Annotated in this window: 123 protein-coding genes, 5 tRNA genes, 1 other RNA gene, 3 riboswitches and 1 other annotated feature (2 of these 133 only partly in view); of the genes, 90 read left to right on the top strand and 39 right to left on the bottom strand. The window is 37.5% G+C overall.

Features of this window, described 5'->3' with window-relative positions; all coding sequences use genetic code 11:
- From AC1FXZ_RS13975 to AC1FXZ_RS13965, 3 genes are all read left to right on the top strand, one after another.
- Positions 1-155 carry the 3' portion of a Fur family transcriptional regulator gene (locus tag AC1FXZ_RS13975; RefSeq protein ID WP_480054638.1) on the top strand. The gene continues 259 nt to the left of window position 1, outside the view, so the window shows 155 of its 414 coding nt (coding positions 260-414); its start codon lies off the left edge, out of view; its stop codon occupies positions 153-155.
- Positions 156-313: 158 nt separating this feature from the next.
- Positions 314-484, top strand: a complete 171-nt coding sequence (locus AC1FXZ_RS13970; protein WP_480054636.1) for a hypothetical protein — start codon at positions 314-316, stop codon at positions 482-484.
- Between the two features lie 75 nt (positions 485-559).
- Positions 560-778, top strand: coding sequence for a DUF1540 domain-containing protein (locus tag AC1FXZ_RS13965; protein WP_480054634.1), 219 nt, complete (start codon positions 560-562; stop codon positions 776-778).
- A gap of 66 nt (positions 779-844) precedes the next feature.
- Here the strand turns inward: AC1FXZ_RS13965 and AC1FXZ_RS13960 are convergent, their stop codons facing one another.
- Positions 845-1423 carry a hypothetical protein gene (locus AC1FXZ_RS13960; RefSeq protein WP_480054632.1) on the bottom strand — a complete coding sequence of 193 codons (579 nt, stop codon included), beginning with the start codon at positions 1421-1423 and terminating at the stop codon, positions 845-847.
- A 160-nt stretch (positions 1424-1583) separates the two neighbouring features.
- On the opposite strand from AC1FXZ_RS13960, the gene AC1FXZ_RS13955 reads away from it, so the two are divergent.
- Positions 1584-2045 carry a DUF4190 domain-containing protein gene (locus tag AC1FXZ_RS13955; protein WP_480054630.1) on the top strand — a complete coding sequence of 154 codons (462 nt, stop codon included), beginning with the start codon at positions 1584-1586 and terminating at the stop codon, positions 2043-2045.
- A 55-nt stretch (positions 2046-2100) separates the two neighbouring features.
- On the opposite strand, the gene ispG is transcribed toward AC1FXZ_RS13955, so the two are convergent.
- Positions 2101-3204: a flavodoxin-dependent (E)-4-hydroxy-3-methylbut-2-enyl-diphosphate synthase gene (gene ispG, locus AC1FXZ_RS13950; RefSeq protein ID WP_480054628.1), complete on the bottom strand. Its 1104-nt coding sequence runs from the start codon at positions 3202-3204 to the stop codon at positions 2101-2103.
- Positions 3205-3349: 145 nt separating this feature from the next.
- A complete protein-coding gene (locus tag AC1FXZ_RS13945; RefSeq protein WP_480054626.1) occupies positions 3350-3712 on the bottom strand; it encodes a hypothetical protein in 363 nt (120 codons plus the stop codon).
- Between the two features lie 115 nt (positions 3713-3827).
- Between AC1FXZ_RS13945 and AC1FXZ_RS13940 the strand changes: the two genes are divergently transcribed.
- The 3 genes from AC1FXZ_RS13940 (at position 3828) to AC1FXZ_RS13930 (ending at position 6797) form a co-directional block, all read left to right on the top strand.
- Complete coding sequence (locus AC1FXZ_RS13940) at positions 3828-5066, top strand: MFS transporter (RefSeq protein WP_480054624.1); 1239 nt, start codon at positions 3828-3830, stop codon at positions 5064-5066.
- 120 nt (positions 5067-5186) lie between these two features.
- Positions 5187-6062, top strand: a complete 876-nt coding sequence (locus tag AC1FXZ_RS13935; RefSeq protein WP_480054622.1) for a DUF1002 domain-containing protein — start codon at positions 5187-5189, stop codon at positions 6060-6062.
- A gap of 96 nt (positions 6063-6158) precedes the next feature.
- Entirely contained in the window at positions 6159-6797 is a 639-nt protein-coding gene (locus tag AC1FXZ_RS13930) for an NfeD family protein (RefSeq protein WP_480054620.1), read from the top strand.
- A gap of 185 nt (positions 6798-6982) precedes the next feature.
- Here AC1FXZ_RS13930 and AC1FXZ_RS13925 read toward each other — a convergent pair whose 3' ends face one another.
- Positions 6983-7750, bottom strand: coding sequence for a DUF1189 domain-containing protein (locus tag AC1FXZ_RS13925; protein WP_480054618.1), 768 nt, complete (start codon positions 7748-7750; stop codon positions 6983-6985).
- A 215-nt stretch (positions 7751-7965) separates the two neighbouring features.
- Between AC1FXZ_RS13925 and AC1FXZ_RS13920 the strand changes: the two genes are divergently transcribed.
- The 6 genes from AC1FXZ_RS13920 (at position 7966) to AC1FXZ_RS13895 (ending at position 10252) form a co-directional block, all read left to right on the top strand.
- A complete protein-coding gene (locus AC1FXZ_RS13920) occupies positions 7966-9591 on the top strand; it encodes a Na/Pi cotransporter family protein (RefSeq protein WP_480054616.1) in 1626 nt (541 codons plus the stop codon).
- A 220-nt stretch (positions 9592-9811) separates the two neighbouring features.
- Positions 9812-9886, top strand: a tRNA-Asn gene (locus AC1FXZ_RS13915).
- Between the two features lie 7 nt (positions 9887-9893).
- Positions 9894-9967, top strand: a tRNA-Met gene (locus AC1FXZ_RS13910).
- Between the two features lie 31 nt (positions 9968-9998).
- Positions 9999-10074: transfer RNA gene (locus tag AC1FXZ_RS13905), tRNA-His, on the top strand.
- Between the two features lie 4 nt (positions 10075-10078).
- Positions 10079-10155 (top strand) — tRNA-Ile (locus AC1FXZ_RS13900).
- A gap of 7 nt (positions 10156-10162) precedes the next feature.
- A tRNA-Ser gene (locus AC1FXZ_RS13895) sits at positions 10163-10252 on the top strand.
- Positions 10253-10318: 66 nt separating this feature from the next.
- On the opposite strand, the gene AC1FXZ_RS13890 is transcribed toward AC1FXZ_RS13895, so the two are convergent.
- The gene (locus AC1FXZ_RS13890; RefSeq protein ID WP_480054614.1) at positions 10319-11131 is read right to left on the bottom strand and encodes an undecaprenyl-diphosphate phosphatase; all 813 of its coding nucleotides are present in this window, start codon (positions 11129-11131) and stop codon (positions 10319-10321) included.
- A 246-nt stretch (positions 11132-11377) separates the two neighbouring features.
- On the opposite strand from AC1FXZ_RS13890, the gene AC1FXZ_RS13885 reads away from it, so the two are divergent.
- From AC1FXZ_RS13885 to AC1FXZ_RS13870, 4 genes are all read left to right on the top strand, one after another.
- Positions 11378-11986, top strand: a complete 609-nt coding sequence (locus AC1FXZ_RS13885; protein WP_480054612.1) for a superoxide dismutase — start codon at positions 11378-11380, stop codon at positions 11984-11986.
- A 201-nt stretch (positions 11987-12187) separates the two neighbouring features.
- Positions 12188-13477, top strand: coding sequence for an MFS transporter (locus AC1FXZ_RS13880; RefSeq protein ID WP_480054726.1), 1290 nt, complete (start codon positions 12188-12190; stop codon positions 13475-13477).
- Between the two features lie 149 nt (positions 13478-13626).
- Positions 13627-13806, top strand: a non-coding RNA gene (gene ssrS / locus AC1FXZ_RS13875) — 6S RNA.
- Positions 13807-13885: 79 nt separating this feature from the next.
- A complete protein-coding gene (locus tag AC1FXZ_RS13870; protein ID WP_480054610.1) occupies positions 13886-15979 on the top strand; it encodes a peptidoglycan D,D-transpeptidase FtsI family protein in 2094 nt (697 codons plus the stop codon).
- 534 nt (positions 15980-16513) lie between these two features.
- Here AC1FXZ_RS13870 and AC1FXZ_RS13865 read toward each other — a convergent pair.
- Positions 16514-16843: a hypothetical protein gene (locus AC1FXZ_RS13865; protein WP_480054608.1), complete on the bottom strand. Its 330-nt coding sequence runs from the start codon at positions 16841-16843 to the stop codon at positions 16514-16516.
- A gap of 611 nt (positions 16844-17454) precedes the next feature.
- Between AC1FXZ_RS13865 and AC1FXZ_RS13860 the strand changes: the two genes are divergently transcribed.
- The 11 genes from AC1FXZ_RS13860 (at position 17455) to AC1FXZ_RS13810 (ending at position 29642) form a co-directional block, all read left to right on the top strand.
- Positions 17455-18084 (top strand): DUF4912 domain-containing protein, encoded by a 630-nt coding sequence (locus tag AC1FXZ_RS13860; protein ID WP_480054606.1) that lies wholly within the window; start codon positions 17455-17457, stop codon positions 18082-18084.
- Between the two features lie 12 nt (positions 18085-18096).
- Entirely contained in the window at positions 18097-20874 is a 2778-nt protein-coding gene (locus tag AC1FXZ_RS13855; protein WP_480054604.1) for a 1,4-alpha-glucan branching protein domain-containing protein, read from the top strand.
- A 16-nt stretch (positions 20875-20890) separates the two neighbouring features.
- A complete protein-coding gene (locus AC1FXZ_RS13850; protein WP_480054602.1) occupies positions 20891-23308 on the top strand; it encodes a sugar phosphate nucleotidyltransferase in 2418 nt (805 codons plus the stop codon).
- Positions 23271-23948 carry a hypothetical protein gene (locus AC1FXZ_RS13845; protein ID WP_480054600.1) on the top strand — a complete coding sequence of 226 codons (678 nt, stop codon included), beginning with the start codon at positions 23271-23273 and terminating at the stop codon, positions 23946-23948. Before AC1FXZ_RS13850 ends, AC1FXZ_RS13845 begins: the two co-directional genes overlap by 38 nt.
- 79 nt (positions 23949-24027) lie before the next feature.
- Positions 24028-24177, top strand: coding sequence for a 50S ribosomal protein L33 (gene rpmG, locus AC1FXZ_RS13840; RefSeq protein ID WP_034624960.1), 150 nt, complete (start codon positions 24028-24030; stop codon positions 24175-24177).
- A 120-nt stretch (positions 24178-24297) separates the two neighbouring features.
- Positions 24298-24855, top strand: coding sequence for a 5-formyltetrahydrofolate cyclo-ligase (locus tag AC1FXZ_RS13835; RefSeq protein ID WP_480054598.1), 558 nt, complete (start codon positions 24298-24300; stop codon positions 24853-24855).
- Positions 24855-25643, top strand: a complete 789-nt coding sequence (locus AC1FXZ_RS13830; RefSeq protein WP_480054596.1) for a DUF92 domain-containing protein — start codon at positions 24855-24857, stop codon at positions 25641-25643. Before AC1FXZ_RS13835 ends, AC1FXZ_RS13830 begins: the two co-directional genes overlap by 1 nt.
- Positions 25644-25653: 10 nt before the next feature.
- The gene (locus AC1FXZ_RS13825; RefSeq protein WP_480054594.1) at positions 25654-26673 is read left to right on the top strand and encodes a ThiF family adenylyltransferase; all 1020 of its coding nucleotides are present in this window, start codon (positions 25654-25656) and stop codon (positions 26671-26673) included.
- A 66-nt stretch (positions 26674-26739) separates the two neighbouring features.
- Complete coding sequence (locus AC1FXZ_RS13820; protein ID WP_480054592.1) at positions 26740-27696, top strand: L-lactate dehydrogenase; 957 nt, start codon at positions 26740-26742, stop codon at positions 27694-27696.
- 72 nt (positions 27697-27768) lie between these two features.
- On the top strand, positions 27769-27972 hold the full coding sequence (locus AC1FXZ_RS13815) for a sodium:proton antiporter (RefSeq protein WP_480054590.1): 204 nt from the start codon (positions 27769-27771) through the stop codon (positions 27970-27972).
- Positions 27973-28127: 155 nt separating this feature from the next.
- Entirely contained in the window at positions 28128-29642 is a 1515-nt protein-coding gene (locus AC1FXZ_RS13810; RefSeq protein WP_480054588.1) for a rhomboid family intramembrane serine protease, read from the top strand.
- Between the two features lie 134 nt (positions 29643-29776).
- On the opposite strand, the gene AC1FXZ_RS13805 is transcribed toward AC1FXZ_RS13810, so the two are convergent.
- On the bottom strand, positions 29777-30658 hold the full coding sequence (locus AC1FXZ_RS13805; protein WP_480054586.1) for a hypothetical protein: 882 nt from the start codon (positions 30656-30658) through the stop codon (positions 29777-29779).
- Positions 30659-30781: 123 nt separating this feature from the next.
- On the opposite strand from AC1FXZ_RS13805, the gene AC1FXZ_RS13800 reads away from it, so the two are divergent.
- Positions 30782-32245, top strand: a complete 1464-nt coding sequence (locus tag AC1FXZ_RS13800; RefSeq protein WP_480054584.1) for a spore germination protein — start codon at positions 30782-30784, stop codon at positions 32243-32245.
- Between the two features lie 58 nt (positions 32246-32303).
- On the opposite strand, the gene AC1FXZ_RS13795 is transcribed toward AC1FXZ_RS13800, so the two are convergent.
- Positions 32304-32702: a YueI family protein gene (locus AC1FXZ_RS13795; protein ID WP_480054582.1), complete on the bottom strand. Its 399-nt coding sequence runs from the start codon at positions 32700-32702 to the stop codon at positions 32304-32306.
- Positions 32703-32861: 159 nt separating this feature from the next.
- On the opposite strand from AC1FXZ_RS13795, the gene AC1FXZ_RS13790 reads away from it, so the two are divergent.
- The 12 genes from AC1FXZ_RS13790 to AC1FXZ_RS13735 all read left to right on the top strand — a co-directional run bounded on the left by AC1FXZ_RS13790 (position 32862) and on the right by AC1FXZ_RS13735 (position 43220).
- Positions 32862-33374: a hypothetical protein gene (locus AC1FXZ_RS13790; RefSeq protein ID WP_480054580.1), complete on the top strand. Its 513-nt coding sequence runs from the start codon at positions 32862-32864 to the stop codon at positions 33372-33374.
- 18 nt (positions 33375-33392) lie between these two features.
- A complete protein-coding gene (locus AC1FXZ_RS13785) occupies positions 33393-33581 on the top strand; it encodes a YqgQ family protein (protein WP_480054578.1) in 189 nt (62 codons plus the stop codon).
- Between the two features lie 13 nt (positions 33582-33594).
- The gene (locus tag AC1FXZ_RS13780; RefSeq protein WP_480054576.1) at positions 33595-34557 is read left to right on the top strand and encodes an ROK family glucokinase; all 963 of its coding nucleotides are present in this window, start codon (positions 33595-33597) and stop codon (positions 34555-34557) included.
- A 95-nt stretch (positions 34558-34652) separates the two neighbouring features.
- Positions 34653-36074 (top strand): aspartate ammonia-lyase, encoded by a 1422-nt coding sequence (aspA, locus tag AC1FXZ_RS13775; RefSeq protein ID WP_480054574.1) that lies wholly within the window; start codon positions 34653-34655, stop codon positions 36072-36074.
- Between the two features lie 262 nt (positions 36075-36336).
- A complete protein-coding gene (locus AC1FXZ_RS13770; protein ID WP_480054572.1) occupies positions 36337-37455 on the top strand; it encodes a YqgU-like beta propeller domain-containing protein in 1119 nt (372 codons plus the stop codon).
- 68 nt (positions 37456-37523) lie between these two features.
- Positions 37524-37631: riboswitch (TPP riboswitch) on the top strand.
- 54 nt (positions 37632-37685) lie between these two features.
- Positions 37686-38318: a thiamine phosphate synthase gene (thiE, locus tag AC1FXZ_RS13765; protein WP_480054570.1), complete on the top strand. Its 633-nt coding sequence runs from the start codon at positions 37686-37688 to the stop codon at positions 38316-38318.
- A 1-nt stretch (position 38319) separates the two neighbouring features.
- Positions 38320-38517 carry a sulfur carrier protein ThiS gene (gene thiS, locus AC1FXZ_RS13760; protein WP_480054568.1) on the top strand — a complete coding sequence of 66 codons (198 nt, stop codon included), beginning with the start codon at positions 38320-38322 and terminating at the stop codon, positions 38515-38517.
- 4 nt (positions 38518-38521) lie between these two features.
- A complete protein-coding gene (locus AC1FXZ_RS13755) occupies positions 38522-39301 on the top strand; it encodes a thiazole synthase (RefSeq protein ID WP_480054566.1) in 780 nt (259 codons plus the stop codon).
- Between the two features lie 22 nt (positions 39302-39323).
- Positions 39324-40433 (top strand): glycine oxidase ThiO, encoded by a 1110-nt coding sequence (gene thiO, locus AC1FXZ_RS13750; RefSeq protein WP_480054564.1) that lies wholly within the window; start codon positions 39324-39326, stop codon positions 40431-40433.
- 81 nt (positions 40434-40514) lie between these two features.
- The gene (gene thiD, locus AC1FXZ_RS13745) at positions 40515-41315 is read left to right on the top strand and encodes a bifunctional hydroxymethylpyrimidine kinase/phosphomethylpyrimidine kinase (protein WP_480054563.1); all 801 of its coding nucleotides are present in this window, start codon (positions 40515-40517) and stop codon (positions 41313-41315) included.
- Positions 41316-41504: 189 nt separating this feature from the next.
- Positions 41505-42098, top strand: coding sequence for a hypothetical protein (locus AC1FXZ_RS13740; protein ID WP_480054561.1), 594 nt, complete (start codon positions 41505-41507; stop codon positions 42096-42098).
- A gap of 27 nt (positions 42099-42125) precedes the next feature.
- A complete protein-coding gene (locus tag AC1FXZ_RS13735) occupies positions 42126-43220 on the top strand; it encodes an MTH1187 family thiamine-binding protein (protein WP_480054559.1) in 1095 nt (364 codons plus the stop codon).
- Positions 43221-43240: 20 nt separating this feature from the next.
- Here AC1FXZ_RS13735 and AC1FXZ_RS13730 read toward each other — a convergent pair whose 3' ends face one another.
- The 3 genes from AC1FXZ_RS13730 to AC1FXZ_RS13720 are packed head-to-tail and all read right to left on the bottom strand — an operon-like array spanning position 43241 to position 44966.
- The gene (locus tag AC1FXZ_RS13730; RefSeq protein WP_480054557.1) at positions 43241-43681 is read right to left on the bottom strand and encodes a GNAT family N-acetyltransferase; all 441 of its coding nucleotides are present in this window, start codon (positions 43679-43681) and stop codon (positions 43241-43243) included.
- 7 nt (positions 43682-43688) lie between these two features.
- Positions 43689-44204 (bottom strand): YjcG family protein, encoded by a 516-nt coding sequence (locus AC1FXZ_RS13725; protein ID WP_480054555.1) that lies wholly within the window; start codon positions 44202-44204, stop codon positions 43689-43691.
- Positions 44205-44234: 30 nt separating this feature from the next.
- Positions 44235-44966, bottom strand: coding sequence for an esterase family protein (locus AC1FXZ_RS13720; protein WP_480054553.1), 732 nt, complete (start codon positions 44964-44966; stop codon positions 44235-44237).
- A gap of 183 nt (positions 44967-45149) precedes the next feature.
- On the opposite strand from AC1FXZ_RS13720, the gene AC1FXZ_RS13715 reads away from it, so the two are divergent.
- Positions 45150-45335, top strand: coding sequence for a hypothetical protein (locus AC1FXZ_RS13715; RefSeq protein ID WP_480054551.1), 186 nt, complete (start codon positions 45150-45152; stop codon positions 45333-45335).
- A 146-nt stretch (positions 45336-45481) separates the two neighbouring features.
- Here the strand turns inward: AC1FXZ_RS13715 and msrB are convergent, their stop codons facing one another.
- Positions 45482-45916 (bottom strand): peptide-methionine (R)-S-oxide reductase MsrB, encoded by a 435-nt coding sequence (gene msrB, locus AC1FXZ_RS13710; protein WP_480054549.1) that lies wholly within the window; start codon positions 45914-45916, stop codon positions 45482-45484.
- The gene (gene msrA / locus AC1FXZ_RS13705; RefSeq protein ID WP_480054547.1) at positions 45909-46454 is read right to left on the bottom strand and encodes a peptide-methionine (S)-S-oxide reductase MsrA; all 546 of its coding nucleotides are present in this window, start codon (positions 46452-46454) and stop codon (positions 45909-45911) included. The genes msrB and msrA overlap by 8 nt, the downstream gene beginning before the upstream one ends.
- 323 nt (positions 46455-46777) lie before the next feature.
- Between msrA and AC1FXZ_RS13700 the strand changes: the two genes are divergently transcribed.
- From AC1FXZ_RS13700 to AC1FXZ_RS13680, 5 genes are all read left to right on the top strand, one after another.
- Positions 46778-48532, top strand: coding sequence for a BCCT family transporter (locus AC1FXZ_RS13700; protein ID WP_480054545.1), 1755 nt, complete (start codon positions 46778-46780; stop codon positions 48530-48532).
- 107 nt (positions 48533-48639) lie between these two features.
- Positions 48640-48978 (top strand): hypothetical protein, encoded by a 339-nt coding sequence (locus AC1FXZ_RS13695; RefSeq protein WP_480054543.1) that lies wholly within the window; start codon positions 48640-48642, stop codon positions 48976-48978.
- Between the two features lie 148 nt (positions 48979-49126).
- Positions 49127-49504 (top strand): spore coat protein, encoded by a 378-nt coding sequence (locus tag AC1FXZ_RS13690; protein WP_480054541.1) that lies wholly within the window; start codon positions 49127-49129, stop codon positions 49502-49504.
- A gap of 176 nt (positions 49505-49680) precedes the next feature.
- Positions 49681-50142, top strand: a complete 462-nt coding sequence (locus AC1FXZ_RS13685; RefSeq protein ID WP_480054539.1) for a spore coat protein — start codon at positions 49681-49683, stop codon at positions 50140-50142.
- 376 nt (positions 50143-50518) lie between these two features.
- Complete coding sequence (locus tag AC1FXZ_RS13680) at positions 50519-51367, top strand: manganese catalase (protein WP_480054537.1); 849 nt, start codon at positions 50519-50521, stop codon at positions 51365-51367.
- A 68-nt stretch (positions 51368-51435) separates the two neighbouring features.
- Here AC1FXZ_RS13680 and AC1FXZ_RS13675 read toward each other — a convergent pair whose 3' ends face one another.
- Positions 51436-51801 (bottom strand): PilZ domain-containing protein, encoded by a 366-nt coding sequence (locus AC1FXZ_RS13675; protein ID WP_480054535.1) that lies wholly within the window; start codon positions 51799-51801, stop codon positions 51436-51438.
- Between the two features lie 241 nt (positions 51802-52042).
- Here AC1FXZ_RS13675 and AC1FXZ_RS13670 point away from each other — a divergent pair, with 241 nt between their 5' ends.
- The 6 genes from AC1FXZ_RS13670 to AC1FXZ_RS13645 all read left to right on the top strand — a co-directional run bounded on the left by AC1FXZ_RS13670 (position 52043) and on the right by AC1FXZ_RS13645 (position 56454).
- Positions 52043-52192, top strand: a complete 150-nt coding sequence (locus AC1FXZ_RS13670; RefSeq protein ID WP_480054533.1) for a hypothetical protein — start codon at positions 52043-52045, stop codon at positions 52190-52192.
- Positions 52193-52446: 254 nt separating this feature from the next.
- Positions 52447-53214 (top strand): transporter substrate-binding domain-containing protein, encoded by a 768-nt coding sequence (locus tag AC1FXZ_RS13665; RefSeq protein WP_480054531.1) that lies wholly within the window; start codon positions 52447-52449, stop codon positions 53212-53214.
- A gap of 173 nt (positions 53215-53387) precedes the next feature.
- Entirely contained in the window at positions 53388-54044 is a 657-nt protein-coding gene (locus AC1FXZ_RS13660; protein ID WP_480054529.1) for an amino acid ABC transporter permease, read from the top strand.
- Positions 54037-54759, top strand: coding sequence for an amino acid ABC transporter ATP-binding protein (locus AC1FXZ_RS13655; protein ID WP_480054527.1), 723 nt, complete (start codon positions 54037-54039; stop codon positions 54757-54759). Before AC1FXZ_RS13660 ends, AC1FXZ_RS13655 begins: the two co-directional genes overlap by 8 nt.
- A gap of 175 nt (positions 54760-54934) precedes the next feature.
- Positions 54935-55903 (top strand): aromatic acid exporter family protein, encoded by a 969-nt coding sequence (locus tag AC1FXZ_RS13650; protein ID WP_480054525.1) that lies wholly within the window; start codon positions 54935-54937, stop codon positions 55901-55903.
- A 38-nt stretch (positions 55904-55941) separates the two neighbouring features.
- On the top strand, positions 55942-56454 hold the full coding sequence (locus AC1FXZ_RS13645; RefSeq protein ID WP_480054523.1) for a L,D-transpeptidase: 513 nt from the start codon (positions 55942-55944) through the stop codon (positions 56452-56454).
- A gap of 76 nt (positions 56455-56530) precedes the next feature.
- Here the strand turns inward: AC1FXZ_RS13645 and prli42 are convergent, their stop codons facing one another.
- Positions 56531-56620 carry a stressosome-associated protein Prli42 gene (prli42, locus tag AC1FXZ_RS13640; protein WP_250096056.1) on the bottom strand — a complete coding sequence of 30 codons (90 nt, stop codon included), beginning with the start codon at positions 56618-56620 and terminating at the stop codon, positions 56531-56533.
- Positions 56621-56768: 148 nt separating this feature from the next.
- On the opposite strand from prli42, the gene mce reads away from it, so the two are divergent.
- The 8 genes from mce (at position 56769) to AC1FXZ_RS13600 (ending at position 65554) form a co-directional block, all read left to right on the top strand.
- A complete protein-coding gene (gene mce, locus AC1FXZ_RS13635) occupies positions 56769-57179 on the top strand; it encodes a methylmalonyl-CoA epimerase (protein WP_480054520.1) in 411 nt (136 codons plus the stop codon).
- A 116-nt stretch (positions 57180-57295) separates the two neighbouring features.
- Positions 57296-58414, top strand: coding sequence for a M20/M25/M40 family metallo-hydrolase (locus AC1FXZ_RS13630; protein WP_480054518.1), 1119 nt, complete (start codon positions 57296-57298; stop codon positions 58412-58414).
- A gap of 153 nt (positions 58415-58567) precedes the next feature.
- A complete protein-coding gene (locus tag AC1FXZ_RS13625) occupies positions 58568-59752 on the top strand; it encodes a DNA polymerase IV (RefSeq protein ID WP_480054516.1) in 1185 nt (394 codons plus the stop codon).
- A 69-nt stretch (positions 59753-59821) separates the two neighbouring features.
- Entirely contained in the window at positions 59822-63382 is a 3561-nt protein-coding gene (locus tag AC1FXZ_RS13620) for a coiled-coil domain-containing protein (RefSeq protein ID WP_480054514.1), read from the top strand.
- Positions 63379-63678, top strand: coding sequence for an EscU/YscU/HrcU family type III secretion system export apparatus switch protein (locus AC1FXZ_RS13615; RefSeq protein WP_480054512.1), 300 nt, complete (start codon positions 63379-63381; stop codon positions 63676-63678). The genes AC1FXZ_RS13620 and AC1FXZ_RS13615 overlap by 4 nt, the downstream gene beginning before the upstream one ends.
- 54 nt (positions 63679-63732) lie before the next feature.
- Positions 63733-64164: a flagellar export chaperone FliS gene (gene fliS, locus AC1FXZ_RS13610; RefSeq protein WP_480054724.1), complete on the top strand. Its 432-nt coding sequence runs from the start codon at positions 63733-63735 to the stop codon at positions 64162-64164.
- An 18-nt stretch (positions 64165-64182) separates the two neighbouring features.
- Positions 64183-65010, top strand: coding sequence for a flagellin N-terminal helical domain-containing protein (locus AC1FXZ_RS13605; RefSeq protein ID WP_480054510.1), 828 nt, complete (start codon positions 64183-64185; stop codon positions 65008-65010).
- Positions 65011-65116: 106 nt separating this feature from the next.
- Positions 65117-65554, top strand: a complete 438-nt coding sequence (locus tag AC1FXZ_RS13600; RefSeq protein WP_480054508.1) for a YaaR family protein — start codon at positions 65117-65119, stop codon at positions 65552-65554.
- A gap of 52 nt (positions 65555-65606) precedes the next feature.
- Here AC1FXZ_RS13600 and AC1FXZ_RS13595 read toward each other — a convergent pair whose 3' ends face one another.
- Positions 65607-66215 carry a CPBP family intramembrane glutamic endopeptidase gene (locus AC1FXZ_RS13595; RefSeq protein ID WP_480054506.1) on the bottom strand — a complete coding sequence of 203 codons (609 nt, stop codon included), beginning with the start codon at positions 66213-66215 and terminating at the stop codon, positions 65607-65609.
- A gap of 40 nt (positions 66216-66255) precedes the next feature.
- Here AC1FXZ_RS13595 and AC1FXZ_RS13590 point away from each other — a divergent pair, with 40 nt between their 5' ends.
- From AC1FXZ_RS13590 to AC1FXZ_RS13550, 9 genes are all read left to right on the top strand, one after another.
- Positions 66256-66693 carry an SRPBCC family protein gene (locus tag AC1FXZ_RS13590; protein ID WP_480054504.1) on the top strand — a complete coding sequence of 146 codons (438 nt, stop codon included), beginning with the start codon at positions 66256-66258 and terminating at the stop codon, positions 66691-66693.
- 66 nt (positions 66694-66759) lie between these two features.
- Positions 66760-67014, top strand: a complete 255-nt coding sequence (locus AC1FXZ_RS13585) for a hypothetical protein (RefSeq protein WP_480054502.1) — start codon at positions 66760-66762, stop codon at positions 67012-67014.
- Between the two features lie 88 nt (positions 67015-67102).
- Complete coding sequence (locus AC1FXZ_RS13580; protein WP_480054500.1) at positions 67103-67876, top strand: hypothetical protein; 774 nt, start codon at positions 67103-67105, stop codon at positions 67874-67876.
- Positions 67877-68049: 173 nt separating this feature from the next.
- Positions 68050-68196 (top strand): YezD family protein, encoded by a 147-nt coding sequence (locus AC1FXZ_RS13575; RefSeq protein ID WP_480054498.1) that lies wholly within the window; start codon positions 68050-68052, stop codon positions 68194-68196.
- Between the two features lie 88 nt (positions 68197-68284).
- Positions 68285-68992: a phosphoadenylyl-sulfate reductase gene (locus AC1FXZ_RS13570; protein ID WP_480054496.1), complete on the top strand. Its 708-nt coding sequence runs from the start codon at positions 68285-68287 to the stop codon at positions 68990-68992.
- Between the two features lie 22 nt (positions 68993-69014).
- Positions 69015-70157: a sulfate adenylyltransferase gene (gene sat, locus AC1FXZ_RS13565; protein ID WP_480054722.1), complete on the top strand. Its 1143-nt coding sequence runs from the start codon at positions 69015-69017 to the stop codon at positions 70155-70157.
- A 207-nt stretch (positions 70158-70364) separates the two neighbouring features.
- Positions 70365-70961: an adenylyl-sulfate kinase gene (gene cysC / locus AC1FXZ_RS13560; protein WP_480054494.1), complete on the top strand. Its 597-nt coding sequence runs from the start codon at positions 70365-70367 to the stop codon at positions 70959-70961.
- Between the two features lie 71 nt (positions 70962-71032).
- Entirely contained in the window at positions 71033-72652 is a 1620-nt protein-coding gene (locus AC1FXZ_RS13555; protein WP_480054492.1) for a nitrite/sulfite reductase, read from the top strand.
- On the top strand, positions 72649-72855 hold the full coding sequence (locus AC1FXZ_RS13550; RefSeq protein WP_480054490.1) for a DUF3906 family protein: 207 nt from the start codon (positions 72649-72651) through the stop codon (positions 72853-72855). The genes AC1FXZ_RS13555 and AC1FXZ_RS13550 overlap by 4 nt, the downstream gene beginning before the upstream one ends.
- Positions 72856-72922: 67 nt before the next feature.
- Here the strand turns inward: AC1FXZ_RS13550 and AC1FXZ_RS13545 are convergent, their stop codons facing one another.
- The 4 genes from AC1FXZ_RS13545 to AC1FXZ_RS13530 all read right to left on the bottom strand — a co-directional run bounded on the left by AC1FXZ_RS13545 (position 72923) and on the right by AC1FXZ_RS13530 (position 76636).
- Positions 72923-74797 carry a S8 family peptidase gene (locus tag AC1FXZ_RS13545; protein WP_480054488.1) on the bottom strand — a complete coding sequence of 625 codons (1875 nt, stop codon included), beginning with the start codon at positions 74795-74797 and terminating at the stop codon, positions 72923-72925.
- Complete coding sequence (locus tag AC1FXZ_RS13540) at positions 74797-75366, bottom strand: N-acetyltransferase family protein (protein WP_480054486.1); 570 nt, start codon at positions 75364-75366, stop codon at positions 74797-74799. Before AC1FXZ_RS13540 ends, AC1FXZ_RS13545 begins: the two co-directional genes overlap by 1 nt.
- Positions 75366-76181, bottom strand: coding sequence for a divergent polysaccharide deacetylase family protein (locus AC1FXZ_RS13535; protein WP_480054484.1), 816 nt, complete (start codon positions 76179-76181; stop codon positions 75366-75368). The genes AC1FXZ_RS13540 and AC1FXZ_RS13535 overlap by 1 nt, the downstream gene beginning before the upstream one ends.
- A gap of 149 nt (positions 76182-76330) precedes the next feature.
- On the bottom strand, positions 76331-76636 hold the full coding sequence (locus AC1FXZ_RS13530; RefSeq protein ID WP_480054482.1) for a MerR family transcriptional regulator: 306 nt from the start codon (positions 76634-76636) through the stop codon (positions 76331-76333).
- 268 nt (positions 76637-76904) lie between these two features.
- On the opposite strand from AC1FXZ_RS13530, the gene cobA reads away from it, so the two are divergent.
- Genes cobA through AC1FXZ_RS13515 form a run of 3 tightly spaced genes read left to right on the top strand, consistent with a single transcriptional unit; the run spans position 76905 to position 79820 of the window.
- Complete coding sequence (cobA, locus tag AC1FXZ_RS13525; RefSeq protein ID WP_480054480.1) at positions 76905-78356, top strand: uroporphyrinogen-III C-methyltransferase; 1452 nt, start codon at positions 76905-76907, stop codon at positions 78354-78356.
- 13 nt (positions 78357-78369) lie between these two features.
- The gene (locus AC1FXZ_RS13520) at positions 78370-79200 is read left to right on the top strand and encodes a sirohydrochlorin chelatase (RefSeq protein WP_480054478.1); all 831 of its coding nucleotides are present in this window, start codon (positions 78370-78372) and stop codon (positions 79198-79200) included.
- Entirely contained in the window at positions 79197-79820 is a 624-nt protein-coding gene (locus AC1FXZ_RS13515; RefSeq protein ID WP_480054476.1) for a precorrin-2 dehydrogenase/sirohydrochlorin ferrochelatase family protein, read from the top strand. The genes AC1FXZ_RS13520 and AC1FXZ_RS13515 overlap by 4 nt, the downstream gene beginning before the upstream one ends.
- Positions 79821-79884: 64 nt before the next feature.
- On the opposite strand, the gene folE2 is transcribed toward AC1FXZ_RS13515, so the two are convergent.
- Positions 79885-80769 (bottom strand): GTP cyclohydrolase FolE2, encoded by an 885-nt coding sequence (gene folE2 / locus AC1FXZ_RS13510; protein WP_480054474.1) that lies wholly within the window; start codon positions 80767-80769, stop codon positions 79885-79887.
- Positions 80770-80975: 206 nt separating this feature from the next.
- Here folE2 and AC1FXZ_RS13505 point away from each other — a divergent pair, with 206 nt between their 5' ends.
- Positions 80976-81260 (top strand): hypothetical protein, encoded by a 285-nt coding sequence (locus AC1FXZ_RS13505; RefSeq protein ID WP_480054472.1) that lies wholly within the window; start codon positions 80976-80978, stop codon positions 81258-81260.
- A 334-nt stretch (positions 81261-81594) separates the two neighbouring features.
- The gene (locus AC1FXZ_RS13500; protein WP_480054470.1) at positions 81595-82965 is read left to right on the top strand and encodes an aspartate kinase; all 1371 of its coding nucleotides are present in this window, start codon (positions 81595-81597) and stop codon (positions 82963-82965) included.
- 131 nt (positions 82966-83096) lie between these two features.
- Here the strand turns inward: AC1FXZ_RS13500 and AC1FXZ_RS13495 are convergent, their stop codons facing one another.
- The 4 genes from AC1FXZ_RS13495 to proB all read right to left on the bottom strand — a co-directional run bounded on the left by AC1FXZ_RS13495 (position 83097) and on the right by proB (position 87353).
- Complete coding sequence (locus AC1FXZ_RS13495; RefSeq protein WP_480054720.1) at positions 83097-83909, bottom strand: ion transporter; 813 nt, start codon at positions 83907-83909, stop codon at positions 83097-83099.
- 237 nt (positions 83910-84146) lie between these two features.
- Positions 84147-84980 (bottom strand): pyrroline-5-carboxylate reductase, encoded by an 834-nt coding sequence (proC, locus tag AC1FXZ_RS13490; protein ID WP_480054468.1) that lies wholly within the window; start codon positions 84978-84980, stop codon positions 84147-84149.
- Between the two features lie 10 nt (positions 84981-84990).
- Positions 84991-86238: a glutamate-5-semialdehyde dehydrogenase gene (locus tag AC1FXZ_RS13485; RefSeq protein ID WP_480054466.1), complete on the bottom strand. Its 1248-nt coding sequence runs from the start codon at positions 86236-86238 to the stop codon at positions 84991-84993.
- On the bottom strand, positions 86235-87353 hold the full coding sequence (proB, locus tag AC1FXZ_RS13480; RefSeq protein ID WP_480054464.1) for a glutamate 5-kinase: 1119 nt from the start codon (positions 87351-87353) through the stop codon (positions 86235-86237). Before proB ends, AC1FXZ_RS13485 begins: the two co-directional genes overlap by 4 nt.
- A gap of 58 nt (positions 87354-87411) precedes the next feature.
- Positions 87412-87622: a binding site (T-box leader), on the bottom strand.
- 105 nt (positions 87623-87727) lie between these two features.
- Here proB and AC1FXZ_RS13475 point away from each other — a divergent pair.
- Positions 87728-88528 (top strand): SDR family NAD(P)-dependent oxidoreductase, encoded by an 801-nt coding sequence (locus AC1FXZ_RS13475; protein WP_480054718.1) that lies wholly within the window; start codon positions 87728-87730, stop codon positions 88526-88528.
- A 246-nt stretch (positions 88529-88774) separates the two neighbouring features.
- Here the strand turns inward: AC1FXZ_RS13475 and AC1FXZ_RS13470 are convergent, their stop codons facing one another.
- Positions 88775-88981: a YqzH family protein gene (locus AC1FXZ_RS13470; protein ID WP_480054462.1), complete on the bottom strand. Its 207-nt coding sequence runs from the start codon at positions 88979-88981 to the stop codon at positions 88775-88777.
- 183 nt (positions 88982-89164) lie between these two features.
- Positions 89165-89875, bottom strand: a complete 711-nt coding sequence (locus tag AC1FXZ_RS13465) for a polyphosphate kinase 2 family protein (RefSeq protein ID WP_480054460.1) — start codon at positions 89873-89875, stop codon at positions 89165-89167.
- 251 nt (positions 89876-90126) lie between these two features.
- Here AC1FXZ_RS13465 and asnB point away from each other — a divergent pair, with 251 nt between their 5' ends.
- Positions 90127-91974, top strand: a complete 1848-nt coding sequence (gene asnB / locus AC1FXZ_RS13460) for an asparagine synthase (glutamine-hydrolyzing) (protein ID WP_480054716.1) — start codon at positions 90127-90129, stop codon at positions 91972-91974.
- An 83-nt stretch (positions 91975-92057) separates the two neighbouring features.
- On the opposite strand, the gene cax is transcribed toward asnB, so the two are convergent.
- Together cax and AC1FXZ_RS13450 are read right to left on the bottom strand one after the other, a co-directional pair.
- Entirely contained in the window at positions 92058-93116 is a 1059-nt protein-coding gene (gene cax, locus AC1FXZ_RS13455) for a calcium/proton exchanger (RefSeq protein WP_480054458.1), read from the bottom strand.
- Between the two features lie 140 nt (positions 93117-93256).
- A complete protein-coding gene (locus AC1FXZ_RS13450) occupies positions 93257-93595 on the bottom strand; it encodes a DUF192 domain-containing protein (RefSeq protein ID WP_480054456.1) in 339 nt (112 codons plus the stop codon).
- Between the two features lie 229 nt (positions 93596-93824).
- A riboswitch (cyclic di-GMP riboswitch) is annotated at positions 93825-93908 on the top strand.
- A gap of 92 nt (positions 93909-94000) precedes the next feature.
- On the opposite strand from AC1FXZ_RS13450, the gene AC1FXZ_RS13445 reads away from it, so the two are divergent.
- From AC1FXZ_RS13445 to AC1FXZ_RS13405, 9 genes are all read left to right on the top strand, one after another.
- The gene (locus AC1FXZ_RS13445; protein ID WP_480054454.1) at positions 94001-94171 is read left to right on the top strand and encodes a Flp family type IVb pilin; all 171 of its coding nucleotides are present in this window, start codon (positions 94001-94003) and stop codon (positions 94169-94171) included.
- A 95-nt stretch (positions 94172-94266) separates the two neighbouring features.
- Positions 94267-94758 carry an A24 family peptidase gene (locus tag AC1FXZ_RS13440; protein WP_480054452.1) on the top strand — a complete coding sequence of 164 codons (492 nt, stop codon included), beginning with the start codon at positions 94267-94269 and terminating at the stop codon, positions 94756-94758.
- Positions 94755-95132, top strand: coding sequence for a TadE/TadG family type IV pilus assembly protein (locus AC1FXZ_RS13435; protein WP_480054450.1), 378 nt, complete (start codon positions 94755-94757; stop codon positions 95130-95132). Before AC1FXZ_RS13440 ends, AC1FXZ_RS13435 begins: the two co-directional genes overlap by 4 nt.
- Positions 95133-95134: 2 nt before the next feature.
- Entirely contained in the window at positions 95135-96040 is a 906-nt protein-coding gene (locus tag AC1FXZ_RS13430) for a pilus assembly protein TadG-related protein (RefSeq protein ID WP_480054448.1), read from the top strand.
- Between the two features lie 15 nt (positions 96041-96055).
- Positions 96056-96607 carry a Flp pilus assembly protein CpaB gene (gene cpaB, locus AC1FXZ_RS13425; RefSeq protein ID WP_480054446.1) on the top strand — a complete coding sequence of 184 codons (552 nt, stop codon included), beginning with the start codon at positions 96056-96058 and terminating at the stop codon, positions 96605-96607.
- Positions 96604-97794 (top strand): CpaE/TadZ family protein, encoded by a 1191-nt coding sequence (locus AC1FXZ_RS13420; protein WP_480054444.1) that lies wholly within the window; start codon positions 96604-96606, stop codon positions 97792-97794. Before cpaB ends, AC1FXZ_RS13420 begins: the two co-directional genes overlap by 4 nt.
- Before the next feature lie 11 nt (positions 97795-97805).
- Positions 97806-99161, top strand: coding sequence for a TadA family conjugal transfer-associated ATPase (locus AC1FXZ_RS13415; protein WP_480054442.1), 1356 nt, complete (start codon positions 97806-97808; stop codon positions 99159-99161).
- The gene (locus AC1FXZ_RS13410; RefSeq protein WP_480054440.1) at positions 99158-100120 is read left to right on the top strand and encodes a type II secretion system F family protein; all 963 of its coding nucleotides are present in this window, start codon (positions 99158-99160) and stop codon (positions 100118-100120) included. Before AC1FXZ_RS13415 ends, AC1FXZ_RS13410 begins: the two co-directional genes overlap by 4 nt.
- 140 nt (positions 100121-100260) lie before the next feature.
- Positions 100261-101055 (top strand): type II secretion system F family protein, encoded by a 795-nt coding sequence (locus AC1FXZ_RS13405; RefSeq protein WP_480054438.1) that lies wholly within the window; start codon positions 100261-100263, stop codon positions 101053-101055.
- 60 nt (positions 101056-101115) lie between these two features.
- Here the strand turns inward: AC1FXZ_RS13405 and AC1FXZ_RS13400 are convergent, their stop codons facing one another.
- Positions 101116-103440 carry a LysM peptidoglycan-binding domain-containing protein gene (locus AC1FXZ_RS13400; RefSeq protein WP_480054436.1) on the bottom strand — a complete coding sequence of 775 codons (2325 nt, stop codon included), beginning with the start codon at positions 103438-103440 and terminating at the stop codon, positions 101116-101118.
- 216 nt (positions 103441-103656) lie between these two features.
- Between AC1FXZ_RS13400 and AC1FXZ_RS13395 the strand changes: the two genes are divergently transcribed.
- Positions 103657-104403 carry an SDR family NAD(P)-dependent oxidoreductase gene (locus tag AC1FXZ_RS13395; protein ID WP_480054714.1) on the top strand — a complete coding sequence of 249 codons (747 nt, stop codon included), beginning with the start codon at positions 103657-103659 and terminating at the stop codon, positions 104401-104403.
- A gap of 81 nt (positions 104404-104484) precedes the next feature.
- Here the strand turns inward: AC1FXZ_RS13395 and AC1FXZ_RS13390 are convergent, their stop codons facing one another.
- The 4 genes from AC1FXZ_RS13390 to AC1FXZ_RS13375 form a co-directional block, all read right to left on the bottom strand.
- The gene (locus AC1FXZ_RS13390) at positions 104485-106002 is read right to left on the bottom strand and encodes a SulP family inorganic anion transporter (RefSeq protein WP_480054434.1); all 1518 of its coding nucleotides are present in this window, start codon (positions 106000-106002) and stop codon (positions 104485-104487) included.
- Between the two features lie 12 nt (positions 106003-106014).
- The gene (locus AC1FXZ_RS13385; protein ID WP_480054432.1) at positions 106015-106608 is read right to left on the bottom strand and encodes a xanthine phosphoribosyltransferase; all 594 of its coding nucleotides are present in this window, start codon (positions 106606-106608) and stop codon (positions 106015-106017) included.
- Between the two features lie 86 nt (positions 106609-106694).
- Positions 106695-106796, bottom strand: a riboswitch (purine riboswitch).
- Positions 106797-107062: 266 nt separating this feature from the next.
- On the bottom strand, positions 107063-107206 hold the full coding sequence (gene sda / locus AC1FXZ_RS13380; protein ID WP_480054430.1) for a sporulation histidine kinase inhibitor Sda: 144 nt from the start codon (positions 107204-107206) through the stop codon (positions 107063-107065).
- Between the two features lie 206 nt (positions 107207-107412).
- Complete coding sequence (locus tag AC1FXZ_RS13375) at positions 107413-107487, bottom strand: YjcZ family sporulation protein (RefSeq protein ID WP_480054712.1); 75 nt, start codon at positions 107485-107487, stop codon at positions 107413-107415.
- Between the two features lie 279 nt (positions 107488-107766).
- Here AC1FXZ_RS13375 and AC1FXZ_RS13370 point away from each other — a divergent pair, with 279 nt between their 5' ends.
- Entirely contained in the window at positions 107767-108282 is a 516-nt protein-coding gene (locus AC1FXZ_RS13370) for a PTS sugar transporter subunit IIA (RefSeq protein ID WP_480054428.1), read from the top strand.
- A 52-nt stretch (positions 108283-108334) separates the two neighbouring features.
- On the opposite strand, the gene AC1FXZ_RS13365 is transcribed toward AC1FXZ_RS13370, so the two are convergent.
- Positions 108335-109297, bottom strand: a complete 963-nt coding sequence (locus tag AC1FXZ_RS13365) for a TIGR03943 family putative permease subunit (protein ID WP_480054426.1) — start codon at positions 109295-109297, stop codon at positions 108335-108337.
- 16 nt (positions 109298-109313) lie between these two features.
- Positions 109314-110354 (bottom strand): permease, encoded by a 1041-nt coding sequence (locus AC1FXZ_RS13360; RefSeq protein ID WP_480054424.1) that lies wholly within the window; start codon positions 110352-110354, stop codon positions 109314-109316.
- Between the two features lie 220 nt (positions 110355-110574).
- On the opposite strand from AC1FXZ_RS13360, the gene AC1FXZ_RS13355 reads away from it, so the two are divergent.
- Positions 110575-111135, top strand: coding sequence for a DUF2179 domain-containing protein (locus AC1FXZ_RS13355; protein ID WP_480054422.1), 561 nt, complete (start codon positions 110575-110577; stop codon positions 111133-111135).
- 51 nt (positions 111136-111186) lie between these two features.
- On the opposite strand, the gene AC1FXZ_RS13350 is transcribed toward AC1FXZ_RS13355, so the two are convergent.
- The 3 genes from AC1FXZ_RS13350 to AC1FXZ_RS13340 are packed head-to-tail and all read right to left on the bottom strand — an operon-like array spanning position 111187 to position 114431.
- Positions 111187-113175, bottom strand: coding sequence for a DUF6449 domain-containing protein (locus tag AC1FXZ_RS13350; protein ID WP_480054420.1), 1989 nt, complete (start codon positions 113173-113175; stop codon positions 111187-111189).
- Entirely contained in the window at positions 113150-114049 is a 900-nt protein-coding gene (locus AC1FXZ_RS13345) for an ABC transporter ATP-binding protein (protein WP_480054418.1), read from the bottom strand. Before AC1FXZ_RS13345 ends, AC1FXZ_RS13350 begins: the two co-directional genes overlap by 26 nt.
- Complete coding sequence (locus tag AC1FXZ_RS13340) at positions 114033-114431, bottom strand: GntR family transcriptional regulator (RefSeq protein WP_480054416.1); 399 nt, start codon at positions 114429-114431, stop codon at positions 114033-114035. The genes AC1FXZ_RS13345 and AC1FXZ_RS13340 overlap by 17 nt, the downstream gene beginning before the upstream one ends.
- A gap of 190 nt (positions 114432-114621) precedes the next feature.
- Between AC1FXZ_RS13340 and AC1FXZ_RS13335 the strand changes: the two genes are divergently transcribed.
- On the top strand, positions 114622-115343 hold the 5' portion of the coding sequence (locus AC1FXZ_RS13335; RefSeq protein WP_480054414.1) for a CobW family GTP-binding protein. It continues 235 nt past the right edge of the window; only the first 722 of its 957 coding nucleotides appear in the window; the start codon lies at positions 114622-114624; its stop codon lies beyond the right edge, outside the window.

Raw genomic sequence — 115343 nt, 5'->3', positions numbered from 1 at the left:
CCAATCATCATCACCATTTAATTTGTTTAGATTGTGGCAAAACAAAACATATTGAGAATTGCCCAATGGACTCCATCCACCAGCAATTTCCGGATTTTGAAGTAACTGGACATAAATTTGAAATATATGGTAAGTGTCAAGAATGTCAACTATAATACAATAAGTAATAAATTTGACTGTACCATACTTTCTTCAATTGGAGGGAGTATGGATTTTCTCGTTTTATATTGTTAAGTTTTTAAAGAAAAAGTTAATTTTTGGAAAATGTACTTTGTAAGCTTTCGTACTATGGTAATCTGAGGAGGAGAGGCAGGTGTTTAATTTGGAAAAGATAAGTGCCAAAACGTTGTCCAAAACCTTTGAAGAGCGCTTACATCGTAATTTAACTGAAAATGAATTGAGCTTTGTAGAATGGTTAAGCAAACTTATGTCTAATACCACTTCGCCTGAGTATTTACATGAAGATTTAAATAAAGATCAGTAGCATATAAAAGTGGTATATATTGAAACACATTATTTTTTATATTCCCCCTATCCTAAGAGTAGGAGGGGATAAATTATGGCTAAGCCAGTTGTTAAATGTAATGTAGCGAATTGTTCATTTTGGGGCGAAGGGAATAAATGTCAAGCAGATTCGATTCTAGTTGAGATTGACACTCATGCTAACAAAGACTATTCTATGGAAGCTGGAGAAGAGCCCTACGGCCAAGCTGAGCATAAGGATTCTGCTCATAACATTAAGGAAACATGTTGCCATACCTTCCGTCCAAAAGAGTGACGAAAATTATACTCTGAAAAAGAGAATTATAAGCAAAGAAAAGGGGCTGGTGTTACCAGTCCCTTTTTAAGTCGTTTCTTTTATCCAATTATCTACCCAATCTTTCGCTTCTATCCAGTTATTAGCTCTGATAACATTAGAAGGTGATGGAAGTCGATTATATGGCGTGTCCATTAAAATAACAGGGATTTTAAACTCTTCTGCGATAGCTACAGCATTATCATGTTTGTCTTCAAAGAAGATGTCTAATTGGTGTTCGCGTACTGCATCTAGTTTGTCATGCTTACCAACTAATTCAATGTGATCATACGGAACAGACTTTTGTCTAAACCAGTTTTCAGTAATTTTTTCTAAATGGTTCCTTCTGGCAGTTATATAAATAAGATCATGTTGTTTTGTCCATTCATGTAGTGTTTTATCAGCATGTTCTGCTAATTGTGCTTGTTCATAGATAGTTCCCTCATACTTTTCCATCCACTTCCAAAATTGTTCTTCAGTAATATTTAAAACAGATGTTAAATCATATTCGGTTAAATCATCTAATGTTAACGCTTTTTTGAAATGTTGATTTAAATGAGGGATAAATGTATTTGGATCGGTAACCGTTCCATCTATATCTAGTCCCATTCGTTTTTTTGTATTCATTTTGGTCACCCCTATTGTTTCTTGTATTTAACCTTACACGAAAATTCAAACTGGGTCTAGTATCCTTTCCTTTGCAAGAAAAGATTAACACCGATATTTCTTCACATCTGCGTCATACTATGACTGTTCCCCGAAAAAAAGAAAGTGAGGGATTAATCGTATGGCAGATCGAGAACACCCTAAAGATGAACCGATAAGGTTAGTTGATGAGGACGATCGTTCTTTAACATTGGTTAATAACCATGTTGAAGGAGGAGAGTATGAAAATGGGCGAGCGGATTCCCGTGACCTTGAGTTAAAAGATGAAGAAAGAGATGAAGCGTTCGTTACGAATTATGAAGAAGAAACAGCAGCCGAATATGCTGCGATGAATGGAATGGCGGAACGTGACGAAACAGAAGCGGCGAACATGGATGATGCCACAGCAGGACGTGGCGTTGGAACGTTTGCGATTGTTCTTTCCATTTTATCTTTATTCTTCTTGCCGGTATTGCTAGGTGCAGCTGGCATTGTAATCGGGTTTGTTTCACGTCGTAATGGCTCCACAGCGCTCGGTAACTGGGCGATTGGTATTGGTGCCGTTTCAATTCTTATGACTGTCTTTTTCTCCCCATTTTTCTAACTAAGAAAATGGTGAGTACGGGGAACTTATAAGGGAAAAGCATAAGCCAAATGGCTTATGCTTTTTCTAATTCACGTTGCTTTTGAAAATGTTCTTCAGCTAACTTATCGATTTCCTTTTTCAGTTCTTCAACCATTGTTTCTTCAGGTACTTTTCTAACAATTTCACCTTTCATGAACAATAAGCCTTCTCCACGAGCCCCTGCAATTCCAATATCTGCTTCACGTGCTTCACCAGGTCCATTTACGGCACATCCTAAAACAGCGACTTTAAGTGGAGCTTTTATTGTTGAGATGTAATCTTCAATTTCATTTGCTATGCTGATCAGGTCAATTTCGATCCGTCCACATGTTGGGCAAGAGATAAGTGTTGATGCATTTGAAGCAAGACCAAACGATTTTAATAATTCTCGAGCAACTTTAATTTCTTCAACTGGGTCTGCACTTAACGAAATTCTTACAGTATTTCCAATTCCCATGTTTAGAATAGTACCAAGACCCGCAGCACTTTTGATCGTCCCTGCAAATAATGTTCCCGACTCAGTAATACCGAGGTGCAGAGGGTAGTCAAATGCTTTTGCTGCCTTTTCATAGGCCTCAATTGCTAAGTTTACATCCGATGCTTTCATTGAAACAATAATGTCATGAAAATCAAGTTCTTCAAGGATTTTAATGTGATGCAGAGCGCTTTCTACCATACCATCAGCAGTTGGATACCCATATTTATCCAGAATTCGTTTTTCAAGCGATCCGGCATTTACTCCAATACGGATAGGAATACCTTTTTCTTTTGCAGCTTGCACAACTGCCTCTACTTTATGGCGTTTCCCGATATTACCCGGGTTGATTCTTATTTTATCTGCTCCACCTTCAATGGCTTTAAGGGCTAACTTGTAATCAAAATGAATGTCGACAACTAATGGAATGTTAATTTGTGCTTTAATCTCAGCAATGGCTTCTGCTGCACGCATGTCTGGACAAGCAACACGAACAACTTGACAACCAGCTTCTTCAAGTCGCTTAATCTCAGCAACAGTTGCTTCGACGTCATGTGTTTTTGTTGTTGTCATACTTTGGACTACTACTTCGTTATTGCCTCCGATAGTTAAATTGCCAACTTTTACAGGGCGTGTTTTTGTACGATGTGTTATTTCGGTCATTGACCTATCGCTCCTTTATTTGAAAAGAGTATGCTCTTTACCTAGTCTCAAAAAGAGAATCGCCTTCATTTTATCAATGTCTTTTATTGTTTGGCAAGGATAATGTAAAGATGTAAGAAGTTAATGTTCGATATTTGGAAAAATGTCAATGGTAAATAGGAAATAAATATGTTTCGCCGATTTGCATTTCCTCAGGTCGCAGGCCATGATTTAGCGTCTCAAAATCATGAACGATTTCCTGAATCGATGGTCCGATTGGTCCTTCATGCAGATGTTCTACGATTGATAATACAGTCTGTCCAGGCTCCACTATCACCTCTTGAAAAGGTTCAAACTCTTCCTTACTAAGCTCGTCTTGGCCTTTTGCACCTGCCTCAGCTTGGTTTTCTAAAGTTGTAATGGTTTCGGAGGTGTTAGAAAGTCCATTGGGTAAAGTGCCAATCGTAAGATCATAATAAACACTATATAATACAACAAGAATAATGAAAAACGTTCCGACTCGTTTCATTAGCTTGTCCTCCTTCATCGATCATCTTTATCATTTTTGAGTATATGTAATAAATGGATGATTATGACAGAAACAAATAATTTCTAAAGGAATATATTTTTTAGGAGTGAATAACATGAAAGACGTTCGTCCTACATACATGATTTTTTTTATTGGGCTATTACCTTTCATTATGGTAATTGGAAACTCAATGTTTATCCCATTATTACCTGTAATGCAACATGATATGGGATTAACGACAGTTGAAGGTGGATGGTTATTAACTAGCTTCTCAATCCCAGCTGCAATACTTGTTCCAATTGGAGGGGTTTTGTCGGATCGGTATGGTAGAAAAAAAGTTGCTCTTGTTGCACTTCCACTTATTATGATTGGTTGTATTGTTTCGGCTTTAGCTGCGATGCGCGGGTTGGCAAATGGAGCTTTTGAACTTATGATGATTGGTAGGATAATACAAGGGATAGGTGCAGGAGCTGTTACCCCATTAGCGATGGCCTTTATATCTGATATTTATAAAGGTGAGCAAAGGAACCGTGCACTTGGAACGATCGAAGTCTTTAACGGAGCTGGAAAAGTAGTTAGCCCAATTATCGGGGGTTTTGTGTTGGCATTAACTTGGTATATAAGCTTTGTTGTCTTCTTAGCAATATGTTTATTTGCATTTATGGGAATTTTACTATTTGTGCACATAAAGAAGAATCCCCAAAAAAACGAGGTTGAAAAAAGTGGTAATCAGGTAGTAAGGTTAAAGAATCTTTTTAAATATCATTGGCGCTGGCTAATACCAATTTTTGTATCTGGTTTTATAGGAATGTTTTTATTGTTTGGATATTTATTTTTCTTTTCTTATTTTCTCGAAGGAATGCAAGGGTTATCTCCTTTTTGGAAGGGACTGTTACTTGCTGTCCCTTTGTTTTTGTTAACCATTTTATCCTATACCACAGCGCGTGTGTTAAAAGGGAATAAAAATAATTATAAGCGTGCTTTTATTTATGGCATTTTTTTAATGATTTTAGGGACCATCATGATGCTAGGTCAAAATACATTGAGTTGGTTAGTTACTACACTTTCGATTTATTCAGTTGGATTTGGAATGTTGCTCCCAGCTGGTAATGCAGCACTTGCTTCTATTGTATCGAGTAAAGAAAGGGGTACTGTATTCTCTTTATATTCCATGCTTCGTTTTCTAGGAGTGGCATTTGGGCCTCTTTGTTTTGGGATATGGATAAATAATATCGAACAAATGGTGTTCACCTCATTTTTCTTCATCTCAATAAATGGTGTTATCATACTCTTGAGTTGGCGTTGTTTTCCGGTTGGTAAAGAATGCTCTGTCACCGATTTTTCACGTATTTGAATATAAAATGAGACTAAAGTACCTTTATATTGTTGGGGAAAAAGTGTTTCTTATTTATTAGAGCACTCGTTAGCTGCTAGATGGTAATTAATTTTTCATTGTTATAAAGGAGAAGATAAAATGAGGTTTGCTTGGAAAAAGATGATAGCTTTAACACTTGCATGTGTGCTTATGTTACCAATGTTTGTTTTTGCTGATGCCATACCTGGTGATGTTATTATCACTCTTGGTGAAGATCTATCAGAGTCACAAAAGCAGGAACTATTAACAGAGATGGGAGCAGCTGAAGAGGATACAATTATTTATGTTACCAATGAAGAAGAGCATCAGTATCTAGGAAATTACATCAGTGCTGCACGAATTGGAACAAATGCTCTTTCTTCTTCAAAGATTACGATTGGTAATGAAGGTGCTGGATTAACTGTAGAAACAAACAAAATCAACTGGGTATCGGATGAAATGTATGCGAATGCATTGATTACTGCAGGGGTAGAAGATGCAGATATCTATGTAACGGCACCGATAACTGTTTCGGGAACAGCAGCTTTAACAGGGTTAATTAAAGCGTATGAAGTTGCAGCAGATATAGTAATTCCAGAAGAACAAAAGCAAATTGCTAATGAAGAGTTGGTTCGTACAGGTGAGTTAAGTGATTCTATTGGAATGGAAAAGGCTACAGAACTAATGAATCGGGTAAAAGAAGAAATTGCAGCTAACCCTGTTGAAACGGAAGCAGATCTTCGTGATTTGATTGAACGAATAGCTGCTGAATTAGGAGTTACTCTTACTGATGAAGAGTTAAACGGACTGGTTTCTTTATTTATGCGAATGAAGGACATTAATATTGATTGGAATCAAGTACAAGATCAAATTTCAAGAGTACGTGATAATTTAGGGGATTTTTTAAACAGAGAAGAAACACAGGGATTTATCAGACAGTTTCTTGATCTGATTTCTCGTTTAATTGATTCCCTTCGTGGATTATTTAGTTCATAATGAGAGAGGGGAGCCTCTCTCTTTTTGTCTTGAGTTATGGAAAAGTGAAACGAAGCTACGCTGTTATTCGTACAAGAAAAGAAAGGAGGAAACAAAATGGAATGGTTGGATTCACCTAGTATTGGTTTTGTTGTTGTATTTTTAGGGACATTATTTTTAATTGGAGAATTGCTCGTACGAGTGAAAGGTTTATTTGCTATTTTAGGAATTGCAATTATGGCTACGTATTTCTCCTACCATATTACAGGAGATGTTGGATTGTGGGTTGTTCTTTTATATATAGTTGGTTTAGCCTTAATTGTTATTGATGGAAAAGTTATAACTGATGGGACTGTTGCTTTACTAGGAGTTGTCCTAATGATTATTGGTCTTGCAGTTCCTGCTCCAACTTTCATTTATGGTGCTTTAGTATCTATGGGATTTTTACTTGGAGGTTTTAGCTCAGCGTTATTTTTGAAAGTGTTTCCATCAAGGAACTTATGGGCAAAGATGACTCTGAAAGATAAGTTAACTGGCGACTTAGGATATAATTCAATTAATGAACAATATCATGAGCTAGTTGGCAAGCGTGGAAGAACAATAAGTTCCTTTAGACCTACGGGGACGATCGAAATAGAAGGAGAGCAATATAGCGCAACAAGTGGAGGACCTTGGATAGAGCCAAATATGGATATCATAGTTACTTCAGTAGACGGAACCCGAATACTTATCAAACCACTAAACAAAGACGATTGAAAAAGAGGGCATATAAAAAGGGTGAACTTCCCTTTTTATATGCCCTCTATGCAATGAGCGAATCCTTTGCATGTGTTTAAAGCTTACTATGAGTGGGGTTCTCATAGTAAGCGAGCAAAGAGAGAAGCCATTGCAAGTAAATGAAAAAAGGGTGAACTTCCCTTTTTCTATGCCCTCTATGCTTTTTACTTTTTTGGAAGGGGTATAGACTTAATCGAAACTATAACGATTAGAAAGGTTGCAGCTATAAATGCAGTTAAATGGATTGGATAAAGTAAGACATCAATCCAATATAACACTATTACAGGAAGGGTAATAGCGTGTGCGGTAATAAGCCAGACTTGACGGTAATCTAAATTACGTCTCCCTTTGAATAACAGAGAAATATAGGCAATTAGAGAAATTCCAAGAAAGGCTAACCCGGTTATTCCTACATAAAGTAGGCTTGTAATAATAACTAACATGATCGGAAGAAATCCTTGTAGTTGTTTTACTCGGTCTGATAAATCATCTTTTGATAGTGCCTGTAACCCGAGGAGAGAATATGAGATCGATTGAACCTGGCCATCCGAAACAAAAAGAAAGTCATGCTGTTTCAAAGCGATGCCGTTATTTAATTGTTTCAATTCTTCTTGTGGAATAGCATTTGAAGGATCAATCAAGAAGAAACCTTCACTAAACTCATCTGTATAATAAAGATCCTCGTAATCCCAATATAACGTCCCTTCCTCTAAGTGAAAATCGGGCAAATCATTTTGTAAAATGTTGTCGAGTTGTTTAATACTAGACACTGCAGTTGCATTTAATGAAATGAAGTATGGAATACTTGCTAGCAACATGATAAATAGTACGTAGCCAATGGTAGTTGTAATCGGTCGAAATCGACTGTATGCCAAAACTTTTCTATTATAAAAGCTTTTAAAAAACCATTCCCAGTAACTCAGTAGTACCACCTCTTCCACTCTTTCGTTATTTTAACTAATATAATTTGAAATTTCCATACAAAGACACATATCCTTTAAATTTTCATATTTATCAAATACCAATAAACTTTTTAATTTTTATGTTTACAAACTAATAATATATGCTTAATAATAGACAAGGTGTGCATGTTGATGTTTGTCGAAAATTTGGATGAATGACTTAGGAAATGAAGGGATGAGGATTTGTGGATTTACAAACGCTCTTGTTCATGTTTTTTGGAGGGCTAGGGATTTTCCTGTTTGGTATAAAGTTTATGGGGGATGGCCTTCAAAAAGTTGCTGGAGAGGGTCTTCGTGATGTTCTTGACAAGTTTACGACCAACCCTGTTATGGGGGTATTTGCTGGTCTTTTTGTTACTGTTCTCTTACAAACGAGTACAGGTACGACGGTCCTAACAATTGGTCTCGTTAATGCTGGTTTTATGACATTAAAACAGGCAATTGGTGTTATTATGGGGGCAAACATCGGTACAACTGTTACTGCTTTTATTATTGGAATTAACATTTCTGAATATGCTTTACCGATTTTAGCGGTAGGTGCAGCTTTAATTTTCTTTATAAAAGCGAAAAAAGTAAACAATTATGGACAAGTTGTGTTTGGTTTCGGAGCACTATTTTATGGACTTGATCTAATGGGTGAAGGACTTAAACCACTTAGAGATCTTGAAGCATTTGCTGAACTTACTGTAAGTATGAGTCAAAGTCCACTTCTTGGGGTTTTAATTGGAACAATTTTCACAGTGGCAGTTCAAAGTTCAAGTGCGTCCATTGGATTATTGCAACAGTTATATGAACAAGGAGCAATGGGCTTAGATGCGGCTTTACCAGTTTTATTTGGAGACAATATTGGTACGACGATTACAGCCATCTTAGCAGCTATCGGAGCATCTGTAGCGGCTAAACGAGCTGCATTAACGCATGTTATTTTTAACTTAGTTGGAACCATTATTGTTTTGATAATTTATCCGTTTTTCTTTAATCTTATTAGTTATTTGGCAATTGAAATCGGTCTGAATCGACCAATGACAATTGCGTTTGCACATGGAATATTTAATGTATCTAATACTCTGATCCAACTGCCATTTGTTGCTGTATTAGCTATTATTGTTACGAAGTTGGTTCCAGGTGATGAATATAGCATTGAGTATAAAGCGAAACATCTAGACCCTCGATTTATCGGAAGTTCTCCTGCCATTGCTTTAGGGCAAGCAAAACAGGAAGTTATACGTATGGCTGAGTTTTCTGAGCGAGGACTCTATGAAGTCAGTCAATATTTAGAAAATGGGCAAAAACGCCATGCGGAGATGTCGGTTCAGTTTGAAGATGCGATTAATAATTTAGATCGTAAAATTACGGACTATTTAATTCAAATTTCTTCTCGTTCTTTATCGGCCCATGATTCAAAGATGCATTCGATGTTAATGGATACTGTTCGAGATATTGAACGTATCGGGGATCATATTGAGAATATAGTCGAACTAAAAGATTATCAAAAGGCAAATAAAGTTCATATCTCAAATAAAGCTATTGAAGACCTTCAAGAAATGTCTGAATTAACGCTTTCTACTTTAAACGAAGCAATACAGGCTCTAGACTTAGTTGATGGTGAAATGGCTCGTTCTGTATTAGCAAAAGAAGAAATGATTGATAAAATGGAACGTAAGCTTAGAAAGAAACATATTGAGAGAGTGAATGAAGGAAAATGTTCAGGTTCAGCAGGTATAGTGTTTGTTGATATCGTAAGTAACTTAGAACGTATAGGGGACCATGCGGTAAACATTGCTGAAGCAGTAATTGGTGAAGATAGATAAAAGGAATGAGGTTGTCTCAGGTCATATTTCCCCTAAATGTGGTATTGTCAAAGGGAGAATAAAGGCACTGGGACAACCTACTTAAAAAATGCTTGTCTAATAACTATATTTATGGTAAGTTATATCAGGATGGCAGGAACCTCTGTTGAAAAAAACCACAAAAAAATGTTGACCGAGATAAAAGACTATGTTATTATAGTTCTTGTCTCTTGGAATATATTCCACAGTAGCTCAGTGGTAGAGCAATCGGCTGTTAACCGATCGGTCGTAGGTTCGAGTCCTACCTGTGGAGCCAAAATTATGGCGGTGTAGCTCAGCTGGCTAGAGCGTACGGTTCATACCCGTGAGGTCGTGGGTTCGATTCCCTCCGCCGCTATTTCCTTTTTTTATAGTTTAATCTACTTTTGGCGATTGTGGCGAAGTGGTTAACGCATCGGATTGTGGTTCCGACATTCGTGGGTTCGATTCCCATCAGTCGCCCCATTTTGGACCCTTAGCTCAGTTGGTCAGAGCACTCGGCTCATAACCGATTGGTCGTAGGTTCGAGTCCTACAGGGTCCACCATACATTTGGAGGAATACCCAAGTCCGGCTGAAGGGATCGGTCTTGAAAACCGACAGGCGGGTTAAACCGCGCGGGGGTTCGAATCCCTCTTCCTCCGTTTCTCATCTTATAGTAAAAGATCTGCCGTTGGCAGATCTTTTTTTATGCTCTATTTCCATTTAAGTTATAAAAACTTCCAAGTGATGATTCCAAGTCCAATACAATACAGTGCAAAGTGTGTTAGTTTTGTGTTCTTTAATAATGAAATTATACACTTAATTCCAATAAGAGTAAAAATGAATGAGGCTATAAATGCAATGCTAATTGAGGAAAGATGTGCTTCATATGTACTTTGCAACAACTGAGGCATTTTTAATATGGTCATTCCGAGAATGACTGGTATGGAGAGTATGAACGAATAACGTAATGCTGTTTCTTTATTTAAACCTAAACAAAATGCTGTAAATAAAGTGCTGCCTGTTCTTGATATACCAGGGATTAGTGATAATGCTTGGCCAAAGCCAATAACAATTCCATCAGTTATTCGTAAGTGTGAAACCGATCGGTTACCAATTGTAATTCCATGTTCAATTAGGATAAGGGATAAACCGGTTATAATAAGGGAAACGCCAATTGTCGGAGGTTTTGTCATGCTATCACCTAGAGTAAATTCTAAAATTTTACCAACGACTAAAGTAATGAATGTTGATATGATAATTAACCATACAAATTGATAATTGGTTTGAGTCACTCGATTTCTAGTTTTTATATAGATAGCAAAATCATGCAGGATTTTTTTTAAGTCATAACGAAAGTACACAATAGCTGCCAAAATGGAAGCGATATGTAAAAAAGTCTCAAATGCTAATTTAAAATCCTCTCCAATTTGGATATTGAGAAGGCGCTGAACAATTAATATTAGCGCAGTACTAGAGATGGGTAAATACTCTGAAATACCTTGAATTAATCCTATCAAAATTGCTTCCGGCCAACTCATAATTATCCTCCGTAAAGTTAGGTTTGTACATCTTTATTTTGTTGGCTTAGTGGTTATGACGATTTAACGTTTATTTCTTTCACTTAAGGGTATAGTATTCTTGTCTAAGTTACCAATTGATATGAGCATTATCGTTGCAAGAATGTTCAATATTTGGTAATGTAATAATTGGAAGACTTATGAAACAAAAATGTTGATTAAGTTAACATTTTTGGATTACATATTAAATCTGAGGAGGAATTTATAATGGCTTACGAATTACCACAATTACCTTATGCAGCAAACGCATTAGAACCACATATCGATGAGGCTACTATGAACATTCACCATGGTAAGCATCACAACACTTACATTACTAAGTTAAATGCAGCACTTGAAGGGCATGATGAGCTTGCAAGTAAAAGCATTGAAGATTTAGTTTCTAACTTGGATGCAGTTCCTGAAAACATTCGTGGAGCAGTTCGTAACAATGGTGGAGGTCATGCAAACCACAGTTTATTTTGGCAAATCCTAAGTCCAAATGGTGGAGGAGCTCCAACTGGAGAACTTGCAGATGCAATTACTTCTACATTCGGAAGCTTAGACGCATTTAAAGAAGAGTTTGCTAATGCTGCTGCTAACCGTTTCGGTTCTGGTTGGGCATGGTTAGTTGTTGATGGAGGTAAACTTGCTGTTACAAGTACTCCAAACCAAGATACACCGCTTATGGAAGGCAAAACGCCAATCCTAGGCCTAGATGTTTGGGAGCATGCTTATTATTTAAATTACCAAAATCGTCGTCCTGACTACATCAATGCATTCTGGAATGTAGTAAATTGGGATGAAGTTGCTAAACGTTTTAACGAAGCTAAATAAGTAGCTTGTTTATCAAGACTCTAAGTGTGATGAGGGTTCCTAAGAACCTTTCATACCTTAGAGTCTTTTTGTGTCGATCGAGAAAAAATGGCTGAAATCGTCAACGCCACACTGCAAGTAACCTTAATTGTTTTGTGTATAACCGCATTTTCAGGTGACACACTATTTGTGAGGGTGGTGGAGTCGGTGAATAAAGTATTGATGAAAAAAATGATTGGTGACATAGAAGTGACAAGGGACTTAAAGCTTTTGCTCATAATTGGTGGGTTATATGCTTTGAGTATCGCTTTGTCTAATACTTTTGTTAATGTGTATTTGTGGAAACAATCAGGTGAATTTGTCGATATTGCTTTATACAATTTAGGTTCAGTACTTATGCAGCCTTTTGCTTTCATTTTAGCCGGTAAAGTTGCAAAAAAAATTGATCGAGTTATTGTCTTGCGAGCAGGTGTAATAGCACTCGCCATTTTTTTCTCAACGGTTTTGTTTTTAGGGGATAATGCTAATCAATATTTATTACTGTTGGGTGCATTAATAGGTACAGGGTTTGGGTTTTATTGGCTTGCCTTCAATGTTCTAACATTTGAAATTACTGAACCGGAAACAAGAGACTTCTTTAATGGTTTTTTAGGGTTATTAACTTCTTTTGCAGGAATGATAGGGCCTATTCTTTCTGGGGTTATCATTACAAGAATGGAGCAATTCACAGGTTATACGGTGATTTTTACCATTTCTCTTTCATTATTTTTAGCAGCGGTTTTAACGAGCTTTTTGTTAAAGAGGCGATCAGCAGAAGGGCATTTTTATTTTAAGAGGATACTTAAAGAGCGAAAAAACAATCCGAACTGGAGGCGAATTTTACGAGCTCATTTTTTCCAAGGTTTGAGAGAAGGTACATTTGTATTTGTGATTACTGTATGGGTCTACATTGCAACAGGAAGTGAATTGGCCATTGGTACGTATGGGCTCGTTGCTTCAGCAACACAGTTTGTTGCTTATTTTATCATTACAAGAATAATTAAACCAACTTTTAGAAAAAGGTTAATTTTAATTGGAGGGTTAATTCTATACGGAGCGATTTTCATCATTGTATTAGGTGAGTTGAGTTTTGCAAAATTAATTACGTATGGTGTTGTAGTTTCAATCGCATACCCTATGTTGCTTGTACCATATGTGTCTTTAACTTTTGATATTATTGGAAAAGGTTGGAAGGCAGCTGAGATGAGAGTGGAATATATAGTTGTAAGGGAGCTTTTTGTTAATTCGGGTAGAATCGTTTCTGTTTTGGCATTTTTAGCAACAGTTACGCTCTTTTCGGAAGAACAAGGAATTCCGGTCCTTTTGCTTATTTTAGGGGCAGGACATGCGCTTATTTATTTCTTTGTTAGAAACGTACATTTTAAAGAAAATAAAGGAGGAGAAAGTTATAGCTTTGCTAGGCAAAAAGGAGGAGATGGTGATCCTTCTGGTGGAAGTGGGACAAGTGTCTAGAGAGGCCAATTTACAGCCTATTCTTTAATTGCTTTTAAAAAATAGGCGAGTTGTTATGTCTTTTGCTTTTTAGAAATTTCTTTTTGTTTTTTGGATTTGGTTTCCTTTTGACAATAAAAAGGTGTATGCTATAATGAAATCAACAGAAACGTTGCCTGCCGTGTTAGTCAGCTTCTCCTTGTTTCGAACCTTGAATTTTTTAAGGGAGTTCTACATTGAAACTCAGCCAACATGCCAGTATTTCTGGACGTTGAACGAGCTTCTGCGAACACCCACCTACGAGAGTAGGTTCATGAAACAACTGAAGCAACGGCATACGCGGGTTATCAATATTGAATCTTACTCTAGGCACCTTAATTGAAGGTGTCTATTCTATTGATTATAGAAATTTCAAGGAGGAATATTCTAGTGGGGAAAACGTCCAAGCGTAAAAAGAAACATCATGTACCAGCTCGGTTGAATATTCTTTTCTTTGCTGTTTTCGTTTTGTTTTCAGCTCTTATTCTTCGGCTCGGAGTTGTGCAGATTGTTGAAGGACAAGAATTTGTTGAAGAATTAGAACGAACAAGTAATACTACAGCTCGAATTGATGCACCTAGAGGGGTTATGTATGATCGCTATGGAAATGTAGTTGTAGATAATCAGCTTGAGTTATCTGTTACATATACTAACCCTTCTCGGTCAACTAATCCGGAGACTATGCTTAGTATTGCGAGAGACTTAGCAGAAATGATTGAAGTAGAAATAGACCGAATTACTGAGCGTGATAAACGAGATTATATTTTAATGCAAATGAGCCAAGAAGAACGTTACGAATTGGTAAGTCAGGAAGAACGAAGGGAAATAGACAGTACAACTGAAGAGTACCGGTTAGAAGTTGAACGTGTATCTGATGAAGCGATAGATTCGTTAACGGATGGGGAGTTACGTGTGCTCGCCATATACCGTGAAATGAGTCGTGGGTATGCTAATTCTCCACAGCGAATTAAAAGAGGAATTACTGAAGAAGAAGCTCACCGATTAAGTGAAAATTTAGATCGACTTCCTGGTGTTGATATCTTGCGAGATTCTCGACGTAATTACGTATATGGAGAGACGCTGCGCAGTGTCTTCGGTTCAACAGGATCTATCCCAAAAGAAAAGGTTGATTATTATTTATCAAGAGGATACGATCGTTCTGATTTTGTTGGTACAAGTTTTCTAGAACATCAATATGAAGATGTCTTACGTGGACAAAAGGCTGTTGTTGAAAGTATCACACATTCTAGTGGAAATACTGTTCAAAGATCAGTAAATGAGCGTGAAGGGCAGCGTGGGAATGACCTTGTGCTTAGTGTAGATATGGAATTCCAGCAGAGTGTTGAAGATATTATTAATAGTGAGATGAAAAAGGCTAGTAACTCATTTATCTTAGATCGATCTGCTTATGCTGTATTTATGGACCCACGAACTGGTGACATTTTGGCGATGGCTGGTTTCAATGACCCAGCAGGACAAGATCGGACTACTTATGCAGATCATATTGGTAATGTAACAAAGGCATTTGAAATGGGATCTTCCGTGAAGGGAGCTTCGGTCTTAACGGGCTTTGAAACAGGAGTTGCTCATCCTGGAAAAAGTTTTAATGATCGACCTATTCGCTTGCCGGATACACCTGATAAAAAATCAGTGAGAAATTATGGCTGGGTAAATGATGTTCGGGCACTTGAAGTGTCATCGAACGTTTATATGTTTGAAATGGCGATGCTTTTGGCAAATTGTAATTATCCAAACAATTGTAATTGGACAACAGACTCTGTCAAAGAAGCGTACGATACAATAAGGTATCACTTTAGTCAGTTTGGTTTAGGGGTAGAAACAGGAATCGATCTCCCATCATACTCTACTGGTTTAAGTGGTGGAACGTCTATACATGGGAAACTACTTGATTTAATGATTGGTCAGTATGACACGTATACAACTTTACAATTAGCACAATATATTGCGACAATTGCTAACGATGGTTACCGCATGCAACCTCGGTTGGTAACCGAAATTCGTGAACCTGTATCTGATCCGGATAGTCAAGGGGCTGTCGTTCAAAAGTTTGAACCGAATGTTCTTAATCGGGTAGATATGAATGACGAATATATTTCGAGGGTGCAACAAGGTTTAAGACGGGTTATAACAAATGGAACTGCGAGTAGTCGCTTTGCTAATAAATCATATCAACCTGCTGGTAAGACAGGTACATCGCAAGTTTCAGTACCTGTTGGAGAGGGAGAAAATCGCAGGCTCGTTGATGGGAATACACAGACGCTTGTCGGTTATGCACCATATGATAATCCAGAAATTGCGTTTGCCGTTGTCGTTCCGAATGTCAAATTGGAAAGAAATGGTGGTAGACAAGGGATGGCTCAAGAAATTGCTAGTGAAGCATTAGATGCCTACTTTAAGTTGAAAGAAGTGCGTAATGGACCAGTAAAAGTAGATCGTCCAATTCTTGAGCAACCGGATGAGTAAGAATTCTACAATTGTATACGAAAAGTGAGGTTGTCTCACCAAGGCTCTGACATGAAGGTTTGACAATATTAAGTGTGTGATGGTTCACATGTTTATATTGTCTAACTATAGGTCAGAAGTTTTGGTTGAGGCAACCTCTTTTTAATAGGCTGACTCGCATACTTTGTTGTTTTTAGGCTTGCGTATATTCGCATGTTCGTTCCATTTCGCTCCAGTCACTCGCTTTCCATGGGGAGGTGCCGAGCCTCCTCGGCTGCGCCTGTGGGGTCTCGCCCTTACCTCTAAATCCCACAGGAGTCGAGTGACTTCCCTTCATTTCACTACGAGTAAAAACTTTCTAATAGCAATAAACTTTACGAAAACAACCTTTTAATAATTGAGTGTAAGATAATATGCTGTAGAATTACTATCGATTAATAATATATGATATTTTATTCGTGTAGTTATCTTACTGTGAATAAAAATTATTTAATTATTAATGATTTTTTATAAGAAAGCTCTAGCACATTATGACTGTTCATTCTTTAACAAGGTTTACATGTGACGCTCAAGTATATGGGAAACCTCCCTTATTGATAACTTAGTTTGCATTGCAATTAGTTCAGTATCGAAGCCTTTTTCATATAGTTCGATTACTTCATCGACTAATTTTTGTGATGTTGATTTACTGCTACTAGGACTAATTAATAATTCTTCCTCTAATAGATGAATTCTCTTTTTTAATTGATAAATCTCTTGCATATGGGTAATCGACATTTGATCAAGTTGTTTTTCTAATTCTTTTGTGCGATCTTTTTGAAAAAAAGATAGTACAAAAAGAAGCATAGCAAGAGAAAGTAATATGACAATAGTTATTTCCACCATAAGAAACCTTCTTTCCATCTTTTCTATGATTATTATACTAGCTAACAAGAGAATTTACGAAAAACTCCGCATAAAATAAAAGTAAAAAATGTATTTTCGACATGGTGTCCTATTTGACTCTAAACTCGATCTTTTTATTGTTTATTCGTCAAATAGTGACTGCTTTGGTTTGACAAAAAAAGATAGCGAAAAAAGACGAATAATTTTTTTCGTTACGGGAATGCATAACTAGCTTTGACCTGACAAAATGAGACAAAATGGACTGCTTGTTAGCTGGAAATTTCAAATGTATGATGTACATAGCAAAACGCTATAAGCTTAATCACAGCTACATAAGGAATTTTTCAACCGACATTAAATGTCAGTAATTTAGACACTAACTGTTTGAAATAGGTTAAATTCATATTGGGAAATTGCTATATACTGGAATTATAAGTGCGAATGATATCTTCTTTAAGAGAATAGAAGGAGATGTCCATATGGTAGAAATCACTTTAATTTATAATTGTTTATTAAGCATTATTACAGATTTAATAAACTGAATCTTAGGATTATTGATTTAATTCTATTTTAGTTAGGTTGTCAAAAAAATTAATTAGGGGTGGAAGGGATTGATTGAACAAATTCTTTCTTTACGAAAAAAAGGATACTCTTTCCGGAAAATTGCAGACGAACTAAATACGACAGTAGGAAAAGTTCAATACCGTTATCAAAAGTTTCAGCAACAAGAAGAGAAACATGAATTAATAACAGAACACTTCACACCAACTATTCCTGAGAGCTATGAACGTGATGAGGCTACTATACTTCCACAGGGACCAAAAACTATACACGTCTTTTGGGAAATTAGTTCATCACTTCAACAAATTGCAGAACATCAAATAAGAACGAAGTGGTCAGATTCGAAAAAAAAATTAAGGATTTATGATTGTACAATGCTTGATTTTAATGGTCATAATGCTCATCGCTATTTTGATATTGACCTACCTGAGATGACAAATAATTGGTTTGTCCACAACCTAGAACCGAATAGGACCTATATTGCTGATATAGGAATTGAGACTAGACAAGGTTCTTTTCTTGCGCTAGTTCGTTCTAATGCCATCGATACTTCACGTTCTGAAGATGGAGTGAAGAACCTGCATGCTGATGTAGTCAATCAATGGAAAGAAGGGAAGTTATCTGAACCAAAGTGGCTTGAGCATTTCAGTACATATTCATATTATGAATCAATAAAATAGGGGTGATTTTTTTTGAAGGAAGGTTATTATTCTTTAGTTTTGCATGCTCATCTTCCTTATGTTAGGCATAAGGAAGAAGGGAGGCTGGAGGAACGGTGGTTATTTGAAGCAATAACGGAGTCGTATATTCCCCTTCTTTGGGAGTTAGATGAAGTTGATACATTTGATGTTCTAACCATTTCGTTTTCACCACCAGTACTTGAAATGCTTGCAGATCCAATTATTCAAGAGAGGTATTTGGATTATGTAATAAAAACGGAAGAGTTACTAAGCAAAGAATTGAGATTGGTAAATTCTGAAGAAGAAGAGATGCTTGTTTCATTTTATACAAATAGATATCAGAAAATTAAGGAAACTTTTCTTGGTTTTGATAAAAATATTATTAATGGCTTTCGAAAGTATTTTGATAAGGGTGTCATTAAATGTATAACTAGTGCAGCGACACATGCATTTTTACCATTTGTAAAAACAAAAGCTGCTGTGCGTTCTCAAATTGTTGAGGCCATTCGTTGTTTTGAGAAGCATTTTGGTACTAGACCTAGGGGATTTTGGTTACCTGAATGTGCATTTGCGCCTGGAATCGATCGTATTTTAGTTGAGGAAGGTATTACTTATTCTTTTGTGGATGAGCATGCAATTACAACTGCTGATCCCTCTCCTTCAAAGGGAAGTGGAGCGCCCATATATTCACCACATGGTTTGATATTATTTCCGAGGCATACAGATTTATCAAGTAAAGTATGGAGCTCTACTTTAGGCTATCCAGGTGATGTTGATTATCGAGAATTTTACCGTGATATTGCTTATGAACGTGATTGGGATTATATAAAACCATATGTTCATGAGGAAGGAATTAGAATCGATACCGGAATTAAACATAAAAGAATCACTGGAGAGGGAGAAGCAAAGGATATCTATGTTCGTGAGTGGGCAGAGGGGAAAGTTAATGCCCATGCAGACCACTTTTTACATTCGATTGAGCAAGAAATAAATGTACATGGAGAACAATGTTATCCTCCCTACCTTATGGTAACCCCTTTTGATGCTGAATTATTTGGGCATTGGTGGTTTGAAGGGCCTGATTGGATTGGACAAGTATTAAAAAAGGGAAAAGGAAGAGTTCAGTTTATTACTCCAGATAGCTATATTGATCGGCACTATCAAGATTTTGATACTGCTCATATCTCTTTTTCTACTTGGGGAAGAGAGGGCTATGGACACGTATGGGTGAATGAGAAGAATGCCTACCTTTATCGTCATCATCACCGTATGGAAACAGATCTTGCGACAGTAGTTGCTCTCTTTTCAAATCCAACAAAATTAGAGAGACGTTATTTACAACAAATGATCCGTGAATGGATGCTCGCAGTTAGTAGTGATTGGGCTTTTATAATTGATGGTCAAAGTGCTGTACAGTATGCGGAAGAACGCTTTTCCACCCACGTTAACCGATTTGATGTTACGAAGGAAAAGTTACTGAGTGGTTCGATTAAAGAGGAATGGATAGAAGGAATGGAACAAAGTTTTCCTTTTTTACTAGAGATTGATGAACGTATCTTTTTCTCACCTCATGATGCCTATGTTCAATCAAAAGAAGAGGATGATAAAGAACCTAAACGTTCAATTTTAATGCTTAGCTGGGAATTCCCACCAATGATGGTAGGAGGACTGTCGCGTCATGTCTTCGATCTTTCAAGGGCAATGGTCGAGTTGGGGCATGAGGTTCATGTCGTGACCTCTTATGTTAAAGGATATCCTGAATATGAAATAAATCAAGGCGTACATGTTCATCGAGTCAAAGGCTTACAACCTGAAGCGGGACAATTTTTTGATTGGGTTGGAAGTTTGAATTTCGAAATGATCCGTTATATTAAACGACTTGCTAGGAAACAACAGTTTGATATTATTCATGCTCATGATTGGTTGGTAGGTGTGGCAGCGACCGGACTAAAAAGGTCAATGAAGATTCCACTTCTAGCTACGATTCACGCAACAGAACATGGCAGAAATAATGGCATTCATAGTGAGCTTCAATATGAAATTAACCAAAAAGAATGGGAGTTAACATATGAAGCAGATCAGGTGATTGTATGCAGTGATTACATGAAAGAAGAACTATCAACAATATTTCAGCTACCAGAACATAAGCTTGCTGTCATCCCGAATGGTGTTGATATTGAGTTGTTACAGTCGAATCAAAACACAATTCAGTTAGCTGATAACAACAAGTTTACAGTATTTTCAGTTGGAAGAATGGTTAAAGAAAAAGGCTATCAAACTGTGATTGATGCAGCAGCCGTATTAAAAGAAAGAAATGAAAAGATTCGCTTTGTTATCGCAGGTAAAGGCCCGATGCTTTCAAGTTATCAGCAGCAAGTACAAGAGAGGCAACTGGAATCACATGTTACCTTCCTTGGGTTTATAAGTGATGAGGAGAGGAATGCTTGGTTTAGTCAGTGTGATGCAGCAGTATTTCCTAGCTTGTATGAACCTTTTGGGATTGTTGCTCTTGAAGGTCTAGCTGCTGGAAAAGCAACGATTGTCTCTGATATAGGTGGGTTAGCAGGGATTATCGAGCATGAAGTTAATGGATTGAAGATGCTGCCTGGGGATATTCAGAGCCTAGTAACACAAACTTTATACTTATATAACCATCCAATAGCAAGAGAAGCTCTTGCTACTCAAGGCTTGCGAGATGTGAAGTCGAAGTTCAATTGGGAAACGATTGCCCGACATACTGAAATAGAAATTGAGAAGTGTCTTATTGGAGAGTTAGAACTAACAATTTAGTGAGGGAGGATATTAAATGAAAGGTGTTATTATGGCAGGCGGAAAAGGAACGAGGCTACGCCCACTTACTTGTAATGTACCAAAACCAATGGTACCAATGATCCAAAAACCAGTTATGCAATATAGTATAGAGTTATTAAGGAAGTATGGGATTACAGATATTGCAGTTACAATTCAATATTTACCTGATGTGATTCGAGATTATTTTGGTGATGGGTCAAAATTTGGGGTGAACCTTACATATTTTGAAGAGACGTCACCTTTGGGAACGGCTGGTAGCGTAAAACAAGCAGAAGAGTTTTTAGATGAACCTTTCGTAGTTGTTAGTGGAGATGCTCTAACTGATTTTAATCTTCAATCTGGGATAGACTTTCATGAAAAGAATAATAGCCTCGTGACGATCTTTATGAAGCAAGTAAATAACCCACTTGAATTTGGTGTGATTATGACAGACGAACAAGATAGAATTATTCGCTTTCTAGAAAAGCCAAGTTGGAGTGAAGTATTTAGTGACACTGTCAATACGGGTATTTATATTATGAACCCGGAGATTTTTTCACATATTAAAGAAGACACAGTAGTAGATTTCAGCAAGGATGTATTTCCTAAATTGTTAGCCGAGCAATTGGGATTGTTTGGGTATTCTGCAGACGGTTATTGGTCTGACATTGGAAACCTAAAACAATATCGCCAAGCTCATAGTGATTTATTAAATGGATTGGTTAAGGCTTCTTTGTATGGAACAGAAATTGAACCGACAATTTGGGTAGGAGAAAATGTAATTATTGAAGAGGGAGTTAAGCTCGATGGTCCTGTTTCTATTGGTTCCAATTCAATAATTCGATCAGGCTCTTGTGTAGGTCAGTATTCTGTCATCGGATCAGATTCAACGGTTTCTAATGGAGCATCTATTAAGCGTTCCGTTTTGTGGGACGGAACCTACATTGGAGATTATAGTGAGCTAAGAGGTGCTACATTGTGCGAAAGTGTTAAGGTAGGCACAAAGGCAATGTTATTTGAAGATGCCGTTGTCGGTCATAATACTAGTATTGGTGAGGAAGCAAAAGTCCAACCAGAAGTAAAAGTATGGCCTTATAAGAGAGTTGAAGCATCAACCATTGTACCACAAGCTTATGTCTGGAATGAAGTCGCAGCTACTTCATTGTTGAAAGGTCATCGTGCTAATGGAATTGCTAATATTGAAATGACACCTGAAGATGCTGCTAAACTTGGTGCAGCGTATGGAACTTTACGTAATCAAGGTGAAAAAGTATATGTATCTAGTGATAGCCATTCATTTTCGGAGGTTATGAAACTGTCTTTTATCCAAAGCTTACAAGCAACAGGTGTTCATGTTGAAGAAATTCCACAAACTATGCTACCAGTCCTTAGATATAGTATAGAAGCAGAAGAAGCTAGTGGAGGAGCTTATATAAGGTTAGCTGATAAAAATCATGAAAAGAATTTGGTTATTGAATTTTTTAATGAAAAAGGCCTGCCAATTGGTTCTTCTGAACAACGTGACATTGAACAGATTCTAGCATTTCACTCTTTTCGTAGAGTAGCTTTTGAATATGTTGGGAAGTACGAAAGAAATCATGCACTAGAAGCAAAATATTTATCAGAATTATTTACGCAGGTAGATAGGAATCTAATAAGTTCACGTAAATTAAATATTGTTATGTACGAAGAATCAAAAAGCAGTGTTTCATTTCTATCAACGTTACTTGAAGAGCTTGGTTGTAATGTCCATAGAATTAATGAACAAATTGATATAGGTACTATGGAGAATTATGTAACAAGTCACAAGTTAGATCTTGGTGTCATGATAGGAGAAAGTGGAGAATTTATTAGTTTAATGACTGAAAAAGGCGAGCTGGTTACTGAAGAAGAACAGTTAATGCTGTTTATCTATATACAATTAGAAAAAGGCTTTAGGTCGGAGTTAGCTGTCCCTCTTTATGGTGGAACAGCATTAGAAGAGATAGCTGCTACTTACGATAAGAAACTTATAAGGACGAAAACGTCAGCACGAGAAATGATGGAATCAGAAGGAACTGTCCAAATGATGTCATATGACGCACCGTTTGCTTTAGCTCTTATATTTGATTACTTATCAAAAAGTCAAACTACTCTATCGGATGTAATAAGTAAATTACCATTACAATCTATCTATAAGCAAGAAGTTACATGCCAAACCCAACAAAAAGGGTTGGTAATGAGAAAGTTAATGGAATCTTTAAAAGGAAAGAATGTTGAACTTATCGATGGGATGAAAGTGAAACACACAGAAGGAAGTTGGACACTGATCGTTCCGGATCAAGACCAAGCAACATTTACGGTTTATGCTCAATCAAAAGATGGAGCACATGCACAACAATTGGCAGGTGAATACATTGAACAAATTAATGTTATCAAAAAACAGACATCCTAATACGATTGCTTTTTTAGGCGAAAATAGTCATTCTTTTAAACATTTCGGGATTTGGTTACATGGAAGGTGCTCATGGTTAAGTAGTGATGAGTGGGAAATGTCACCTAAAAATGAAAGAGGAAGGGATCTTTCTATTATTGTTGCGTTTCACAAAGAATGGAAATTACAGATCACTATCTTGCAAGAATGTACTGAAGATCAAGGATCAATTTATACGTTTATCTTAAAAAACCAATCTGATAAAAAACAAGATGTGAAATTTATAAGTCACCAACAATCTCTTGGAGATATCAAATCAACTTTATCTTTTGTATCACCTATTAAACAGGCAATCATCCATTATGGCAAAAAACACTTAACACTTTTTGGAACTCACTTTTTTCAGGGTGGAGATAGTCAATTAGCGGTAGGTAAAAAAGATAAAATTTGGTGCAGTCAAAAAGGAAATCTAGCTTTAGCCCCATTGTGCCAAGATGGCCAAGAAGGGATGATTGTTACTAGACTTCAGTTGGACCCATGGCAAGAAACATATGGACGAGTTTGGGAAATCAAGGGCCAATCCAAAGAAGAAGTTTACTTTAAACATAATGAACAAATTAAGTCACAACAACTAGAACAAGTGACGGAACAAATCCTGTAAAGAAAAACCACTTGAATGAATTGAAAAGATTTGCTATCATATTCAAGTATGAAGTAAGCACAGTCTGGAGGGATAGCGAATGCGTGTACAAGTAACTCTTGCTTGCACTGAGACAGGCGATCGTAACTATATTACAACAAAAAATAAGCGCACAAATCCTGAGCGTATTGAATTCAAGAAATACAGCCCAAGATTAAAGCGCCATACGCTACATCGCGAAACAAAGTAAGCAGCTGGATTTTCCGCTGCTTTTTTCTTTGGTTAAAATCAGTGGAGACAGTCAGTAGGTTTTTTAGTTTTTTATTTTAAATTTACAGTAATGTATTCATGATATGAGGGGGAGAGTGTGGTGGAGACAAAAAAGGATATACGAGATAGAATAAGTAGGCAGTTAAATACGTACCCGAAAGAAAAATTGCTAGAATGGTCTCAAAAAATTGTCCAACAGCTCTTTGCTTCAACTTATTGGCAAACTGCAGAAGTAATTGCATTAACTATTTCACGTAATCGAGAAGTTGATACATATAATTTAATTGAAGCGGCATGGGAACAAGGGAAGAAAGTAGTGGTTCCACGTGCAAACTTTAAGAACAAAACCATGACTTTTTATGAAATTAGCAATTTTGATCAGTTAGAAGAGGGACCGTATAATTTAAAAGAACCCAATGTTGATTTGTGCCCAATGATTGATAATAGCAAAATAGAACTTGTTATTGTACCTGGACTAGCCTTTGATAAAAATGGATCTCGTCTAGGGTTCGGTGGTGGATTTTATGACCGATATCTTTCTGAGATTCAGGTGCCAACAATCGCTTTGGCTTTTCCTTGCCAAATCGTTTCTACTGTCCCTACCCAAGAGCATGATGTTCAAATTGATTATGTTTTCGGCCCAACAGGTCTCTACTAATGAAAACTAGTTTGCTGATTGTAGTCCTACTCATTTCTATATTTGCCTTAGTCAAACAAAAATTAACAATAAGTGGATCAATAGCGGCATTTATAGTGGGGGCCTTAATTACAGTTGGGTTTGAATTACCTGGTTTAATTTTGCTAGGACTATTCTTTTTTAGTTCTATTCTGATTGGGTCGATAAAATCAAATAAAATAGAAGCAAATATTGTGCAAAAAGGTCAACAAAGAGATGCTATTCAAGTTATGGCAAATGGGGGAGTCTCCGCATTATTAGCAATTCTCTATTACTACCATCCTTCAGAAATTCTAATTTTAGGTTTTATTGCTAGTTTAGCTTCTGCAAACTCTGATACGTGGGCCTCTGAAATTGGTTCTTATAGTAAAGCGAGACCATTTCATATACTCAAAAGGAAACGAGTTCCGGCTGGGACATCTGGAGCGATTAGTCCTTTAGGAACTATTGCAGCTTTTATGGGGAGTTTCGCAATCTCTTTTCTAGCTTTGTTTTTTTTGTGGGATGGCTTTTCTAACAACTTTATCCTTTTAGTTGTCCTAATTATTGCTGGTTTTGTAGGGAATTTATTTGACACCGCGATAGGCGCATTGTGGCAAGTTGTTTATCGTTGTCCAGTTTGTTCACTAGAAACTGAACGAAGTATGCATTGTGACAGAAAGACTATTCGGGTAAAAGGTAAAGTATGGGTAAATAATGATTTTGTTAACTTTGGTTGTACATTTTTAGGAGCTATAGTTGGTATGGTAGCAGGCTCATTTATTTTGTAAGGAGGACGAGATGGAACATAGTTCAATTGAGCGATATTCAAGGCAGATGCGTTTTAACCCTATTGGTGAAGAGGGACAAAGGAAATTAGGTACTAAATCAGTATTAATTGTTGGTGTCGGCGCTTTAGGTACTGTACTTGCTAATCACCTTGTACGAGCAGGGATCGGTCTAGTTCGCATGGCAGATCGTGATTATGTAGAGATGAGTAACCTTCAAAGGCAAATGCTTTTTGATGAATATGATGTTAAAGAAAGTTTACCCAAAGCGGTTGCAGCTGAGCGAAAGCTAAAAGCGGTCAATTCTAGTGTGAAAGTAGAAGGAATTGTTACAGATGTAACACTAGATACTTTACCAAGTTTATTAGAAGGAATTGACCTTGTATTAGATGGAACAGATAACTTTCGAACACGGTTTCTATTAAATGATATGTGCTTTAAATATGGTATCCCTTTTGCTTATGGTGGAGCGGTAAGTTCCAGAGGGATGTCTGCTTTATTCATTCCGGAGAAGACTCCATGTCTTCGTTGTTTTATTAACCAAGGAGAAGGATCTGGGCAAACTTGTGATACGATTGGTGTTATTAGCCCTGTTGTAGATATTGTTGCTTCATATCAAGTCGTTGAAGTCCTAAAATATTTAGTGGAAGACGAGACGTCACTAAGAGGTACTCTGCGCAGTTTTGATTTATGGAAGAATCATCAATTTGATTTGAAAATGCAGGAGAGTAAAAAAGATTGTCCTACATGTCAAAAAGGGGAATTCCCAGCATTAGTTGATGAAGAAGATCATGTCACAACATTATGTGGTAGAGAGACGGTCCAAATTCAAAGGAAAGAGAAAATCGATTTATCTTTTTGGGCTGATAAACTTGAGTCTGTTGCTGAGATTAAATTAACACCATTTTTACTTCGTGTTCACCTTCAAGAAGGAGAACGTTTTGTTCTGTTTCCTGATGGACGAGTGCTAGTGCAAGGGACAGAAGAAGTGGCAAGGGCAAAATCTCTGTATAGTAAGTATATTGGGGGTTAAACCTATAAACGTTTCCTGAAGTCCCTTATATAGGAAGTAGAATTTAGGTGAAAGGTGGTGTTTTACATGGAAGCCAGAGGAAAAGGAACAAGAGTTGTTGTAATTGGTACTGGTTTTGTTGGTTCAAGTTATGCTTATGCCCTTCTTAATCAAGAAGTCGTAGACGAGTTGGTCTTATTAGATCTTAATAAAGAAAAGGCAGCAGGAGATGCAATGGATCTAAATCATGGTATGCCATTTGGATCACCGATGAAAATTTGGGCTGGTGAATATGAAGATTGTAAGGAAGCTGACCTTGTTGTTATAACAGCTGGTGCCAATCAAGGGCCAGGTGAAACGAGACTTGATCTTATCGAAAAAAATGCTAAGATTTTCAAAAATATTGTTTCATCGGTAATGGCAAGTGGTTTTAATGGGATTTTTATTGTAGCAACCAATCCTGTTGACATTCTTTCTTACGCAACATGGAAGTTTTCAGGTTTACCAATGGAAAGAGTAATTGGTTCTGGGACGATACTTGATACAGCTAGATTTCGTTACATGCTCGGCGAATACTTTAATGTAGACTCTCGTAATGTTCACGCCTATATTATGGGAGAGCATGGTGATACAGAATTACCAGTTTGGAGTCATGCTGATATAGGTGGAAAACCTATACTGAATTATGTAGATGAGGTTAACCATGTGAACATGCAAGAGCTAGATTCAATTTTCACTAATGTACGTGACGCAGCTTATCATATTATTGACCGTAAAGGTGCAACGTACTATGGCATCGCAATGGGATTAGTAAGGTTAACACGTGCAATCCTTCGAAATGAAAATTCAATCTTAACGATCTCAACTTTGTTGCAAGGTCAATATGATTTAGATGATGTGTATATTGGAGTCCCAACAGTTGTGAATCGACAAGGCGTTCGTGAAGTGCTAGAACTAAGTTTAAATAAGGATGAATTGAAGAAACTTAAGTTCTCTGCAACCACATTAAAGGAAGCAATGAAGCCAGTGCAGGACTTAAGTTAATCTCTGCCTATTCTTAAGAAAAATGGATAAAAGAAGCGAATCACAGGCAAATTAAGCTTAGGAGGGATCAATATGTTTCAACGTCTCATTTCAATTGTATCGCTTATTTTCTCAGTGTATTTTGCTTATAAGTATCGTTATCGCGTGATAAACGCTTTTCTAAGACGGAGAATGCTACGCCGAATAGCCGTAATGTTTGCGATGCAAATCCCGTTTATCCGTGATAAAGTACTTGGTTCGGTCTTTCAATCTAACCGTCCACAAGAAAATTTTTAGCTCAATCAAAAGGTCTGTCTTTAAATTGTTTAAGGACGGGCCTTTTTGTTTGTGATTTTTGCAAAAAAAGGTTAAAGCTTATTAAGGTGATCCTTCTATCCTTCTACCATTAAAAACCTTGTTATAATAAAAAAAGGAGTTGAAGGAGGTTCTAAATGGATGCATTGAAGCATGATTATTATTTTTGGAGATTAGTTCATCATTATGTTTTTGTGAAGAAGTATCGAATTCTTGATAGAAATTCCCAAGAAGTCTGGTTAGAGGATGAAGAAACAAGGCCGAGGCGTATAATACGTTTAGTCAGAAAAGACATTGATTTTGCAAACCAGTTAAGAAGAGATGTAATTGAAACGGTAAAGCAGTTTGAACGTGTAAGAAAACATTTACGTCTTCGTAATGTCATTGGTGAGGTTATATATGTTAGTTTATTTCCCCCTGTTGATGAGTGGGATGATATAAAAAAACCATTTTATGAAAGTAAGAAGAAACGAACGGTAGTCTATACATCAATTATCGATAAAAATCACACAGACCTTATCGACCTTCCACTTGCCCCGGATATTGAAACGATTGAGGGTCTTGAGACGACTACTTTTCATCTTAAACAACAAATTCGACAAGTATCGAATGACCGAGAGAAGGAAGAGAAATCGTTATTTTTTTATGGAAAGCCGATAGCTACAATAGCCTTATTAATTAGTATTTCAGTAATGTTTTATGTAGTAGAAAGTATGGGCAGTAGTACATCAATCTTAACCTTAATAGAATTTGGTGCGAAATATAATCCTCTAATTATTGAAGGAGAATGGTGGCGTTTTTTTTCAGCGATGTTTCTGCATATTGGTTTCTTGCACTTGTTCATGAATTCATTAGCGCTGTTTTATCTAGGTAGTGCTGTGGAAAGAATGTATGGAACAGTTCGATTCCTGTTTATTTATTTTGTCGCTGGATTGTCCGGATCGATTGCGAGCTTTGCTTTTAACGAGCAAGTAGCAGCTGGTGCTTCCGGAGCCATATTTGGCTGTTTCGGGGCGTTATTATACTTTGGGACCATTCATAAGAAATTGTTTTTTCGTACAATGGGGAAAAGCTTGCTAACCATTTTAGCTATCAACCTTGTATTCGGTTTAGTGGTACCTATGGTTGATAATGGTGCACATATAGGAGGGTTAATTGGAGGGTTTTTAGCTTCTATGATCGTTCATTTACCTAGGCATAAGAAAAGTGTTAAACAATTGGCAAGTTTAGGTGTTACGATCTGTTTTTTGTTAGGATTTTATTGGGTTGGGATGACTAATGAAGACAAAGTTTCTTCGCCACTTTTAGTTTTGCAAATAGGCCAAGAACATTTACAAAATGACGATTTAGAATCAGCTTATCCCTTTTTGAAAAAAGCAGTTGAAGAAAGTGAAGACATTCCTGAAGCGACTTTTTTATTAGCCTATGTGGAAGCGATGTTTGAGAATTATGAAGAGGCAAAGGAGCTATTACTTGAAACAATAAAGATGCGAGAAGAGTTTCATGAAGCTCATTATAATTTATCACTTATCTATTTAGAATATGATCAAATCGAAAAAGCGCGTACTTCTTTAAAGAGAGCAATTGAGATCTTACCAGATGAACAGTATCTTGAATTGCAAGAACGGCTAAATGAAGAAGGAACAACGTAATCTCTCGTCTTTTTTTCTACATTGTTAGAGGATACTAAAAAAGAGTGAATACTGAGGGCGCTGAAAAAGTACCTCGAATAGGGCCACTGAAAAAGGGAAAAGCACTCTTTTTCAGTGGCCTCTATGTTCAATTTTTAATCTGGTTGGATTGTTTGTAAAAGTTGAATAGGCTCCCCATCTGCTGTTCTAAACAGGACAAAAAAGTGGTCAGCTGTTTCAGGGACAAGGATGACTGGAACTGTGCTTCCAATAGGGCTTACGGTAGTACCATCTTCTTTAGTAATGCCTAACACGTAATTTTTATATAATCCCTCCCAAAGACCGCCAAGGAATTGAGCGGTTTTTTCTTCTGTTAATCCTGGAATCGGTTTATCCTCATATAAGACAAGGTCGGTTAGTGGAATTCGCTCATAACCATCCTTAGGTAAATTATAGTATTCAAATAAAGCGTCCCAATCATAATCTTGCTGCTGCGTTAAGATATAGTCTAGTATTCGTTTGCTTTCTTTTTCTTCTTCAGTCCTTGGAGTACGAAATGCATGCAAAGGGCTTAATGGTGAGTCGATGACGTACAGTTGGTCAAAGCTTAACTTTTGAGCACTTGTAATCTCATCATTTGGATAGTGGATTTCAGCATGATGAAAAGTTACGACGCGATAATGTCCACTATCATCTGATGTAACGTCTTTCTCGATTTGAATCGTATCCGTATTTTCACGCCATGAAGATAACGTATCTTTTAAATAGCCATCTTCAAACAAAAGCGAGACATCTTGCCGTAAATAAGCAGGCTGATTTAATACGGATGTGACACTCCAATCTAAAATGTATTCGTCCTCATCTTCCATTGCTTGAAATTCAATGTGCGAAGTAGCCTCTTCAAATGATGCATTTGGGTCAAGAGGGAAGAATATAAGGGCGTCACGTAAAGGCTCTGGTTTAATCATGACTACTAAGAAGAGCCCTACACAAAAAGAAGTAATCAATAAGGTAATAGCAAATTTCCATTTATTCATCATTCTGCCTCCATTGGACAAACAGTTTGACACATTTATATGAAGTTAAAAAAGCCAATATGCTTCTTATGAATGGAAACTTGCTAAGAAGCAGATAATGTAAAAGATTGGAGGTGATCACGTATGAGTACGAGCAAAATTCTAAATCCGGTTACGATCATTTATGAGCATAATGTAGAATACTTGAAAAAAGAGCTAGGTGTTGATTTAAGTTTTGATTTAGTTCATCTTGAATTAGAATATGCCGAACGTCAGATGTCACTCTTTCTCGTCGATGGATTTGGTAAGGATCAAGCGATTACGCAAATTCAACGTGAATTAATTCGGGTAAAAGCCTCTGATTTAGCAGATAAACCTTTAGATAAATTAATGAAGCGTTATATTCCGTATGCTGAAATAGAGGAAACCGATGATTTAGACGAGGTAGTTGACCAGGTCCTAGCAGGTCCTGCAGCTCTAGTGGTTGAAGGGATCGATAAGGTAATTCTTATAGACACCCGTGAATATCCTGTTAGAGGACCTGAGGAGCCTGACACGGAAAAAGTTATTCGTGGATCCAAAGACGGCTTTGTTGAAACGCTGGTAATGAATGCAGCTTTAATACGCAGGCGAGTACGTGATAAAACGATGCGAGTCGAGTATGTCTCAGTTGGGAGGCGTTCTAAATCTGATTTAGCAATTACCTATGTAGCAGATATTGCAGATCATGAATACGTAAAAAAGATAAAAGCATCGCTGGAAAAAATTGATACAGATGGATTATCTATGGGCGATAAAACGATTGAGGAATTTATCTTCGGCCATAATAATAACCCTTATCCTCTTGTAAGATACACAGAAAGACCTGATGTTGCTGCCTCTCATTTATTCGAAGGACATGTTATTATAATGGTAGATGGTTCACCTAGTGTAATGATTGCTCCAACCACTTTTTGGCATCATATGCAACATGCAGAAGAGTATCGTCAAAAGCCGATCGTAGGTACTAGTTTAAGATTGGTTCGCTATGCAGCTGTATGGGCATCGTTATTTTTATTGCCACTTTGGTATTTACTTGCAACGAATGAGGGGCTTGCCCCAACTGATTTGGGGTTTATTGGGGAGCAAGAAGAAGGTACAGTTCCATTATTTGCTCAGTTTCTTGTTGCTGAGATAGGGATTGAAATGCTCCGGATGGCAGCAATACATACACCAAATGCTCTTGCGACAGCACTTGGTTTGGTGGCTGCGTTATTAATTGGTGAAGTAGCTATAAATGTCGGGGTTTTTTCACCCGAAGTCGTTTTGTATCTTGCTGTAGCAGCTGTTGGAACTTTTGCTACACCTAGTTACGAGATGAGCTTGGCTAATCGTTTAATTAGGGTAGCGCTATTACTTACTACAGCTCTATTTGGGGTAGCAGGGTTTGTAGGTGGAATCACGGTTTGGTTACTTATGCTAGTTCATCTTAAGACCCTTGGCATGCCATATATGTGGCCATTTTTACCATTTGATGCCAAGGCTTTAAGAGATGTAGTATTCCGGGTTGCCATGCCATTAAAAAAACAAAGACCATCAGCTGTCCATCCAAATGATCCAGATAGATAAGAACTACAAAGAGACCACGAAAATTTTCGTGGTCTCTTTGTTTATAAGATACATTGAATTACATCGATTCTTCCATTTCTCTTTCATAAAGCTCATCTTTAATAAAAATGTCTTTTTTATCGACTGCTTGATTCTCGTTCGCTAAAACGAGTCCAAACGGTGTTTGTTTCTTTGGAGTGATAATGGTAAACCGAATGCCTAATTTATTGGCTTCTTGGATATAATTTGAGTAGTTACCATAATTTAAATTCCCATTTATAAACAGGTGTGGGTTTTTTTGAGTTTTCATTGCTTGGACTACTTCATTATACATTCCTCGTTGAATGACTTGTTTCTTTGTTAAGGCTATATATATTCTTTCTAACAATGTTGATAGAAATAAATTTCTTTCTTCTGGTTTAATCTCAGGGATTCCGTAAATTGCTTGGTCAATAATATCTTTTACTTTTTGGTCCATCGTTTGATCCTCATTCCTTCTACATGACAAGCTTTCTTGTCCTTCTAATTTTTGTTTACAAACATATCATAGCATAAGAAACATTTAATTTATAAATCATTGAACTTCTTGCAATTCGTTCAATATGAAAACGTTCTGTTAAAAGGATGGTGCTTAATCATGTGGTTTATTATCATAATTTTATTGTTTGTATTTACACTAGGTGTCACGATTGGTGGCCTTTTAACGGCGCCGAGAGATCCGATTAGACCGTTAAGCCTTTTCTTATTTTCTTTATTTTTTTTATTTTTATGTTATATAGGCATGATTTCTGGAATGCTTATAGGGGGATGGATTGGATTTAGGTTTATTGAAATTGTTATATCTATATTAGCACTTTTATTTATTGTTGCCTGTATAAGTCGATTTCATCCAACACTTGGTTTTTTTCATCCGGAGGACCGGGTGATAATTTCGATCCTTGCACTTCTTTTCTTTTTAATGGGATTTGAATGGGGCATATTGGAATTTAGAACGTTCTTCACGATTACTGCTGCTTTTTTGTTTACTGTAGCATTAGGCGTAGGGCTTTACATTCAAATGCAAATTCGTCAGGCATTATGGCGTTACACACACACCGCATATATTCCGCTTGTTTGGCTTCTTTTCGTATCGCTCTTGAAGCTGATATAATGAAGAAGAGGTGAGAAAATGAAAACGGTATATGATGTAAGGCAACTGCTCAAAGTGCACGGCTCAATTGTATATACACGTGATCGCAGTCTTGACCTTGCCCTCATGGAGGATGAGTTGAGAGAGCTTTACAAATGGAAGTTGATTGATGCAGAAATACTTCAACAAGGGTTACTTGTTTTAAGAAATGAAGCTAAGTTACAGTAGAGGATGAAATGTGATGGGTGATAAATGGCTTGTTGGTATAGACATTGGTGGAACAACAATTAAGTTGGCTTTTGTAACTACTGAGGGTAAACTTGTTACAAAGTGGGAAATTCCAACAAATATTGCTGAATCAGGAAAGTATATTACAAAAGATATTGCTCGAACAATAGAGGAAAAAAGAATTCAGCTTGGCATTGATAAAAATAAACTCTTAGCAATAGGATTAGGAGCGCCGGGTTTTATAAATATGGAAATGGGCTTTATTTACCAAGCGGTTAACATAGGGTGGAAAGATTTCCCTTTAAAGCTTCAATTAGAAGCCGATACGGGCCTTTCTGTAACGGTTGACAATGATGCTAATATTGCAGCTCTTGGAGAGATGTGGCGTGGTGCCGGAAATCAAGCGAGAAATCTACTTTGCGTTACCCTTGGGACAGGAGTTGGAGGTGGTGTGATTGTAAATGGGCAAATCCTTCATGGTGTTAACGGTATGGCCGGGGAAATTGGACATATAACGTCAATCATTGGTGAACAAGGAGCACCTTGTAATTGTGGAAAAACGGGTTGTCTAGAAACGATAGCCTCTGCTACTGGGATTGCAAGACTAGCAAAAGAAGGTGTACTAAATAGACCAGAGAGCTTGCTGAAACTAGTCTTAGACCAAAACAGTAAGCTTACCTCTAAGGATGTATTTGAAGCGGCTAATAAAAATGATCGTCTTGCAGTGGAGATTATAAATGAAGTTACTTTTCATTTAGGACTTGCATTGGCAAACTTAGCCAATACTCTAAACCCAGAAACGATCGTACTTGGTGGAGGAGTTTCTAAAGCGGGAGATAGTCTTTTGAAACCAATAAAGCAACAATTTGATCGGTATGCTTTAGGCAGAGTGGCCGATGGATGCGAGTTTCGAATTGCAACCTTAGGAAATGATGCAGGAGTAATTGGTGGTGCGTGGCTTGCTCGGAAAGGGTAACGCTCACGTACGTATATCACATACATAAATTAATAATAAGATCGTTAGATTGAAACTAAGTTGAAGAAGTGACCATAAAAGGAGACAGGTAGAAAATGTCAGACTATCGAATAGAGCGTGATTTAATTGGTGAAAAGCAAGTACCAAAGGATGCCTATTATGGTATTCAAACAATGCGTGCAAGGGAGAATTTCCCAATAACAGGGTATCCTCCTCATCCTGAGTTAGTACGTGCATTTGGTTATGTTAAAAAGGCTGCAGCAATGGCAAATCGTGATGTTGGTGTACTTAATGTTAATATTGCTGACGCTATAATTGAAGCGTGTGACGATGTAATTTCGGGTAAATTGCAAGAGAACTTTATTGTTGATGCAATCCAAGGAGGCGCTGGTACCTCATTTAATATGAATGCGAATGAAGTCATTGCCAATCGTGCTATTGAATTACTTGGAGGAAAAAAAGGAGAGTACATGAGGGTTAGTCCGAACACTCATGTGAATATGGCGCAATCGACAAATGATGCTTTTCCAACAGCAATTCATATAGCGACGCTTCGCTTGGCAGAAGGCTTAACGACTGAATTACAAGATCTCGTTAATAAACTAAAAGAAAAAGAGAAAGAATTTGATGATGTGTTAAAAATGGGACGTACACATCTCCAGGATGCTGTGCCAATTAGGTTGGGACAAGAATTCGGTGCGTATCAACGTGTATTGAATCGTGACCTTAGTCGAATAAAAGGTTCTGTAGAGCATTTATATGAAGTAAATATGGGAGCGACGGCAGTTGGGACAGGACTAAATGCAAAACCTGAATATATTGAAAAAATAGCTGGGTATTTAAGCGATATTACTGGTTATCCATTTGAAACAGCGGAAAACCTTGTGGATGCCACCCAAAATACAGATGCTTATACTGAAGTTTCAAGCGCATTAAAAATAATGGCCATTAACTTATCAAAAATGTCTAATGATCTGCGATTAATGAGTTCAGGGCCACGAACAGGTTTAAACGAAATTAACCTACCTGCAAGGCAGCCAGGATCATCTATTATGCCTGGAAAGGTAAATCCGGTAATGTGTGAAGTTGTGAATCAAATCTCTTTTCAAGTCATAGGGAATGATCACACAATAAGTCTTGCTTCTGAAGCGGGGCAATTAGAGCTGAATGTAATGGAACCAGTATTAGTTTTTAATTTATTGCAATCATTGTCAATTTTGCAAAATGGTATTCGTGTTTTTAGGGAGTTTGCAATAGATGGAATAACGGCTAATATTGAAGGGTGTCGCGAGATGGTTGAAAGAAGTGTAGGGATTGTTACAGCCATTAACCCACATGTAGGTTATGAAGTTGCTTCAAGAGTAGCAAAGGAAGCCATCCAGTCGGATCGCCCAGTTCGAGAAATTTGTTTGGAAAAAGGGATCCTTTCTGAAGAAGAATTAAATGAAATTCTTGATCCGAAAGAAATGACGAATCCAGGAATTGCTGGTGCTAGATTTATGCAGGGAGACAGTTAAAAAGTGAGAGCCATATAGGAACTTATTTCTAGTTCTGTGTAGCGTCTCCACAAGAAAAAGGGTGACTCAAACGTTTAGCTTCTATGAAATTGTAGTGCAACCGTTTATTTTTCTCTGCGCTATAAAGTAATAATTTAGAAGCTAATACAGTTGAGTTGCCCTTTTTTTGAAAATTACTATTTGTTGAAACGTTTAAAAGGCTTCAATCGTCTATATAGTATCTAAAGACAATCATGTGTATGAAGGAGGGTAGAGGGAATTGATGAAACGGCTATTTTTTAGTTTAATTATACTTCTTATAGTTTCAGCGTGTACTCAATCTTCATTAGTAGGTCAGCCGTTACCGAAAAGTTTGATGGAACTTCCCAAAAAGCGTGATATACCGTTCTCTTTTTTCACAGGTTCTCAAATTATTCCAATTCAAACAAATACTCGTGTTACAGAAGTCATGAGTTGGTATGACGGTGAGACAATTTTATATTTGCAAGAACAGGATGACGTGTCTGCAATTTATAAACATGACCTTTATTCAGGGGAGTCTTCACTTTTTTTTGATACGGAAGGTTGGATTGTAGATATCATCGCTAACGCTGATCATACGGTTTTTGCCATTCAACACATTACGTCAGATAATGAAGCAAGACTATTACTATTGGATCAGAATGGTGAGATAAAACAGACCATAATGGGATATGGGGAAGAGTATAGTATCTACTGGAATCCTTATAAGGTTGAGACGTACGTTATGGTAGCTTTTTTACCTAATTGGGAATACGAAACTTATGTGGGGAATGTAACAAATAATGAAATATCACAAGTAAATCTTGAACAGTCTTATGTTCAATGGATATCGCCTACAAATGTCGGTTACTTAAAATGGGATGAATTTGAACCTGGCTATCAAGCGCCATTATATGAAGTGAATGTCGAAAATGGAGAGATAAATAAATGGGAAGAAGCTGTAATTGCTTTTATGAGCTTCCCCGATGGAGTGTCGCTTTCTGTAACGGTTGACTCAGTTTACGATTTAGCATCCCAATACACTTTTTATCAAGAGCAAGAAGCTTTCCGTTCTATTGAGGTCCCTATTTTGAACACATACTCTGAACAATGGTGGATACCTTTTTATACTTATGACGATTGGAATGGAATTTTTTATTATTTACGGCCCAAATATAGTAGTGATTTCTTTAGCTATGAAGATGGCTTTGAGTTAATTGCTTATAATGTGGATGCTGATTCTGAAGAAAAGATAACTACATTAGAAAAACATGTTCCACTTTCAATATCTCCAGGAGGTTCTTTTCTTTTACTAGGTGAACGTTATGAAAATGCTTATGATTTATCAGAACAAGTGGTGGTTCCCATTTGGAACGGTTAGTTGGGAAATACTTCCCCTCTTGCTTTTTTACAGTAGTCTGTCATAATAAATAGTAATAAGTTCTGTATTTTAAAGACTAGGGGTGTCCATAACGATGGACTGAGAAGAAGGTGTTGCCTTTTACCCTCATACCTGATCTGGATCATGCCAGCGTAGGGAAGTCGTATTAGTCGTATTCCGTATGTTCGGGGTGCGACTTTTTTGTATTACAGATAGAAGGTGGGAGACCTATGAGAGAGTTTAAGCTATATGCGATAACCGGAGAAGAATTTCATCAAGGCCGTGACTTAACTGAAGTAATGGAAGAAGCGATTCTTGGTGGTGTGGACATTATTCAACTGCGTGATAAGAACAGCAGTAAACGAGATGTTTTAAGAAAAGCTAGAGCGTTGCGTGAACTTACAAGTAAACATGATGTTTTATTCATTGTTAATGATCATATCGATGTAGCCCTTGCTGTTAATGCAGACGGAATTCATCTTGGACAAGATGATTTACCTCTTTCTGATGCTAGGAAGATAATGGGGCCTGATAAAATTATTGGAATATCGACTCATCGTATTGAGGAAGCACGTGAGGCTGAAGTTGGAGGTGCTGACTATATTGGAGTAGGGCCAATTTTTCATACAAATAGTAAAGTAGATGTTGTAGATCCAGTAACAACAAATTATATTAAACAAGTTGTTTCCGAAATCAAGATTCCATTTGTAGCTATTGGTGGAATCAAACTGCATAATGTTGATCAAGTGCTTGATGCTGGAGCAACTCGAATTTGTATGATCTCTGAGATAGTAGGAGCTAAGGATATTAAAGGGGTTTGTGAGAGTTTTATCAAAAAATTAGCTGAAAGGGAGAGTGAATAAGGTGCGTTTGATTATTAATGGAGAAGAACATAATCTAGAAGTTTCTACACTTGAAGAAGTTGTGACTTATTTCAATCTTGAACCACATCTTGTCGTGACAGAAGTAGATGGAATGATAGTTGAGCAAGGGGAATGGTCAGATACTAAAATAATAGAAGGAATGAAAATTGAATTAGTTCAATTTGTCGGAGGGGGATGATCGGATGAAAAAAAATAAGCTTACAATTGCAGGTAAGGAATTATCCTCTAGGTTTTTCCTAGGAACAGGTAGGTATCCAAATCCCTTTGTCCAAAACGAAGCTATTAAAGCATCGGAAGCTGAGGTACTTACATTTGCCATTCGGAGAGTAAATCTAGATGCGCCGAATGAGGACGCAATACTGCAACATTTAGAAGGAATGTCATTTACGTATTTACCGAATACATCAGGTGCAAAAACGGCTGAAGAAGCAATTCGAATTGCAAGGCTTGCTAAAGCATCTGGTCTAAGTGATTGGATAAAAGTGGAAATTAGTGTAGATGAAAAAACACTTTTACCAGATCCTATTGAAACCCTTAAAGCAACGGAGGTTCTTGCAAAGGAAGGATTTGTTGTCTTACCGTATACATCGGATGATCCCGTTCTTTGTAAGAGGTTAGAAGAAGCTGGCGCGGCAGCTGTTATGCCTGGGGGAGCACCTATTGGAACTGGCTTAGGTATTTTAAACCCGTATAATCTTGAATTAATCATTGAGCAAGCTAATGTACCAATTATTGTTGACGCTGGACTCGGGTCAGCCATGGATGTAGCACAAGCAATGGAGTTGGGGGCAGATGGAGTTTTAATGAACACACCTGTAGCTAAGGCAAAGGACCCGGTGAATATGGCAAAGGCGATGAAGTATGCAATTGAGGCTGGGAGACTTTCCTATGAAGCTGGTCGAATTCCAAAAAAGAAATATGCTACAGCTAGTAGTGGCTTAACGACACTTGTTTCAAAATAGTAAGTAAATTGGGGGAGTATTAATGCAAGAGCGAGTAATTATACTAGGTGGAGGTGTCGTTGGGCTAGCAACTGCGTTTGAACTTAGTAGAAGAAATTATGATGTTACTGTGTTAGAAAAAACAACGTGTGGTGGACAAGCATCTGGAGCAGCAGCAGGGATGCTTGCTCCTTATTCTGAGATTGGCGAAGACCCAGATGATTTCTTTCGGTTCTGTTTGGATAGTTTACGTATGTATAAAGGGTGGCAGCAAGAAGTTAAAAACATCTCGAAAATGGACTTTGAATTTTCAGAGAGTGGAAGTATTCATGCAGTCTACCATGATGCTGATGTTTTGGCACTCGAAACAAGGCAGTCATGGCAACGTGAGTGGGGAGCAGAAGCAGAACTGATTTCAGATGAACGATTGTGGAAAATGGAACCGAAGCTAGCAAAAGATGTCAAGGCAGCTATGTATTACCCTGAAGAAAGTCATGTGTTTGCTCCTGACTATGTTAAGGCACTAGAGATAGGCTGTCGTTTAAATGGAGTCCAAATTTATGAAAACCTTGAACATGTAGAAGTAGTGGATTATAAACAATCAGTAACATTACGGTCTAAGGATGAGCGTGAATATACGGGTGACCGGTTAATTGTTTGTTCAGGTGCATGGTCTAGTGAACTAGAAGAAACGTTCGGTTTGAGAATTCCGATATACCCTATTAGAGGTCAAATTTGTGCGTATGACGTAGAGGTTGATTGTATCAAACATATTGTTTATACAAGTCAAGGGTACCTTGTTCCAAAGGCAAATGGAACGCTAGTTAATGGAGCATCTGAAGATATTGCAGGATTTCGTACAGATGTAACTGATAAGGGGATAGCCCGATTAACAAACTGGAATAAACATGTATTTCCATTTTTAGAGCAAGAAAAGCCTTTTCATACATGGGCAGGATTAAGACCCGCGACACAGGATGGCTTCCCGTTAATAGGAAAATTAGACGAAGCTCCACAAGTCGTTTTTGCTACAGGCCATTACCGAAATGGTATTTTATTAAGTCCGATAACAGCAGTGGCTGTAGCTGACTTGCTAGATGAAAAACAGTACTATGCACCACTAGCTTCCTTTAAACCGGAACGCTTTACTTAGTGCGCCAAGGGAAGTAGTTGTGAGTGAGTTTCATAGAGGATTCTGTATGGTACATGAAGCTATTTGAAAGGATGATAATAAGTGTCAATAGCAAAAACATTAACAATTGCTGGCTCAGATAGTGGTGGTGGTGCTGGTATCCAAGCTGACTTAAAGACGTTTCAAGAACTAGACACATTTGGAATGAGCGTTATCACGGCATTAACGGCACAAAATACTCTTGGTGTACATGGTGTATTTCCTCAGTCGTTGGAAGCGATTGAGGCTCAACTTGATGCTGTTTTGTCAGATATAGGTGCTGATGCAGTAAAGACGGGTATGTTGTTTTCAGGTGAGATTATTACACTTGTTGCTAAAATGTTAAAGAAATATGAAGTCGAAAATATTGTAGTTGACCCAGTCATGATCGCAAAGGGTGGAGCTTCTCTTCTTCAGGAGGAGGCTGTCAGAGCACTAACTCAAGAGCTTTTGCCAATTGCAACTGTTATAACTCCAAACCTACCTGAGGCTGCTAAGATTCTTGGAAGACGAGAAATGAGAACAATTGAAGAGATGGAACAAGCCGTAATTGATCTTCATAAACTAGGCCCAAAATATGTTGTGCTAAAAGGTGGTCATCTACTAGATGGACCAGCAGTTGATTTATTGTATGATGGTGAAGCAATTCATGAACTTAAAAGTGATCGGATTAATACTCGGCATACTCATGGAACAGGATGTACATTTGCAGCGGCCATTGGAGCTGAACTAGCTAAAGGCGTATCGATAAAACAAGCGGCAGAAACAGCAAAAGCGTTTATTACAGTGGCAATTTCTAATTCTCTGCCAATTGGTCAAGGAATTGGACCTACTAACCATGCTGCATTTAGAAAAATACAATAAAGCTTAGAAGCCAGCCGGTTTATTCCTGTTGGCTTCTTCTTAGATTTATAAGGAGAAAATGAATTATAACATTGAATGTTAAAGATGAAAGGATTCGTTTCTTTCCTGATGGCTTAGTGTCTTGTATAATGAACAAAGGGTCTTGATGATTTAAACAATACATAATATGAAAAAGGAAGAAGGTACAAAATGTTTCGTGGAAATAAGCCAGTTTTAATTCTACCAGCTATACTAGTAGTCTTAATGCTTTTCGGAGGTTACTACTTTTTAGAACACTCGGAAACGATTACGAATGAAGAGCTCCAAGATGTAATAGAATTTCAGGTTAATATAGAGGAAACAACAACTGGATTAAAGGTTACTGCTTATTGGGATTGGACAATTATGCCACAAGAAGGTTTGTATGGAGAAGATTACATTGGCGTGACTGTTCTCGATCAGGAGACCAATAAACCTAGGATAGATTTTGTGGTTGAAGAAGGATTGCTTGAACTGTATTATGCAGATCGTACGATTGAGGAATCTCAAGGAACATTAGTCGATAACGGTATTATCTTCCCTTTTTCTAACAAATTTGTTGAACATGAAAGTTACGGAAATCTAGGCCGTTTTCACGTGAATTTAGCAGGAGAAAATCTTGTCAAAGACGATGTTATTGTATCTCTTCTTCATACGTGGACAGATCACACACCACTTGAGAAGGAGGATGCATTATTTGTGCAACCGACTTTTATCAATGCAGCCAATGTTCCTTACTGGGTTGCTACGTTTGAAGCAGAGTAGTATAAAAGTGAGAAAAGGAGTGTGTACATGAAAATTAGAGGACTCTCCTATCAGAACGGGATATTTTTTATAGGGAAACAACATGTTTCATGTGCATTTCATAATGAAGGTCGTCTGAGAAGTTGGGTGAAACCAATCAATGCTTCAACGTTAACAACGATGATAAAACAAATTACCTTTTCCATGCCAATATGGTTTACAATATTAACGGTTATCTATATCAGCTTAATCTTTATTCCGAAGTTCATAGTGATTTGGCAACCTACTGTTTGGGCTGGCCTTCCTTATTTCTTTCTGTTTTATTATATGTTTGGAACTCACTTCTTTTTTCCGAGACAACTTCGGAAATATCACGGGGCTGAACATAAGGTTTTTAGCGATAATGGTTTAATAAGTCGAGCTCGTTTAGCTCAAATTCAGAAAGCTAGTATTACCAATCGTTATTGTTCCACGAATATAGTGGTGATTTACTTTCTATCTGTTATCGTACTAACATGTGGTTTATTTTTATTTTCAAAGATGTTTCTATGGTCTTTGGAGGTTGCATCGTATAGCAGTTTACTTTTAATTCCAATTACTCAAAAACTAATGGGGCATAAAAGGTTTTCATTCTTAAAAAAGCTGATTTTATCGATCTCGTATTGGCTGCAAAGACATATTACGACTAATGAACCAGAACGATCACATATGGTGGCTTCGATTGAATCGTTTCGAAAGCTAGCCAGAAAAGAATTCCCAGAAAGACTAATTGTTAAGCGTCCAACTATAAAGAAGGAGGAAAAGAAATTGGCAATTGTTGATGTAACTGTAGTTCCAGTTGGGACAGAGTCCCCGAGCGTTAGCAAATACGTAGCAGAAATACAAGAAGTGCTAAGCTCTTATGAAGAAAAAATAAAGTATCAATTGACACCGATGAGCACAATTATTGAGGGAGAGCTACCTGTATTATTTGAAGTGATTCAAGCGATTCACGAAGTACCGTTTAAGCATGGTCTAAAACGAGTTACAACGAACATTCGCATTGATGATCGACGTGATAAAGTATCCACAATGGAAGGCAAAGTAAAGACAGTTCAAACACAACTTGAAAAAGTAGAAAAGGCCGATCAAATAGAAGAATAAAAAGGAATGGTGACATAAGGTCACCATTCCTTTTTAGTTAAATATTTCGTCATTGTAACATGAGGGATTCCAGCGTCAAGAAATTCTGCCGATACTGTTTCATAACCTAGTTTTTTATAAAAGTCTTGAGCTTGAATTTGGGCATGTAATTTGGCTTTTGTTGCTCCTTCTTCAACCATTGTTTTTTCGATTTCCTCCATTATTTGGCGGCCGACTCCTGTTCCTCGTGCGCGTTTGGCTATACAAATACGTTCCACTTTGCCAAAGCCGTCAACAAAACGAAAACGACCAGCTCCGATTGCTAAGTTATTATCATCATATACGACAAAGTGAGTTGCTTCCTCTTCATGATTGTCAATTTCCTCTTCCATTGGAACCTTTTGTTCTTCAACAAACACTTCCGTACGAATTTTGTAAGCATCTTCTAATTGTTCGGTTGTTGAAACTTTTATAACTTTCATAAAATGATTATACGTCCTTTCCTAAGCGAAATGTTTCATAGACGGTCCAAGAACCGTTCTCAAGTTGATATAGCAATTGGATTCGATCAATCTTTTCTTGGTGTTTGATATTTTTCATTTTTAACTGTCCGACAACATCTGAATGTTCTTGGTTCGAAAGGTCTTGACCGATTGTGAGATGTGGAATAAAACCGTATTTTTCATTTGGAGAAAACGGCTCATTGTGTAATGCCTCGTATAAATAAGTTAATGATTCATGTTCACGTATTTTTAAAAATATCGTATTTGATTGTGGATAAAAAGTGTCGACTTTATAAATATCAATATAAGCAGGATCTGCCTTTTTCGTAATTTGTTGAAGTTCCGTAATAACAGAAGAGAGCTCTTCTTCTCGAATCTCAAAAGCTTCCTTCAAAGTGATGTGAGGTGGAATAAGAGCGTAATGTGAATCATAACGCATACGATAAGAATTAGCTTGATCTTGTAATTGTTTTGACGGAAATAAGACAATTCCATATTTCATATTTCAAGTCCTCCTTTTGTAAATATCTTTTTACGATAAGAGCGTTGTTAGTCCGTTAATTAAATCCTTTTGCCAATAAGTCCAAGTATGATCCCCATCAAATTCTCCAAACGTATAAGAAAATGCTTTATTTTGAATTTGTTCGGCCAATTCTCTATTTGGCGTCAAAAAATCAACTATTTGCCCATCTGTAGTCTTAACAGCAGTCTCTTGTTTTCCTATAACATGATAAATGGTTAAACGTTCAGGCTTTGAATAAGAATGAACTGCGCCTAGAACGGTATCATCTACATATGGTGAATGCATCATCACTTGACCAAAAAGGTTTGGATAAGCAAGTGCCGTCAGTAAAGAAACAGTACCTGCAAGTGAATCACCTGCTAGCGTTCTGGATGAAGCTAGTTGGTGAGTTGGATATTTTTCGTCAATATATGGAATCAGTTCGTTTGCCAAAAAACGAATGTAGGCATCAACCTTTTCACCATCGGGATGATATCTTTTTCTCCTTTCAGCAACGGAAGGATAAGGAACTCCGACGATAATTGTCTCGTTAATTTCACCTTCCTCAATTAACTGTTCAGCTAGTCGAGGGATCCTACCTAACTGAAAATAATCATTTCCATCTTGGCAGATTAGAACATCATATGTTTGCATTGGGGTGAAGTTAGGTGGAGTATAAATAAGAAATGAAATATTATCTTGTAACTCTTTACTAGCAATATTTGCTTCAGTAATAGTCCCCTCTAACGGTCTTCTAGCCATTTGTCTCAAACCCTTTCTATAAATACCTCATTATATTTTACATAATGATTGCTAATAATGCCATCGTATCCACTTAATTACATTTAATCGGTAACGATTATTGACAAATGCATAAGAACAAATTGTGAAGTTCATTAATATTTTGTAATATGGTAGAAAAGCTCAGAAAGGTATGAAGGTATCATGGCAAAACTTCCAAAATGGATATACTATAAACAAATATTCCGATCTAAGTTTCAAGCTGGGTGTGTAAAAGCTAAAATAGAAGATAATTGGGTTAATGGTTATGAAGTGGGTCCACTCGTAGAAATAAAAAAACTAAAAGCCGATAAATTTATAGTTCGATACACATATGATGAAAAGCTTTAGCTATCTAATAAGTATAGCGTTCGAGAATAAAGTTAGAGGTTGTCTCAATAGGTCTAACGATGGAACAGGACATAATACTTATTGCTAAACAAAGGATTATATCTTGTATGCTTGGGGAACCTGATCGACAACCTCTTTTCGTTCTATTAGTCAAATAACTTTTTATAAACCCCATATCCTTCTTTTTCTAAGTCTTGCTTTGGAATAAAGCGTAATGCTGCAGAATTAATGCAATATCTTAAGCCAGCTGGCCCTGGACCGTCGTTGAATACATGTCCTAGGTGTGAATCAGCTTCTTTACTTCTAACTTCAGTTCGGATCATACCATGACTAAAGTCTTCTTTCTCGATAACTTCTTCTTCAACGATTGGTTTTGTAAAACTTGGCCAGCCACAGCCTGCATCGTATTTATCTTTTGAACTAAAGAGAGGTTTTCCGGAAATGATATCTACATATATTCCTTCTTCTTCAAGGTTGTAATATTCATTTTGAAAGGGTGGTTCCGTGCCATTTTCTTGTGTAACGGCATATTGTATTGGCGTAAGGCGTTTTTTTAAATGTTCTTTTTCAAATCTACTCATTTTTCTCTCCTCCCCAATGGTGGTCGATAAAATTTTTACGTCCTGAACCAGTGTAGTATCTCATGTAATGAACTGGATTTTTCTTATAATAATCTTGATGATAATCCTCTGCGGTATAGAACTTTTGAGCTGGCAAGATTTTAGTAGAGATTGGCTTGGTGAATTTCCCATTTTCACTTAGTTGTTTCTTAGAGTGTTCGGCTATGACTCGTTGTTCGTCACTATGATAAAAAATGGCGGTACGGTAGGAATCACCACGGTCAAAAAATTGTCCCCCTGGATCAGTAGGGTCAATTTGCTGCCAAAAAATCTGTAGTAATTGTTCATATGTAATTATAGCTGGGTCAAATGTAATTTGTACGGATTCATAGTGACCAGTTGTTTCAGAGCAGACTTCTTCGTATGTTGGATTTTCCTTTTGTCCCCCTGTATATCCCGAAACAACGGCATTAACACCTTCAAATTGATCAAATGGTTTCACCATACACCAAAAACAACCACCAGCAAATGTAGCCTTTGTATTCTGTGTTACACTCAAAAGCGTTTCCTCCTTTCTGAACTAGTTTAATTATAACAAGGATCCGTTAATACGAAAAATAAAGGTACTTACATTTGAAAGTTAATAAATTACTGTGTTTGATACCAATATTTATACACAAGAAGATACTTTTAGTTTATCTATTAAAGATATTTATAAACTTTTTAAAGTTACTTACCACTGAAAGTTGTTGGGACTAAAGAATATTTTTACAAGTCCTGAGAAAAAGTAGAAAAGAATAGGTTTAGATCATTTTTTATTTAGGGTAAAATAAATTGTTGGTAGTTATTTGTCTTTATCAGTTAAGCAACTAGGAGGTTAACATGGGTCAAAACACTGAGAGTAAAAAACTAGGAAGTGTCCTAATTATATCGGCTGTAATTGTTGCAATCTTTGTTCTTTGGGGAGCATTGTCTCCAGGATCATTGGACGCTGCTGCAGGACAAGGTCTTAGTTGGATGTTGGATAACTTTGGTTGGTTCTATATGTTATCTACAGCTTTTTTCGTATTGTTTGTAATCATTCTTGCAATTAGTCCTTTAGGAAGTATCCGTTTAGGTAAGCCAAACGAAAGGCCACAATATTCTTGGTATTCATGGATTGGAATGTTGTTCGCGGCCGGTATTGGTGTTGGTTTTGTTTTTTGGGGCGTAGCAGAGCCTGTTTTATATTATTTTGACACGCCAGCAGGCTTTAATCCTGAAACACCGGAAGCAGCAATAGCAGGGTTACGCTATGCAGTTTTCCACTGGGCATTACATCCATGGGCAATCTTTTCTATTGTTGGTTTAACATTAGCTTACGTGCAGTTTCGTAAAGATCGACCGGCTTTGATAAGTTCTGCGTTTTATCCACTCTTAGGAGATAAAGTAGAAGGCCCACTTGGAAAATCAATCGATATTTTAGCTGTTATTGCCACATGTACAGGGGTTGCAACGACATTTGGCTTAAGTGCACTTCAGATCACAGGTGGCCTTTCGTATATTTCGCCGATCCCAAATACTGTGGCAACACAAGTCATTATCATCGCAATTGTTACGTTTCTGTTTATGTTTTCAGCTGCAAAAGGCGTAGACAAAGGTATAAAAAGGCTTAGTAATATTAACTTAGCCGTAGCAGCATTGTTACTTATTTTTGTCATTATTGTCGGTCCTACGTTATTTATATTGGAAAGTTTTGTGACAACTTTAGGTGGTTATATTACCAATGTTGCTTCAATGAGTTTAACAATGACACCTTTTATTGAAAGCGCATGGCTAGGTACAAATACGATCTTTTTTTGGGCGTGGCATATAGCGTGGGCACCTTTTATGGGTATTTTTATTGCAAGAATTTCACGTGGACGAACAATTCGTGAATTTATGGCTGGGGTACTAGTGGTTCCGTCGATTTTAGCAGTTATTTGGTTTACGACATTTGGAGGTACAGCTCTAAGTATGGAGATTGCAGGTACTGCTCCTATCGGTGAGCTTGTTATGAACAATGTTGAATTGGCCCTTTTTGCGATGCTTGGGGAATTGCCACTAAGCGCAATCACAAGTTTTATCGCCGTAGTTCTTATTCTCATCTTCTTTATCACATCAGCTGATTCGGCTTCCTATGTACTTGGAGCTATGACGTCACATGGCAGTTTAAACCCTAGCTTATTTTCTAAAATGTTATGGGGAGTTTTAATAGCAGGGACAGCATCTGTATTACTAATAAGTGGTGATGGGGGACTAGGAGCTCTGCAAACTGCCTCGATCATTGCGGCTCTTCCGTTTGCGATCATAATGGTAATCATGATTATCTCAGTCATCATGATGCTCGGAAAGGATTATCAGTTAGAGGGGCGAAAACGTCGCAAAAAGAATAGAAAAGAATTTAAGGCTGAAATCCGAGAAGAAATGTATGATGAAATAAAAGAAGAGTTATATGATGAAATGAAAGAAGAAGTATACGACGAAATGAAAGAAGAAATGATAAGTGAAATGAAAGAAGAAGTATATGACGAAATGAAAGAAGAAATGATTAGTGATTTAAAAGAGGAGATCAAGGAAGATCTTATTGACGAGTTCGAAAGCAATGACAAAAAGTAAATGAAATTAGTGATTACAAGGTCAATAGTCTAACACATCGTGTCCATATGCATCATATCCTAATAATGCCAATGGCTATAAATGAACGGGAGAAAGGATGCATATGGATGGAGAACTATCAGCAAGAGCTTATGGATCTTATGGTTAAAAAAGTACTAAGTAAGCACAAAGTTAAACCAGCATCTGATTTATCTAATAAAGACAAAGAAAAAGTAAAAAAAGTTGTTGAAGAAATTCAATCAGAAGTTGAGAGCTTCCTTGAAAATCAGAACAAGAATCTCAGTGAAAAAGATTTTCCTCAAAATAACATTAAAGACTCTACAGAAGAAGAGGATAAAAACGAGGTACAAATGAATCCAGTCGTCAAAGATTCATTAAAAAAAATTATGAAGAGTAACAACGATTTAAGTCAAGTAAAGACATTTATAAACAAATTTAATAAGTAACTTTAGTGTGGTGACTCAGGGTCTAAATGATCTCTGAGTCTTTTTTTGTCTAGAAAAAATAAATTGGACGTTTTTTGTGAGTCAAATGACCAAACAGATTCCATTATGAAACAATATTGTAAATTAGAATGGAAAGGAGGAATCGTAAATGAGTCAAGAAGTATCGCAGCCTGCTGGCCAACTAGATAAGATATTACAACAATCAGAGGAGTATATTTTCATTAGTGATTCTTGCGATATAAATGTTAGTTCGACGGATACCCAAGCAGCAGTTTCGCTACAGGCATCTTTACAAGCGGCAATTGCGCTGATCATCAGCATCTCTGTTGCTAGCAGTCAAGAGGCAGAAAGAATTACACAGGAATTATTACAGATTACCAAGACGAAGCAGATGAACGTACAAAAGACGGTGATCGAAAACTCAAAAAATGTTGATGTAACGACAACTGATACGCAAATCGGAGTTAACATTCAACTATTGTTGCAGATTCTTCTAGCCTTGTTAGTTAACTTGGATGTTCTATAAATATAACTAGAAATATGGTCTTGAATTTGAATAAGGGTGGCTCTTTAAAGAAGAGCCACCCTTATTTATCACTCACTACGATAGGTAGAAATTAGACGCTTACTCTGAGTCAAATGACCAAGCAAAATAGCCGTTGTTACATAGTGTAAATTAGAAACGGAAAGGAGGAATTGAAAATGAATCAAGACGTTTATTATTCAACATCAAAGAAAAAAGACAAAAAGTGGTCTGCGCTTGACTCAAGTGCGTGTCACCCAACTGATGATGCAACAGTAGTGCAAGATGCTGCCCAAGTAGATAAAACATTTCAACAATCAGAAGAGTATATTTTTATCAAAGATTCTTGTGATGTAACGGTAAGTTCGACAGATACAAAAGCTGCCGTTTCTCTTCAAGCTTCCTTACAAGCAGCGATTGCGCTAGTAATTAGTATATCGGTAGCTAGCAGTGAGCAAGCAGAGCAAATCACTCAAGAATTGTTGCAAAGTACAAAAACAAAACAATTATCACTTCAAAAAACAGTTATCGAAAATTCTAGAAATGTCGATGTAACGACAACTGATACGCAAATTGGTGTTAATATCCAATTGCTTCTGCAAATTCTCCTAGCGTTACTAGTTAACCTAGATGTTCTATAAGAAAATGAAGATAGTAGAGGCAAGGGGATCTCTTAACAGGTTTAGTTTTGTAGAAAATATCAAATAGCAATAGACCAAGCGTGCCAATTCATATATGATTTGGTGCGCTTGTTTTTGTTTTTTGATTTGACTAATTTATGGGCATGCACCTAGCTTTGTATTTGTGCTAAGGCATAGACTTTAAAGAAAATATTTATTGTACTTGTATCGTAAAAGGTGAGTTTATTTTAAATATTGATCAGCACCCAACTTGTTAACCAAAAAGGTCCCATTAATATCCAAGAGGGCAATGTCCACCTTGGGTATTAATGGAACCTTTTATTTTTGGGTGAATAGAGTATCAATGAATAAATCTCATCTGTAAGGAGCTGGAATTATGTTTTATCATGTGGACCAACTGCAGTACAATGCTAAACCATCAAGACCAGATGCTGTATATGCAAAAAAACTTCAGGAAATACTTGGTGGACAATTTGGTGAGATTTCTGTAGCATTGCAATACTTATTTCAGGGGTGGAATACACGTGGAGATGAAAAATATCGAGACTTATTAATGGCGACTGGTACGGAAGAAATGGCCCATGTTGAAATGTTAGCGACGATGATCGCACGTTTGTTAGAAAATGCTCCTATCGGAGACCAAGAAATAGCAGCAAAAGATCCTGTCATTGGTGCTGTATTAGGAGGAATGAATCCTCAACATGCAATTGTTAGTGGTCTAGGAGCCATGCCGGCTGACAGTGTTGGTAACCCTTGGACTGCATCTTACATCAATGCAAGTGGGAATTTGTTAGCTGACTTTCGATTAAATCTAACTTATGAATCTCAAGGGCGTTTACAAGCTGTTCGATTATATGAGATGACGACGGATCCCGGTGTGAAAGATATGCTTTCTTTTTTGATTGCACGTGATACAATGCACCAAAATCAATGGTATGCAGCAATTTGTGAATTAGAAGAAAAGGAAAATATTGTGGTTCCAAGTACATTTCCACGAGCTCTTGAAAAGCAAGAGGTAGCCTATGATTATTATGATTTATCTAGTGGAACCGCAAGCAAAGCAGGACGTTGGGCATCTGGGCCAAGTATGGATGGAATGGGGCAATTTAAATATTATCATAATCCAAAGCCTTTCGGGAAAATTCCGAAATTAAGACCAGCACCACCTTATGTACACAATACGGTTCTACCTCAACCACCTCATATGCCTCCTCACATGGCATAAAAAAAGGGAAGTCGATTGGATATTCCTCCATTCGACTTTAGACTGCTTTAATATCTTTTAGTAAAAAGTTATTTTTGTTCTTTTACGTAGTTTTTTAGGTTCGTAAGCAATATTTTATCTTCTTTGTAGTTATGATCAAACTCAATCCCATATTCATAAGAGTGTGCTAATGCCTTTTTCCAGACAACTTCCCCTCTTATTATTATTTCTTCGGATTGTAAAGTAAAGTTGATTTCAAGTGAGGTTGTTGCATCATCTGGATTTGGTAGAGAGAGTGTTGAATTCCCTCTTAAACCTCCTGGGCTTATATCAAGAATATGCAGTACACCATCAGAACTATTCACTAATTTATTATTAATTTTGACTAACTTAAATTTCGCAGCAATCGGAACTTCGAAAGTATAACGAAAAGAATCATTTCTTCGGTAAGGCATTAGAATCTCTCACTTTCCCTACGTAACTTTAAAGTAAGTATAGCTAAACTTGTGTGCTATTTCATTATTTTATTTGTCATAGTATTGATGTTAGTTGATCTTTGTGAAAATCTAAAGTAATTTGTGAAAATTTGTAAAAAATATAAAACGGCTTCTAACAGTTGAGTGAGTTTAGTATGATGAGTACAGTTGGAGGCGCAAACAGTAACATTCCAACTCAACTATAAAGGAGGAATAAATGATGAGCAAAAAACTACTTTATACGTTATTAGTGGGGGCACTTTCAGTAAGTTTACTAGCAGCATGTGGTGAGCCGGTGGATGAAGATACACCAGTAGATGAGCCTGCAGAAGTGGAAGAGCCAGTAGATGAAGAGGAAGCAGTAGAGTAATTATACTTAAGTTTTTTATTAAATCGATATTGGTAATAGCGTCCATTTTAGGGCGCTTTTTTTTGTAGTGAAAACAATATAGAGAAATAGTAAAAGCTTCGGCAAATAATCGCTCTATATATTTGATAAATAGTGAAGAATTTGCTAAAAGTAAGAAGAACAGTTAATTAAAAAAAGATTTCCAACGAACAAACAATGTGTTAATATGCATTTACGAGTATAAATATTATATTACTAAAAAATATGGGGGGATTATGATGAAAAAGAAATGGTGGATGTTAGGAATGTCTGCACTACTATCTGTAGGGGTGCTCACAGCATGTGGTGGAGCAGATGATGAAGAGACAACAACGCTTGTTATGGGGACTTCGGCGGATTACCCACCGTACGAATCAATTGACCTTGAAACTGGAGAAGTTATTGGGTTTGATGTAGACATTGCGAACTACATAACAGAAGAATTAGGTTATGGCCTACAAATTGAGGACATGGATTTTGACGGATTGATACCAGCGCTTGAATCTGGTCGAGTAGATTTTGTTCTTGCTGGAATGACACCTACGGAATCTCGTCAAGAAAATGCAGATTTCTCTGATATTTATTTCACAGCTAAAAACTTAATCGTTTCAAAAGAGGATGCAAATATTACTTCGCTTGAAGAGTTAGAGGGGTTAAAAGTAGGAGTCCAGCTAGGATCTATTCAAGAAGGAGAAGCCGAGGATTTAGCTGAGGACTACGGCTTTGAAGTTGTGAAATTAAATCGTATTCCTGAAATTGTGCAAGAACTATTAGCTGGACGAATCGATGCTATTTTGATGGAGGATACCGTTGCTGCAGGTCATATGGAAGCACAACAAGAGTTAACTAGCTTTGAGCTTGAAGCAGAAGGAGAGGTAGGTTCTGCAATTGCTTTTGCTAAAGACAGTGAACTCACGGAGCCTTTTAACGAAAAGTTGAATGAGCTAATTGACAGTGGTAAGATGGAAGAGCTAATTTTACAATGGTTTGATGCTGAAGAGTAAAATCTATTAACAGCCCGCGAACAGTTTTTGTTCGCGGGATGTGTTTGTTAATGATGTGAAGAAAAGCGAATTTGGCTTTAACATTATTGGAAATAGTGAAGAAAACCTAAACTGAAGATTACTGGTAAGTGACGTTTTTTGCACTAGATTTAAAAACAGGAAGGATATATTGCATGAATTTGGATTTTAGCCAAATCGTGCCCCACATCCCTTTTTTATTAGAAGGTGTATGGGTCACGTTACAATTTGTATCTGTTGCACTAATTCTCGGGTTAGTACTTGGAGTTATTTTGTCGATATTTAAAATTGGCCGTTTTCGTATTTTGCGTTGGATAGCAGACGCATACACGTCAATTTTTAGAGGAACTCCTTTAATTTTACAATTATCAATTATTTATTTTGGAATCCCCCAGTTTGGAGTGGATATCTCGGCTTATGTTGCTGGGGTACTGGCATTTGGGCTAAATTCTGCCGCATATGTCTCGGAAATCATTCGAGCTGGAATTCAAGCAGTGGATAAAGGCCAACGGGAAGCTGCAGAAGCATTAGGAATTCCTTATCGCCCAACTATGCTCCAAATCATTTTACCTCAAGCTTTTCGAAATATATTGCCGGCCTTATTTAATGAGTTTATCAATTTAACAAAAGAGTCAGCGATTGTTTCGATTATTGGGGTAATGGATTTAATGAGACGGGCTCAAGTACTGAATGCGCAAATTTATCGTTACTTTGAAGCGCTAATTTTCGTTGGGCTTATTTATTACTTGCTTGTGATGGTGTTGACGATTATTGGTCGCCTCATTGAAAGGAGATTACAGCGCAGTGATTAGGGTAGAGGATTTGCATAAGTCGTTTGGGAAGTTAGAAGTGTTAAAAGGAATTACTACAGAGATAAAAAAAGGAGATGTTGTCGCCATAATTGGTCCGTCTGGTTCAGGTAAATCAACGTTTCTAAGATGCATGAATTTATTAGAAAAGCCAACATCAGGTAAGATCTATGTTGGAAATGAAGAGCTGACGAATTCGAAGACCAATGTTTTACGTGTTCGTCAACAGATTGGCATGGTGTTTCAGCATTTTCATTTATTTCCACATATGACCGTTATTGGAAATTTAACATATGCTCCTATGACAGTAAAAGGGATTACGAAGCAAGAAGCCACTGAAAAAGCTGAAGCTTTGCTTGAAAAAGTAGGATTACTTGAAAAGCGAGATGAGTATCCGAGCCGACTTTCGGGGGGGCAAAAACAACGAGTAGCAATTGCGCGCGCGCTCGCGATGGAGCCAGAGGTTATGTTATTTGATGAGCCAACGTCTGCTCTTGACCCTGAGATGGTAAAGGAAGTGCTTGCTGTTATGAAGGATCTTGCGATATCAGGAATGACAATGGCAATTGTAACCCATGAGATGGGATTTGCTCGTGAAGTAGCTGATCGTGTTCTCTTCTTAGATCATGGTATTTTAATGGAGGATGCACCTCCAAATGAGTTTTTTAATGCACCTCGTTCTGACCGTGCAAGAGAGTTTTTAGAAAAAGTTTTATAGTGGGAAACCAAAGTATCATTTTCCATAGTGATACATCAATTTTGACAACAACGGCTAACAGGATCTCTGTTAGTCGTTTATTTGTGGCAAATAAGCTACAACTCTGTTGAGATAAAATTCATAACCACAATATGTGGTAAAATTAATAAAAAAGTTTACATAAATGGAGGAAGATATGTCATTTAAAATTGGCTACCGAACTCTTAAAACAGCGATTGGTGCAGGGCTATCGGTTGGAATTGCTCAAGCATTGAATTTAGAGTTTTACGTATCAGCTGCCATTATTACAATCCTCTGTATTTCAGTGACCAGAAGGGATTCATTAAAGGTTTCGTGGGCACGTATAGTTGCATGTATAATAGGGTTGGTAATAAGCGCTATTTTATTTGAGCTTATTGGGTATGCCCCTTGGACGTTGGCACTAATTTTGGTTTTGTTTATTCCGGTTGTCGTAATGTTAAAAATGAATGAAGGCATTGTTACAAGTTCTGTTATTATTCTTCACCTTTATACTGTTGGAGAGATATCAACAGCTCTCATTATAAATGAATTATTGTTGATTATAATTGGTGTAGGAATAGCATTGTTAATGAATCTTTACATGCCAAGCAGCGATCAAGCTTTAAAGCAATCACAACAAGAGATTGAAAGGAATTTTAAAACAATATTGTATGAATTATCGATTTATCTACGTTTTGGTGAAAGTAGTTGGGATGGAGCGGAAATTCCAGAAACGGTAGATCTACTACAAAAAGGAAAAAACATAGCGCTTCAAAATATTCAAAATCATATTTTACGTTATGAAGATCGATACTATCATTATTTTAAGATGCGTGAAAAGCAGTTTGAGATTATCGAACGCCTTATGCCTTATGTATCTAAAATGAACGAAACAGTTGAACAAAGTAAAGTGGTAGCGGACATGTTAGAAGAACTTAGTAATGCAGTAAGTCCTGCGAATCGAGTTCCGTATTTTCTAGACCGTATTCACTCAATGAAAAAAGGGTTTGAAGAGATGCCACTGCCTAAAACAAGAGAGGAATTTGAAGTTCGTTCTTCGCTTTTTTATATTATGCAAGAACTTGAAGAATACTTACATATAAAAGATCGATTATGGAATCATGTGGATAAAAAGAAGTTATAAAGATAAACTAATAAGAAAGGGTCGAGGGAGGAATCAAAATGAAACTCTCACTTCTTTCATTAGTCATTGTTTTGCTTGCTTCACCATTATGGCCGATTGGAGAAAATCCAATTGTTGGTGATCCCTTTATTATTGTGAACGTCAAGAACAATGAATTAGCTTTTATTAAGGATGGTGACATTCAAGATATCTTTCCGGTTGCAACTGGAAAAGCTGGAGATGAAACGCCACTCGGTACTTTTACTATTATTGTGAAAGCAAAAGACCCGTATTATCGAAAAAAAGATATTCCAGGTGGGAATCCAAATAATCCACTTGGTACAAGGTGGATCGGATTCGATGCAAAAGAGACAGACGGAAGAACCTATGGTATTCATGGGACCAATCGGCCTGAGTCGATTGGTTATGCGATTACGTCAGGATGTATTCGCCTACCCAATGCGATAGTGGAATCTCTTTATGATGAAATACCTTTAGGTACAACGATTTATATAACTGATCAAGAGAAAGCGTATATTGAGATCGCAAGGGAATTTGGTGCGATTGCCTGAAGAAAAACCTGGTGCAACTCTAAATGGAGTTGCACCAGGTTTTATGGTTACGTATAAACATACATTAGTTTTCAATTTAAAAGAATGATACGCCCATTAAAAGGGTACCAAGAACCATAGTGACAATCATAAGATAAATAATTGCTTTTTGAAATTTACGTGGCATATGAAACCCTCCCTTTAAATACCTTCTTTTATTTTACTTCTTTATTGCATTTTGGACAAGAGTAATCTAAAAATACTTATCAAAAGAGGAATGAAAATAATTAGGCAGAATAAAGTGTAGGGACCAAGTACGAAGGAGATGGCAGGATATGCAAAAGAGAATGAAGAAAATAGATCATATTGGTATTGCTGTTTTCTCTATTGAAGAAACCCTTCCTTTTTATGTAGATCATTTGCAGTTGAAATTGCTCGGAATAGAGGTAGTGGAGTCACAAGATGTAAAAGTTGCTTTCTTAGAAATAGGAGATTCAAAATTTGAATTGTTAGAGCCTTTAACAGAAAGGAGCCCGATCGCACAATTTCTCCAAAAAAGAGGGGAAGGAATCCACCATATAGCACTTAGTGTTAGCGACATAGAAACAAGAATTGCTGAAATAAAGGAGAAAGGTTTAAAAATGATCCATGAACAACCAGTTACCGGGGCCAGGGGAGCGAAAGTTGCTTTTTTACATCCAAAATCTGCAAAGGGAGTTTTATACGAATTCTGTGAAAAACAATAATGAAGCTCTTAATGTGTTTAAGTGGAAACTTGCTCTTTGTTATGGAGAAAGGTAACATTTAAAGAGGTTGTATCGGCTCGCCTGACTATAAGAACAATTATGGAGGAAGATTACATATGAATGAACAGCGCTTAATAGATGAATTTCTTGAACTAGTACAAATTGATTCAGAAACAAAACAAGAAGATGTCATTGCACCAATTTTAAAAAAGAAGTTTGAAGACTTAGGGGTTTCAGTTATTGAAGATGATGCTGCAAGTAAAACAGAACATGCTGCTGGTAACTTAATTTGTACGCTCGAAGGAACGAAGGAAGGCATTGACACAATTTATTTCACCTCACATATGGATACGGTTGTACCGGGAAAAGACGTGAAACCGTCTATTCAAGAAGGTTACATTGTGACGGATGGAACGACTATTCTCGGTGCAGATGATAAAGCGGGGATTGCTGCAATGTTTGAGGCGATTCGTGTGATCAAAGAACAAAACATTGAACATGGTACGATCCAGTTTATCATTACAGTTGGAGAGGAGTCTGGTCTAGTTGGAGCAAAGGTGATTGATCCGACTCTTTTAAAGGCGAAGTATGGCTTTGCTCTAGACAGTGATGGTCCTGTAGGTAATATTATTGTTGCAGCACCTACTCAAGCGAAAGTAAAAGCGACTGTTCTTGGAAAAACAGCACATGCTGGTGTGGCCCCTGAGAAAGGAATTTCGGCTATTACAGTTGCTGCAAAGGCAATTTCAAAAATGCCACTCGGTCGTATTGATGAAGAAACAACGGCAAATATTGGACGATTTGAAGGGGGAACGCAAACGAATATCGTTTGTGACCACGTTGCTATATTAGCAGAAGCAAGGTCTCTAATTGAGGAGAAAATGAAAGCTCAAGTTGATAAAATGAAAGAGGCTTTTGAGTCAACTGCGGCTGAGATGGGGACAAGTGCTGAAGTTGAAGTAGAGATCATGTACCCTGGATTTAAACTTGGTGAAGGTGATGAAGTAGTAGAGGTTGCAAAGCGAGCAATCACTTCCATCGGTAGAACGCCTAAGCTTTTACAAAGTGGTGGAGGAAGTGATGCCAATATCTTTGCTGGGCATGGGATACCAACTGTGAACTTAGCGGTAGGATATGAAGAAATTCATACGAAAAATGAACGTATGCCTATAAAAGAACTTGGGAAGCTATCTGAAGCGGTAATAGCAGTAATTAAGGAAGTGGCATCTAAATAATGTAAAAAGAGATTGTCTCATAGTACTTCTAACTCTGTAACAAATTTGTATCCAGGGTAGGAAGTGTGTTGAGACAATTTTTTTGTTGTAAGGGGGAGGAAGCTTTTAAAAACGAACACCTTTTCGTATAATGACGACAAGGGGGCCTGTAAAATGAATCGAGCACGTTTAATTTTTCATATAGATATGAATAGTTTTTTTGCATCTGTCGAAGTAGCTCATGATCCGTCTCTAAGAGGGAAGCCTGTAGCAATTGTAGGGAATCCGGAAGAACGAAGAGGAATCATTGTTACAAGTAGTTATGAAGCAAGAGCAAAAGGTGTTAAGACGACGATGCCAATTTGGCAGGCAAAGAAGTTATGCCCTAACTTAATAATTATCAGACCAAATGGCGAACGATATAGAGCTGCCTCAAAGAAGTTATTTGAAATCCTTTTTACATATACCCCCCTCGTACAACAAGTGTCTATCGATGAAGGCTATCTTGACTTGACTTCATATATGCAAGAAATTCATCCAATCAAATTAGCAACACAGATCCAAAAGAAAATTTTAAACGAACTACATCTGCCTTGTAGCATCGGCATAGCGCCAAATAAATTTTTGGCAAAGATGGCTAGCGATATGAAAAAGCCAAATGGAATAACAGTTTTGCGAAAACGGGAAATTGAACAGATGTTATGGATTCTTCCGATAGAGGAGATGCATGGTATTGGTAAAAGAACTGTTGATAAATGGAAAAAGTATGAGATCAGGACGATAGGTGACCTAGCAAAAGCAGACCAAGATTTCCTGCTTAGTAAGTTTGGTGATAGAGGGCTTCAATTGAGGGATAGAGCTAATGGGCAAGATGATCGTCCGGTCAATCCACATGCCTATTCAGAGTATAAATCGATCGGCCATTCAAAAACTCTGCGTTCTGATACAAAGAACAATCAAGTGATCGAGGCAACGTTAGAAGAACTTGCAAGACGTGTCTCCTTAAGGTTAAGGAAAAAAGAAATGTTTGCTAGAGGCGTACAACTGACAATCCGTTATCATGATTGGAAAATGATTACGCGTAGTTATAAATTATTAAATCCAATTCAAGCACAGGAAGATCTTTTGAAAGAAACTAATACACTATTTGAAAAGGCTTGGAATGGTGATTCAGTTCGCTTATTAGGAATAAGCACATATGACTTACTTGAAAAAAAATATGCTTATAAACAATTAGATTTATTTTCTTATAAAGAGGAAATAAAAAAAGAAGAAGTAATAGAAACGTTAAATCTTTTGCGAGAGCGCTTTGGTAATGATGCTATTCGAAAGGGATGGAAAAAACAAGAAGGTAATTAAAGTAAACATCTAGTCATTATCCACCGATAATAGAAGTAGTAGATTTAAGATGACCGGAGCGTGAGGCGAATGCAGATTCAACAACCTTTACATACATCACAGCAATCTGAAAGACTGAATCACATAAAAGAAGGGGACGTATATAGAGTTACCGTAAAAGAACATCGAGGTACAGGTGAAGCGTTACTTTCTGTAAGAGGTAAAGAGGTTGTAGCTAAGTTTGAAGGGAACATTCCATCAGGGGAACGAACGACGGTTCAGGTGCTCGGCTCCGACGCTGAACGTATTCGTGTTAAAGTCCTTCACGATGAGGGCAGAAGAGGTACACAGCAAGCGAGAAGTCAAGAGCAAGGAAGTCAGCAAGGTGTTACTCAAACATTACGTCAACTTGGAATCCAACAGCCGAGTTCAGAGTTGCGACAAGCAGCGACTATTCTGATGGATAAAGGTGTTGCCCTATCAAGGGAAACGGTACGAGTTCTACAAACTTTTGTGAGTGGAGAAAGACCGGATCAACGATTACAAACGATTCAAGCGTTAGCGAATAAGCGACTCGAGGTGACCTCAACTCATCTTCATTCCATACATGAAACAATACATGGTCGTCCGATAAATGGAGTATTAACGGATTTAGCAAAGGAACTAAAAAGTGATTTTAAGGTAGAACCAGTTACAAGGGAACGATTAGAGAGGGTGACACAAGTCCAAGCTTCGGTTATTCGAGAAGTTCGCCAAGAGGTCCAAGCAGTACGAACGGTTAACGAAGCGAGTGAGCAAATTGAAAGACGATTGATTCAAAGTGAACGGGTAAGCCGTGAACAGGTTGGCCAATTAGAACGCGTGATTCAAACTGCTAGAAATGATGCAGCGCGTGGCCAGGAACGAGCTGGAGTCGACCGAATTGTCCAAGCTCTTGACCAAATGGAGAGGGAAGCAAGGGGAAGTCAACCCCAACCCCGTGAAGGAAGTGTCTCACGAGTGGTCGAGCAAGTTGCACAAGTCCGAAGTGAAATCGCGCGAGAGCCGACTCAACGAACGACAGAGCGAGTACAGCAACTCGCGAATCATCCACAAATAGAACGGGAAACGAGCCGAGCAATCGAACGGACAGCTTTAGAAATTCGGAATGCTGATCGAGTGATGACAGACCGGGTTGTTCAAGCACTGCAACAAGTCGAACGAGCAACAGGGAACGCAGCGGAACGTCAAGCAAACCAGGAAGTTCGAATGCAAGTGGAACAACAAGGTCTGACACAAACAACAAGAGGCCGAGTGGAGACGGTAAGCAGACAAGCAGAAGCCAATCGCACGCCCGGTCATGAACAGTTGACCCGTGAAATTCGTCAAGCGAATCAAGTCGAGCAAGCAGCGCGGGACCGTTTAGAACGAGCTGTGAATCAAATCGAAAGACAAGTTCAGCAAGGGAATATAGAGCGATCAATACAAGCCCAAGCTTCATCTATACGAGAGGTACGCCAAGAGGTCCAAGTAGCCAGAACGGTGAACGAAGCAAGTGAGCAAATTGAAAGACGATTGATTCAAAGTGAACGGGTAAGCCGTGAACAGGTTGGCCAATTAGAACGCGTGATTCAAACTGCTAGAAATGATGCAGCGCGTGGCCAGGAACGAGCTGGAGTCGACCGAATTGTCCAAGTTCTTGACCAAATGGAGAGGGAAGCAAGGGGGAGTCAACCCCAACCCCGTGAAGGGAGCGTCTCACGAGTGGTCGAGCAAGTTGCACAAGTCCGACATGAAATCGCGCGAGAGCCGATTCAACGAATGGCAGAGCGAGTACAGCAACTCGCGAATCATCCACAAGTAGACCGGGAAACGAGCCGTACTGTTGAACGAGTGGTAGCAGAATCAAGACATCTTAACCAAATATCTAATGAAAGATTGAGTCAATCTCTGCAGCAGGCTGAACGATCGGCTAGTAATGAAGGTAGTCGTCAAGCTCTTGTAGATGTTAGACAAAATCTTGTACAAAATGGCTTATCTCATTCTGTTAGCGAGAAAGTAGAAACAATCATTAGGCAGATGACAGCTTCGGATCCTCAAACAGGTCAACAGCTTCTTAAATCATTACGACAGGCAAATCAATTACAAAGCGTTGCAAATGACCGACTGCAGCAATCATTGCATATGATTGAGCAAAATATCAAAGCAGAAGTTTCATCGCGTGAAAATAACTTTAATTCAAGGTCTTTAGGAGAAGTGGTAAAAGAAGCAGAGACAGCGCTGCGAAGGGAAGCTTCATTAGAACGTGCCATTCAAAGAGTGGATTCTTTACTAAGTAGTCACCACACACTCTCGGCACAAGAACAAAACCAATTTAGACAATCAATCAGCGATGCAAGAGAGTTGCAGCAACAAGGTAGAGAATTAAAGTCCCGTCAAGAAGTAGCCCAAGCAATAGAAAATATTAAACAAACAAGCCAGTATAGGCAGCAGGAAACGTCTGTTTATACCCAAAATGAAGCGTTCCAAACAAGTGTAGATATGGCCAGTAAATCAATTGCTGTAACAACAGTTACGGAAAAAATGGCACAAATGACAAGCGATTTTAAGAAACTACAACGAGATATTACTCGAAACTTAGATCTTGTAAATCGGCAAATTGAGCAATTTCGTGCTCAAGCACAACCTCAAGTAAAGCCATTACTAGAAACGACGATTAAAAATCTGGATAATGCCATCTTAAAAAGTGAGATGATGTTGCTAACTGATATGAAAACAGAGCGACAGCTAATGCAAGCATCTAGTCAATTAGCTGAAGCGAAAAAGTTATTAACACGAGGAAAGTATCGGGAAGCAAATGAGATCGTTCGTGAGGTCAAACAGCAAGTTGAGAGACTACAATTTCAACCGTCAGAAACGAAAATAAAAAACTTTACAGCAGCAAATGAACAAGCATTACGTGAAATGCAAACGCCAAGTCAATCATTTGGGTCTAAATATATTGAAACAGCCCGAGGACCCATGCAAGAAGGTTCTCCCCGAGCGATGTTTGAAATGGTGAGAAATGTTGGATTAAACCGAGATAGTGAAGTAGGTATGCAACTAGCATCCGGACGTGAACAACATGAATCATCTGAACGGAATTTAAAATCGATATTAATGCAGTTAGCTCGTGGAGAAGAAGAAGGCTCTAGGGTGCAACAGCTTGCCAATCAAGCTCTTTCGAATGTAACAGGACAACAGTTATTAAGTAGAACTGATCAGCAAAGTAATTTACAAAGTTTGTATTTACAACTCCCGTTATTGCTAGAAAATAAAGTAGAGAACCTACAAGTGTTTGTCAATTCACGAAATGAAGGCCAGCAAGTAGATTGGGAGAATTGCAGTCTATACTTTTTGATGGAAACACCTAAGATGGGCGAAATCGGAATTGTTGTATCGGCAACAGAACGACAGCTTTCGATTACGTTAAAGAATGATAAAGTTGATTTTCAAGACAAGATGGAGCCTCTTGTACAAATGGCTGTTGAAAAGCTCTCTGATATCGGTTATTCGATAAATGGCATTAATTATAGCAAACTTACTAATAGTGATGAATCCATCGGTAAAGAGGAACAGGAATCACCTCAAAAACCTGTATATGGTGAGGAAGGGTTTGATTTTAAAATATGATGGTCTCAAAGCATTTTAACCATAAACAACGTAAACAAATCAATGGACCTACAGCAGCTGTAATTCGGTATGATGATGAAAAGGGAGGAACGCCGAAAGTCGTAGCGCACGGCAAAGGACAAGTCGCCCAACAAATAATGGAACTTGCTAAAAAGAATAATGTTCATATGCAAGAAGATGCAAACCTTGTTGAAAACCTTTTAGATATGGATCTGGGAGATAATATTCCCCCACAGCTTTATTCGGTAATGGCAGAGATTTTACTTTTAATCGAAGAAATGGAGAAAAACTATTAAACTTTCTTAGGAATATACCGATAGTAACAATAAGTAATATTAATGAATATGGAGGTGGAAAGATTGACCACGATCCTGACAAACGAAGTTCTTTATCAAAAGTCATCTCAAGAACTTACCACTTTACTGTATGAGTCATGTATCAATCATTTAGAAGATACACTTACACATATTGATAATAAAGATTATGTTAATGCAAATAAAAAGCTACAGAAGGTCAGTGACATTATTCAACGCCTTGGTGCTGGTTTAAATTATGAAGCGGGTATAATTGCTGATCAACTTGAGCTAATTTACAACTATATAGCTGATAGACTAGTTGAAGCTAATTTTAAAAAAGATAAAGAGATTATCCATGAAGTACTAACTCTTTTATCGCGAATTTTAGCGTCTTGGAATGAAGCAATGAAAACCAAACAAACACCTTTAACAAAAGGTGACAAGCAAAAAGCAAATGCGTATGAATCAAATTCAATATTTAAGTAATGGAAGGAAGTCGCTAACATGAAGATAAATAATAATATTCAGGCATTAAACTCTTATCGTAATTTATATCAAAATCAAACAAACACGTCAAAAAACCTAGAAAAACTTTCTTCTGGCTTGCGCATTAACCGAGCTGCTGATGATGCAGCAGGACTTGCAATCTCTGAAAAAATGCGATCCCAAATTCGAGGTTTAAAAATGGCTGAGCGCAATGCAATGGATGGAATTTCTCTCATGCAGACAGCGGAAGGAGCTATGCAAGAAGTTCACGCAATGTTACAAAGGATGCGTGAATTGGCTGTTCAGGCAGCAAATGACACGAATACCGACGATGATCGTCAAGAAATTAATAAAGAAATTCAGCAATTAGTAGAAGAAATTGATGAAATCTCTGAGAAAACGGAGTTTAATACTCAAAAATTGTTAAATGGAGAAAATGGTACTAACACTCCTCTTACCTTATTCTTCCAAATTGGAGCAAATGCTGATCAAAGTGTAGATTTTGACATAGAAAAGATGGATAGCACAGAATTAGGTATCAACAACATTAGTGTTTTAGAAAGAGATAATGCTGTACAAGCAATCAGTGCAATTGATGAAGCCATTAAAGCGGTTTCTGCTCAACGCTCAACACTAGGTGCTATTCAAAATCGTCTGGAACACACGATCAATAACCTTCAAGTCACTCATGAAAACTTAACAGCAGCTGAATCTCGTATCCGTGATGCAGACATGGCGCTTGAGATGACAGAGTTCACTCGTAACAACATTTTGAACCAATCAGCAACAGCAATGCTTGCGCAAGCAAATCAATTGCCACAAGGTGTCTTACAACTTTTACAATAACAATGATAATGACGAGAGGGTCTCCTTCTCGTCATTATTTCTAATTGAATTTTAATTAATGTGGTAAAATAATAAAACAAGACTTTGAGAAAGCAGGTGCTGCATCATGGATGTACAACGAATCGCTAAGACGGGACTCGGACGCATTGAACCGAAAAAAGTAGGCCCGGAAGCAAAGGTATCCTTTCAAGAAGTGATGGGGAAGCAACGCGATGAAAAAGCATATGAACGCTTAGCTCAACTGATGAGCAAGATTGATGATCAAGGAAAAGTACTTGCTGAAACGAGGACAGTTGATGAATTACGAAAATATAAACAACTTGTCAAAGAGTTTATGGAGGATGCCGTTCAATTTGGACTAAGTTTAGAAGAGCGCCGTGGTTTTAATCGCAGAGGGCGAACGAAAATATATAAAATTGTTCAAGAGGTTGATCGAAAACTTTTAGATTTAGCTGATGCTGTGCTCGAGAAGCAAAAAAAGGGATTGCAAATTCTTGATATGGTTGGTGAGATTAAGGGGTTATTAGTAAATATATATGCGTAATGACTCAATGAGAGACTTCGTTAGTTCGTCATAATCATTGAGTCTTTTTTATTTAAAGTAAAGGAAATACAACTAATAAGAGTAGATTAAACATAAGGTGGGAGACAATGGCTACTAATAAATTGTTCGTTTTTAAATAAAGCAAGGACCAGACAAACCCGGCAATCAAAGCTGCGATCACAAGCAAAAGGCTGCCTGTAAAAAGATGAGCACCTGCATATAGGCAAGTTCCAATGAACGCTGCACGGTATAATGTTGTTCGTTTTCTTAATCGTTTAACGATAAATCCCCTCCAAAACCACTCTTCCCCGGGGATAATTACAAGGAATAGCCAGATATAATGAATCCATTCAGTTGGTTTTACCAAATTATATAGAGATTCCAACTGGTTCATTAAGGGAATATCCGTTATCGTAATAAACCATTGTCCAAAAGCAAACAGCATGTATAGAATCACACCACTAAAAATACTGGTTAGCCACTCTTTTTTTGTTGGAAATCTTAAAAAAGGGGTTTCGCAGATCCAACTAAATATGGTTAAGAGTATTAGTGATATAGGAAACAAAATCCAAAAATCAAATGGTTGCAAAACAAAGCTTAAAATTAAAAGAATGACTGCTATAATAAAGCCAAGAATAAAAGCGAGATCATGTTGTTTCATTAATCGGTCCCTTCTTTACTATTACATTAGGAGATGAGAGATGGAATCACTAGTTTTCACCTATAAAACCATTATAAAGGCACCACTAGCTGATGTGTGGAACTTCTTTTCAACTGCTGAAAATTTCGCTGAAATTACTTCTGTGCCAAAAGTAACGATTTTGTCCGACCCTGAAACAAAAAAGGGGAATGAAATCGTAATGAAACTTACCTATGCTGGGCTATCGGTGAATTGGATAGCGTTAATTGAAGAAGTAAGTCCACAAAAATACTTTATTGATAAAGGAATTTCACTCCCGTTTCCATTTATTTATTGGAGGCATGAGCATACTTTTACCGAAATAGAAAAAGAAACCGTTATGACGGATAAGGTAATGTTTAAAGCGATTGTTCCAAGTGTAATTACAGAGCCTATTTTATTATCAATGTTTCGTGGTAGAGAAAGAGCAATTAACAGGGTCTTTCCGTTTCAAGATTAGATTGGGAGTCTTTTTGTTTTAACTTCTTCTGTTCTGGGGAAGCTACGAACAAAAGGAGTGGCAAGTATGCATTCAAAACAAACGGTTAAATACATATGTGAAACATATCCATCTGGTAATCATTATTATTACAAAAAAGAGTTGATTACTCACGACTCATGGGAAAATATTGACTCACTAAGGTGGTCAACTGCGAGACCGATTTCCAAGGCTACATTTCTAAAGCGTAAGAAAGAAGGTTATAAAGTCGAATATCGGTCAATAAAAAAGGCTCCAGCTGAAGTTATTCCTTTAAGAAAAAATGAACAAATAGTGAAATGAAATTGTTTGTAGGTTGATTTTGTTGGCTTACTCGTTAAGTTTTATGTACACTTAGCAGGTACGATGCAAAATAGACAGGAGAGAAATGATGAAAAAATATATAATTGGACTTATGTACGTGGCAGTCTTTATAGCTTTAACAGGTTGTAATATTCTGACGTATGAAAATGAAGAGATATACGCGTTAGATGCAGAGGGGTTATCAACTTTTAAAATTAATCAAGATGAAGGTGACGTGAAAATTACTGGAGTGGAGAATGCTGATGAGATCAGTGTTACAGCTACTTTCACAGCAATGAGCGATCAAGACATTGATGATGCAAAAAGATTTAGTGAAGAAAATACTTCGTTAACATTAGAGGCGAACGGTGATACAGCTGAATTGATAACGTCAGTAAATCGAGGCGCAGATATTGAACAAGGTTATATCCATTTGGCTATTGAAGTTCCCAATCATCTAGATATAGAATATCGACAGAACGCAGGGTTGTTAGAGATTACCTCAATGCAGTCTAATCTAAATTTACAACATGGAGCTAATCATCTTTCATTAATTGATATTGATGGCAATGTTGACATTACGGATGGGGCCGGAAGTGTAACGTTAGAAAATGTAAATGGATCTATTTCTATTAACAGTAACGCTGGTACAACGACAATAAGTGATTCAACTGGCTTGATGAGTTTAATGGTTGGATCTGGCCATGTTGATTTAAGCAATCATGACGGGGATATTGTGATTAGAAGTGGTAGTGGAAATATACTTATTTCTAATATCATTGGAGATGTGGATTTACTAGAAAGTCGTGGTGGTACGATCTCGATCGATGGTGTAACGGGAAACGTTACTTTACCTGAATAAAAGTTTGTGAGAAACAAGCGTATATTTTACGCTTGTTTTATTTTTTTGCAATTTTTGAAACTATGTTGACTTTTTGGTGATTGATGGATAAAATACAATTAAACAAATAAAACATACCAATTTACAAGGAATTAAACTTCCTCGCCCCCAAAAACGAATGAGGGAGGTTCTTTATGGATAAGGAACAAGAGCAATTACAAAGAGTTAATGAGCAACTAAAGACGTTATTAAAAGGGTTGAAATACGGTTCTGTAACTCTCATTGTTCAAGATGGGAAAATCATTCAAATTGAAAAAAATGAAAAGATCCGATTGAAGTAATAACGAGCTGACTAGACAACTAGAGGCGACGTTGATTCAAACTCACTGAATCTGCGTCGTTTTTTGACTTTTAATAGGTGGTGATTGTATGAATCTTCAGTATGGAAAATTAGAAACAGAAGATTACGAACAACTAAATCAAACATTAGAACGGAAAGATTCTTTAGATATCTTAAAATGGGCGTATAACGAATTTGGTAATAAGTTAGTGTATTCTTGCAGCTTTGGTGTTGAAGGAATGGTGCTAATTGATCTCATTAGCAAAGTTAAGAAAGATGCATCTATTATATTTCTTGACACCGATTTTCATTTTACCGAAACGTATGAGTTGATTAACAAAGTGAAAAAACGTTACCCTTCTTTGAATATTGAACTGGTTAAGTCGGAGCTGACTCCAGAAGAGCAAGCAATTCAATATGGTGATCGTCTTTGGGAGAAGGATGCAGATTTATGCTGTAACGTACGAAAAATGGTTCCACTCGAGCGTGAACTAAGTCGTTACGATGCGTGGATTTCAGGACTTAGACGTGAACAATCACCGACAAGGGCAAATACTCAATTTGTTAATCAGGATAACCGGTTTAAGTCAATTAAAATATGTCCTTTAATTCATTGGACAGAAGAAGAAATTTGGATGTATGTCAAACTACATCAGTTAGATTATAACGAATTGCATGATCAAAACTATCCAAGTATTGGTTGTGAATATTGTACAAAACCAGTGGCGGTTGGAGAAGACCCAAGAAGTGGACGCTGGGCAAATTCAGAGAAGACTGAGTGTGGATTACACAAATAATATTATTAATAGAGAGGGAGAGATTATTTTGATTCAAGCACATGGAGGCACACTTATTAATCGTTTAAATCAAGAGTATGATGTATCAGCTGTATCAAAGGAGATTGAACTAGATTCATTTTCACTTTCAGACTTAGAATTAATTGGAATTGGAGCATTTAGTCCATTAACAGGTTTTCTAGGGAAAGAAGATTATGAATCGGTTGTTAATAATATGCGTCTTGCTAATGGTACTGTTTGGAGTATCCCAATTACGCTTCCTGTAACAGAGGCAAAGGCAGCGACTCTATCAGTCGGAGAAAAAGCGAAATTAACATACGGCGATGATGTGTATGGTGTTATCGAAATTTCTGATGTTTTCACACCTAATAAAAAAGTAGAAGCAGAGAAAGTTTACCGTGCTACTGATGATGCTCATCCAGGAGTTAAAAAGATGTTTGAACGTCCAAACGTTTATGTAGGAGGAGAGATTACGCTTACAAAACGTGTTAAACATGAACGCTTCGAGACATATTATTTAGATCCAAAAGAAACGAGAGCTAAATTTGCTGAACTAGGATGGAAACGGATTGTTGGATTTCAAACACGTAACCCAGTTCACCGTGCGCATGAATATATTCAAAAGTCTGCCCTTGAAATCGTTGATGGATTGTTTTTAAATCCTCTTGTCGGTGAAACCAAATCAGATGACATTCCGGCTGACGTGCGAATGGAAAGTTATGAAGTGTTACTTGAGAAGTATTATCCGAAAGATCGTGTCTTTTTAGCAGTGTTCCCTGCAGCAATGCGTTACGCTGGGCCACGTGAAGCAATCTTCCATGCGATTGTTCGCCAAAACTATGGATGCACACATTTCATAGTCGGCCGTGATCATGCTGGTGTAGGAGACTATTACGGAACATATGATGCTCAGCTAATTTTCTCTGAATTTGAAGAAGGTGAGTTAGCGATTAATCCATTGTTCTTTGAGCATAGCTTCTATTGTAAGGCATGTGGAAATATGGCTTCTACAAAAACATGCCCACATGGTAAGGAAGAACATGTTATTTTATCAGGAACAAAAGTTCGTCAAATGCTTTCTGAAGGTGTTGTTCCACCACCAGAATTTAGCCGACGTGAAGTTGTTGAGGTACTAATTCGTGGTATGGCAAAAGTACATGCATAAATAAAATAATAATCATTAGGTAACCCATTGCCACAATACTATGCTACCAAATAAAGGATGTGGCAGTGGGTTTACATATTTGTTTAATAGTCTGATAGAGCAGACAAAACGAAATTTGGAGATGTAGCTAATTAACTCTATGTAGTCAATATTTATATTAGTTTCAAGTCAAAGTAATTGATTAGAATACACTTGGAGGTAGTGGGAATGACACAGAATAATATTGTCTGGCACGAAACAGCGATAAAGAAAGAAGAACGTCAAAAGCGAAATGGTCATAAAAGTACGATTTTGTGGTTTACAGGCTTATCAGGTGCGGGAAAATCAACGCTTGCCAATGCTTTGGAGCAACAGCTTTTTAAACAAGGGAAGAACAGTTATGTTTTAGATGGAGACAACGTTCGCCATGGTTTAAATAAAGGGCTTGGCTTCAGTGACGAGGATCGCAAAGAAAACATTCGACGGATTGGTGAAGTGTCAAAGCTATTTGTAGATGCAGGAACAATTGTATGTACAGCGTTTATTTCTCCTTTCAGAGAAGATCGGAACCGTGTTCGAGAGTTAGTTGAAGAAGGAGAATTTATTGAAGTGTACGTTCGTTGTTCTTTAGAAGCTTGCGAAGAACGTGATCCTAAAGGTTTGTATAAAAAAGCTCGTGCTGGTGAGATTCCTGAGTTCACAGGAATAAGTTCACCTTATGAGGAACCAGAAAACCCAGAAATTATTATCGATTCAGATAAATTAACAGTTGAAGAATCAGTCGAATCTATTATATCGTATTTAGTAGAGCAGAATGTTCTATGAGAGTAAGAGGTTGTTTAGAAAGTTTTGAACAGCTCCTTATTTGACATATTTTGAAGGGGGCAAGGTTGGTTATGGCATATGAAAAGATATGGGCAAATGAGCCAGATAAGCTTAACAAAGATGAACTTCGTAAATTAGAAAAGGATGGACTTGAAATACTTAATGATATTGAGAAATATGCAAAGGAAGGGTTTGAGTCAATTCCAAAAGAAGACTGGAGTTTATTCAAATGGGCTGGCCTTTATTTGCAAAAGCCAAAAGAAGATGGTTATTTCATGATGCGTGTAAATATTCCATCAGGTTTAATTACGAATGAACAAGCAGAAGTATTAGCAGGGATTGGACGTGACTACGGCCGTGACGTGATTGATATCACAACTCGCCAAGCAATTCAATACCACTGGTTAACCATTGAAAATTTACCGGATATATTCAAACGTTTGGAATCAGTAGGACTTTCTTCTGTTGGTGCTTGTGGAGATATCCCTCGCACAATCATGGGAAATCCACTAGCTGGTATCGATCCAAATGAACTAATTGATACAAGAGAGATTGTTGAAGATGTGTATCGATTCTTCCAGCGTAACCCTGATTTTTCGAATCTTCCACGAAAGTTTAAAATGTCGATTTCAGGTAATATCCATAATGCTGGTCATGACCGTATTAACTGTTTGGCCTTTACTCCTGCTCTTAAAGAGATCAATGGAGAAGAGGTTGTTGGTTTTCATGTGAAAGTTGGTGGTGGATTATCGGCCAAGCCTTACCTAGCAGAAGAACTTGATATTTTTGTACGTCCTGAAAAGGTAAAAGACGTGGCAATTGCAATTACATCTATTTATCGTGATTATGGTTATCGTGAAAAGCGTCACCGCGCACGATTGAAGTTCCTAATCGCTGATTGGGGTGTAGAAAAGTTTAAAGAGAAGCTACTTGAGTATACTGGTGACCTTCCAGCAAAAGGAGTTTGTCAGCTTCAAGAGTGGAATGGTGGATATTTCTATGGAGTTCATGAACAGAAACAAGAAGGACTAAGCTATGTTGGCTTTAATGTTCCTGTAGGTCGTATGAACTCTGATGAGTGGTTTAATCTTGCGCGTATTGCAAGAGACTATGGAAACGGAGAAATTCGTACATGTAATTCACAAAACCTTATCATTCCTAACGTTGCAAATGAGAAGGTAGAAGCTCTTTTACAAGAACCTTTATTCGAGCGTATTAAATTAGAACCTAAGAATTTCATCGGTTATTCTGTATCCTGTACAGGGATTGAATATTGTAATTTGGCACTTGTTGAAACAAAAGAGCGTATGAGACGTGTGGCAGAGTATTTAGATGAACATGTAGCCGTTGATGTTCCAGTACGCATTCACATGATCGGTTGTCCAAATGCATGTGGTCAGCGTCAAATCGCTGATATTGGTTTACAAGGTGTGAAAATGAAAAACAAAGACAAGAAAATGGTTGAAGCATTTGAGTTTTATGTTGGTGGGACTCTACAAAAAGAGGTTGCTCAATTCAACAATAAATTAAAAGGAAAAATTGAGGCAGATGAATTAGCACCTGCATTAGCTGCGTTCTTACGTTACTTTGAAGAAAACAAAGAGCCTAAAGAAACATTCTTTGACTTCTATCAACGTGTTGGCCATGATGTCCTGCAAACTGCTTTAGATGATATTCTTAAACCGGCATGATGCATTTATATCGATTTGAAGTAGAATTAGAAGTAGACGAGGCGACTACGATCAATGTAATTGTTGTAGCTGCAGATGAAGAGTCGGCATTTAAAACTGCTGAACAAGAAGTTGAAAAAAACTATCTTAAATTGCCGACAATTAATTCAGTTACATTATTGGAAAAGAAGCCTGTCCGAAAATCAGCTGGTTTCGTCTTATAATAAACATTTGGGGGGTCAGACACTTCTTTAACACTTTAACAAAGTGCAGAGGTGTCTGACCCCCTTTTTAGTTTGCGATTGATTGTAATGCAGCGGCGATGTCAATTTCTCCGAATCCATGATAAGGATCTTGTCCTGTAGTACCAAGGTCTTTTGCTGTTGATCTCATGACATCGTACACTTCTTCATTTGTTAAATCAGGACGAAGAGAGCGAATCAACCCTGCTAAACCTGCTACATGAGGAGCAGCCATTGACGTACCGGACATGATAACATAATTGTTATCAGGGAATAAACTAGGGATGTGTTCCCCTGGTGCCGTAACATCTATATGATCTCCGTAATTTGAAAAGAATGCTCTGTTTCTGGCATCATCTACAGCAGCCACTGTAAAGACTTCCTTATAGTATGCTGGGTACATTGGGTCCTCAACATTATCATTTCCTGATGCCGCGATTAAGACCACATCATTTTCATAAGCATAACGGATAGCGTCATGTAATAGATCGGAAGGGTAGTAATCACCAAGGCTCATATTAATGACATCCGCTCCATGGTCTACGGCCCAGTAAATTCCCTTAGCGACTTCATATGTTGACCCTTCACCTTCGTCATTTAGTACTTTAATTGGTAAAATAGTACTATCCCAGGATATTCCAGCAATTCCTGTTACGTTATTTGTTAGCGCAGCGGCGACTCCAGCTACATGAGTGCCATGACCATGTGCGTCACTAAAATCTTTCGAGTCGTCAAATGAATTATAACCCGGTCCTAGTTTGGCTTTTATATCGAGGTGGTCAGGATCAACACCGGTGTCTAAAATAGCTATTTTAACACCTCGTCCTCCTGATAAATCCCAGCCCTCATCAATTTCAATTTGCTCAAGGTTCCATTGATAGGGCTCAAAAAATTCATCATTTGGCTCGGATGTTAATACTCTTGGCTTAGTTTGATCACTGTTCGCTTTATTAGTCGGTGATTCTGTTCTTTGTGGTGGTGTGTGTCTATAATCGTTTGGATCAGTTGAAAATAATACTAGCTGTTTTGTCATTAAGTAATTTGGTTCAACTAATTCTAGGTCGTATTCCCGTCTTAAACGACGAATCAATTGTTCAGTTGATTCCATTTCTGATTCAACTACAAAGAGTGGATTATCATCTTCAATTACTTTTAAATCGTTATTATCCGATAGCCAAGTTTCAGCTACTTCAGGATGTTTGAATCGAATAACAGCTTGTTGCTCATGGTAAGGTCGCTTAAGGTGTTCTGGCTTTTGTTCATCAGAATGAACGATTATTTGCCACCCTAGTTCAGGCACGGTTTCTGCTTCCAAGTTTTCAGGTATATCTTCAGTTGTTTTCCATTCTATATCGGGATCGGCTCCAGAAACAAAAAATGTTCCATTTGAATCAGCAACAGAGGCCAAGCCTTTAACAAAAGATTTCACAAAGGATAAATCAATTTCTCCCAGAACAATTCGTCCATTTTCTATTTCTTCTCCCATAAGCATATATTGATTCCCATCAACGGAATAAGGATCGGAGAAATCACTTTTCATATGGTGATGAGTAAGCTTCGAAATATCTAATCTTTCTATATCTCCAACGTGTTCAACAATAGTATCATCCTCTATTATCGCAAAACCATGAAAATGTGGATGCTCGGAGATTTCCTCTTTAAAACGAGCACGGAGTTCTTGATCACTTAGGTCACTATCAGCCCATCTTTGCATTTGAGCTGAAAGTTGCTTTAGAAACATGGAAGTTGTCATTGCTAAGTCTTCAGCCATTAGGTGGTCCATTGCAGAGACTTCTAAATCTTGTGGGATCTCATTTATTTGTAATGAATAGTCGTTGTCATCAATAAGAGCCCTTCCAATAATTGCTAGGCCGATACCGACAAGGCCTACAATTAGTACAGTTTTAGCCATTCTCCATAACATTAAATTGGCTCCTCCTTTCTGTTATTAAAGAAATAAGCCATAAATATCTCATCATCATATTTATGGTTAATTAAGGCTTGTTCTTTTTGAACGCCTTCAATAACAAAGCCTGAGTTTTCATAAAGCTTTATAGCTACTTTATTAGTAGCGAATACAGTTAAACATAGCTTATGCAGTTCGTGCCGACGACACCATGAAAGTGTATACTCCATAACTTTTTTTCCTATACCTTTGCCTTGGCCTTCTTCATGTAACCATGTTCGAAAAAGACCAGTGTGTCGTTTCATATTGAGCTCCCCACGAATAACTCTTGCAATACCTCGAACGACTCCATTTATTTCTACCACGATATACATATTTCCATTGGTTTGTATCTCTTCGATAAATGCTTGTTCTTCTTCGATAGATCGAACACGTTCTTTTTGAATAAATGTTCCTTTTTTAACAATAGAGGAAGCTGAATCGACAATTTCCTTAGCGTCATAAATTTTTGCAGGCCGTAGGATAATTTTTGATTGATCTTTTGCAGTGAAAATTTCATTCGTATTTGTACTACGTGTTGTAATCATTATTCTTCCTCCTTTTCTCTAGGTTGCCAGAACCCAGAATGGTCTTTCTCAATGCTTGTCTCTAGTAAGTATGACGCAGGTACAATTTCTACATTTTCTTTTTGGAGGAAATTCATTGAATTTGAAATACCTTTAAATGTCTCGTCGCCTTTTATTCCCACATGGCCAATTGCAATCGCGTTATTATTTTTTTGGGCTAACTTTGTTAGTAAATGCATTTGAGTTGTAACATGATGACTAGAAGAAAGAGTGTCATCTAAAAAAATATCTCTAGTTGCACAAGGTATGTTCAGTTCATTTGCAAGTTTTGGAATGACGGAGGATCCACTAGTCCCACTATCAATAACATACAATCCATTTTCAGCTGCTACTTCTAAAATGACGCGCATGATTCGTTCATTCTCAACTATCTTTGAACCCATGTGATTGTTAATCCCTTGAGCAAATGGGACATTGTCAATCGCAGCTAGTATCCTCTCTCGAACTTCTTCATCTGTTAAATCACTTGTAATGGCATTAGGACCAAGCCATGAAGCCTTCCCTTTCTTTGGCTCCATCGGCATATGTATCATAACTTCAAATCCTGCCTCATGTGCTTTCTTGGCTTGTTCAGTGGAGTGTTCCATAAAGGGCATAACAGCAACGGTGATAGGAATATCACTAGTTAAAAAAGATTGAACCCCCTTTACATTTCCTCCAAAATCATCAATAATAATGGCGGCTTGATAAGTTTCCTCAGCAAAAGAAGTTGAAGTGAATGTAGGAAGGAACAGTAAGAAACTAGAAAACAGTAAAGTGAATACTTGTGCTTTCATGGCAACCACCTTTTCATCACAGTTATTTATTTGTAGTTTGTCAAAGGATTCGTTGTTCTATGAGGGAAAGATGAAAATGGAGAAAAAAGAGATGTAGAATTCTTTAGAGGACAAAAAAAGCACAAGTATAACGGTGAGTTACACATGTGCTATTTTCGCATATTAAACGCGGCGTTAAGCTGTCCACGGAGCATACGATCGCGAACTTCTTTTTTCTGCAGTTGTTTTTGTTCCATTTTTCGAATTTCAAAAGTTTGCATGCCATCTTCCATCTTGTTTGCAATATCAAGTAATCGTTCAACATCTAAAAACGAATATTTTCTTGTTCCACCTTTTGATCTTTCTGGATAGATTAATTTCCTTTCCTCATAATAACGAATTTTTCTTTCAGACAGACCTGTTAATTCACTCACAATTCCGATGGTAATTACTTTTTTATCTTTATACGTTGACACCCATTCCACCCCTTGTTAAGTTAGAATGTTCTGACCTTTTGTTATATCATATCATAGGCAAGAAGGATCACGGGGAAGTGATGTTAGATAATCTTACATAAATTATTGGAAATGTAACATGCTTATAAAATTCAGCCGATGGTTTCGAATATTCTAATTGAGGTAGTTAGTTTCTTATATTATAATTGATAAAACATATGAAAAAAGTCGGAAATAAAATGAGGCTTAATGAATTTTCATAAGCAACTTACATTAAAGGAGAAGACTAATGACTAAAGGATACGTTTATTTAATTGGTGCAGGCCCAGGTGACATTCGGTTAATGACTGTGAAAGGTCAACAATGTCTAGAACTTGCAGATGTTGTTTTATACGATCGGCTTGTAAATCCATTACTATTAGAAACAATAAAGCCTGGTGCAGAACTAGTGTATTGTGGCAAGCTTCCAGATAGACATTTGTTACGTCAGGAAGCCATAAATGATTTACTAGTGAAGTATGCATTAGAAGGAAAGCAAGTTGTTAGGTTAAAAGGAGGAGATCCAAGTGTTTTTGGTCGCGTTGGAGAAGAAGCTGCAGCACTTGAGGAAAAGGGGATTTCTTATGAGATTGTTCCTGGAATAACGGCGGGAATAGGAGCAGCAACTTATGCTGGGGTACCAGTGACTCATCGGGATCATGGAGCTTCTTTTGCGATTATAACCGGTCATGATAAATCGCCAACAGGACAACCGTTAATTGATTGGAGTGCACTTGCTACAGGAATTGATACGATTGCTTTTTATATGGGAGTTAAAAATTTACCGTATATTAGTGAACAACTTATCAAACATGGACGTGATCCTCACACCCCTGTTTTACTTATACGATGGGGAACTTTAGGGAAACAACAAACGCTAACGGGAAACCTTTCTAACATTTCTGACCTTGTGTTACAAAAGAAATTCTCCAATCCAGCCATTACATTGGTAGGAGATGTAGCCAAATTACGAACAAAAGAAAGTTGGTTCGAACGTCAACCATTGTTTGGAAAACATATATTATTTGGCCGAACATCAGGGGGAGCTAGTGTGTTAGCAAAAGAGCTTACGAATTTAGGGGCGGATGTATTTGAGTATCCACGTTTTGTTACACATGAGCAAAACAAAAAAAAGATAGATTTTCATCAGTATGAACAAATAATATTTCATTCACCAGAATCAGTCAGTTGGTTTTTTCATCAATTAAACAAGCAACGAATTGATATTCGCACGTTGGAAGCTCAATTTTTTGGAGCATCAACTAAATCCCTAAGAGTAATTGAGTCATTTGCTTGTTTTGGTTTTTCTGTTAATGAGATGCAACAATCAGATAAAAGGTTGGTAATTGGTCCGAGTGATTGGAACGGACGTGATCAAAAGCGTATGGACCTTTATGGTAAACATGATTTTTGTGCTTCGCATTCTTATGAAGTGCTAGAACAGTCCAATAATACATGCCAGAGGATGCTCGATGAAGATAGAGTTGATACCATTGTATTCCCTAGTGCTGAGTCCGTTAAAATTGTAACTGAACAAATTATAGCTTGTCACGAAATGCCTGAAACTCTATCGAAACGGGCAAACATTGTCTGTTTTGGACCAAATACGTATCAGGCAGCGATTGAATATGGCTATGAAGTTCAAGTAACGTTACCTGAGCCATCAAAGGAAGCGCTTATTGAAGTTTTAAAGAATTTGTAAAGTAGGTGATGGGATGCAAGCTATTTTGTATATCGGTCATGGGAGCCGTATTCAAGCTGGAAATGAAGAACTGCTGGCTTTTGTTGAAAAGGCAAAAGCAAAGCATTCTCAAGTTGCCATACAAGAATGTTGCTTTTTAGAGTTAACTGAACCAACGATCGAAAAAGGAGTACAAGCATGTATCGATCAAGGTGCTACGGAAATCGCTGTTATACCTGTTCTATTGTTAACAGCGATGCATGCTAAAGTAGATATCCCTCAAGAAGTTGATAAAATGAAAATAAAGTATCCGAGTGTAAGTTTCTCATACGGACGGCCTATCGGGATAGATTTTACGGTAATAGATATCATAAAAGATCGCTTGCAAACGGCGGGACTACGACTAACAAAAGAGAGACCGGCATTTGAGGAGCGCAAACCGATCTCTGTTCTCTTAGTTGGGCGTGGAAGTAGTGATCCTGATCAAACAAGTGACTTAATGAAAATAGCGCGACTTGTTTGGGAATACACACCTGTAGATGAAGTAGACGTATGTTTTTTAGCGGCGACGCGACCAAATGTAGAAGAAGGATTAGCTAGAATGAACCGCTTATCTAATAAAGAGGTATACGTTGTTCCATATTTATTATTTACAGGGGTACTAATGAAAGGGTTACAGAAGCAATTAAATGAATGGTCGAAAAAAACGAGTAAAGATTTTATTTTATGTGATTACCTTGGCTTCGATGATCAATTAGTCTCTGTACTGTCTAAACGAGTTGAAGAGGTATTAGAGAAGGAAGTGCAAGTGAATTGTGATACGTGTTATCTACGTATAAGCGCTAATAGTAAGGAGCTAATATGAATCATCTCTCCCTAATGTTAAACATGGTAGAAAAAAGTGCAGTTTTTGTTGGAGCGGGAACGGTCGCAGCAAGGCATATTCCTAAATTAATGGAAGCTGGAATTAAAGAGATCAAGATTTATGCACCGACTCTTCATCGCAGTTTGGACGTTTATCATAAACTACCAAACTTTCGTTGGGAGAAACAAATGGTAAATGCCACTCAATCGTTTGAGTCAGATTTGCTTTTTCTAACAACCAATGATCCTAAGTTACATCAAGCGCTATATCAAAAGCGAAAACCTTATCAACTCGTCTATTTAGCTGATAATGCAACTCTAAGTGACTTTCAATTTCCAATGACAGTAAAGAAAGGTTCATTAACAGTTTCGCTTTCTACAGGAGGGGCCAGCCCTACTTATGGTAAAATCCTTATGAAGGAATTGGAAGAGAGGTTACCTAGTACTATTGAAGAAGATTTGCTTTTCTTAGAAAAGGTGAGAAAGCAAGTACTAGCAAGTGGACTTGAGCGAACAAAAAGACAAGTGATATTAAAGCACTGTGCAACAAGTGACTTCTTGCAGAATTCATCTAGAGAACAACTATTAAAAAAAATGATTGTTGAAGCTATCAATAATTAAAAAGAGGTTGACTCATAGGTTCCCCCCTAAATAACGGGGCAGGATTATGAGAAAACCTCTTTTTTTATTTTTTGTAAGAAAGTTTTGCGACCGCATCATGCTGATGAATGGACTCTTCGTTTCGACACTGAACTTCAAATGAGCGAATCGCTTCATGTTCATATAAATCAGCCGCTACAAGGCGAACCAAATCTTCAACAAAACGTGGGTTTTCGTATGCTCGCTCTGTGACAGCTTTCTCATCTGGGCGTTTTAAGACAGGGTATAAAATGGAACTAGCATTACTTTCTGCTGCTTCTAATAAAACGGCTTTCCAATCTGCTTCATAAGAATCGTCAACTGTTACAGACATCGTTACGAAACTACGTTGGTTATGCGCGCTATACTCACTAATTTCTTTTGAACAAGGGCAAAGGGTTGTAACTGCACCTGTGAGTGTAATGACAGATGTATAACCTTTTTCTTCATCAAAAGAAACGTCATACGTGATATCTGCATGAGCCATTCCCTCTTTTTGCAAAGCTGGGCTTGTCTTTGTGAAGAACCATGGAAATGTGACGCGAACATTGGCAGCCCTTTGTTTCATCTCTTTGGCAAGAATAGCAGTAAATTCACGTAATGTTTCATCTGTTAGCAAATGAGACTGGAAAAAAAGATGAAGTTGCTCGGTGAGACGACTCATATTAATTCCTTTAAAATCTTGGTCTAAACTTGTTGTTAAAGAAAAAGTTGCTGTTGTTGTTTGTGTTGTTGGTGCCAATGTAGATTCTATCATGACTGGATACTTGACATCAGATATCCCAACTTGTTGAATAGGGAAATAAAAATCATCTGGTTTATTTTGAAGATCGGGCATCTTTTCTTTGTCTGTTGGTTTTGTCCCAATAATAGGATCAACTGTTCCAAAATGACGATGACGTTCTGCTTTTGGTGGTAAAGATCGTTTCATTATATTTATCACTCCTGAATGGTTCATTTATTAGGAATCTTAGCATAATTTTGTTGTTTAGCAAGCATAAAGCATAACCTCAACCTCAGATCAAATAGTTGCGAATATGCTTATACCATATTACACTACAAAGGGAAAAAGAAACAAGAAAATCGATTGTTTTCTACTTGTTTTGTAGAAGGAAAAGGATGGAAAGAAGGTAGAAGATGAAAAAAGGTACAATAATATGGATTGTGTTGGCAGGACTCTTATTGTTAGCAGGTTTGATTATTCCTGTGACTGTGCCGGTATCTGGTGATACGAGAGTAATACTTGACCACACGTATAATGTGTACAGTGCACCTGCTTGTTTTGATCAAGCAGAGCTAACGAATAATCTAGAAGAAACGACATTTACTTATGCAAAAGAACTTGAATATGCGAGTGAGTCTAGTTGTACAGATGAGGAGCTCCAGGAGAGAGTGCCATTTTTAATAGGAATGTTTCGTTAATAATGGGTGAGAGGATATACATCTTTTAAAAACAGTAGTATGTGTATTTGACTATATTATTAATACTTCCAATTATATAGTATGTAAGAGCGTAGGTGTAGAGCTTTCTACATCTACGTTTTGTTATATTGGAATATTGAGGCATTGTCAAGAAATAGCGAGGATTGGATGGATCAAAGTGATGAGTATCACTGAGGAAGCTTAGGGGCGCTATGTACGCTTAAAACGTAAGAGAATGGTTTTGCAGAACTTTTGTGGTTATGCTATATTGGGAATGTTCAAAAAACTTATAAATGAAGAGAGAATTGAAGAATAAGGGAGCTGGAGATAACACATGAAGGTAGCGAAATTTGGGGGAACATCAGTCGCAAGTGCGGAGCAAATTAAAAAGGTAGCTTCCATTGTAGCAGAAGACAAAGAGAGAAAAGTAATTGTCGTATCTGCGCCTGGAAAACGAACTAGTGATGATACAAAAGTTACTGACCTTCTAATTCAACTTGGAGAAACATATTTAAAAAATAATGATACAGAAAATGAACTTCAAGCAGTATTAAATCGTTATGAAGATATTGCAGAGGGCTTAGGATTAGGAAAAGAGATTATTGCGACAATTGAAGCTGATCTACGTGAACGTCTTCAGTTTGATCGTAATCGCCCAGGTGCTTGTATGGATTTAATTAAAGCAAGTGGAGAAGATAACAATGCTAAATTAATTGCAGCTTATTTCCAAAGCATAGGCTTAAACGCTACGTATTTAAATCCAAAAGATGCTGGATTGTTTGTTAGTGATGAGCCAGGTAATGCACAAGTATTACCGGAGGCTTATGAACATTTAAAGGCTTTACGTGAACGAAAAGAAGTTATTGTATTCCCAGGATTTTTTGGTTATTCGAAAGAGGGAACGCTTGTAACATTTTCGCGTGGGGGATCAGATATTACGGGCTCTATTTTAGCAGCAGGAGTAAAAGCAGATTTATATGAAAACTTTACAGATGTCGATTCCGTTTTTGCAGCTAACCCGAAAATTATCAATAACCCTGTGAAAATTAAGAAAATGACGTATCGAGAAATGCGTGAATTATCGTATGCTGGTTTCTCTGTATTCCATGATGAAGCTTTATTTCCAGCGTTTCGAAATGGAATTCCTGTTTGTGTGAAAAATACAAATAACCCGTCCTCATCAGGAACAATGATTATTGCAGAACGTGAATATTTCATGAATCCTGTTATTGGAATAGCTGCAGATGAAGGCTTCGCTACAATCTATGTCCGAAAGTATTTAATGAACCGAGAAGTTGGTTTTGGACGTAAATTACTGCAAATGCTAGAAGATGAAGGGTTATCCTACGAGCATATGCCATCTGGAATTGATGATACGTCAATTATATTGCGTCAAGATCAGTTAACAGATGAAATTGAAAACCGTATTGTTAATCGAATAAAAGAAGAACTATGTGTTGATGATGTGTACGTTGAACGTGATTTTGCGATGGTTATGATCGTCGGAGAAGGCATGCATAATACAATCGGGATCTCATCTCGTGCTACAGCGGCATTAACAAGAGCAAATGTTAATATTGAAATGATTAACCAGGGGTCATCGGAAGTAAGCTTAATCTTAGGTATCCATGCTTCTGATGCAGATCGAACAGTCGTTGAACTATATCAAGAATTCTTTGGTGGTGCAGACGAAACCGTGCAATAACCGATATGAAATTGGGTTGTTGACGCTCTCTTTGATTATGGTAGCTAGACGACGTTGATTGAGTCAGTTTAAATGTTTACCTTTTTAGATGGATTCAACTATAAAAAGAACGAGGGATGGTTCCCTCGTTCTTATTTTCGTTCTGTCAATGTTTGGATCATTGCTTTCATTTCTGCTACTTCGTGGCGCAACTCTTTTAATTCCGTATTTGTTTTATCATTTTCTTCTTCTTCATTGGCTTTATCAACATTATTAACGATAACACCGATAAAGAGGTTAAACACAATGAAGGTACCAACAAGAATAAAGATTACAAAGTAAATCCATGACCATGTAACTTCCTCAAATATTGGACGCATAACACCACTTGCCCAAGACTCTAGTGTTACAACTTGGAACAAAGTTAAAAGAGAAAGCTGAAGGTTTCCGAAATACTCTGGAGCAACACCTGCAAAAAGCATTGTTCCGATAACTGCAAAAATATAGAAAATGATACTCATTAAAATCATGATATTCCCTAACGAAGGGATTGTCATTAATAAGGCATCTACGAGACGCCGTAAGGATGGGATAACAGAGATAGCGCGTAATACACGCAGTACACGAAGAATTCGCAGAACCGTTACAAAATGAGCACCCACAAAGATATGGCCGGCTCCTACAATCAAAAGATCAAACCAGTTCCAACTACTTTTGAAAAAATCTTTCGAGGGACGAGTGGCAATGAAGCGCATCGCAATTTCGATAGTGAATATCCACAACAAAATGTAATCAGCTAAATAGAACCATTCATAGTACGCATGATATAGTTCAGGATACGTTTCAAGACCGACTATAATGGCATTAATAACAATTAAAATAATTATAGTTGACGTGAATGCACGGTGGAAAACGATTTTTTGAATTGCTCGTATGAAAGGTGATTTAGATAGTTCGCTTTTCATGGTTTCCATGTTTAAAATTGAGCTCCTTCAGTAAAAAATCTAGTTATTGTTCTACTAGTTTTGGAGATGGATACAAAAGTATTTCATTTATTAGATAAAACAGCACTGTTCCCTCCGATCGCTAGATAAGAAATAAGCATAAAAAAACTGGCTCAAACAATGGTTAGACCAAGGAAGCAGTAAACGGTAGATTGTCACTGTCAATTGATCAGCCAGCTTGAGCCAACCTTTTCATATTTATTTTGAATTGCTAAAAATAGTTCCTAATTCTTTAGATCTTGAAATTGCTCGTGTGACAGCAGTTGTCATAGCTTCTTGACTATTTCGTTCTCGTAAAATGTTAATACCTGCTTCAGTTGTTCCATTAGGACTCATCACTTCCTCATAAAGCTCTTTTGGTGTCTTAGTTGTAGATTGCAATCTCTTTCCTACACCAACAATGGTTTGCGTGATAAGTGCTGTTGCCTCTTCTTTTGTTAGTCCTGCTTCTAGTGCTGCTTTTTCCATTGCTTCTACCATAAAGTAAAAGTAAGCAGGGCCACTACCGGCGATCCCTGTAGCTGCATCGAGCTTTTCTTCATTTACAATGGTAACAGTGCCTACTGATGAAAACAGTTGTATCACTTCTTCTAATTGGCTATCCGATGCAAAAGAGCCTTTTGTTACAGTAGTTGCTGATTCACCTACTTTTGCAGAAGTGTTCGGCATTGTTCGTATAACTCCAGCCTTAGAACCGAGTAGCTCTTCAATATAGAAAGTTGGAATACCGGCAAGAACAGAGACGAAAAGTTGTTGCTCATTTGTCATTTCTACAATGTCTTCGATAGCTTCTTTGACATGCTTTGGTTTCATAGCTAGGATGACAATATCGCCAGCACGAACAGCTTCAGCACGGTTGGTATTCGTTTGAATACCGTACGTTTCTTCTAAGTAAGCTAATTTTTGATAATCATTTAAATTTGTTGCAAGAATTTGTTTCGGGTCAACGATTTTATGTCGGACAAGTCCACCAATGATTGCCTCTGCCATTGAACCTGCTCCTAAAAAAGTAATGGTTTTATTTTGTAGCAATAGTATGCACCTATCCTTTCACTTGTCCGGTTCCATTTACAATGTATTTCGTTGACGTTAGTGCTTCAAGCCCCATTGGTCCACGTGCATGAAGTTTTTGTGTGCTAATTCCAATCTCAGCACCAAAGCCAAACTCAAATCCGTCAGTAAAACGAGTTGAAGCATTGTGGTAAACGGCAGCAGCATCTATGTTATTTAAGAAACGCTCAACATTTCCAGCATCTTCACTAATAATCGATTCTGAATGTTTTGTTCCGTATTGATGAATATGTTCAATCGCTTCATCAACAGTTTCAGTTACTTTTAACGCTACTTTTAAATCTAGGTATTCGTCGGCCCAATCTGATTCAATCGCTTCACCAATTTGAGAATCATATTCTCTTGTTTTGTCATCTCCAACAAGGGAAACTCCGTTTTCAGAAAGAGCTTGTAATAACTCTTTTAAATGGGAGTCAGCCCATTTACGGTTTACTAAGATTGTTTCAACAGAATTACAAACGGACGGACGTTGCGTTTTGGCATTGACAGCGATTGAAATAGCCATATCTGTTTCAGCGTTATGATCAATATATAAATGGCAATTTCCAACTCCTGTCTCAAGCACGGGTACGGAAGCATTTTTAACAACAGATTGGATTAAAGAAGCTCCTCCTCTTGGAATTAAGACATCTAAATACTCATTTAATGTAAACATTTCCGTTGCTGTTTCCCGGCTTGTATCTTCAAGTAGTTGAATGGCAGCGACAGGGATGTTAGATTTTTTGAGTGCGCGTTGGACAACTTGGACAAGCGCTGTATTAGAGTGAATCGCAGAAGAGCTTCCACGTAGCAATACGGCATTCCCAGCTTTTAAACACAGGCTTGAAGCATCGATTGTAACATTCGGTCTAGCTTCGTAAATCATACCAATAACCCCAAGTGGTACACGGACTTTTTGAATGTTTAATCCATTAGGGCGATTAATTGTTGAAAGGTTCTCACCAACTGGGTCTGGAAGGGCGATCACCTGTCTAATCCCTTCTGCCATGTCTTGCAAGCGTTCAGCACTCAATGTTAGACGATCAATGATTCCTTCATTTGTCCCATTGTTACGAGCGGTAATGATGTCTTTCTCGTTTTCAGCTAGTAAATATTCTTTTTCTTCAAGAAGTTGAACGGCGATTTTTTCTAGTGCAGTATTTTTTTCTTCTGTCGTTTTTGTAGCTAATTCACGTGCACATTCACTTGCTTTTTGTGCTTTTGTTCTTAATTCACTCATCGTTTCATCGTCTCCTTTATATATGGAACCCATTCGTTTCGGTGAATGACGACGGGTTGCTTATGTTTTTCTTGGCTCGCGGTTTGCTGGTTTTGTAATGTGGCCAGCTCCTCTTTGGATATATTCGCTTTGCCTTTGCCAATTAATTTATTACTTTCATTGTAAACCTCGATTACATCCCCTATTGTAAAGTCTCCTTTTATCGAAGTAATGCCAACAGGAAGAAGACTTTTTCCTCGTCGAAGTAGCGCTTGTTCTGCACCTTTATCAATTATTAGACGTGCTGATATTTTCGAATGAAGAGCTATCCATTGTTTAGTAGTAGGCATGACAGCTTCATGTTGGAATGAGCCAATATATGTACCGTCGCCTTTCCCGTTTAAAATATCAATAAAAGTATCTTGATGCTCACCCTTGCCAATAAATACATTCACACCAAGTGTAAGGGCCGTTTGGGCAGCGCTGACTTTTGATTTCATCCCTCCAGTGCCGACCTTTGATGTTGAGTCCCCTGCAAGCGTCAATAATTCATCCGTTACAAAGGGTAGATAGTGAATTTTCTTTGCTTCACGGTTTGTTTGTGGGTTATCATCATACAATCCATTCACATCAGTCATAATGCAAAGAGTGCTTGCATGAATTAAGCCACTGACCAGAGCAGAAAGCATATCATTGTCTCCAAATGTCAACTCTTCAATCGAGGTTGAATCATTTTCATTAATGATTGGTATCGCTCCTCTTTTTAATAATTCAGTTAATGTAGAGTAGGCGTTTCCGTAACGAGTTTCATCAGAAAAGTCTTGTCTTGTTAAAAGTAGTTGTGCAGGAGTCATCTTGTACAATTCAAATTGCTCAATATAAGCTTGCATGAGCATTGCTTGTCCAACCGCAGCTGCTGCTTGTTTGCCAGCAATCGTTACCGGTCTGCTTGGATAACCGATCGCTTTAAACCCTGCAGCAACAGCGCCTGAAGAAATGACGATGATTTCATGACCAGCCTCTTTTAATTTCGCTATGGCTTTGACAAAGTTTGTGACTTTTTCCATGCTTAGAGCACCTTGTTTTGTCGTCAATGAGCTACTTCCTATTTTCACAACTAGTCGTTGTCGACTCATGTTTCTCTCCTCTTTTCAGTAAGGTAAGCTGTTAAAAAGTAAAAAGCTCTCCTGTCCTAATAAGGACGGAAGAGCTTGAGTTTCCGCGGTACCACCTTAGTTGGCAATCTATGCCCACTTTACCCGTATCGTGGGGAACGGTCAACTTATGCAAAGTTAACTAGCTCCAGGGCAGGTTCAATGTTATTAGGGGTGGTGACCCTTTCAGCCAATGAAGTCACTCTCTTTTCACGTAATGAACATTTACTAATCCCTATCTGCGCTTTTTATATTGCTTTTTTTCATTATATGAGGGTGGCGCTTAGTAGTCAACTCCTAGTCGGAAAAAGGAAGGTAGGTGCTTGAATTTTTTTATTCTTTTCTACAATATAGTAATGAAAAGGAGTGGTGGCATGGCAACAAAAAAAGTAGTTTGGATTACGGGGGCTTCTAGTGGTTTAGGAAGGAACTTGGCTTTTGAAGCTAGTCGGAAGGGATATACAGTCGTTCTTTTAGCACGTAATATCGAAAAGTTAAAAGAGCTCAGGCAAGCTATTGAAACAACAGGTGGGGTAGCTTATGCTTATGAGTTAGATATTAGTGATGTTAAAATGGTAAACGCTGTTACAGAACGAGTGATGGGAGAAGTTGGCCATGTTGATGTTTTAATAAATAACGCAGGTTTTGGAGTGTTTGACAAAGTGGTAACTGCGAATATTGATGATGTAAAAGAGATGTTTTCGGTGAATGTGATAGGATTAATTGCATTAACAAAAGCAGTTCTTTCGCATATGTTAAAACAAAATAGTGGGCATATCATTAACATAGCCTCTCAAGCTGGAAAATTGTCAACGCCGAAGTCAAGCGTTTATGGAGCAACGAAACATGCCGTTTTAGGTTTCACAAATGGACTTCGAATGGAGTTGATGGATACTAATATACATATAACAGCAGTCAACCCTGGGCCCATAAAAACCCCATTTTTTGATAGAGCAGATCAAGAAGGAACGTATGTTAAAAATGTAGAACGATGGATGCTTCGGCCTGAAGATGTCGCAGCGAAAACAATTCAACTAACTGCTGTACCAAAGCGTGAGTTAAACTTACCCAGATGGATGAACTTTGGCTCAACACTTTATCAATTAATGCCAAAGGTTGTGGAACGGTTTGCTGGGAAAAGGCTAAACAAAAAATAACACAATAAGCTAGCCCATTCAATGAAATACAAAGGGGAGATGGTGCACAGCTTTGAACGAGAAAGGAGAAACTATGAAAAATCGCTTTCATTGTTGTGCAACATGTAAACATTTTGCAGTCATTAAGAAAGAGGGTGGAGGGGTGCACTATCAATGTATTCGTCTAGGTTATGAGACAAAGTCAACATATAAGTTTTCATGTTGGGATCCAAACGAGAATGTCAAAAAGCTAATGGCCAAAGAAGCTCACTCATCGTCTTGATCGCTGAAAAATGCATAGATTACATCATGGATAATGTCTTGTAACTCTCCGATACCTCTGTCATTTGCCAAAGTTACGATCTTTTGTAGAAGTTCGTTTTCTTCTTTTTCAGATACAGGTAAACCGTTTTGTTGTTCTGTATAGGATTGGATAACATGCTGCATCCGTATTTTAATAAAATCTTTGTTCATATTTATCACCAAGGTTTCTTTCTGTTTGATTAAACTAACATATTTATTATAACGCAAAGTTGTAGGTGCACTTTTAACACACACAAGATAAATTTCTAGAGTGAGAACTAATCACCACACCACACCACACGATGTTTTGTAAGAACAGCGTGTGGTTTTCTTACATTTTTTATGTGAATACCGTTATTTGACTTTCTCAATTCTTTTTTCAAATTCAGACACAATTGTTTCTATGATGAAAACTCTAGCTGTTCTTTTATCGTTGCTATTGATTACATGCCATTTTGCATAGGGAGTATTTGTCTTATCTAGCATATCCAAAACGGCATTTTCATAATGATCCCACTTTTGTCGATTACGCCAGTCTTCATCAGTAAGCTTCCACTTTTTAAAAGGGTCTTTCGCACGGGCTTTGAACCTTTGTAATTGTTCATCCTTTGATATGTCTAACCAAAATTTTATTAAAATATGGTCATCGTCAGCTAGCATTTTTTCTGAATGATTGATTTCATCATAAGCTCGTAGCCATTCATTTTCGGTTGCAAAACCCTCGATTCGTTCAACGAGAACGCGACCATACCATGAACGATCAAGAATTGTTATTTGTCCTTTTTTAGGGAGTTTTTTCCAAAATCGCCTCAAATAATGATAATGTAATTCATGCTCATCGGGAGCTTTTATTCCATGTACAAAATACCCACGAGGATCAAGTCTCTCCGTTACTCTTTTAATTGCCCCACCCTTACCAGCTGCATCCCAACCTTCAAATATTAGAATGATGGGTATTTTCAGTTCATAGAGCTTGTGTTGCAATTGTAATAATGTTAATTGTTTTTTCTTTAACACTTTTTTATATATTTTCTTTGTTGCAAAACGAGGTCTAGAATGATGCATTAGTCTCTCCACCTTCTTTTCATGAATTTTAGTAAATTCTTTGAATTATATCTATGAACTTCACTATCTAGATGATTACACTAATAACATAGGAAAAATTAGCACATCTGCCTATAAATTGAATAGGATAGGTTATGGGCATTGAGCCTAGCATGGGGCGAATGAAGTAGAGAGAAAGCTCAGTGAGGATGGGATTCACTCATATCACTTGGGCAAAAAAGAAACTTTCCCAAAAAGGGGCTGATAAATACATGTGTGGAATTACAGGGTGGATTGATTGGCGTAATGACTTAAGGCAAGAAGAGAAGCAAATAAGAAATATGGTAAGGACATTAAACCACCGTGGGCCTGATGATATGAATGTTTGGACATCATCCCATGCAGCTTTTGGCCATGCACGCCTGGTCGTAGTTGATCCGGAAAATGGCGTTCAGCCGATGAGTCGTACTTATAAGGATAAGACCTATACAATTGTCTATAATGGTGAACTTTATAACACTGAGGACATACGGAAAGAGTTACTTGCACGTGGACATGATTTTCAAGGGCATTCAGATACAGAAGTGTTACTAAAATCATACATCGAATGGGGATATCAAAGCCTTGAGAAGTTTAATGGAATCTTTGCGTTTGCTATATGGAATGACAAAGATGAAAGTTTGTTTATGGCACGTGATCGTTTAGGTGTTAAGCCACTGTTTTATACAGTGCGTAATGGATGCTTATTATTCGGTTCTGAATTAAAAGCCTTACTTGCTCACCGTGATATCGAGCCTGTCATCAAACCAGAAGGTCTAGCAGATGTCATGGGCCTAGCACCATCTAGAACCCCTGGTCATGGTGTGTTTGATGACATTAACGAGCTACGTCCTGCGCATATGTTAATTTATGATCGGAATGGAGCGAAAATCAGTCGTTACTGGACACTGAAAAGCAAAAAGCATGAGCATAGCATTGACGAAACCGCAGACCATGTGAGGTATTTACTAGAGGACACAGTTGAGCGTCAGTTATTTGCTGATGTTCCAGTCGGGATGTTTCTTTCAGGAGGAGTGGACTCAAGTGCTTTAACGGCGTTGGCAGCAAAAGTTTATGAGAAGCAAGGAAAAGGACCAATTAAAAGTTATTCAATTGATTATGACGAAAACGATAAATACTTTAAAGCGAGTGATTTTCAGCCCAATTCAGATGCGGAGTGGGTAAATGTCGTATCTGATGCACTTGGCACCGAGCATGATAACAAAGTGATTTCCATTGATGAATTAGCTAATCGTTTAAAGGAAGCAGTAGATGTCCGTGATCTTCCTGGGATGGCTGATGTCGATTCATCGTTACTCTGGTTCTGCCATGAAATCAAACAAGATGTAACAGTGGGATTATCGGGTGAGTGTGCAGATGAGATTTTCGGTGGATATCCTTGGTTTCATAAGCCGAAAGTTATGTATTTTGACGGATTTCCTTGGATGCGTTCGATAGATGAGCGCGAAAATCTTCTAAATGATAAATGGAAAAAAAAGCTCGACTTAAAGCAGTATGTTTACAATCGTTATAAAGAAACCATTGCTGAAACACCGAGATTTGAGGGTGATACAGCTGAAGAGGCTAGAAGACGTGAAATATCGTACTTGAATATTGTTTGGTTTATGACAAATCTTCTTGACCGTAAAGACCGGATGAGTATGGGAGCAAGCTTAGAAGTACGTGTGCCGTTTTCAGATCACCGTTTAGTAGAGTATGTATGGAACATTCCGTGGGAAATGAAGCAGCTTGCTGGTCGTGAAAAGGGGATTCTAAGGAAGGCGTTAGAAGGGTTACTGCCACATGATATACTTTATCGAAAAAAGAGTCCGTATCCAAAGACGCATCATCCTAAGTATACAGCAGCTGTACAAAAAGGAATGAAAGATGTATTAGCGCAAAAGGACGCACCGATTTTTGAGTTTATAAATAAAGAAGCACTTCAAGAAATCGCTGATTCAGGTGGATTGCCAACGGGCCAACCGTATTTTGGCCAATTAATGGCTGGGCCACAATTGTTAGCTCATTTCATCCAAATGGATTACTGGTTGCATAAGTATAATGTGAAAATAAAAGAATAGCTATATTAGTGGATGTAAGAAGAATACTAGGTTCGAGGCTTTGCCAAAAGGTCAAAATTATACCTTTTGGCAAAGCCTCTTCATTAAATGAAGTAAAATCCGATTGCCATAATCAGATAAGCTGCAAGTAAGGTTAACCCTTCAAACCAGTTCGAGTCTCCATCATTAATCATCGTAATTGCTAAAAATACAGATAAGATCATCGCTATTAACGATTCAGTTGAGAAAACGAGTGCCATAGACACCGGGAAAAACAATGAGAGCAATACAAGGGTGGGTGTAACAAACATCGCAATTTGCAAAGTGGAACCTACAGCTATTTCAACCGATACATTCATTTTATTGCGTAAGGCCATATAAATGGCCGTAATGTTTTCAGCAGAGTTCCCAATGATCGCCACAATAATGACACCGATAAATACTTCACTCCAACCAAAGGTAACAGCGACGGCCTCAAATGTGTCTACTAACTGATCACTTGTAAAGGCTACCGCTAAGGCAGCAGTAGCTAATATCAAAATGGCTTTTCTTTTGCCCCATTCAGGTTCTTCTTTTTCTTCTTCTTCAGAAGCTTCACCTCGTTTAACATAAACCCCCCGGTGAGTAACCAGTCTGAAAAAAAGTGCAGCAAAGTATAGCACGAGCATGGTGATGGCAATCCCAATACTTAGTTGCAAAACTTCTTGCTCAGTTAGCGTCGTAGCAAATATGTATGGGAAAACAAAAGAAACGACAACGGAAAACATTAATAACCCAATGCTATGTCTTGCATCGTGGATATCAAACGATTGTCTTTTAAATTTTAAACCGCCTATAAAGAAGGACAGGCCTGCTACTAGGAGCAAATTACTAATTACTGCACCAGTGAGAGAGGCAAGTACGATATTTAAATAGCCTGCTTTTAACGCAAAAATTGAAATGGTTAATTCAACTGCATTTCCAAAAGTAACACTAAGTAGTCCCCCAATTCTAGGACCTGAGATGATCGATAGACTTTCAGTTGCCCTGCCAATATAGGAGGCTAAAGCTAGTATCGTTACACTGTAAATAAGAAACATCATACTTGGAGACCAAGCAAGGAGGGTACCAAGGATTGAAAGTGGTACACCGATGGCTGTTGCAATCATAAATATCTTATTCATGGATGTCACCTCAACTTGAACTCTTTCTGTTAGCGTCCACAGCAATTGAAGAATTCATGCGAGATTTTCACAAAATATCAAAGCGAGAATAACACGAGAACAGCAAAGAGGTTAAATCGTTGGTTGTTGACATAAGCTTATTAAAATTCAATAAACTGGTTTTTTTGGATCGAGTATGTATCAATTGTGCCTGCTGGTAATTCAAGGGCTGCTACGGCATGCTTAACGGGGAAAATTGCCGTCCATGGTTTTACATGTCTCTTTAGGTGAATAATTTGATTTTTTTCATTCAAAAAAACAACATCAATTGAAAAAAACATAAAAAACATATGGATCGAATTACATGGGGCAAGAAGGATTCCTTCGTTCACGATTGGTTTGAAACGAAACATTAAGCCTTTTAGCCTTTTTATAAAAGAGTCGTATCTTAAAATGCTAATCGGGATCTGTTGAACATCGTTTTCTGTAATTAGTTTCAAGTTATCACAACCTTTTAAATGAGCATCAAGCTCTAAATATAGCGATTTTTTGGAGCAGCAGGGATATTTTATGTAAAACCTGCTTCTTTATAAGTGAACGATCGATTGTTCTTCCAAGATTACGTAAAAGATGAATTATTTTGTGATTGTTGATTTAACAAAGCGCATGCTAATATAAATTTACAAACAACGCCGTAATTTTACACAAGGTTACAAATTGTTTGTGACAAAATGATAAGGGCAAACCAAGGGAAACCTTGGGACGCAAAACTACAGGGGCTTCATCAATTAGATATGCCAGCCAGTTGCCGGAAATAGTAAACTTCCATACTATTCTTCGGGGGGTAGTATTTTTTTGTGCAAGTATAAATTATAAAAACATTCAAAAAAAGGTGGGTTTACATTATGTTAAACAAAGTTATCAAGTTTTTTAAAGAAGAAGATGGACAAGGTATGACTGAGTACGGGTTGATTTTAGGAGTAATTGCTATCGGTGCAGTTGCAGCGTTTACGGCATTTGGTGGATCTTTAATTGACAAAATTGACGATGTTAGAGCAAAAGTTTTTGGGTCGTAAAACCTTCATATATAAATAAGCTTTAGTAATTTAAAAAGCCTACTTTAGGAGCGATGTTCCGTAAAAAAGTAGGCTTTTTTTACGAGGTGAGTCACGTGACGTTTATCATACTTTTTATAGTATTACTAATTTCATTAATTACAGATTTAAAAAAACGAAAAATACTAAACATCGTAACTTTTCCTGCTATAGTAGTAGGTTTAATTTCAAATACCGTATTGTTTGGTTGGGAAGGCTTTTTATTTAGCTTTCTGGGTCTTTTAACAGGCTTTGGGTTACTGGTAATTCCTTATGCATTAGGTGGTATTGCAGCTGGTGATGTGAAGCTTTTAATGGCTATTGGGGCGTTACAAGGAACAGCGTTTGTTTTTGGCTCATTTTTATACATTGCCATAATCGGTGGCATCATTGCTTTTATTATTTTACTTAAGCAGAGAGAATTATTGAATTCACTTAAACGAATTTTCTTTTCAGCACAATTAAAAACATTAGATGGTTTAAGTAAAAAGGATATGCACCATGCGTTCCCTTACGGCGTTGCAATTGTTCTAGGGACCGTATGTTATTCGGGAGTGAGTCTGTTGTGATTCGGTCAGAGAAGGGACAAGCAACCGTAGAATTAGCAATTTCTTTAACTGTTCTTCTGTTTTTCCTGTTTGGGATTATTGATTTTGGTCGTATTTTTCATGCGCATCTAACACTTGAGCATGCTAGCCGAGAAGGGGCAAGAGTGGCAAGTGTTGGAGGGACAAACCAAGAGGTGGTACTTCGGATAAAAGAAGCGTCACCGTCATTGTATTCAGAGAAAATTAATATATCGCCTATTACAACGAATCGAAACAGAGGTACGTATGTCACAGTTGAATTATCATATCCTGTGGCCTTTTCGATCCCGTTATTTAAAAATATATTGCCTGATCCTCTAATGGTGAGGTCGAAAACAGTGATGAGGGTGGAGTAATCATGAAAGCATTTATGAAGCAAGAGGAGGGAGCGGTCATGGTCTTAGTCGCTTTAGGCATGACCGTCTTTATCGGCTGCATCGCTTTAGTGATTGATATGGGATCACTCTACCTTGAAAAAAATAGGCTTCAAAAAATAGCGGATGCTGCTGTATTAGCAGCGGCCCAAGAGTTGCCTGCCAATCCGAATAAGGCCAAAGAAATTGTTAACCAAACCATATTGTTGAATAATGGAACCCCTAGTCAATTTGAAATTGTTATTAACGCAAATAATACATTGATAGAAGTGCAGGGCCAAATAAGAGGAACGCTTTTTTTTGCGAAAGCGCTCGGGATTAAAGAGCCACTAATTCAAGCAAGGGCTGCCGTTCAACTTCAAGCTCTTCAGTCGGGAAAAGGAGCGATTCCACTAGGGATTCAACCCTCGATGGACTTGTCGTTTGGTTCAGTGCAAACGTTAAAAGTCAGTGATTCAGCAAGTGGGAACTTTGGTGCAATTGCTTTAACAGGTACTGGTGCTAAGAACTACGAAACGGATTTAAGGAATGGTTATGAATTTGAGCTGAAAGTTGGATCGGTGTTAGGTACACAAACGGGAAACTTGGCTGGACCAACAAGGGATGCGATTACACCTCGTATTTCAGCTTGTCCGAATGCAACCTATTTAAATTATCCCCCTAATTGTTCTAGAGTGGTTCTTGTACCGATTTTTCAGCCAGTTAGCACAGATCAAAATCAGATTAAAGAAGTGTTAATTGTCGGCTTTGCAACCTTTTTTATTGAGAGTGTTTCTTCAACCAATCAGGGGGCTGAAGTAACAGGGCGATTTATTCAAACGACTCGTTCCGGTGAATCCTCAGCAAACCAATCAAGCTATGGAGCATATGGTTTTAAACTTATTAAGTAAAAAAGGTGATTACTTATGAATACAAAAAAGATCTGGATTTTTGCAATAATTTTTGGGGTGATGATGTCTTTTTTCTTTCTTCTTATAACAGCGAATAATGATAATGCAAATCAAATTGCGACTGCAACAGCGAACCTTGATGAAGAGGCTGCAGACGAAGAACTGCTGGATCCTCAACACAACATTCAAATTGAAGAAGGCAAAAGAGCGATTTCCATTGCAGTAACGGAAGTTCAAAGTGTTTCTGGTTTTGTTAGTCCGGGATCATTTGTAGATGTAATTGCCGTATTGCCAGTTCCTGTTGGGGAAGAAACATCTTCACAAATTATTGTTGATAATACAAAGGTATTAGCTGTAGGGAAGACGTTGGTTGACGAGTATAGTGAAACCGCTGCTTCCTATGAAATGGTTACACTTGAAGTGACTCCAACAGAAGGAGCAGCTCTTGCCCTTGCTAATGAGACTGGTGTTTTTACTCTCCTGCTAAGAGGTGACGAAGAGGAAGAAGGGACAAAACCTGTCAATATTACCTTAGAGCAATTACAAAAAGGGAAGATGTCAAAATGAGATTAAACTATTATATCCATTCAGAAAAACAGATGTACGCTACTGCTGTGAAAATGATGTTAGATGAATTGAAGAAAAGCAATAAAATCTACGATCATTTATCTGAATTGAAAACAGATCTAGCGCATTCAAAAGGGACAGTTGTAATCATTGGTCCAAATTCGAATGACAATCCTTATGAATTATGCCAAGATTTATCCAGGCTCTATCCATTAACTGCTGTTCTATTACTAGTAAATAAGGAAGACATTGATTATAAAAAAGCTATGTTTGTTGGTGCTGTCGATGTTCTTGATATTGAAAGTGATGAAATGGAAATCATCGAATCGATCAACAAAGCTGAACGTGTTATTCGTTTAAAAATAGCAAACGATCCAAGTATGCTAGAGAATCAAAAAGAAGCGAAAGTCATCACTGTTTGCAGTACGAAGGGTGGGGTCGGAAAAACCACGATTAGTGTGAATGCAGCTGTTGCCTTAAGCAAACACAATCTAACAGTGGCAGTTATTGATCTAGATTTACAGTTTGGTGATGTTGCGCTTTTATTTGACCAACTCCCAAGCCAGTCGATATACGATTGGGTCAAACAATCTTATGAGAATGGTGACAAATCATTTAGAAACTTTGTGTTAAAACATAAGACAGGTATTGATATTATAGCGGCCCCTGATCTTCCGGAATTTGCTGAATTAATAACAGGAGAGCATATTGCTTATCTCATTGATGCAATGAGAAAAGAATACGATATTGTGATCATTGACACACCACCGGCCTTTGTTGAAACGAGCTTAGTAGCACTAGAGAGTTCCGATATCATATTATTAATTGCTTCACTAGATTTACCAGCATTAAAAAACGGGAAACTTGCAATTGAAACGTTAGAATTATTAGGACTAAAAGAGAAGATTAAGATTATTTTAAATCGTGATACAGAAATGGAAGGCATGACGAAAGAATTGATTGAAGAAGTATTAGGGCAAAAGATAAACGGAAGAATGCCAAGTGATTATCGCACAGTCATTTCTTCAATTAATAATGGTGAATCTTTCGTAACAAAAGCACCTAGAACTCCTGTTGCGAAAGCTGTTATGAAAATAGCCGAGCAGTTGCTGAATGACTTTCCAAGTGAAGAAGAAGGATTGAAAAGTAAAAAAAGGAAAAAAGGTCTGTTCAAAAAGAAAGGATAGGGGGATTGTAAATGTCATTATTAAAGCGCCTAAATGAAAAATCTCTCACTTCTTCAGTGAATGAAAAAAAAGAACAAACCTCTCATCAAAAAAAAGAAGCAGTAAGGCCGAAAGAATCAGACTTAAAAATTGCATTACAAAGTCATTTGATCTCTGAATTAAAAAAGAAGCCTGACCTATCGGATGATGAACAAAAAGAGTTGATTGAACTAGAAGCAATGAAATTTTTAAATGACAAAAGTGATCGTCTTTCTTTTGAAGGAAAGAAACAATTAATTGATACCGTAACTCACGAATTAATTGGATATGGACCTATTACAGCTTTATTAAATGATCCTGATGTATCGGAAATCATGGTCAATGGAGCCTACCAAATTTATGTTGAGAAAAAAGGGAAGTTAGTTGTAAGTGATTACTATTTCCGTGATAATGATCATGTTTTGCAAGTGATTGAGAAAATTGTTTCGCCACTGGGCAGAAGAATCGATGAAAGCAGTCCGATGGTTGATGCACGCTTGCCAGATGGTTCAAGGGTAAATGCGATTATTCCACCTTTATCATTAGTAGGTCCTTCCATCACAATCCGAAAATTCCCTCAGAATCGCTTACAAATTAGTGATTTGGTCGGGTTTGGTTCGTTGACAGATGAAATGGCTCAATTTCTTGACTCTTGTGTAAAAGCAAGGCTAAATATCTTTATTAGTGGTGGAACGGGAAGTGGAAAAACGAGTTTGCTTAATGTCCTGTCTTCCTTTATTCCACAGGATGAACGAATTGTGACGATTGAAGATGCAGCCGAGCTCCAACTGTTGCAAGATCATGTTGTATCACTAGAAACACGTCCACCGAACATTGAAGGAAAAGGTGTTGTAACGATACGTGATTTAGTAAAAAACTCATTACGAATGAGGCCTGATCGAGTGGTAATCGGGGAGGTTCGCAGTGGGGAAGCATTAGATATGCTCCAAGCAATGAATACAGGTCATGATGGTTCTTTAGCAACAGGACACTCCAACTCCCCAAGAGAAATGCTCTCGCGTTTAGAAACGATGGTACTGATGGCAGGCATGGACTTGCCGATCCGGGCAATTAGAGAACAGATTGCAGGTGCTGTTGATCTAATCATCCAACAGTCTAGATTGAAAGATGGGAGTCGGAAAATCGTGAAAATTACTGAAGTTATCGGAATGGAAGGTGAGACAATTGTTTTACAAGATTTATTCTCATTCAACCAAACCGGAACGACCCCAGACGGAAAAGTAATAGGAGAGCATGCTTCTACCGGTATTCGCCCATATTGTTCTGAGAAATTAGAGCGCTATGGTTATGAGTTACCTGCAGAATGGTTTAATGGAGAAGCGTTATGATTACAATCATTATTTTTATTGTTTCTACACTAAGTTTCGTTTTGATTGGAACGTACTTCTTGAATAAACAACAAAAGATGAAAAAGAGAATCACACAATTTATTCCCATCAAAACAAAAGAAATGAAGGATATAAAGACAGAAAAAGGACCGAAAAAACCAACTCTGAAAGATGCTATTCAACGTTTCTCCAAAAGTATAAAAACAACTGATTTAAAACGAAGGCAACTTGAAACTGAATTGGAAAGCGCGGGATTAGCTTTTAAGGCAGAGGAGTTTATTGCAATTAGGGTTGTTAGTTTTGGTGTTGCCTTTTCTTTCCCACTTTTTCTTGGAACGCATTTTCTGCTGTCTTTTTTCGTTGGAATAATAGCATGGAAGCTGCCATCGTTATATTTGAAAAAGAAGAAAGCTTCTAGAATAGCAGCCTGTGCAGCACAATTGCCTCAAGCCTTAGAAACAATGGCCAATGCGATGAAATCTGGCTTCAGTTTTATGCAAGCAATGCAGCTTGTTTCAAAAGAAATGCCAGACCCGATTGGAATTGAATTTCAACGTACCATTAAAGAAATTAATCTAGGTGTTACGATGGAGTTGGCCTTTGAAAACCTCATGCAACGCCTTCCTAATAAAGATCTGGAGATTGTCGTAACAGCTGTGTTAATTCAGCGATCAACAGGTGGGAACCTGGCTACGATCCTTGAAACGATTCAAGAAACGATTTCAGAGCGAGTGCGCATGAAAGATGAACTAAAAGCACTCACATCTCAAGGAAGAATGTCAGCGCTGGTAATTACATTGTTGCCACTTGTTTTAGGTCTATTATTAAGTTTAATGAACCCTGGTTATTTCAGTCCAATGTTTGCTCATCCATTAGGCATGGCGTTACTAGCAGGGGGGACAGTATCAGCTATCTTAGGGTGGTTATTTATTCAAAAGGTTGTCACAATTGAGGTGTAATGATGGTATTGCTACTTTTATGGATTTTCTCATTTTTGTTTTTTACTTGTATAGGTTTACTTATATTCAAAAAAATGTACAAAAACAAGATGACTATGTATCGTAGGGTTTCTCCTTTTTTACAAGGTAAATCTGAATCTGTGTCAATAGAAGAAGGAGTAGATCCAAAAAATAATACGTTCTATATAAGGATGATTCAACCACCATTGATAAAGTTACGCCGTTTTGTTGAAGGAAAAATGCCTAAACAGAAAATGGCACAAGTTGAAAAGAAATTGCAGGCGGCTGGTTACCCATTTAACATGTCTGCCGGAGACTTTATATTGGTTCAGCGCTTTCTGCCGATCGTGTTATTTTTTCTATTCCTACTATTATTTATTCCTGGATCAGCCGAAAATGGAAAAGTTTTCTTGCTCTCATTGATCGTCTCGGTGTTTGTATACAGTTACTCTAATTACTATCTTGTTACAAAGAGTAGGCAAAGAACGAAACAAATCGATAAAGCCATGCCCGACTTCTTTGACATGCTTAATGTGTCGATTGAAGCTGGGATGGGACTAGATGCCGCGCTAAAAAAGGTTTGCAGTCAAATGGATACACCGTTATCAAAAGAGTTTTTATCGACACTTGAAGATATGAAGCTCGGAAAGTCGAGAAAGCAAGCTTTTATAGAGCTGAGAGAGCGTGTCCCTTCGGAATTTTTTAAAAGTGTTATGAGTTCCATTATTCAAGCAGATCAAATGGGAATTGGAATGAGCAAGGTATTAAGAACGCAAACGCAACGGATTCGAGAAAAGCAGCGGTTTACTGCGAAAGAACAGGCTATGAAAGCTCCAGTAAAAATGCTAATACCTATGGTTTTGTTTATCTTTCCAACCTTATTTATCGTTCTACTTGGCCCTGTCGTTGTTAATTTAATATTACAATTCATGTAAAGAAACCGACAAATAGAGATCTCGTCTATTCGTCGGTTGTTTTATTTTTTGGGATAATCATTATTTAATTGATCTTCCAGCAGCAACCTCAATTTGCTTTTGCATTGAGTCTTGGACAAGTCCGTCACTATGTCTTTGGCTATTAAGAAAGTGAATGCAAAAATGGCCGTTATAATTGTTATCACGAATCACCTGATCCCCGTGTGGCATGGAATGCATAGCAGCAGCTAGTCTTCTTCCATCTACTTCAACAATGATCGCTCTAGGATTCCAAGAGTAGCTCCCACCCCAAATTTCTCTCATTATCTGTGCGTCTCTGGCTGTTAGTGGTTCACTATCGGCATGATTTCCCCCCATAGTATGTTGCACTTGAAACGTTCTTCCTGTTTGAAAGTCTGTAATGGTTGCAACTTTACCGGTAGAAAAGACATACCTAGCTTCTGTCCACCAGTCTAATACTTCTCCATGCCTTGCTGAAACTACGGGCTTTACAGGAACTTGGTATTGAGGAACATTGATAACTTGTCCAATTTGAAGAGTACTTCGTTCTGTCATATTGTTATGTCTAAGCAGCTCTAAATACGGAACACCGTACCTCGTACTTAAATTCCACATGTTATCTCCGGAGCGGATGGTATGTTGGATGTACGTAACGGTAACTTGGTTGCTCGGTGCAGTTCCAGCTCTTGGTGCATTCAAGCCATTTGGTATTGTTAAAGTTTGATTTACTTGCAATGTATCTGACCTTAAGTTATTAGCAGTACGAATAGCTTCAACTGTCACACCAAACCGATTTGCAATCAAAGATAAATTATCACCTGAACTGACTCTATAGGTGAAAGTCGTTCGTTCTTGTTGTGGTGAAGAAGTCGTTTGGTTTGGGGCTGTGGTTGCAGGTGGAATTGTCAGTGTCTGCCCAACACGAATGACATCGCTTGTTAGATTGTTAGCATTTCGGATTGCTTCAGTTGTTGTACTGTAACGCTGTGCAATGACAGAAAGGCTATCGCCTGCTACGACAGTATAGGTTGTGCTTGTATTTTGAGTAGCAGTATTTGAATTACCATTTGGAATGACCAAACGTTGCCCGACTTGTAAAGTATCCGTAGGTAAGTTATTAGCAGAACGGAGTGCCGTAACCGTTGTTCCCAACCGATTGGCGATGACAGAAAGATTGTCACCAGATAAAACAGTATAAGTTGAATTGTTAGTTTGTTCAGTAGGTGAGGAGGTCTCCGATGTTCCTATTTTATTTCCCGGAATTGTTAATGTCTGTCCTACACGAATGACATCGCTTGTCAGATTGTTAGCGTTTCGGATCGCTTCGGTTGTTGTACCGTGTCGCTGCGCAATGACAGAAAGACTATCTCCTGATACGACAGTATAGGTTGAAATAGCTGTGGGCTCAGACTTTATTAATTTAGTATTGCCGTTAGGAATGACTAGACGTTGTCCGACCTGAAGAGTATCGGTTTTTAAGTTGTTAGCTGAGCGAAGATCCGTAACTGTTGTCCCGTATCGCTGTGCAATAACAGAGAGGTTGTCTCCTGCTACAACTGTATAGACCGAATCAATAATTTGAATAGAAGGAGAGCTGTGATTTCCACTGCCTGATATTGTTAAGGTTTGTCCAACGCGAATAGCATCATTTGTTAAATTGTTCACCGTCCGAAGAGCTTCGACTGTTGTACCGTGACGCTGTGCAATGACAGAAAGGCTATCCCCTGCTACAACCGTATAGGTGCTTGAATTATTTGTTCTTTGATGTTGCTCAGTAGGTTGTGTGGTTGTTGATTGCCCATTAAGTACTTTTGGAATAACAAGGACTTGTCCGATTCGAATCTGATCATTTGTTAGGTTGTTAGCTTCGCGTATTCCTGAGACGGGTGACTGTAGGTCCCTTGCAATCACAGAAAGAGATTCACCGGATCGTACAGTATGAAACGTTTTAGGAATAACAAGTCGTTGATTTAGGCGTAAAGTGTCGGATGATAAGCGATTCGCCCTTTTGAGGTTATCCACGGTAATGTTAAATGATCTTGCAATTGTCCAGAGGGAGTCTCCAGTACCTACTTGATAAAAAATAGAAGCCGTTTCTGCTGTTTGTTGTGTGCCTGATGAAGCTGAAGCAGATGAAGTATTAAATCCAAGTGGTATGGAAGTAACTAACATACCTCCAACAATTACTTTCACGACTGTAACCTTTACATTAGGGTATGTTACTTTTATGAATTGGCTTGCTGTTGTTAACAAATCACTTCTTGTGCGTTCTTTCGTCCCCAGTTCATTTGCAAATTCTGCATACGATTCGTCAAGATAGACTAAGAAAGCATATTCATTTGGATTCTTTTCATTGATGATAAGTTTATGTTTATAGAAATTCATCGTTTTATTCTCCTTCCCTAGAGGAATTCTAGAAATTAACGTAATTTCTAGTTTCGATAAAAGAACATCAGAGATTATATATAAGTTGTATAGTGTAAACCTCTATTGTTATTTGCAATTATGAATAAAATATTACATTATTCTAAAAGAAGTGTTCCGGTAGGAGGTTAAACTAAGAGTAGGAAAGAATATTTGAAATTTCATGTATGGTGAGGGATTAACATGGCCAATCGAATTGTTATTGTAACCGGTGCTGGAAGTGGGATAGGTGCTGCAATTGCAAAACTATATGCGAAAAATAATGATATTGTTATGGTTTCTGATTTAAATGAGGAAAAGGTGAGAGAGACAAGCTCATACATAAGAAAAAATGGTGGAGAAGCTTATGCAGTAGGTTGTGACGTTAGGAAAGAGGAACAGATCAGAAAATTAGTATCCGACACGGAAAAACGATTTGGGAAAATCGATGTGCTGATAAACAACGCAGGAGTTTCTATCTTTGCTTCTCCATATGATGTAACTATTGAAGAATGGGATGATGTTCAAAATACAAATGTAAGAAGTGTTTTTCTTTTTTCAAGGGAAGTTGCCAAAGTGATGCGCAAGTACAAAGAGGGGGCCATCGTAAATATTGCCTCAACTCGTGCAACAATGTCTGAACCTTCTTCTGAAGCATATGCTGCTTCAAAAGGGGCAATCGTATCGTTAACTCATGCACTAGCTGCTTCTTTTCAAGACGAGGGAATACAAGTTAATTGTATTAGCCCAGGCTGGATTCATACAGGAGACCGTTTAGAATTAAGAGAAGTTGATCATGATCAACATTTTTCTAAAAGAGTTGGGGAACCAGCTGATATTGCACGAGCATGCTTATTTTTGACTGATAAAAACAACCAATTTATAAATGGAGAAAATATTGTGATTGATGGTGGGATGACAAGAAAAATGATATATGAGCACTAATTTTGAGTTTTAGAGATGAACTCTGAGAATTAAGAAACAAAGAAGTGAGATAACTCGATCTAGTTATCTCACTTTTTGATTTTAAGAAGCTATTTTTTTACTTTCTACTTTCATTACCTTGTGTTGGGAACGTTGTTTTAACGCAGCGTATCCAAAGAAAACAGCTACTAATACATAACCAATGGCAAAATCAGGTGCAGCGTTGATGGCAAGAGCTGGAGCGTGCATGAATCCTACAAATGATAGGAAGGCAGCTATGAGAGAGAAGACAATAGCTTGAATGAAATTCCTATCAATTATGGCAACAGTCATTGCTCCAAGTAAGATCGCAGTGAACATCGCTCCTTGTCCGAGAGGGACGATTCCACTTGATATTCCTTCTACAACATCACCTGCATTATTATTAAAGCGAGTCATCACGTAATTAGCTAAATAAGGCAACATGGCGATTGCAACTGCTGGATAATACTTCTTATTGTTTGAAAGGAAAGCTGTACCAACCATTGACATCCCGACAAAAACTAACACGGGTGCAACCGCAGCTAGAGGTATAATGGCTGAAAAGGCAGCAATCACACCTGTCACAGCAGCTAGTCCAAATACGATTGCATTTAAAATGCTGTATCCACGACCAGCTCCCATTTCCTTTGAACCAACCGTTGCAATATAAACAGTCGTAGGGAACAACCCACCGAAAAATGCGCCGATCATCGTCCCAACGCCGTCGACTGCCTGACATTCACGAACATCGTATGAATCACCAGCAGCGGCCATTGCATCTACATTGTTCATTGTTTCAATTGCATTGTATAACGTAATTGGAATAAGAACAGCTAAAATACCAATTAGAGCACCGAATAAATATGTCATACCCTCGAAAGGAGCTAATGTTGGCAGAATAGGATAGAAACCGATATTGGCAAGACCTTCTGTAATTTGAGTTGGTGATTGGTAACCAAGTGCAAATGCAAGGGTTGTGCCTGCTAAGACAGCAAATAAAGAAGCCGGAATGTTAAATGGCATTGCTATTTTGGCAACAATCCCGACAAGAATAATTGCTAATGATACTAATCCAACAACCGGAATAGAAAACGTGTTAAAAAGCATCTCCCCAGCTACAAAGGTTAACGCAACACCTGCAATGGCACCTAGCATAGCAGCTCGAGGAAGGCGGTCTCTTACCCAGTTGCCACTAAAGCTAACGAGTACTTCTACTAGTCCACTGAGTAAGGCAGCAGCAACCCCAATTTTCCATGCAAGTTCAGGGTCACCAGTTAGTGCATTAGCTGGAGCTAGAACACCAAATAAAAAAACAAACATAACAGGCGTACTAATACCGTAGGAAAGTGCTGTAACGTCAGTCCGACCTTCTTTTTGTGCCAAGCGCTTCGCCATATGGGCATAATACAAATTTCCAACGATTACAGCAACTGCAGCCCCTGGAATCACTTTTCCAAAAACAATACTTGCTGGGAAACCCATTCCAAGCATAGTAACTGCAATAACAACAAAATTAGCTAAGTTATTTTGGAATAAAGCAAAAAATGCGTCAGTATCTTCTTTTTTATATAGTGGATAATGAATAGTTTTTGTGCTCATGTTGTTCTCCCCTTAGTTGTTATTTGTGACTAGCTCGTCAACAAACGATACGCGTCCGTTTTCTAATGTATGAACTCTAGCCAGTGATTCTACACGGTACCCCTCATCTTCCAATCTCTTTCTTCCACTTTGAAATGATTTCTCGATTACAATTCCTAGACCCGCCACTTTTGCACCAGCCTGTTTTACAATATCAATAAGTCCTAAGGCAGCTTGCCCGTTTGCTAGAAAGTCATCAATTATTAAAACTGAATCATCTTTTGTAAGGAAATCTTTCGATACCGTAATATCATTTGATTCTTGTTTTGTAAATGAATAAACTTTGCTCACATATACTCTTTCATTCATTGTTAAAGATTTTTTTTTGCGAGCGAAAATAAGTGGTGTGTTTAGGCTTGAAGCAGCCATGAAGCTAGGTGCAATACCCGATGATTCGATTGTAAGGACTTTGGTGATACCCTCTGTTTTAAATAGACGGGCAAATTCCAGTCCGATCTCACTCATTAGTTGAACATCTACTTGATGGTTTAAAAATGTATCCACCTTAAGTACATCCTCAGAAAGGACATTTCCTCTTTCCCGAATAGCTTGTTTTAATAGTTCCATTCTTTATCACTCCCTAAAAATATATAAAAAAAACCAGATATCAAGAGTCGAATAGACGAGTGACCTTGATATCTGGCAACAGAAAAAACGGTTATCTGATCACTCGTAGTCAAGCCATTTACGGTAGCTTGGTAGAAACTTTTGAGCCATATCCTCAACTTTATACGAGTTTCTTATTTAGTTGTTTGTGTATAGGGGTTAGTATAGACGAATTTGAGATAGAAAGAAAGGTTTTTTTGAAAAAACCCGAATAAAAAAGGGAGGGTTTTAAATTATATTCGTTTATTAAGGGTGTTGTTGAAAAGGATAACCAAAGTTGGGAAAAATAGGTTTTTTAATAAAGGGGGAATAAGTAAGCTTCTGAAAAGTCTGGTGGTCTGCATACTCTATGCATTTTGTACAAAGACATAGAGAATTACTCCTATAGTACTATTGTGATGAAAGGTAGATGAAATTACTTTACTTTCAATGTTTCTTCAAAAAGTCCTCTTTTTAATAATTCTTCTTTTAAAATGGCAATAAAATCGTTTTCCAATCCTAACTGTACGGACTTTTGATAAACTTCTACTATTGTTTCATCATCTAAAAGGTTAAACAATGTCCTCATCCTTTCGTAGTGGATATGTGTATAATTTTATAAGTAATAGTACTCTATTTCTAACCTTTTGAATAGTTAAAATGTATGACTTTTTACCAAACTTTCTTTTTGTTATTTAGAAAAGGAAAACAGAAAAGAGGTGTTCCGAAAGGTTTGAATCCCTTTAGAACACCATTTACGTTATCTTAAAATTCGTTATGCGAAAATTAGCAAACGTAAGCAGAACCAACGATTACTAATAAAATGAATAAAACTACGATTAAAGTGAAGCCACCATACATTTTCTTCATCTCCTTTCATGCTTTTCTATACAGTTTATGATGAAAAGTAAATAACGTTTGGGCGTATATAAAATTCCAGTGTCCATTTATGAATGCCATGAAAAAACGTTATAGTGTTAGCGATTTTGGGTAAAGTAAGTGTAATCCCCTTTGTATACGGACTTTATTATCTTAATAAGTACTGTGACATTAGGCGTGTGATTATATTCAGACTAAAAAATGAATGATAGTCTCGTGTGTTCGTTTTGTTGTTTAGATGAAAAAGTAAGGAGAATGATTATGTTAAAAAAATTGTTTGGTCTTGATAGGAAGGAAGAAACTCCTGATAAGCCAAAACAGGAGATTATTCATGCACCGATTACTGGTAAGCTTGTTCCAATTGAGGAAGTACCTGACCCGACATTCGCTCAAAAGATGATGGGGGATGGTCTTGCCATTGAGCCGGCAGAGGGAAGAGCTGTAGCCCCTGTAGCTGGAGAGATCATGCAAGTATTTCCGACAAAACATGCAATTGGAATAAAGACAGCAGGTGGAGGAGAAGTATTACTACATATAGGGTTGGAAACTGTGAACATGGAAGGAGAAGGATTTAAGACCTTTGTAAAAGAAGGAGATAAAGTAAAAGTTGGTGACCCTCTTGTAGAATTTGATCTTGATCTTATAAATGAAAAAGCGTCTAGCACCATTACTCCATTAGTTGTGACAAACATGGATGATATACAAAGTTTACCTAAAGATTCGGTAACGGACGTCCAAGCTGGTCAGACTCCTCTTTTAACGATTAAGCATAGTTAAGATGTCAATGTTTAAAAACCACATGCGTCTAGATGCATGTGGTTTTTACTAATTAAAAGCTAAAGCGAGGGAATACATATGGACTATCAGGCTGTTCAACAACCTCTATTCCTCTAAGTTGAATCAGAGGAATACGGAATTCATTGTACTGAGTTTGATCTAATATTCCGGTTACTCTCACCCATGTATCATTTTCAAATTGACTCGCTTCATCGGCTTCGACCATTGTTCCAAATACTGATGCATCAGCAACGCAGCATGTCATCCCAAAGCGTGCGACTACGAGTTGATCATCTGCAAAATCAGGCTCTCGATAAACAAATCCTACAATCTCAATTGGCTTACCGACAAAACGCTCTAAATGAAAGTCGAGCATTGTCATCATATCCAAATAATTTTCTTCAGTAACAATGATTTTTCCAAGTTCCAATATTTCTTCAGCGAGTTCTTCATAATATTGATTGAACCCTTCTGCTGTGTAGTATTCTTCCACCGTAATATGCTCTTCAGGTTGATTATCAGAACTAGATTCCAACTGTTCATAATAGGCCTCAGGGTCTTCTAAAAAAGCTTCGGCTCTTGAAGTAGAGTCTGAGGTTTCTTGTTGTTGGGTATCGGCTTGTTCAGCTAATATACCGGAACCATACTGTATTCCTCTATTCGCAGCGACAGAACTATCTAATAACTTGTCAGGAAGAACAAAGCCCAAAACAATTGGTGTAACAAAAATGGAATAGATTAGCAGCTTTGTAACAGGTGAGCCCGAAACGTTATGGTCTGTTCCACAATCACAAAGTGCTTCTTCTTCTTGGCCTTTTGCTGTACTTCTAATAATTTGTATGACTCCAAGTAGAAGGAAGACACCTGTTGCAAAATAGATAAAGGGCATCATCGTTGGGGCAATGTAATAGGTGATATTTCCAGTAATAATAAAGGCAAGCTTTAGTAAAGCAAAGCCAATTAAAATAATCCCACGAATGTAAGCGTGAAAACCTAAATCTGAATTGTTTTCCATTTTACTCGCTCCTTTTCTAAATAATACCGAGTAGTTGCAAAGCAACCACTGCTGTGAAGACGATTGTTGTTACAACAGCGATAAATACTAATACAAATTTTGCTTTGAAGAATGCAAATAACATAACTGTATTTTTTAAGTCGAGCATTGGTCCATAGACTAAGAAAGCAACGAGAGATCCTGTTGTAAAGGTACTCCCAAAAGATGATGCTACGAAAGCGTCAGCTTCGGAACATAAGGATAGCAGGAACGCGAATGCCATCATGACGGCTGTCGAGCTAAATTCATTGCTACCAATTGCTTGCAATATACTTCTATCAAGAAATGTTTGGAATAGTGCTGCGATAAAAGCACCTAAGATAAGAAATTTTCCCATTAGAAAGAATTCATCTGCAGCATGATAAAGAGTTTGTTTAAAACGATTCATTTTTCTTTGTGCAGTAGCACTCGTTTCTAAAACCACTTGACGACCTACTAATTCTTCTTTTGTCCATTTTAACTGATCGCGATTTTTAAATACAAGATATAAAATACCCCCGATTATAATGGATAGAATAAAGGCTAGTCCCATCCGAGCATAGAGAACTGTTAAATCCGTTCGAAAGGCAAAGAAAGTAGACGCTGCTACAACAGGGTTTAAAATGGGCGCAGCTACTAAAAATACAACGCCAACGTGTAACGGCATCCCTTTTTTGATTAAACGTCTAACAATGGGGACAATAGCACATTCACAAATTGGAAAGATTGCTCCTAAAATTGCTGCAGGCAAAAGGGCTGCATAGGCATTTTTAGGTAAATATCGATGGATAAAATCTTCCTTTACATAAATTTGAATAAGTGCTGATACAAAAACACCTAATAAAATAAAAGGAACGGCTTCAATTACAATTCCTAAGAAAATCGTGTTTACGTTCAACCACGAATCGGGAACTGTAAAACCAGCACGTTCATTTTTAAATGATTCAATATTAAAGAAAAGAATTAGAAATAACAAAAGTAACGTAAATCCTAAAAAATCTTTTCCGAAAGAGAAGAAGAATTGTTTAAATTTGTTCATTTAAAATCTCCTTATAAAAGGTATTCAACTAGACATGGAACTATGAAAGTTCTTTCGATATTTTAACATAGATTCATTAATTGAAGTGATAAGAATTCAATTGTAACTGAAAAGAAATGTTTGACAAAATTGCAAAAAAACGAATAAAACTTAAACTAGCGTGTTAATGTTTTTCCTGTTACACTACGGGAGTTATCTATGAAGAAGGTAGGTGTATAATATGTTACAAGCCTTAATTATTTTTGTTGCACAAATTTTACTTGTACCGGTGCTTACGCTTAGAACCATTACAATGGTCAAAGGTATGAAGGAAAAAGCAGCGGCATTAGGGGTGCTTGAAGGGTTTATTTATGTGATAGCACTTGGCATTGTTTTCAGTGATTTATCAAACTATTTAAATATGGTCGCTTATGCACTAGGTTTTGGTGTTGGTTTATATATCGGACAAATAATTGAACAAAAGCTTGCCATTGGTTATGTATCCATTGAAGTTAATATAATGAATAAAAATGAAGCTTTAACAGAACGCCTTCGTGAAGTCGGCTTCAGTGTGTCAACCGCTGAAGTAGAAGGAATGAATGAAGCAAAACGCTATCGCCTTGATTGTACGGCGAGACGAGATAGAGAGCAGGAGTTTATCGATATCGTTAGCTCGTATGAACCAAGTGCATTTATTGTCTCCTATGAGCCACGAAACTTTAAAGGTGGATATATTACAAAAGCAATGAAAAAGAGAAAAGAAAAGTTTATTAAAAGTCAAAAGAGGGCTTCATCGCAGTGATGAGCCCTTTGCTTCGAGAGATAGAACCAAAAGGAAAATCGCCTTTTGGTTCTATCTCTCTTTTATAAAGTCGGGGACTTGATCGTGGGTGAAGGTTTCAAATTCTGGGTATGGGTCTTGTTTATAGTAGTAAGCAATAATGTATGGTGCTCGTTCTCTTCTTGAGGAGTGTTTTAGAGCTTCATTGATTTCTTCTGCTTTTTCAATTTTGATTGCTGTTTCTTGTTGCTCAAAATGGTGCTCTAAATTATTTTCTTGGATGAATTGCCATCTATCAATATCTTCGTCAGACTCAATAATAAATGCATGAGAAATATCATCAGCATTAACTTTAGCATCATCAAGATACTCATTTTCTTCTAGCCATTTTTCTAGTTGGTTATAAGACTTTTTCCACGATACGTTGAGGAGGGAATCATCGTTAAATTCATATTGGATGTTGGACCACCAATACTGTTCAGCCATTATTTCTTCAAATGTTTCATTTTGGACCTCTGACTGGATGATGTCATGTACTTCTTTGATCTTCTCATGATCTGATATTACAACTCGTTTTCCTGTTCGGTAATTATGAATGGTTATTCGATCCAATGTTTTCAGTTCCTCGATAGCAAGAACGGGATTTTGATTTAATTTATATTCTACCGATTCAATAATTTCTCGATACTGTTTATGATAAGCTTCAATTGGAATTTCATATTGGCGAACCACCCTCTTGCCATTTTCCAATTCATAAGCAAAAGCCACTTGTTGAGATGAATCATTCCTTGCCTTAAGCAAGTGTTTATCTTGAATAATTTGATCATGCAGGTTACGAATGTTCTTGATACTTTCATTTTCGCTATAAGTATAAGTGGGTTCAATGTATTTAGGTTGCTGATAAGTTTCAGACCTTTGATCTTGATCCCTAAAAAAGTAAACAGAATTTCCAAAATAAACAACATCAATTTTGTCTAGTTCAGGTAGACTTTTCTCAAATCCGGTTGCATCAAATTGAATCGCTGTCCCTAATAGTATAACAATGACTAAATATAGAACATATCCCTTCCACTTCTTAAAAACTCGCCAAGTTTTCTCCAAAACCATTGAAGCAAGAACATAGCCGATGAACGAAGCTGATAAATAACCAAATAGAATCCAGCCTAATTCACCTTGCAAGGTTCCGAAATATACCCCACCAACAAGCATTAAGCAAAAGGTAACACCATACTTAAAAATAGGGCGAAAGGATGGGAAGGCTATTGCTTGTGAAGCTGTTTCAACATTTCGTTTTCGATAAGCAAAAAGAGCACATACATAAAAGATAATCATGATTATAAGGTAAGTTATCGTTTCGATCGTTGTTAAAGCTGTATGTCTTAACTCTATCACTCGAAAAAATGGAAGGATTTGTTCGAAACGATTATCCAAGTAATAATCAGCTGAAAATCCAAATAGAAAGTACTGTAAATTACCTAAGAGTAGTAGCGTTATACCCACAGGGAATAAAAAGAAAATATAGGTAAGAACTCCTTGTAACACGGACATCCCTGTAACCATTGCAACAACTACTCCTGTAAAAAAAACAAACCAATTAATAAGGGTTGTTACGCCAACCCAATAAATTACAGATTGCATCGATAAAAGCTCTGTAAATGGTAAGAATTGACCTAATATGATTAATAACCCCCCTGTAAACACGACTGGGAGAAATAAAATTAGGAGCCCGAGGCTAAAGTGTTGATTAAAAAGTTGTTCTCTTTTCAATGGTAGGCTGTGTGCGAAATCACTAGACAGTTTCACATGGATATAGCGAAATAAAAAAATAGCTAATAAAACTGGGAATGTGAATGTCATAAATACTTGAAAACTATTTGAAAGAGCAAATAAATTTTCAGGTGTTACAAAATAATGATAACTTCTCTCATTTGTGTGGGCCATAAGAAGTTGAAGGGGGAGAGAAAATAGTAAACATAAAAAATAGGCTAACCCGATCCAGCCTACATTTCGTAGATCTTGAATGAAAACTCCTCTATTAAACAATGATGTTTTCAATTTCATAACCGACATCCCTCATTTCATAAATAAATATTTCTTCTAGTGTTAATGGTAGTAAATCAAAAATTGCGGGTTGGTTTGCTTCTATATAAGAAGTAATTTTATTTTCTTGACCTCGTACGATATAAAGAAGGACACTACCACGTTCTTCTTTATATAAAACGTCAAATTCGTCTAAAAATGAAGCTGGTAGGTCCTTTTTAAAGGCAACTTGGATTTTATGGACGTCTGATTTCAGGTCATCCAAATCTTGTTCAATGATAATATTCCCTTTATGCAGAATTGCTACATGATCGCAAAGATCTTCCACTTCCCGTAAATTATGTGACGAAATAAGAATTGTCATCTCACGTTCAGCGACGTCTTGGATTAGTAAATTTTTTACTTTTGTTCTCATAACAGCATCTAAACCGTCTAAAGGTTCGTCTAAAATCAAAAATTCTGGCATTGTTGATAAAGCAAGCCAAAAAGCAACTTGACGCTGCATTCCCTTAGACAGGCGATTGATTTTCTTGTTTACATCTATCTGGAATACATCCTTAAATTTAGTAAAACGATCTTCGTTCCATGATGAATAAATAGACTTATAGAATTGAGCAGCTTGTTTAATTGTTGTATTAGGAAAGAAGTACAAGGAGTCTGCTAGGAATTGTACTCTTTGCTTGGTTTCAATATTTTCAAAGATTGGTTCATTATTGATAAGTACTTCTCCAGAATCTTGTCTATAAATGCCAGCTATCATTTTTAAAAGGGTTGTTTTCCCTGCTCCATTCGAACCAAGGAGGCCATATATAGATCCTTTTTTGATATGAAGTGAGATATCGTTTACTGCATCAACATGATCGAATTGTTTTTTTAGGTTATTCAGGTGTATCATCTTCGTTCACTCCTTTTGTTGATTGTTCAGCAAGAGCAATTAACGATAATAATTCTTCTTTTTCGATTCCGAGATAGAGTGCTTCAGACATTAATTTCACTAAATCTTGTTTCAATTTTTTCACCTTTTCATCATTTGTTGTATTGGATTGAGGTGCAACAAACTTTCCCTTACCTGGAATGGAGTAAATGTATCCTTGGTGTTCTAATTCACGGTATGCCTTTTGGATTGTATTCGGATTAATCGTTAAATCTTGTGCGAGCATTCTAACAGAGGGGAGTTGCTGATCTGGTTGATAGACTTCTTGTATAATCAGTTCTTTAAACTTTTCAACTAATTGTTCGTAAATAGGCTTCCTGCTCCTAATATCTAATTGAAACATAATAGCCTCCTTTCTAAATAAATGTACCAGCTGAACTAACTGTATTATTTATCATAGTACAGTTAGGTTGGTTTGCCAATACATAATTTCAAAAAAACAGAAAATAGGCTACTCTACACAAATAGGAAACATTCTTATTTGTGTAAAGTAGCCTATTATGATATTTTTAACTAATGGAGGAGGGATGGCTATGACAAAGAGAATTCCAGTATATATATTAACTGGCTTCCTTGGTAGTGGAAAGACAACTTTATTGAAAAATATGCTACACCATGTGAAAACTAATGGAAAGAAACCGGCGTTATTAATGAATGAGTTAGGTTCAGAAAATGTTGAAAAAGAATTATTTAATAATGAAACAATGATGGAACTGTTGAATGGTTGTATTTGTTGTACGATCAAAGATGACATGCGTCTTGAATTACAACGCTTCTTAGAAACTACGAATGATATTGATGTTTTATTGATAGAAGGAACTGGTATCGCCAACCCTGCAGAAATTATTGAAGCACTTACTCACCCTGATTTAATTGACCAAGTCGATATTCAATCTGTCATTGGAATCGTTGATGCTAGCTCATATCTAGAATATCAAAGCCTTTTTCAAAGCTCTAAAGAAGTAAGAACGATGTTGAAACAACAAATCACTGCTAGTACGCTCCTTGTTATAAATAAGATCGATTTAATAAATGACAAAACCTTTAAAAAAGTTACAACAAAAATAGAAGAAACAAAGGGAAAAAACATACCATTGGTTTATGCTCAATTTGGAGAAGTTGAAAATGAAATCCTTTTTAAGAAACGCTTTTTCACTGATTTGGTACCTTTGAATGAAAATTCGCACTCTCACAGTGATCATCATCATCATCACCATTCACATCCATTCCAAGCAATTAAGCTTGAAGGTATTGA

The organism is Halalkalibacter sp. HAAS-P014 (assembly GCF_056619965.1).
Note: the sequence above shows the minus strand (reverse complement) of the source record. Positions and strands in the feature narration are given on the sequence as shown.

Bases quoted from the DNA above. Each gene is read 5' to 3' on its own strand.
- AC1FXZ_RS13830 (WP_480054596.1), top strand. From the start codon at position 24,855: ATGAAAACTAGTTTGCTGATTGTAGTCCTACTCATTTCTATATTTGCC.
- AC1FXZ_RS13960 (WP_480054632.1), bottom strand. From the start codon at position 1,423: ATGAATACAAAAAAACGAATGGGACTAGATATAGATGGAACGGTTACC.
- cpaB (WP_480054446.1), top strand. From the start codon at position 96,056: ATGAATACAAAAAAGATCTGGATTTTTGCAATAATTTTTGGGGTGATG.
- cobA (WP_480054480.1), top strand. From the start codon at position 76,905: ATGACTAAAGGATACGTTTATTTAATTGGTGCAGGCCCAGGTGACATT.
- AC1FXZ_RS13740 (WP_480054561.1), top strand. From the start codon at position 41,505: ATGTTTCGTGGAAATAAGCCAGTTTTAATTCTACCAGCTATACTAGTA.
- AC1FXZ_RS13810 (WP_480054588.1), top strand. From the start codon at position 28,128: ATGGATGCATTGAAGCATGATTATTATTTTTGGAGATTAGTTCATCAT.
- AC1FXZ_RS13370 (WP_480054428.1), top strand. From the start codon at position 107,767: ATGTTAAAAAAATTGTTTGGTCTTGATAGGAAGGAAGAAACTCCTGAT.
- AC1FXZ_RS13390 (WP_480054434.1), bottom strand. From the start codon at position 106,002: ATGAGCACAAAAACTATTCATTATCCACTATATAAAAAAGAAGATACT.
- AC1FXZ_RS13800 (WP_480054584.1), top strand. From the start codon at position 30,782: ATGAGTACGAGCAAAATTCTAAATCCGGTTACGATCATTTATGAGCAT.
- msrB (WP_480054549.1), bottom strand. From the start codon at position 45,916: ATGAGTAGATTTGAAAAAGAACATTTAAAAAAACGCCTTACGCCAATA.
- AC1FXZ_RS13660 (WP_480054529.1), top strand. From the start codon at position 53,388: ATGAATTTGGATTTTAGCCAAATCGTGCCCCACATCCCTTTTTTATTA.
- AC1FXZ_RS13650 (WP_480054525.1), top strand. From the start codon at position 54,935: ATGTCATTTAAAATTGGCTACCGAACTCTTAAAACAGCGATTGGTGCA.
- AC1FXZ_RS13420 (WP_480054444.1), top strand. From the start codon at position 96,604: ATGAGATTAAACTATTATATCCATTCAGAAAAACAGATGTACGCTACT.
- AC1FXZ_RS13770 (WP_480054572.1), top strand. From the start codon at position 36,337: ATGAAACGGCTATTTTTTAGTTTAATTATACTTCTTATAGTTTCAGCG.
- ispG (WP_480054628.1), bottom strand. From the start codon at position 3,204: ATGACCGAAATAACACATCGTACAAAAACACGCCCTGTAAAAGTTGGC.
- AC1FXZ_RS13340 (WP_480054416.1), bottom strand. From the start codon at position 114,431: ATGTTTCAATTAGATATTAGGAGCAGGAAGCCTATTTACGAACAATTA.
- AC1FXZ_RS13780 (WP_480054576.1), top strand. From the start codon at position 33,595: ATGGGTGATAAATGGCTTGTTGGTATAGACATTGGTGGAACAACAATT.
- mce (WP_480054520.1), top strand. From the start codon at position 56,769: ATGCAAAAGAGAATGAAGAAAATAGATCATATTGGTATTGCTGTTTTC.
- AC1FXZ_RS13795 (WP_480054582.1), bottom strand. From the start codon at position 32,702: ATGGACCAAAAAGTAAAAGATATTATTGACCAAGCAATTTACGGAATC.
- AC1FXZ_RS13890 (WP_480054614.1), bottom strand. From the start codon at position 11,131: ATGAGTTGGCCGGAAGCAATTTTGATAGGATTAATTCAAGGTATTTCA.
- AC1FXZ_RS13690 (WP_480054541.1), top strand. From the start codon at position 49,127: ATGAGTCAAGAAGTATCGCAGCCTGCTGGCCAACTAGATAAGATATTA.
- AC1FXZ_RS13815 (WP_480054590.1), top strand. From the start codon at position 27,769: ATGTTTCAACGTCTCATTTCAATTGTATCGCTTATTTTCTCAGTGTAT.
- AC1FXZ_RS13520 (WP_480054478.1), top strand. From the start codon at position 78,370: ATGCAAGCTATTTTGTATATCGGTCATGGGAGCCGTATTCAAGCTGGA.
- AC1FXZ_RS13555 (WP_480054492.1), top strand. From the start codon at position 71,033: ATGGCATATGAAAAGATATGGGCAAATGAGCCAGATAAGCTTAACAAA.
- AC1FXZ_RS13590 (WP_480054504.1), top strand. From the start codon at position 66,256: ATGGAATCACTAGTTTTCACCTATAAAACCATTATAAAGGCACCACTA.
- AC1FXZ_RS13965 (WP_480054634.1), top strand. From the start codon at position 560: ATGGCTAAGCCAGTTGTTAAATGTAATGTAGCGAATTGTTCATTTTGG.
- AC1FXZ_RS13695 (WP_480054543.1), top strand. From the start codon at position 48,640: ATGGAGAACTATCAGCAAGAGCTTATGGATCTTATGGTTAAAAAAGTA.
- AC1FXZ_RS13600 (WP_480054508.1), top strand. From the start codon at position 65,117: ATGGATGTACAACGAATCGCTAAGACGGGACTCGGACGCATTGAACCG.
- AC1FXZ_RS13955 (WP_480054630.1), top strand. From the start codon at position 1,584: ATGGCAGATCGAGAACACCCTAAAGATGAACCGATAAGGTTAGTTGAT.
- AC1FXZ_RS13595 (WP_480054506.1), bottom strand. From the start codon at position 66,215: ATGAAACAACATGATCTCGCTTTTATTCTTGGCTTTATTATAGCAGTC.
- cysC (WP_480054494.1), top strand. From the start codon at position 70,365: ATGACACAGAATAATATTGTCTGGCACGAAACAGCGATAAAGAAAGAA.
- folE2 (WP_480054474.1), bottom strand. From the start codon at position 80,769: ATGAAACGATCTTTACCACCAAAAGCAGAACGTCATCGTCATTTTGGA.
- AC1FXZ_RS13720 (WP_480054553.1), bottom strand. From the start codon at position 44,966: ATGGCTAGAAGACCGTTAGAGGGGACTATTACTGAAGCAAATATTGCT.
- AC1FXZ_RS13735 (WP_480054559.1), top strand. From the start codon at position 42,126: ATGAAAATTAGAGGACTCTCCTATCAGAACGGGATATTTTTTATAGGG.
- AC1FXZ_RS13470 (WP_480054462.1), bottom strand. From the start codon at position 88,981: ATGAACAAAGATTTTATTAAAATACGGATGCAGCATGTTATCCAATCC.
- AC1FXZ_RS13475 (WP_480054718.1), top strand. From the start codon at position 87,728: ATGAAAAGGAGTGGTGGCATGGCAACAAAAAAAGTAGTTTGGATTACG.
- AC1FXZ_RS13615 (WP_480054512.1), top strand. From the start codon at position 63,379: ATGATGGTCTCAAAGCATTTTAACCATAAACAACGTAAACAAATCAAT.
- AC1FXZ_RS13685 (WP_480054539.1), top strand. From the start codon at position 49,681: ATGAATCAAGACGTTTATTATTCAACATCAAAGAAAAAAGACAAAAAG.
- AC1FXZ_RS13850 (WP_480054602.1), top strand. From the start codon at position 20,891: ATGAAAGGTGTTATTATGGCAGGCGGAAAAGGAACGAGGCTACGCCCA.
- AC1FXZ_RS13550 (WP_480054490.1), top strand. From the start codon at position 72,649: ATGATGCATTTATATCGATTTGAAGTAGAATTAGAAGTAGACGAGGCG.
- AC1FXZ_RS13785 (WP_480054578.1), top strand. From the start codon at position 33,393: ATGAAAACGGTATATGATGTAAGGCAACTGCTCAAAGTGCACGGCTCA.
- AC1FXZ_RS13675 (WP_480054535.1), bottom strand. From the start codon at position 51,801: ATGCCTTACCGAAGAAATGATTCTTTTCGTTATACTTTCGAAGTTCCG.
- AC1FXZ_RS13940 (WP_480054624.1), top strand. From the start codon at position 3,828: ATGAAAGACGTTCGTCCTACATACATGATTTTTTTTATTGGGCTATTA.
- AC1FXZ_RS13505 (WP_480054472.1), top strand. From the start codon at position 80,976: ATGAAAAAAGGTACAATAATATGGATTGTGTTGGCAGGACTCTTATTG.
- AC1FXZ_RS13820 (WP_480054592.1), top strand. From the start codon at position 26,740: ATGGAAGCCAGAGGAAAAGGAACAAGAGTTGTTGTAATTGGTACTGGT.
- AC1FXZ_RS13430 (WP_480054448.1), top strand. From the start codon at position 95,135: ATGAAAGCATTTATGAAGCAAGAGGAGGGAGCGGTCATGGTCTTAGTC.
- AC1FXZ_RS13400 (WP_480054436.1), bottom strand. From the start codon at position 103,440: ATGAATTTCTATAAACATAAACTTATCATCAATGAAAAGAATCCAAAT.
- AC1FXZ_RS13790 (WP_480054580.1), top strand. From the start codon at position 32,862: ATGTGGTTTATTATCATAATTTTATTGTTTGTATTTACACTAGGTGTC.
- prli42 (WP_250096056.1), bottom strand. From the start codon at position 56,620: ATGCCACGTAAATTTCAAAAAGCAATTATTTATCTTATGATTGTCACT.
- AC1FXZ_RS13415 (WP_480054442.1), top strand. From the start codon at position 97,806: ATGTCATTATTAAAGCGCCTAAATGAAAAATCTCTCACTTCTTCAGTG.
- AC1FXZ_RS13355 (WP_480054422.1), top strand. From the start codon at position 110,575: ATGTTACAAGCCTTAATTATTTTTGTTGCACAAATTTTACTTGTACCG.
- thiE (WP_480054570.1), top strand. From the start codon at position 37,686: ATGAGAGAGTTTAAGCTATATGCGATAACCGGAGAAGAATTTCATCAA.
- AC1FXZ_RS13540 (WP_480054486.1), bottom strand. From the start codon at position 75,366: ATGATTACAACACGTAGTACAAATACGAATGAAATTTTCACTGCAAAA.
- AC1FXZ_RS13725 (WP_480054555.1), bottom strand. From the start codon at position 44,204: ATGAAATATGGAATTGTCTTATTTCCGTCAAAACAATTACAAGATCAA.
- AC1FXZ_RS13805 (WP_480054586.1), bottom strand. From the start codon at position 30,658: ATGAATAAATGGAAATTTGCTATTACCTTATTGATTACTTCTTTTTGT.
- AC1FXZ_RS13680 (WP_480054537.1), top strand. From the start codon at position 50,519: ATGTTTTATCATGTGGACCAACTGCAGTACAATGCTAAACCATCAAGA.
- AC1FXZ_RS13535 (WP_480054484.1), bottom strand. From the start codon at position 76,181: ATGAAAGCACAAGTATTCACTTTACTGTTTTCTAGTTTCTTACTGTTC.
- AC1FXZ_RS13345 (WP_480054418.1), bottom strand. From the start codon at position 114,049: ATGATACACCTGAATAACCTAAAAAAACAATTCGATCATGTTGATGCA.
- AC1FXZ_RS13625 (WP_480054516.1), top strand. From the start codon at position 58,568: ATGAATCGAGCACGTTTAATTTTTCATATAGATATGAATAGTTTTTTT.
- AC1FXZ_RS13585 (WP_480054502.1), top strand. From the start codon at position 66,760: ATGCATTCAAAACAAACGGTTAAATACATATGTGAAACATATCCATCT.
- AC1FXZ_RS13605 (WP_480054510.1), top strand. From the start codon at position 64,183: ATGAAGATAAATAATAATATTCAGGCATTAAACTCTTATCGTAATTTA.
- AC1FXZ_RS13885 (WP_480054612.1), top strand. From the start codon at position 11,378: ATGGCTTACGAATTACCACAATTACCTTATGCAGCAAACGCATTAGAA.
- rpmG (WP_034624960.1), top strand. From the start codon at position 24,028: ATGCGTGTACAAGTAACTCTTGCTTGCACTGAGACAGGCGATCGTAAC.
- proB (WP_480054464.1), bottom strand. From the start codon at position 87,353: ATGAGTCGACAACGACTAGTTGTGAAAATAGGAAGTAGCTCATTGACG.
- AC1FXZ_RS13630 (WP_480054518.1), top strand. From the start codon at position 57,296: ATGAATGAACAGCGCTTAATAGATGAATTTCTTGAACTAGTACAAATT.
- AC1FXZ_RS13580 (WP_480054500.1), top strand. From the start codon at position 67,103: ATGAAAAAATATATAATTGGACTTATGTACGTGGCAGTCTTTATAGCT.
- AC1FXZ_RS13350 (WP_480054420.1), bottom strand. From the start codon at position 113,175: ATGAAATTGAAAACATCATTGTTTAATAGAGGAGTTTTCATTCAAGAT.
- AC1FXZ_RS13825 (WP_480054594.1), top strand. From the start codon at position 25,654: ATGGAACATAGTTCAATTGAGCGATATTCAAGGCAGATGCGTTTTAAC.
- AC1FXZ_RS13935 (WP_480054622.1), top strand. From the start codon at position 5,187: ATGAGGTTTGCTTGGAAAAAGATGATAGCTTTAACACTTGCATGTGTG.
- AC1FXZ_RS13620 (WP_480054514.1), top strand. From the start codon at position 59,822: ATGCAGATTCAACAACCTTTACATACATCACAGCAATCTGAAAGACTG.
- asnB (WP_480054716.1), top strand. From the start codon at position 90,127: ATGTGTGGAATTACAGGGTGGATTGATTGGCGTAATGACTTAAGGCAA.
- AC1FXZ_RS13515 (WP_480054476.1), top strand. From the start codon at position 79,197: ATGAATCATCTCTCCCTAATGTTAAACATGGTAGAAAAAAGTGCAGTT.
- AC1FXZ_RS13880 (WP_480054726.1), top strand. From the start codon at position 12,188: ATGAAAAAAATGATTGGTGACATAGAAGTGACAAGGGACTTAAAGCTT.
- AC1FXZ_RS13575 (WP_480054498.1), top strand. From the start codon at position 68,050: ATGGATAAGGAACAAGAGCAATTACAAAGAGTTAATGAGCAACTAAAG.
- AC1FXZ_RS13570 (WP_480054496.1), top strand. From the start codon at position 68,285: ATGAATCTTCAGTATGGAAAATTAGAAACAGAAGATTACGAACAACTA.
- AC1FXZ_RS13700 (WP_480054545.1), top strand. From the start codon at position 46,778: ATGGGTCAAAACACTGAGAGTAAAAAACTAGGAAGTGTCCTAATTATA.
- AC1FXZ_RS13485 (WP_480054466.1), bottom strand. From the start codon at position 86,238: ATGAGTGAATTAAGAACAAAAGCACAAAAAGCAAGTGAATGTGCACGT.
- AC1FXZ_RS13670 (WP_480054533.1), top strand. From the start codon at position 52,043: ATGAGCAAAAAACTACTTTATACGTTATTAGTGGGGGCACTTTCAGTA.
- AC1FXZ_RS13465 (WP_480054460.1), bottom strand. From the start codon at position 89,875: ATGCATCATTCTAGACCTCGTTTTGCAACAAAGAAAATATATAAAAAA.
- AC1FXZ_RS13445 (WP_480054454.1), top strand. From the start codon at position 94,001: ATGTTAAACAAAGTTATCAAGTTTTTTAAAGAAGAAGATGGACAAGGT.
- AC1FXZ_RS13730 (WP_480054557.1), bottom strand. From the start codon at position 43,681: ATGAAAGTTATAAAAGTTTCAACAACCGAACAATTAGAAGATGCTTAC.
- AC1FXZ_RS13410 (WP_480054440.1), top strand. From the start codon at position 99,158: ATGATTACAATCATTATTTTTATTGTTTCTACACTAAGTTTCGTTTTG.
- AC1FXZ_RS13545 (WP_480054488.1), bottom strand. From the start codon at position 74,797: ATGTTATGGAGAATGGCTAAAACTGTACTAATTGTAGGCCTTGTCGGT.
- AC1FXZ_RS13495 (WP_480054720.1), bottom strand. From the start codon at position 83,909: ATGAAAAGCGAACTATCTAAATCACCTTTCATACGAGCAATTCAAAAA.
- AC1FXZ_RS13645 (WP_480054523.1), top strand. From the start codon at position 55,942: ATGAAACTCTCACTTCTTTCATTAGTCATTGTTTTGCTTGCTTCACCA.
- AC1FXZ_RS13945 (WP_480054626.1), bottom strand. From the start codon at position 3,712: ATGAAACGAGTCGGAACGTTTTTCATTATTCTTGTTGTATTATATAGT.
- AC1FXZ_RS13360 (WP_480054424.1), bottom strand. From the start codon at position 110,354: ATGAACAAATTTAAACAATTCTTCTTCTCTTTCGGAAAAGATTTTTTA.
- cax (WP_480054458.1), bottom strand. From the start codon at position 93,116: ATGAATAAGATATTTATGATTGCAACAGCCATCGGTGTACCACTTTCA.
- AC1FXZ_RS13755 (WP_480054566.1), top strand. From the start codon at position 38,522: ATGAAAAAAAATAAGCTTACAATTGCAGGTAAGGAATTATCCTCTAGG.
- AC1FXZ_RS13715 (WP_480054551.1), top strand. From the start codon at position 45,150: ATGGCAAAACTTCCAAAATGGATATACTATAAACAAATATTCCGATCT.
- aspA (WP_480054574.1), top strand. From the start codon at position 34,653: ATGTCAGACTATCGAATAGAGCGTGATTTAATTGGTGAAAAGCAAGTA.
- AC1FXZ_RS13500 (WP_480054470.1), top strand. From the start codon at position 81,595: ATGAAGGTAGCGAAATTTGGGGGAACATCAGTCGCAAGTGCGGAGCAA.
- thiO (WP_480054564.1), top strand. From the start codon at position 39,324: ATGCAAGAGCGAGTAATTATACTAGGTGGAGGTGTCGTTGGGCTAGCA.
- AC1FXZ_RS13665 (WP_480054531.1), top strand. From the start codon at position 52,447: ATGATGAAAAAGAAATGGTGGATGTTAGGAATGTCTGCACTACTATCT.
- AC1FXZ_RS13930 (WP_480054620.1), top strand. From the start codon at position 6,159: ATGGAATGGTTGGATTCACCTAGTATTGGTTTTGTTGTTGTATTTTTA.
- AC1FXZ_RS13365 (WP_480054426.1), bottom strand. From the start codon at position 109,297: ATGGAAAACAATTCAGATTTAGGTTTTCACGCTTACATTCGTGGGATT.
- AC1FXZ_RS13385 (WP_480054432.1), bottom strand. From the start codon at position 106,608: ATGGAACTATTAAAACAAGCTATTCGGGAAAGAGGAAATGTCCTTTCT.
- AC1FXZ_RS13865 (WP_480054608.1), bottom strand. From the start codon at position 16,843: ATGGTGGAAATAACTATTGTCATATTACTTTCTCTTGCTATGCTTCTT.